Origin of the sequence: Marinobacter sp. HL-58, assembly GCF_001314605.1 — a bacterium.
In the GTDB taxonomy this organism is placed as follows: domain Bacteria; phylum Pseudomonadota; class Gammaproteobacteria; order Pseudomonadales; family Oleiphilaceae; genus Marinobacter.
This window is the reverse complement of the sequence record NZ_LIHP01000021.1, coordinates 1-115,343: the sequence shown is the minus strand read 5'-3', so window position 1 is coordinate 115,343 and position 115,343 is coordinate 1. Positions and strand designations below refer to the sequence as shown.

At 57.8% G+C, this 115,343-nt stretch carries 99 protein-coding genes, 1 tRNA gene and 2 riboswitches (1 of these 102 running past the window's edge); of the genes, 76 read left to right on the top strand and 24 right to left on the bottom strand.

What is annotated here, in order from left to right:
* The 6 genes from HLUCCO03_RS18335 to HLUCCO03_RS18310 all read right to left on the bottom strand — a co-directional run.
* Positions 1–306 carry the start of a MotA/TolQ/ExbB proton channel family protein gene (locus tag HLUCCO03_RS18335; RefSeq protein WP_027830289.1) on the bottom strand. The gene continues 468 nt to the left of window position 1, outside the view, so 306 of the gene's 774 nt are visible here — the first part of the coding sequence; it begins with the start codon at positions 304–306; its stop codon lies off the left edge, out of view.
* 73 nt (positions 307–379) lie between these two features.
* Positions 380–1,207: a shikimate dehydrogenase gene (aroE, locus tag HLUCCO03_RS18330; RefSeq protein ID WP_027830288.1), complete on the bottom strand. Its 828-nt coding sequence runs from the start codon at positions 1,205–1,207 to the stop codon at positions 380–382.
* Positions 1,200–2,126: an oxygen-dependent coproporphyrinogen oxidase gene (gene hemF / locus HLUCCO03_RS18325; RefSeq protein ID WP_027830287.1), complete on the bottom strand. Its 927-nt coding sequence runs from the start codon at positions 2,124–2,126 to the stop codon at positions 1,200–1,202. Before hemF ends, aroE begins: the two co-directional genes overlap by 8 nt.
* Before the next feature lie 8 nt (positions 2,127–2,134).
* Entirely contained in the window at positions 2,135–2,710 is a 576-nt protein-coding gene (locus tag HLUCCO03_RS18320; RefSeq protein ID WP_027830286.1) for an L-threonylcarbamoyladenylate synthase, read from the bottom strand.
* Positions 2,711–2,736: 26 nt separating this feature from the next.
* A complete protein-coding gene (dprA, locus tag HLUCCO03_RS18315; protein ID WP_197025627.1) occupies positions 2,737–3,906 on the bottom strand; it encodes a DNA-processing protein DprA in 1,170 nt (389 codons plus the stop codon).
* A gap of 130 nt (positions 3,907–4,036) precedes the next feature.
* The gene (locus tag HLUCCO03_RS18310; protein WP_027830284.1) at positions 4,037–5,053 is read right to left on the bottom strand and encodes a LysM peptidoglycan-binding domain-containing protein; all 1,017 of its coding nucleotides are present in this window, start codon (positions 5,051–5,053) and stop codon (positions 4,037–4,039) included.
* A gap of 374 nt (positions 5,054–5,427) precedes the next feature.
* Here HLUCCO03_RS18310 and def point away from each other — a divergent pair, with 374 nt between their 5' ends.
* From def to HLUCCO03_RS18255, 12 genes are all read left to right on the top strand, one after another.
* Positions 5,428–5,931, top strand: a complete 504-nt coding sequence (gene def / locus HLUCCO03_RS18305) for a peptide deformylase (RefSeq protein WP_027830283.1) — start codon at positions 5,428–5,430, stop codon at positions 5,929–5,931.
* Positions 5,932–6,036: 105 nt separating this feature from the next.
* The gene (gene fmt / locus HLUCCO03_RS18300; RefSeq protein WP_027830282.1) at positions 6,037–6,972 is read left to right on the top strand and encodes a methionyl-tRNA formyltransferase; all 936 of its coding nucleotides are present in this window, start codon (positions 6,037–6,039) and stop codon (positions 6,970–6,972) included.
* Complete coding sequence (gene rsmB, locus HLUCCO03_RS18295; protein WP_027830281.1) at positions 6,973–8,274, top strand: 16S rRNA (cytosine(967)-C(5))-methyltransferase RsmB; 1,302 nt, start codon at positions 6,973–6,975, stop codon at positions 8,272–8,274.
* Positions 8,271–9,674 (top strand): Trk system potassium transporter TrkA, encoded by a 1,404-nt coding sequence (gene trkA, locus HLUCCO03_RS18290; protein WP_027830280.1) that lies wholly within the window; start codon positions 8,271–8,273, stop codon positions 9,672–9,674. Before rsmB ends, trkA begins: the two co-directional genes overlap by 4 nt.
* A 126-nt stretch (positions 9,675–9,800) precedes the next feature.
* Positions 9,801–10,820 carry a glycine--tRNA ligase subunit alpha gene (glyQ, locus tag HLUCCO03_RS18285; protein WP_027830279.1) on the top strand — a complete coding sequence of 340 codons (1,020 nt, stop codon included), beginning with the start codon at positions 9,801–9,803 and terminating at the stop codon, positions 10,818–10,820.
* A 2-nt stretch (positions 10,821–10,822) separates the two neighbouring features.
* A complete protein-coding gene (gene glyS / locus HLUCCO03_RS18280; RefSeq protein ID WP_027830278.1) occupies positions 10,823–12,904 on the top strand; it encodes a glycine--tRNA ligase subunit beta in 2,082 nt (693 codons plus the stop codon).
* A gap of 140 nt (positions 12,905–13,044) precedes the next feature.
* Positions 13,045–13,121 (top strand) — tRNA-Pro (locus tag HLUCCO03_RS18275).
* Positions 13,122–13,239: 118 nt separating this feature from the next.
* Entirely contained in the window at positions 13,240–14,931 is a 1,692-nt protein-coding gene (locus HLUCCO03_RS19460; RefSeq protein WP_367142380.1) for a DEAD/DEAH box helicase family protein, read from the top strand.
* Positions 14,862–16,763, top strand: a complete 1,902-nt coding sequence (gene hsdR / locus HLUCCO03_RS19455) for a type I restriction-modification system endonuclease (RefSeq protein WP_367142379.1) — start codon at positions 14,862–14,864, stop codon at positions 16,761–16,763. Before HLUCCO03_RS19460 ends, hsdR begins: the two co-directional genes overlap by 70 nt.
* Positions 16,764–16,952: 189 nt before the next feature.
* Positions 16,953–18,521 carry an N-6 DNA methylase gene (locus HLUCCO03_RS18265; RefSeq protein ID WP_027830276.1) on the top strand — a complete coding sequence of 523 codons (1,569 nt, stop codon included), beginning with the start codon at positions 16,953–16,955 and terminating at the stop codon, positions 18,519–18,521.
* Complete coding sequence (locus HLUCCO03_RS18260; RefSeq protein ID WP_027830275.1) at positions 18,518–19,930, top strand: restriction endonuclease subunit S; 1,413 nt, start codon at positions 18,518–18,520, stop codon at positions 19,928–19,930. Before HLUCCO03_RS18265 ends, HLUCCO03_RS18260 begins: the two co-directional genes overlap by 4 nt.
* Positions 19,927–20,358 (top strand): hypothetical protein, encoded by a 432-nt coding sequence (locus HLUCCO03_RS18255; protein ID WP_027830274.1) that lies wholly within the window; start codon positions 19,927–19,929, stop codon positions 20,356–20,358. The genes HLUCCO03_RS18260 and HLUCCO03_RS18255 overlap by 4 nt, the downstream gene beginning before the upstream one ends.
* Positions 20,359–20,400: 42 nt before the next feature.
* Here the strand turns inward: HLUCCO03_RS18255 and HLUCCO03_RS19450 are convergent, their stop codons facing one another.
* Positions 20,401–20,607 (bottom strand): hypothetical protein, encoded by a 207-nt coding sequence (locus HLUCCO03_RS19450; protein WP_367142382.1) that lies wholly within the window; start codon positions 20,605–20,607, stop codon positions 20,401–20,403.
* 94 nt (positions 20,608–20,701) lie between these two features.
* Here HLUCCO03_RS19450 and HLUCCO03_RS18250 point away from each other — a divergent pair, with 94 nt between their 5' ends.
* Positions 20,702–21,061 carry a hypothetical protein gene (locus HLUCCO03_RS18250; protein ID WP_027830273.1) on the top strand — a complete coding sequence of 120 codons (360 nt, stop codon included), beginning with the start codon at positions 20,702–20,704 and terminating at the stop codon, positions 21,059–21,061.
* Between the two features lie 65 nt (positions 21,062–21,126).
* On the opposite strand, the gene HLUCCO03_RS18245 is transcribed toward HLUCCO03_RS18250, so the two are convergent.
* From HLUCCO03_RS18245 to HLUCCO03_RS18235, 3 genes are read right to left on the bottom strand one after another with little or no spacing between them, the layout of a single operon-like run.
* Positions 21,127–21,654 carry a PIN domain-containing protein gene (locus HLUCCO03_RS18245; RefSeq protein ID WP_036197121.1) on the bottom strand — a complete coding sequence of 176 codons (528 nt, stop codon included), beginning with the start codon at positions 21,652–21,654 and terminating at the stop codon, positions 21,127–21,129.
* A gap of 1 nt (position 21,655) precedes the next feature.
* Positions 21,656–22,369, bottom strand: a complete 714-nt coding sequence (locus HLUCCO03_RS18240) for a hypothetical protein (RefSeq protein ID WP_027830272.1) — start codon at positions 22,367–22,369, stop codon at positions 21,656–21,658.
* 33 nt (positions 22,370–22,402) lie between these two features.
* On the bottom strand, positions 22,403–23,992 hold the full coding sequence (locus HLUCCO03_RS18235; RefSeq protein ID WP_027830271.1) for an FAD-binding oxidoreductase: 1,590 nt from the start codon (positions 23,990–23,992) through the stop codon (positions 22,403–22,405).
* A 114-nt stretch (positions 23,993–24,106) separates the two neighbouring features.
* Between HLUCCO03_RS18235 and HLUCCO03_RS18230 the strand changes: the two genes are divergently transcribed.
* A complete protein-coding gene (locus tag HLUCCO03_RS18230; protein ID WP_036197118.1) occupies positions 24,107–26,479 on the top strand; it encodes a GGDEF and EAL domain-containing protein in 2,373 nt (790 codons plus the stop codon).
* A 7-nt stretch (positions 26,480–26,486) separates the two neighbouring features.
* Here the strand turns inward: HLUCCO03_RS18230 and HLUCCO03_RS18225 are convergent, their stop codons facing one another.
* Together HLUCCO03_RS18225 and HLUCCO03_RS18220 are read right to left on the bottom strand one after the other, a co-directional pair.
* Complete coding sequence (locus tag HLUCCO03_RS18225) at positions 26,487–26,927, bottom strand: DUF4864 domain-containing protein (RefSeq protein WP_027830270.1); 441 nt, start codon at positions 26,925–26,927, stop codon at positions 26,487–26,489.
* A gap of 86 nt (positions 26,928–27,013) precedes the next feature.
* Complete coding sequence (locus tag HLUCCO03_RS18220; protein ID WP_027830269.1) at positions 27,014–28,843, bottom strand: ABC transporter ATP-binding protein/permease; 1,830 nt, start codon at positions 28,841–28,843, stop codon at positions 27,014–27,016.
* Positions 28,844–29,139: 296 nt separating this feature from the next.
* Here HLUCCO03_RS18220 and HLUCCO03_RS18215 point away from each other — a divergent pair, with 296 nt between their 5' ends.
* Both HLUCCO03_RS18215 and gabT read left to right on the top strand, forming a co-directional pair.
* Positions 29,140–30,885, top strand: a complete 1,746-nt coding sequence (locus HLUCCO03_RS18215) for an ABC transporter transmembrane domain-containing protein (protein ID WP_027830268.1) — start codon at positions 29,140–29,142, stop codon at positions 30,883–30,885.
* Positions 30,886–30,966: 81 nt separating this feature from the next.
* Positions 30,967–32,241, top strand: coding sequence for a 4-aminobutyrate--2-oxoglutarate transaminase (gene gabT / locus HLUCCO03_RS18210; RefSeq protein ID WP_027830267.1), 1,275 nt, complete (start codon positions 30,967–30,969; stop codon positions 32,239–32,241).
* 109 nt (positions 32,242–32,350) lie between these two features.
* Here the strand turns inward: gabT and HLUCCO03_RS18205 are convergent, their stop codons facing one another.
* Positions 32,351–33,091 carry a ParA family protein gene (locus HLUCCO03_RS18205; protein ID WP_027830266.1) on the bottom strand — a complete coding sequence of 247 codons (741 nt, stop codon included), beginning with the start codon at positions 33,089–33,091 and terminating at the stop codon, positions 32,351–32,353.
* 229 nt (positions 33,092–33,320) lie between these two features.
* Here HLUCCO03_RS18205 and HLUCCO03_RS18200 point away from each other — a divergent pair, with 229 nt between their 5' ends.
* The 12 genes from HLUCCO03_RS18200 (at position 33,321) to HLUCCO03_RS18145 (ending at position 44,608) form a co-directional block, all read left to right on the top strand.
* Entirely contained in the window at positions 33,321–34,079 is a 759-nt protein-coding gene (locus tag HLUCCO03_RS18200; protein WP_027830265.1) for a VC0807 family protein, read from the top strand.
* Positions 34,080–34,191: 112 nt separating this feature from the next.
* The gene (locus HLUCCO03_RS18195) at positions 34,192–35,001 is read left to right on the top strand and encodes an SDR family NAD(P)-dependent oxidoreductase (protein ID WP_051603731.1); all 810 of its coding nucleotides are present in this window, start codon (positions 34,192–34,194) and stop codon (positions 34,999–35,001) included.
* A 10-nt stretch (positions 35,002–35,011) separates the two neighbouring features.
* A complete protein-coding gene (locus HLUCCO03_RS18190; protein ID WP_027830263.1) occupies positions 35,012–36,220 on the top strand; it encodes an acyl-CoA dehydrogenase family protein in 1,209 nt (402 codons plus the stop codon).
* A complete protein-coding gene (locus HLUCCO03_RS18185; RefSeq protein ID WP_027830262.1) occupies positions 36,217–37,245 on the top strand; it encodes a phosphotransferase family protein in 1,029 nt (342 codons plus the stop codon). The genes HLUCCO03_RS18190 and HLUCCO03_RS18185 overlap by 4 nt, the downstream gene beginning before the upstream one ends.
* Positions 37,242–37,592 (top strand): DUF6285 domain-containing protein, encoded by a 351-nt coding sequence (locus tag HLUCCO03_RS18180; protein WP_036197114.1) that lies wholly within the window; start codon positions 37,242–37,244, stop codon positions 37,590–37,592. Before HLUCCO03_RS18185 ends, HLUCCO03_RS18180 begins: the two co-directional genes overlap by 4 nt.
* Positions 37,589–39,226, top strand: coding sequence for an AMP-binding protein (locus HLUCCO03_RS18175; protein ID WP_027830260.1), 1,638 nt, complete (start codon positions 37,589–37,591; stop codon positions 39,224–39,226). Before HLUCCO03_RS18180 ends, HLUCCO03_RS18175 begins: the two co-directional genes overlap by 4 nt.
* Positions 39,223–40,446, top strand: coding sequence for an ABC transporter substrate-binding protein (locus HLUCCO03_RS18170; RefSeq protein ID WP_027830259.1), 1,224 nt, complete (start codon positions 39,223–39,225; stop codon positions 40,444–40,446). The genes HLUCCO03_RS18175 and HLUCCO03_RS18170 overlap by 4 nt, the downstream gene beginning before the upstream one ends.
* A gap of 82 nt (positions 40,447–40,528) precedes the next feature.
* Entirely contained in the window at positions 40,529–41,398 is an 870-nt protein-coding gene (locus tag HLUCCO03_RS18165; RefSeq protein ID WP_027830258.1) for a branched-chain amino acid ABC transporter permease, read from the top strand.
* Positions 41,395–42,342, top strand: a complete 948-nt coding sequence (locus HLUCCO03_RS18160; RefSeq protein ID WP_027830257.1) for a branched-chain amino acid ABC transporter permease — start codon at positions 41,395–41,397, stop codon at positions 42,340–42,342. The genes HLUCCO03_RS18165 and HLUCCO03_RS18160 overlap by 4 nt, the downstream gene beginning before the upstream one ends.
* Positions 42,339–43,115, top strand: a complete 777-nt coding sequence (locus tag HLUCCO03_RS18155; RefSeq protein WP_027830256.1) for an ABC transporter ATP-binding protein — start codon at positions 42,339–42,341, stop codon at positions 43,113–43,115. The genes HLUCCO03_RS18160 and HLUCCO03_RS18155 overlap by 4 nt, the downstream gene beginning before the upstream one ends.
* Entirely contained in the window at positions 43,112–43,816 is a 705-nt protein-coding gene (locus HLUCCO03_RS18150) for an ABC transporter ATP-binding protein (protein ID WP_027830255.1), read from the top strand. The genes HLUCCO03_RS18155 and HLUCCO03_RS18150 overlap by 4 nt, the downstream gene beginning before the upstream one ends.
* A gap of 99 nt (positions 43,817–43,915) precedes the next feature.
* Positions 43,916–44,608 carry a TetR/AcrR family transcriptional regulator gene (locus HLUCCO03_RS18145; protein WP_027830254.1) on the top strand — a complete coding sequence of 231 codons (693 nt, stop codon included), beginning with the start codon at positions 43,916–43,918 and terminating at the stop codon, positions 44,606–44,608.
* 55 nt (positions 44,609–44,663) lie between these two features.
* Here the strand turns inward: HLUCCO03_RS18145 and gyrB are convergent, their stop codons facing one another.
* From gyrB to dnaA, 5 genes are all read right to left on the bottom strand, one after another.
* On the bottom strand, positions 44,664–47,078 hold the full coding sequence (gene gyrB / locus HLUCCO03_RS18140) for a DNA topoisomerase (ATP-hydrolyzing) subunit B (RefSeq protein WP_027830253.1): 2,415 nt from the start codon (positions 47,076–47,078) through the stop codon (positions 44,664–44,666).
* 80 nt (positions 47,079–47,158) lie between these two features.
* Entirely contained in the window at positions 47,159–48,286 is a 1,128-nt protein-coding gene (recF, locus tag HLUCCO03_RS18135) for a DNA replication/repair protein RecF (RefSeq protein WP_027830252.1), read from the bottom strand.
* A gap of 100 nt (positions 48,287–48,386) precedes the next feature.
* Positions 48,387–49,658 carry an AarF/ABC1/UbiB kinase family protein gene (locus HLUCCO03_RS18130; RefSeq protein WP_027830251.1) on the bottom strand — a complete coding sequence of 424 codons (1,272 nt, stop codon included), beginning with the start codon at positions 49,656–49,658 and terminating at the stop codon, positions 48,387–48,389.
* 39 nt (positions 49,659–49,697) lie between these two features.
* The gene (gene dnaN / locus HLUCCO03_RS18125; RefSeq protein WP_027830250.1) at positions 49,698–50,801 is read right to left on the bottom strand and encodes a DNA polymerase III subunit beta; all 1,104 of its coding nucleotides are present in this window, start codon (positions 50,799–50,801) and stop codon (positions 49,698–49,700) included.
* A 58-nt stretch (positions 50,802–50,859) separates the two neighbouring features.
* Positions 50,860–52,308: a chromosomal replication initiator protein DnaA gene (gene dnaA, locus HLUCCO03_RS18120; protein WP_027830249.1), complete on the bottom strand. Its 1,449-nt coding sequence runs from the start codon at positions 52,306–52,308 to the stop codon at positions 50,860–50,862.
* 642 nt (positions 52,309–52,950) lie between these two features.
* On the opposite strand from dnaA, the gene rpmH reads away from it, so the two are divergent.
* The 8 genes from rpmH to HLUCCO03_RS18080 all read left to right on the top strand — a co-directional run bounded on the left by rpmH (position 52,951) and on the right by HLUCCO03_RS18080 (position 61,516).
* Positions 52,951–53,085, top strand: coding sequence for a 50S ribosomal protein L34 (rpmH, locus tag HLUCCO03_RS18115; protein WP_008172542.1), 135 nt, complete (start codon positions 52,951–52,953; stop codon positions 53,083–53,085).
* Positions 53,086–53,100: 15 nt separating this feature from the next.
* Positions 53,101–53,508 carry a ribonuclease P protein component gene (gene rnpA / locus HLUCCO03_RS18110; protein WP_081813471.1) on the top strand — a complete coding sequence of 136 codons (408 nt, stop codon included), beginning with the start codon at positions 53,101–53,103 and terminating at the stop codon, positions 53,506–53,508.
* Positions 53,508–53,801, top strand: coding sequence for a membrane protein insertion efficiency factor YidD (gene yidD / locus HLUCCO03_RS18105; RefSeq protein WP_027830247.1), 294 nt, complete (start codon positions 53,508–53,510; stop codon positions 53,799–53,801). Before rnpA ends, yidD begins: the two co-directional genes overlap by 1 nt.
* Before the next feature lie 4 nt (positions 53,802–53,805).
* Positions 53,806–55,518: a membrane protein insertase YidC gene (gene yidC / locus HLUCCO03_RS18100; RefSeq protein WP_027830246.1), complete on the top strand. Its 1,713-nt coding sequence runs from the start codon at positions 53,806–53,808 to the stop codon at positions 55,516–55,518.
* A 73-nt stretch (positions 55,519–55,591) separates the two neighbouring features.
* Entirely contained in the window at positions 55,592–56,962 is a 1,371-nt protein-coding gene (gene mnmE, locus HLUCCO03_RS18095) for a tRNA uridine-5-carboxymethylaminomethyl(34) synthesis GTPase MnmE (RefSeq protein ID WP_027830245.1), read from the top strand.
* 86 nt (positions 56,963–57,048) lie between these two features.
* Positions 57,049–57,912: a tetratricopeptide repeat protein gene (locus HLUCCO03_RS18090; RefSeq protein ID WP_051603730.1), complete on the top strand. Its 864-nt coding sequence runs from the start codon at positions 57,049–57,051 to the stop codon at positions 57,910–57,912.
* Between the two features lie 24 nt (positions 57,913–57,936).
* Entirely contained in the window at positions 57,937–60,309 is a 2,373-nt protein-coding gene (locus tag HLUCCO03_RS18085; RefSeq protein WP_292016765.1) for an EAL domain-containing protein, read from the top strand.
* A 166-nt stretch (positions 60,310–60,475) separates the two neighbouring features.
* Positions 60,476–61,516: a cytochrome-c peroxidase gene (locus HLUCCO03_RS18080; RefSeq protein WP_036197112.1), complete on the top strand. Its 1,041-nt coding sequence runs from the start codon at positions 60,476–60,478 to the stop codon at positions 61,514–61,516.
* 65 nt (positions 61,517–61,581) lie between these two features.
* On the opposite strand, the gene thpD is transcribed toward HLUCCO03_RS18080, so the two are convergent.
* Together thpD and HLUCCO03_RS18070 are read right to left on the bottom strand one after the other, a co-directional pair.
* Positions 61,582–62,517, bottom strand: a complete 936-nt coding sequence (gene thpD, locus HLUCCO03_RS18075; protein WP_027830242.1) for an ectoine hydroxylase — start codon at positions 62,515–62,517, stop codon at positions 61,582–61,584.
* Between the two features lie 191 nt (positions 62,518–62,708).
* Positions 62,709–64,529, bottom strand: coding sequence for an acyl-CoA dehydrogenase C-terminal domain-containing protein (locus HLUCCO03_RS18070; RefSeq protein ID WP_027830241.1), 1,821 nt, complete (start codon positions 64,527–64,529; stop codon positions 62,709–62,711).
* 244 nt (positions 64,530–64,773) lie between these two features.
* Between HLUCCO03_RS18070 and HLUCCO03_RS18065 the strand changes: the two genes are divergently transcribed.
* The 3 genes from HLUCCO03_RS18065 to HLUCCO03_RS18055 are packed head-to-tail and all read left to right on the top strand — an operon-like array spanning position 64,774 to position 69,635.
* Complete coding sequence (locus HLUCCO03_RS18065; RefSeq protein WP_027830240.1) at positions 64,774–65,334, top strand: DUF3833 domain-containing protein; 561 nt, start codon at positions 64,774–64,776, stop codon at positions 65,332–65,334.
* A gap of 53 nt (positions 65,335–65,387) precedes the next feature.
* Positions 65,388–66,482 (top strand): efflux RND transporter periplasmic adaptor subunit, encoded by a 1,095-nt coding sequence (locus HLUCCO03_RS18060; protein WP_027830239.1) that lies wholly within the window; start codon positions 65,388–65,390, stop codon positions 66,480–66,482.
* Positions 66,483–66,485: 3 nt separating this feature from the next.
* A complete protein-coding gene (locus tag HLUCCO03_RS18055; RefSeq protein WP_027830238.1) occupies positions 66,486–69,635 on the top strand; it encodes an efflux RND transporter permease subunit in 3,150 nt (1,049 codons plus the stop codon).
* Between the two features lie 9 nt (positions 69,636–69,644).
* On the opposite strand, the gene HLUCCO03_RS18050 is transcribed toward HLUCCO03_RS18055, so the two are convergent.
* On the bottom strand, positions 69,645–70,919 hold the full coding sequence (locus HLUCCO03_RS18050; protein ID WP_027830237.1) for an EAL domain-containing protein: 1,275 nt from the start codon (positions 70,917–70,919) through the stop codon (positions 69,645–69,647).
* A 637-nt stretch (positions 70,920–71,556) separates the two neighbouring features.
* Between HLUCCO03_RS18050 and mnmG the strand changes: the two genes are divergently transcribed.
* The 18 genes from mnmG (at position 71,557) to HLUCCO03_RS17960 (ending at position 90,873) form a co-directional block, all read left to right on the top strand.
* Positions 71,557–73,443, top strand: coding sequence for a tRNA uridine-5-carboxymethylaminomethyl(34) synthesis enzyme MnmG (gene mnmG, locus HLUCCO03_RS18045; RefSeq protein ID WP_027830236.1), 1,887 nt, complete (start codon positions 71,557–71,559; stop codon positions 73,441–73,443).
* Positions 73,444–73,451: 8 nt separating this feature from the next.
* Complete coding sequence (gene rsmG / locus HLUCCO03_RS18040; RefSeq protein WP_027830235.1) at positions 73,452–74,114, top strand: 16S rRNA (guanine(527)-N(7))-methyltransferase RsmG; 663 nt, start codon at positions 73,452–73,454, stop codon at positions 74,112–74,114.
* A 2-nt stretch (positions 74,115–74,116) separates the two neighbouring features.
* Positions 74,117–74,911: a ParA family protein gene (locus HLUCCO03_RS18035; protein WP_027830234.1), complete on the top strand. Its 795-nt coding sequence runs from the start codon at positions 74,117–74,119 to the stop codon at positions 74,909–74,911.
* Positions 74,912–74,963: 52 nt separating this feature from the next.
* A complete protein-coding gene (locus HLUCCO03_RS18030; RefSeq protein ID WP_027830233.1) occupies positions 74,964–75,836 on the top strand; it encodes a ParB/RepB/Spo0J family partition protein in 873 nt (290 codons plus the stop codon).
* Between the two features lie 263 nt (positions 75,837–76,099).
* Positions 76,100–76,492 (top strand): ATP synthase subunit I, encoded by a 393-nt coding sequence (locus HLUCCO03_RS18025; RefSeq protein WP_027830232.1) that lies wholly within the window; start codon positions 76,100–76,102, stop codon positions 76,490–76,492.
* Between the two features lie 15 nt (positions 76,493–76,507).
* A complete protein-coding gene (atpB, locus tag HLUCCO03_RS18020; protein WP_027830231.1) occupies positions 76,508–77,362 on the top strand; it encodes a F0F1 ATP synthase subunit A in 855 nt (284 codons plus the stop codon).
* Between the two features lie 48 nt (positions 77,363–77,410).
* Positions 77,411–77,638, top strand: a complete 228-nt coding sequence (gene atpE / locus HLUCCO03_RS18015; protein WP_027830230.1) for a F0F1 ATP synthase subunit C — start codon at positions 77,411–77,413, stop codon at positions 77,636–77,638.
* Positions 77,639–77,731: 93 nt separating this feature from the next.
* A complete protein-coding gene (locus tag HLUCCO03_RS18010; RefSeq protein ID WP_027830229.1) occupies positions 77,732–78,202 on the top strand; it encodes a F0F1 ATP synthase subunit B in 471 nt (156 codons plus the stop codon).
* Between the two features lie 12 nt (positions 78,203–78,214).
* A complete protein-coding gene (locus tag HLUCCO03_RS18005) occupies positions 78,215–78,751 on the top strand; it encodes a F0F1 ATP synthase subunit delta (protein WP_027830228.1) in 537 nt (178 codons plus the stop codon).
* Between the two features lie 28 nt (positions 78,752–78,779).
* Entirely contained in the window at positions 78,780–80,324 is a 1,545-nt protein-coding gene (gene atpA, locus HLUCCO03_RS18000; protein WP_027830227.1) for a F0F1 ATP synthase subunit alpha, read from the top strand.
* A 68-nt stretch (positions 80,325–80,392) separates the two neighbouring features.
* Positions 80,393–81,253 (top strand): F0F1 ATP synthase subunit gamma, encoded by an 861-nt coding sequence (gene atpG, locus HLUCCO03_RS17995; protein ID WP_027830226.1) that lies wholly within the window; start codon positions 80,393–80,395, stop codon positions 81,251–81,253.
* A gap of 53 nt (positions 81,254–81,306) precedes the next feature.
* Positions 81,307–82,704 (top strand): F0F1 ATP synthase subunit beta, encoded by a 1,398-nt coding sequence (atpD, locus tag HLUCCO03_RS17990; RefSeq protein WP_027830225.1) that lies wholly within the window; start codon positions 81,307–81,309, stop codon positions 82,702–82,704.
* Between the two features lie 36 nt (positions 82,705–82,740).
* Positions 82,741–83,163: a F0F1 ATP synthase subunit epsilon gene (locus HLUCCO03_RS17985; protein ID WP_027830224.1), complete on the top strand. Its 423-nt coding sequence runs from the start codon at positions 82,741–82,743 to the stop codon at positions 83,161–83,163.
* A gap of 167 nt (positions 83,164–83,330) precedes the next feature.
* Entirely contained in the window at positions 83,331–84,698 is a 1,368-nt protein-coding gene (glmU, locus tag HLUCCO03_RS17980; RefSeq protein ID WP_027830223.1) for a bifunctional UDP-N-acetylglucosamine diphosphorylase/glucosamine-1-phosphate N-acetyltransferase GlmU, read from the top strand.
* A gap of 49 nt (positions 84,699–84,747) precedes the next feature.
* Positions 84,748–86,580: a glutamine--fructose-6-phosphate transaminase (isomerizing) gene (glmS, locus tag HLUCCO03_RS17975; RefSeq protein WP_027830222.1), complete on the top strand. Its 1,833-nt coding sequence runs from the start codon at positions 84,748–84,750 to the stop codon at positions 86,578–86,580.
* A gap of 90 nt (positions 86,581–86,670) precedes the next feature.
* Positions 86,671–86,759: riboswitch (glycine riboswitch) on the top strand.
* A 163-nt stretch (positions 86,760–86,922) separates the two neighbouring features.
* Positions 86,923–88,167 (top strand): D-amino acid dehydrogenase, encoded by a 1,245-nt coding sequence (locus tag HLUCCO03_RS17970; protein ID WP_027830221.1) that lies wholly within the window; start codon positions 86,923–86,925, stop codon positions 88,165–88,167.
* 246 nt (positions 88,168–88,413) lie between these two features.
* Positions 88,414–89,919, top strand: coding sequence for a sodium/proton antiporter NhaB (gene nhaB / locus HLUCCO03_RS17965; protein ID WP_027830220.1), 1,506 nt, complete (start codon positions 88,414–88,416; stop codon positions 89,917–89,919).
* Positions 89,920–90,060: 141 nt separating this feature from the next.
* On the top strand, positions 90,061–90,873 hold the full coding sequence (locus tag HLUCCO03_RS17960) for an ABC transporter substrate-binding protein (RefSeq protein WP_051603946.1): 813 nt from the start codon (positions 90,061–90,063) through the stop codon (positions 90,871–90,873).
* Here HLUCCO03_RS17960 and HLUCCO03_RS17955 read toward each other — a convergent pair.
* Complete coding sequence (locus tag HLUCCO03_RS17955; RefSeq protein ID WP_027830219.1) at positions 90,870–91,601, bottom strand: DUF3047 domain-containing protein; 732 nt, start codon at positions 91,599–91,601, stop codon at positions 90,870–90,872. The two genes, HLUCCO03_RS17960 and HLUCCO03_RS17955, sit on opposite strands and share 4 nt — an antisense overlap.
* Before the next feature lie 128 nt (positions 91,602–91,729).
* A riboswitch (cobalamin riboswitch) is annotated at positions 91,730–91,913 on the top strand.
* A gap of 219 nt (positions 91,914–92,132) precedes the next feature.
* Between HLUCCO03_RS17955 and HLUCCO03_RS17950 the strand changes: the two genes are divergently transcribed.
* The 17 genes from HLUCCO03_RS17950 to HLUCCO03_RS17870 all read left to right on the top strand — a co-directional run bounded on the left by HLUCCO03_RS17950 (position 92,133) and on the right by HLUCCO03_RS17870 (position 111,837).
* Positions 92,133–94,910: a ribonucleoside-diphosphate reductase subunit alpha gene (locus tag HLUCCO03_RS17950; protein WP_027830218.1), complete on the top strand. Its 2,778-nt coding sequence runs from the start codon at positions 92,133–92,135 to the stop codon at positions 94,908–94,910.
* Between the two features lie 39 nt (positions 94,911–94,949).
* Positions 94,950–96,101 carry a ribonucleotide-diphosphate reductase subunit beta gene (locus HLUCCO03_RS17945; RefSeq protein ID WP_292016771.1) on the top strand — a complete coding sequence of 384 codons (1,152 nt, stop codon included), beginning with the start codon at positions 94,950–94,952 and terminating at the stop codon, positions 96,099–96,101.
* Positions 96,102–96,308: 207 nt separating this feature from the next.
* Positions 96,309–97,805: a CHASE2 domain-containing protein gene (locus tag HLUCCO03_RS17940; RefSeq protein ID WP_027830216.1), complete on the top strand. Its 1,497-nt coding sequence runs from the start codon at positions 96,309–96,311 to the stop codon at positions 97,803–97,805.
* Positions 97,729–98,085, top strand: coding sequence for a hypothetical protein (locus HLUCCO03_RS17935; protein WP_155939849.1), 357 nt, complete (start codon positions 97,729–97,731; stop codon positions 98,083–98,085). The genes HLUCCO03_RS17940 and HLUCCO03_RS17935 overlap by 77 nt, the downstream gene beginning before the upstream one ends.
* Positions 98,085–99,566, top strand: a complete 1,482-nt coding sequence (locus HLUCCO03_RS17930) for a M48 family metalloprotease (protein WP_027830214.1) — start codon at positions 98,085–98,087, stop codon at positions 99,564–99,566. The genes HLUCCO03_RS17935 and HLUCCO03_RS17930 overlap by 1 nt, the downstream gene beginning before the upstream one ends.
* A 352-nt stretch (positions 99,567–99,918) precedes the next feature.
* Complete coding sequence (locus HLUCCO03_RS17925) at positions 99,919–100,836, top strand: LysR family transcriptional regulator (protein WP_036197107.1); 918 nt, start codon at positions 99,919–99,921, stop codon at positions 100,834–100,836.
* A gap of 76 nt (positions 100,837–100,912) precedes the next feature.
* Positions 100,913–101,275, top strand: coding sequence for a hypothetical protein (locus HLUCCO03_RS17920; protein ID WP_051603729.1), 363 nt, complete (start codon positions 100,913–100,915; stop codon positions 101,273–101,275).
* 58 nt (positions 101,276–101,333) lie between these two features.
* On the top strand, positions 101,334–102,281 hold the full coding sequence (locus tag HLUCCO03_RS17915) for a sodium-dependent bicarbonate transport family permease (protein ID WP_027830212.1): 948 nt from the start codon (positions 101,334–101,336) through the stop codon (positions 102,279–102,281).
* 184 nt (positions 102,282–102,465) lie between these two features.
* Positions 102,466–103,029, top strand: coding sequence for an alkyl hydroperoxide reductase subunit C (gene ahpC / locus HLUCCO03_RS17910; RefSeq protein WP_081813467.1), 564 nt, complete (start codon positions 102,466–102,468; stop codon positions 103,027–103,029).
* A gap of 222 nt (positions 103,030–103,251) precedes the next feature.
* The gene (gene ahpF, locus HLUCCO03_RS17905; protein WP_027830210.1) at positions 103,252–104,838 is read left to right on the top strand and encodes an alkyl hydroperoxide reductase subunit F; all 1,587 of its coding nucleotides are present in this window, start codon (positions 103,252–103,254) and stop codon (positions 104,836–104,838) included.
* 285 nt (positions 104,839–105,123) lie between these two features.
* Complete coding sequence (locus HLUCCO03_RS17900; RefSeq protein WP_155939847.1) at positions 105,124–105,549, top strand: hypothetical protein; 426 nt, start codon at positions 105,124–105,126, stop codon at positions 105,547–105,549.
* 212 nt (positions 105,550–105,761) lie between these two features.
* Entirely contained in the window at positions 105,762–106,370 is a 609-nt protein-coding gene (gene betI, locus HLUCCO03_RS17895) for a transcriptional regulator BetI (protein ID WP_027830209.1), read from the top strand.
* Between the two features lie 5 nt (positions 106,371–106,375).
* Positions 106,376–107,842, top strand: coding sequence for a betaine-aldehyde dehydrogenase (gene betB / locus HLUCCO03_RS17890; RefSeq protein WP_027830208.1), 1,467 nt, complete (start codon positions 106,376–106,378; stop codon positions 107,840–107,842).
* A gap of 21 nt (positions 107,843–107,863) precedes the next feature.
* Entirely contained in the window at positions 107,864–109,549 is a 1,686-nt protein-coding gene (gene betA / locus HLUCCO03_RS17885) for a choline dehydrogenase (RefSeq protein ID WP_027830207.1), read from the top strand.
* Between the two features lie 225 nt (positions 109,550–109,774).
* On the top strand, positions 109,775–110,992 hold the full coding sequence (locus HLUCCO03_RS17880) for a choline transporter (RefSeq protein ID WP_027830206.1): 1,218 nt from the start codon (positions 109,775–109,777) through the stop codon (positions 110,990–110,992).
* A 35-nt stretch (positions 110,993–111,027) separates the two neighbouring features.
* Positions 111,028–111,237 carry a hypothetical protein gene (locus HLUCCO03_RS17875; protein ID WP_027830205.1) on the top strand — a complete coding sequence of 70 codons (210 nt, stop codon included), beginning with the start codon at positions 111,028–111,030 and terminating at the stop codon, positions 111,235–111,237.
* A gap of 45 nt (positions 111,238–111,282) precedes the next feature.
* Positions 111,283–111,837, top strand: coding sequence for a YgjV family protein (locus tag HLUCCO03_RS17870; protein WP_027830204.1), 555 nt, complete (start codon positions 111,283–111,285; stop codon positions 111,835–111,837).
* Here HLUCCO03_RS17870 and HLUCCO03_RS17865 read toward each other — a convergent pair.
* A complete protein-coding gene (locus HLUCCO03_RS17865) occupies positions 111,832–112,866 on the bottom strand; it encodes a histone deacetylase family protein (RefSeq protein WP_027830203.1) in 1,035 nt (344 codons plus the stop codon). The two genes, HLUCCO03_RS17870 and HLUCCO03_RS17865, sit on opposite strands and share 6 nt — an antisense overlap.
* A 103-nt stretch (positions 112,867–112,969) precedes the next feature.
* Between HLUCCO03_RS17865 and HLUCCO03_RS17860 the strand changes: the two genes are divergently transcribed.
* Entirely contained in the window at positions 112,970–113,530 is a 561-nt protein-coding gene (locus tag HLUCCO03_RS17860) for a TIGR00730 family Rossman fold protein (protein ID WP_027830202.1), read from the top strand.
* On the opposite strand, the gene HLUCCO03_RS17855 is transcribed toward HLUCCO03_RS17860, so the two are convergent.
* A complete protein-coding gene (locus HLUCCO03_RS17855) occupies positions 113,503–114,393 on the bottom strand; it encodes a carbohydrate kinase family protein (RefSeq protein WP_027830201.1) in 891 nt (296 codons plus the stop codon). The genes HLUCCO03_RS17860 and HLUCCO03_RS17855 overlap by 28 nt on opposite strands.
* A 396-nt stretch (positions 114,394–114,789) precedes the next feature.
* Here HLUCCO03_RS17855 and HLUCCO03_RS17850 point away from each other — a divergent pair, with 396 nt between their 5' ends.
* Positions 114,790–115,227, top strand: coding sequence for a hypothetical protein (locus HLUCCO03_RS17850; RefSeq protein ID WP_027830200.1), 438 nt, complete (start codon positions 114,790–114,792; stop codon positions 115,225–115,227).
* Positions 115,228–115,343: the final 116 nt, after the last annotated feature.

Sequence of the window (115,343 nt, the reverse complement as noted above, 5' to 3'; positions counted from 1 at the left end):
ACTGGTCTGGTGATTCTCCAGGCCCAGAATACCTTCCTTGCGCACCACCAGTGCCAACGCACCAACCTCCCGGATCAGCTCGGCAGGCCGTTCCACACGCTCGGTGAACGCGGTGGCAAAGGCCAGTCGGAACGCGCTCATGACGGAGGGGAGGCGAAACTTGATCAGGGTGACGGCAAAGGTGCCACCCAGCACAATGGCAAGGCCGGGAAGGTTGAAGAAGGTGAGAAGCGACGCATTGGCCAGCATGGCGAGCACAACAATGAGAATACCCGCCACCAGCCCCACAAGGGTAAGAATATCCATCAGCAACCTTTAATCAGAGACCTTTGGGAATCTTGTACACCTGCTGAGCATAGCCCATGGGCCCGGCTTGAGCTCAGTCATTTCTCAATTCATCGATGACCGGCTGTGTTTGCGGGCGAATTCCACGCCAAATCCGGAACGACTCTGCCGCCTGCTCCACCAGCATGCCCAGGCCATCAAATACCCGGGTGGCACCGTGGTTCGATGCCCACTGGTTGAACGTTGTGGTCTGCAGAGAATACATCATGTCGTAGACCACGGTGCCGGCACCGATCACATTTGCCGACACCGGTGGCAGATCACCCTGCAGGCTGGCGCTGGTACCATTGATAACGAGATCGAAGGGTTCCGCAGGCTGGCCGAAACCGCAGGCTTCGAGACCGGTCTTGCCCGCAACGGGCCGGAACAGTGCTACCAGGGCCTCGGCTTTGGCAACCGTACGATTGGCAATAACCACAGCTGCGGGGTGTTCCCCCAGCAGGGGCCCCAGCACCCCGCGAACCGCCCCGCCGGCACCCAGCACCAGAATGCGCTTGCCCTTCAGGCTGATACCATGATTTGCCGTGAGGTCCGTCACCAGGCCCTTGCCATCCGTGTTATCGGCGGTAAGTAAACCTTTACTGTCCTGATACAGAGTATTGGCTGCACCGGCCAGTTCCGCGCGCTCGGTGCGCCAGTCCGCCAGCCGCCATGCCAGTTCCTTGAAAGGCACGGTCACGTTCAGCCCCATGCCGCCACGCCGGAAAAAATCACGCACAGTACCCTCAAAATCGTCCAACGGTGCCTGAATGGCGGTGTATTCCAGCTGTTCGCCGGTCTGGCTGGCAAACAGGCTGTGGATACGGGGGGATTTGCTGTGGCTGATGGGATTGCCCACCACGGCGTACAGGTCATTATTCATCGGCAGTCTCCAGCCAGTCACGTCCGGTGAGAAAATGCTCGGTCAGCCGCGCCTCTTCCGAGCCAGGTTCCGGCGCATAGCTGTATTCCCAGCGCACCAGCGGGGGTAATGACATCAGGATGGACTCCGTGCGGCCACCGGACTGCAGGCCAAACAGGGTGCCACGGTCATAGACCAGGTTGAATTCCACATAGCGGCCCCGGCGATAGAGCTGGAAATCCCGCTCACGGGTACTCCAGGGCATGTCTTTGCGACGCTGCACAATCGGTTCATAGGCCTCGATAAAACTGTCACCCACCGATTGCATCAGCGCAAAATCCTGACCGAAATCCCCGGTATTGTGATCGTCAAAGAACAATCCGCCCACACCCCGCGGCTCGTCCCGGTGCCTGAGATAAAAATAGTCGTCACACCAGTGCTTGTACTTGCGGTACATCTGCTCGCCAAAGGGATCACAGGCAGCCTTCGCCACCCGGTGCCAGTGCACGCAGTCTTCGTCAAAACCGTAATAGGGGGTAAGGTCATAACCACCACCGAACCAGTATACCGGCTCGGCATTTTCCGGCGTTGCCACGAAGAACCGCACGTTGGCATGGGAGGTGGGTACGTAAGGGTTGTGGGGGTGCATGACCAGGGATACACCCATCGCCTGCCAGGGCGCACCGGCAAGATGGGGGCGATGGGCGGTGGCGGAAGCGGGCATGGTGTCACCCATCACGTGGGAAAAATTAACGCCCCCTTTCTCGAACACGGCGCCATCCGTGATCACCCGGCTGATGCCGCCTCCACCCTCGGGCCTGTCCCAGGCATCCGTTTCGAATTCACCCTTGCCATCCACCGTGGCCAGCCGTTGGCAGATCTGCTCCTGCAGTGCCAGCAGGTATTGTTTGACGGCATGGCTGTCCGGTTGCTGTGGCATGAACACTCCTAACGCAGTTGTTTTCCGCTGACAATATCGATTATACGGCTGGGCTGCCGGTTACCACCCAGTTGCCCCGGCACCAGCCAGTCCAGCTGCCCCTCGAAATACCGGCGTACCTGCCAGGAGGTGCGGGCCGGCTGTCGGCCGGCGGGATTGCATGACGTGGATACCAGAGGGAAGCCCGCCGTCTCGCAAAGGGCCCGCACAACCGGGTGATCACTGACACGCACCGCAATGGAACTGTGGCGGCCCCTGACCTGATCCGGAATCTGCTTCAGGATATCCGGTAACAGACAGGTTACCGGGCCGGGCCAGTAAGCCATGGCTTTTTGCTGCAGTTCCTTTGGCAAGGGATCCAGCAGGAACCGTATCTGATCGACAGAGGCCGCTACCAGTATCACCCCTTTTTCAACCGGGCGCTGCTTGAGCTCAAGAATCCGGTCAACGGCGTCCGGGTCCCAGGGATCGCACCCCAGGCCCCAGACCGCCTCGGTCGGATAGGCAATGACACCGCCACCAAGCAGGGTGCGGCGGGCACAATGAAGATGCCAGTCAGATAAAGGTTGCTGTGGTTTATTCATGGAAGCGTCGGGTCACTGAATAGCGTTCAGGCAATCCGCTGAAACCCTCCGGGCGCCGCATCCACCAGCCCCTGGAGCTCCAGAAGCAGCAGCGACTGCATCAGCTGGTCGGCGGGAAGGCCTGTCACTGAACATAAATCATCGGTTGATTGCGGATCATACCCTAAAGCCTCCAGAACCGCGATTTCCCGCGACTCCAATCCTGCCATTGCCGGATTGGACGGTTCCGGGGCAGCCGCTCCCTCCCGCCGGCCCTGATCGCTCCACCAGGCACCCAGCTCCTCACAGATGTCATCCACGGTTTCCACCAGCTTCGCGCCTTGTCGAATCAGATCATGACATCCCCGTGCCAGGGGGTTGTGCACGGAACCGGGGATGGCAAACACCTCCCGCCCCTGTTCGAGGGCAAGCCGGGCGGTGATCAGGGAACCGCTTTTCAGTCCCGCCTCAACCACCAGGATACCCCTGCTGAGTCCGCTGATGATCCGGTTGCGCCGGGGAAAGTGCCCCGCTTTCGCCGATGTGCCCGGCGGGTACTCCGATACGATCACGCCATCACCGACAATACGTTCACTCAGCGTCCGGTGGCGGTAGGGGTAGGGTTGGTCCACGCCGTTACCGATCACCGCCACAGTGGGAAAACCCGCATCCAGAGCGCCTGCGTGGGCAGCACCATCCACACCCAGTGCCAACCCGCTGGTCACCAGCAGCCCCCGCCTGCCAAGCGCTGCAGCAAAGGAGCGGGCATGTTCCAGCCCGGCCCGGGTGGCATTGCGGCTACCGACAATACCGATCTGTTCCCGCCCGAGACAGGCCCGGTTGCCACGCAGATACAGCACCAGTGGTGGATCCTGGATATGTTTCAGTGGTTCCGGATAGTCGGCGTCGGCCATGGTGAGGATGTCGGTGCCGGTTCTCAGGCAATCATCCAGGATAGTGGCGGTAACAGCGACAACCGGATGGGCAGCATCCTGGCGACGCCATGCTTCCAATGCCTCGACCGTTTCCGGCGCCAGCCCCAGTGCCTTCAGGGTCGCCGCATTGCTGGTCCATAAGCCTTGAAAGCCGGGGAAGTGTTCAAGAATGGCCTGCTGGCGGCGGGCGCCGAATTTCGGCAGGCAGGACAGAAACACCCGGAATCCGGTTTCCGATGAAAACAGGTCCGCGGTAGCTCTGGTAACAGTAACTGGGGGCATGGCTTCCTTCCATGGATCAGGTAATCAGTGGGCTGCCTCGCGTTCCTGGCGGGGCCGGTTGAATTATGCCACAAAAAAAGGAGCCGGCGAGACGGCTCCTTTTCTGTGGCTGATGACTGATTTCAGCCCATCACGGATTGGTCACCTTGTCACCAACCGCCAAGGAGCGTGTGGCTTGCAGAATCAGGCCATAGCTCATTTTCTCATAGGTCTGGAACACCATCATCAAACCGGCACGCTCGGACGGCAGCTCAATGGTTTCGTCGGTGACCGGGTCCCTGACCAGGTTACCGCTCTTCAGCACCGCCATGACGTTGCCCGGCTTCAGACCTTCACGCTCGCCGCGGTTGATGGCCACCACATCAAACTGGCCGATCTGGTTGACACCACCGTCAACCGAAATCATCTCGGCTTCAATGTCCTCGTCCGGAGCACTGGGTACGAAGCTGGTGGTAATCCGCCGCTCTTCACTTGCCAGCAGTCGATCGCCGATACGGACTTCCTCACTGGAGCTCTTGAGGGCAAGCGTCAGCACATCACCGTCCTCCGCGGTGACTTCACCCCGGGCGATACTGCGGGCTTCGAGGCCCAGGAACTCGCCGGTTTCCGGGTCCCGGAACTCCTTGCTGCGACGGAAAATACCCACATTGTCGGCGGGCTTTTCACCACGGGCGTAAACCCGGTCTCCGGCGCCGGTGATAATGCGGCCATCTTCGCCTTCCAGCACGTAGGGCGCACCGTTGATTTCGTCAACACTGACGATACGGGTATCCGAGAGGAAGCTGCTGATTGCGTCCAGGGGAATGGCGGGAATCGGTGTGTCGATGGCCTCGGAACGTACCTTGGGAGACAGTTTCTCGACCCGGTTGCTGGACACCTTGGTCACACGTGGCTCGCCATCAATATAAACCAGGGCCAGTTCGTCGCCCGGGTAGATAAGGTGAGGGTTCTGCACCTGCGGGTTCACATGCCAGATTTCCGGCCAGTACCAGGGGTTATCCAGAAAGCGGGCGGAAATATCCCACAGGGTGTCACCCTTCACGACGGTGTAACGCTCGGGATGATCGGACCTCAGCTCCGGGGCGGCCTGGGCCCAGGAAGTTAGCAGCAGCATGCTTGCCGCCAGAGCGTACAGCAGTTTCCTCATTGTTTAAGTCCTTGATCGCGTGCCTTGAATCGACAGATTCATTTCTTGGTATGCAGCCGGTACTCTGCCTTTTATACCACTACTATAGAAGATGTCTCGCAAATTGTGATGTTATCTTTTGTTCTTCCAGTAAATTCTACGTTACGGCCGAAAGCTTTTAACTATCGCCTGATCAGTTTGTACTCAATGAGCGAGTTGAGGGATAATAGCACTATAAACGGCACTAACCCGTTGAAACCGGCTCTTTCATCCCGATCATAATAGTCACGGGATGGAAAAATGCGCAGTACGCTGTCGCATTTCGGAGACAGTATTCACACCGTTACAAAAGATAACGGTGAAAGCCAGATACAGAGACGAAAAGTACGAGCGCCATGATACTAGATATTCTCGAATACCCGGATCCCCGCTTGCGCACGATTGCCAAGCCGGTAGATGAGGTAACAGACGAGACCCGCAAGCTGATCGACGACATGTTCGAGACCATGTACGATGCGCCCGGCATTGGCCTCGCGGCTACCCAGGTGAACGTGCACAAGCAGATCATCGTGATGGACCTGTCGGAAGACAAGAGTGAGCCGCGGGTATTCATAAACCCGGAAGTGGAAGTCTTGGATGGCGAGTTTGAAGACATGCAGGAAGGCTGCCTTTCTGTACCGGGATTCTATGAAGACGTTTCCCGGATCGAGCACTGCATGATCCGCGCCATCGACCGGGATGGCAAACCGTTCGAACTGGAAGCCCACGGCCTGCTGGCCGTATGCATCCAGCACGAAATGGATCATCTTAACGGCAAGCTGTTCGTGGACTATCTCAGCTCACTGAAACGCACCCGGATTCGCAAGAAGCTGGAAAAGCTCCACAAGAAAAGCGCCTGAAACAGCCCGGCATACAGCCGCTGACAGGCTGCCAGATACAGCGTGAACCAGGACCGGGTGTGAACCCGGTCTTTTCGTATTCAACGGACCAGAGAACGATACCCCGTGCGACTTGTTTTTGCCGGCACCCCCGATTTTGCAGCCACCGCCCTGAAAGCCCTGCTTTCAACCCGACACCAGGTGGTTGGTGTCTACTCCCAGCCCGACCGGCCCGCCGGCCGTGGCCGCAAGCTCACGCCCGGCCCGGTAAAACAGGTGGCCCTGGAAGCCGGTATCCCCGTGTTCCAGCCCCGGTCCCTGAAAACACCCGAAGCACAGGGCGAGCTCAGGGCCCTGGATGCCGACGTGATGGTTGTCGCCGCCTACGGGCTGATCCTGCCCCAGGCGGTACTGGATATCCCCCGCCATGGCTGCCTCAACATTCATGCCTCCCTGTTACCCCGCTGGCGCGGTGCAGCCCCGATTCAACGGGCCATTGCCGCCGGTGACCGGGAAACCGGGATTACCATCATGCAAATGGATGCCGGCCTGGACACCGGCGATATGCTGCTGAAAGCCATTACCCCCATCAGGGAAGACGATACCGGCGGCAGCCTCCATGACCGCCTGGCCGGGATGGGGGGTGAGGCCATCGTCAAGGCGCTGGAACATCTGGAAAGGGGCGAACTCCGGGGCGAAGCCCAGGATGAAAGCCGGGCCTGCTACGCCAGCAAGCTCAGCAAGGACGAAGGCCACATTGACTGGACCCTTGACGCACCTGCCATCAATCGGCTGATTCGCGCCTTCAATCCCTGGCCGGGCACCTACACGGATGTTGATGACCTGCGCATCCGCATCCATCGGGCGGAGGTTCTTGAAGACACCAGTGACAGGCACCCGGGCACCGTAATCCACCGCGGCAGAGACGGCATTGATGTGGCCTGTGGCCTGGAATCCCTGAGAATCACGCACCTGCAGCTGCCCGGTTCGCGCCCGCAGTCAGTCAATGATCTGATCAATGGCGGCAAGGAGATACTGATGCCCGGCCAGGAGCTGCACTGAATGACTGGCCGGGGCCAGCCAGTTCGGGCCGTGGCCGCCCGGGTGCTGCAGTCCGTTGAAAATGGCCAGTCGCTGTCACAATGCCTTCCCCCGGCCCTGGATGACGTTGCCGACAACGAACGCCCGCAACTCCAGGCGCTCTGCTATGGCAGCTGCCGCTGGTTCCACCGCCTCGATGCAGAGCTGCAGGGCCGCCTGAAAAAGCCATTGCGCAAACCGGACCGGATTGTCCACCACCTGATGCTGGTGGCGCTGTTCCAGCTTCGATTCAGCGAGCAGGCCACCTACGCCGTGCTCAATGAAACCGTGGAAGCGTGCCGCACACTCGACAAGCCTCACCTCACCGGACTGGTCAACGGCGTGCTGCGGGCGGCGGAACGGGAAGGAGAGCCCCCGTGCCCTGATGACAGCGTGCGCTTCAGTCATCCCCACTGGATGCTGGAAAAGCTGCGCCACAACTGGCCCCATGACTGGCAGGCCATCCTTGCCGCCAATAACGCCCAGGCGCCCATGACACTGCGGGTCAATGCCCGCCGTTTCACCCGTGACGATTACCTTCGGCAACTGGACGAAGCCGGCATCGAAGCAGCCGCCACCCTGTTTGCCCCCTTCGCGATCCAGCTCGCCTCGCCGGTCCCGGTGGACCGGCTGCCCTGGTTTGCCGACGGCGCCGTCAGCATCCAGGACGAAGCAGCCCAGCTCTGCACCACCCTGATGGATCTGGCCCCCGGCCAGCGCGTGCTGGATGCCTGTGCCGCACCCGGTGGCAAAACCTGCGCTATCCTTGAAAGTTGCAGCGGACTGGAGGAAGTGGTCGCCATTGATGAGTCCGCTGACCGGCTGCCCCGCGTGCAGGAAAACCTCGACCGGCTCGACCTGGTCGCCACCCTGAAGCAGGCGGATGCAGCCAACATTGACGAATGGTGGGATGGCAGGCCCTTTGACCGCATTCTTCTGGACGTTCCCTGCAGCGCCACCGGCGTTATTCGCCGGCACCCGGATATCAAACTGTTGCGCCGGGAATCGGACATTGTGCCGCTGGCGAACATTCAGCTGGGCCTGCTGACCGCCATGTGGCAGGTGCTCGCACCAGGGGGCCGTCTGGTGTATGCCACCTGCTCCGTGTTCCCGCAGGAGAATCACCGTATAATCCGTCGATTCCTGAAGCAGCAGAGTAACGCGGTACTGATCGAACCGGATGTGCTCTGGGGCCGTGATACAGAATACGGCCGCCAGCTGCTGCCTGCCGCCGAAAGCCACGATGGATTCTTTTACGCCGTGCTGGAGAAACCTGAATCATGAAAATCCTTATTCTCGGTGCCGGCCAGGTGGGTGGTACCCTGGCAGAAAACCTCGCCAACGAAGCCAATGACATCACCGTCATTGATGGTGACAGTGCCCGCCTGCGGGAGCTTCAGGATCGCCTGGATATCCGTACGGTACAGGGCAGCGCTTCTTTCCCGACCGTCCTGCGACAGGCCGGCGCGGAGGATGGCGACATGGTTATCGCCGTCACCAACAGCGACGAGACCAATATGGTGGCCTGCCAGGTGGCCAAACTGCTGTACAAGACACCAACCACGATTTGCCGGGTGCGCGCCAATGCCTATCTGGCAAAACCGGAACTGTTCTACCAGCGCGACCAGAAGAAGGACCTGGACAGCCTGCGGGGCTTTCCCATCGACGTTCTGATCAGCCCGGAACATCTGGTTACCAAGCACATCACCCGGCTGATCGAATACCCGGGCGCCCTGCAGGTGCTGGAATTCTCCAAGGGCCTGGTCCAGCTTGTAGCCATCCGTGCGACAGAAGGGGGGCCGCTGGTAGGCCACGAGTTGTCCTATCTGCGCAGCCACATGCCGAAAATCGAAACCCGTGTGGCCGCCATCTTCCGCAAAGGCCGGGCCATCATGCCCCAGGGTGACACAGTGATAGAGGACGGCGACGAGGTGTTCTTTATTGCTGCCTCCGACCACATCCGCTCGGTGATGAGCGAGCTCCAGCCGCTGGAAAAGCCCTACAAGCGCATCTTCATCTGTGGCGGTGGCAATATCGGCCAGCGCCTGGCCCACACCCTGGAGTCCCGCTATCAGGTGAAACTGCTGGAGCGCGGCCACGAACGTTGTGTGATGCTCTCCGAGAATCTGCGCAAGACCGTGGTGCTGGAAGGTAACGCGGCCAACAAGGACATACTGCTGGAAGAAAACATCGAGAATACCGATGTGTTCTGCGCCGTTACCAACGACGACGAGGCCAATATCATGGCCTCGTTGCTGGCCAAACGCCTGGGGGCACGCAAGGTACTGACCCTGATCAACAACCCGGATTACGTGGACCTGATCCAGGGCGGCGATATCGACGTGGCCATTTCGCCCCAGCAAACCACCATTGGCAGCCTGCTGACCCACGTGCGCCGCGGGGACGTCGTCAATGTTCACTCGCTGCGCAGGGGCGCTGCCGAAGCCATCGAGGCCATCGCCCATGGCGATCACCGCTCTTCCAAGGTGGTGGGCAAGCGGCTGGACGAGATCAATCTGCCGGAAGGGACAACCATCGGCGCCATCGTTCGCCACAACGAAGTGCTCATTGCCCACGACCACCTGCGGATTCAGCCCGATGACCATGTGATCCTGTTCCTGGTGGACAAATCCCGGATACGGGAAGTGGAGAAGCTGTTCCAGGTGGGGCTGACCTTCTTCTAGTGCAAAATCAGGCCTGTGAACCGGCCTTAGAAATACGCGATTTGCAGGCGTATAATGCCCCTTTTTTCAGAGTGCCCCGGCCAGGTGCCCGGGCGCCACACACAGACTGACCAGCAGGCAAACGTCGTGACAGACAAGGCAACTTCCGCAAACACCCCGGACATCAAAACCTTCCAGGGCCTGATTCTCGCCCTGCAGAATTTCTGGGCGCAGCACGGCTGCGTGGTACTCCAGCCTCTGGATATGGAAGTGGGGGCGGGCACTTTCCATCCTGCCACCTTCCTGCGCTCCATCGGCCCGGAAACCTGGAACGCCGCCTATGTCCAGCCCAGTCGCCGCCCCACCGACGGCCGCTACGGGGAAAACCCCAATCGCCTGCAACACTATTACCAGTTCCAGGTGGTGCTGAAGCCGTCTCCGGACAACATCCAGGAGCTGTACCTGGATTCCCTGAAGGCCCTGGGCCTGGACCCGCTGGTACACGATATCCGCTTCGTGGAAGACAACTGGGAATCACCCACCCTCGGCGCCTGGGGTCTGGGCTGGGAAATCTGGCTCAATGGCATGGAGGTGACCCAGTTCACCTATTTCCAGCAGGTCGGCGGCCTGGAGTGTTACCCGGTTACCGGTGAACTCACCTACGGGCTCGAGCGCATCGCCATGTACCTGCAGGGCGTGGACAGTGTTTACGACCTGGTCTGGACCGAAGGCCCGGACGGCGTGGTCACCTACGGGGACGTGTTCCACCAGCAGGAAGTGGAAATGTCCACCTACAACTTCGAGCATGCCGATACCGAATTTCTGTTCCACAGCTTCGACGTGCACGAGCGTGAGAGCGCCCGCCTGATCGAGGCCGGCCTGGCTTTGCCCGCCTACGAGCAGGTACTCAAGGCCTCCCATACTTTCAACCTGCTGGACGCCCGGCACGCCATCTCGGTGACCGAGCGTCAGCGTTTTATCCTGCGGGTTCGCACCCTTGCCCGTTCGGTTGCCCAGGCGTACTTCGACAGCCGCCGCAAGCTTGGCTTCCCGCTGGCGCCCGAGGCGTTGCGCAAGGAAGTACTGGCAGCCGCCGACGCCGCCGATGAAAAAGGCAAGAAGGGCAAGAAAGCGAAAAAAGCTCAGCAGGAACAGGGGAACGCATAATCATGTCAACACAGGATTTTCTGGTCGAACTGGGCACCGAAGAGCTGCCTCCCAAGGCGCTGAAGCCGCTTTCCGACGCTTTTACCCGTGGCATTGCCAGTGGCCTGGAAGAGGCCGGCCTGGGTTTCGGCAAGGTGGAAGCCTTTGCCGCGCCACGCCGACTGGCTGTGCGGGTTCGTGATCTGGAAGACGCCCAGCCGGACAAACCGGTGGAAAAACGCGGCCCGGCCGTAAAAGCCGCCTTTGACGATTCCGGCAACCCCACCCGGGCCCTGACCGGCTTCGCCACCTCCCTGGGCGTAACACCGGACCAGCTGGATACGCTGGAAACCGACAAAGGCGCCTGGGTGGTCTATCGCACCATCGAAAAAGGCCGCCCCACTGTTGAACTGATGCCGGAACTGGTGGACCGGTCGCTGGCGGCACTGCCCATCCCCAAGCGCATGCGCTGGGGTGCCCACCGTACCGAGTTCGTGCGTCCGGTACACTGGGCCATCATGCTGTTCGGCAACAAGGTCATCGAAACCCCGGTGATGGGGCTGACCCCGGGCAACAAGACCCGTGGCCACCGTTTCCACTGCCCCAGGTCACTGATTGTTCCAACCCCCGGTGACTACGAAGTGGTGCTGCGCCAGGAAGGCTATGTGATTGCCGACTTTGCCGAGCGCCGGGAGCAGATTCGCGACGGTGTCATGGCCATTGCAAAGAAAGAAGCCGGCGGACAGGCCGTGATTGATGAGGACCTGCTGGACGAAGTCACCGCCCTGAACGAATGGCCGGTGCCCCTGATGGGCCGCTTCGAGGAACGTTTCCTGGAAGTACCGGCCGAAGCGCTGATTTCCTCCATGAAGGAACACCAGAAGTATTTCCACGTGGTCTCTGCCGACGGCAAGATGCTCCCGCTGTTTATCACCGTCGCCAACCTGGAAAGCAAAGACCCGCAACAGGTGATCTCCGGTAACGAGAAGGTGATTCGCCCGCGCCTGTCCGACGCCGCCTTCTTCTACGACACCGACCGCAAGACAAAACTGGAAGACCGTATCGACCAGCTCAAGCCGATCGTGTTCCAGGAAAAACTGGGCAGCCTCTACGACAAGTCCATGCGCGTGGCCGCACTGGCGAAGAAGATCGCCGACGCCATTGGCAGTGATCCGGTGCTCGCCGAGCGCGCCGCCATGCTGGCCAAGACCGACCTGGTCACGGAAATGGTACTGGAATTCACCGACCTCCAGGGCATCATGGGCCAATACTACGCCGCCAACGACGGTGAGAACGAAGACGTGGCCAGTGCACTGAACGAGCAGTACATGCCGCGCTTCGCCGGCGATGACCTTCCGGCCACCCTGACCGGCTGTGCCGTGGCCATTGCCGACCGCATCGATTCCCTGGTGGGACTGTTCGGCATCAACCAGCCACCGTCCGGCACCCGCGATCCCTTCGGCCTGCGTCGCGCCTCCCTGGGTGTACTGCGCATCATCATTGAACGGGAGCTGCCGCTGGACCTGCAGGCCCTGTGTGAGTGGGCCGAGGAAGAGCACACAGCGATTACCGAGCCGAATGTCGCCGATACCGTGGTGGATTACATGCTGGAGCGCTTCCGCGCCCATTACGAAGAGCAGGGCATCAGCGCCGAGGTCTACCTGGCCGTACACGCCCGCCGTCCCACACGTCCGCTGGACTTTGACCGCCGGGTGAAAGCCGTGGAAGCCTTCCGCCAGCTGCCGGAAGCCCTGGCCCTGGCCGGCGCCAACAAGCGGGTGTCCAACATCCTGACCAAGCAGGGCGGTGACAGCATTGGTGAAACCATCGACACCGATCTGCTGCAGGACAGCGCCGAGAAAGCCCTGGCCGAGCAGATCCGCCAGCAGGCGGAGAAAGTGCTGCCACTGTTCGAGAAGGGCGATTACGCCACGGCGCTGAGTTCCCTGGCCAACCTGCGGGAACCGGTGGACAACTTCTTTGACGAAGTCATGGTCATGGCCGACGACGAAGCCGTGCGCGCCAACCGCCTGGCCATGCTCAACCTGCTGCGGAACCTGTTCCTGCGAGTGGCGGACATCTCAGTACTGCCAACCGCCGGATAACGCACACACGGAGGGCCGGGCTACTGAGCCGGCCCTCCGTCATCAGCCAGAGATGACAATACCGGTAACTCTACGGATGCCGTTTTATCCGCCGGGGGCTGGTAAATAACCACTTAATCCGTATAATACCGGCCGTTGATCGGCGTGTGGCGCAGCTTGGTAGCGCACTTCGTTCGGGACGAAGGGGTCGCAGGTTCGAATCCTGCCACGCCGACCATTTTCCCGTTTTCCTTGTTTTCTCCTCCTTTCGATACCTCGCCTATTCCGGCATCGCGTTTCTGTATCCTTGACAAGTCTGCTAATGTTCTGCGGTAAGACTGTCGCGGAGGGACACATTGAACCAGGCAACGGAATTCACGACCGGCAACTTTTCATTTCTGTCAGAACACGATTCACTCTTCGTGGAGCTGGCCGAATCCGCCGAACGCGCCTTCGCCAGTGACCCCAACACCACCCTGATCAAACTCCGCCAGCTTGGCGAAGCCCTGGCCCAGCACCTGGCCGCACTTTCCGGTATCGAACTTGACGAACAAACCAGCCAGTCCGAGCTTCTATACCGCCTGAACCGCGAATTGCGGCTGGAACCGCAGATCAAAGAGCTTTTCCACATCCTGCGCATCGAGGGCAACAAAGCGACCCACCAGTTCCGCACCCGGCACAAAGAGGCCATGGACGGCCTGAAAGTAGCGCGCGCCCTGGCTATCTGGTTTCATCGCTCCTTTGGTAAAGCCGGTGCCAGCTTCAAGCCCGGCCCTTTTGTACCGCCCTCCGACCCAAGCACCCAGTTACGCCAGCTCCAGAGCGACATCGAAAAGCTCCGCCACGATCTGCAACACGCCAACATGGAGCTGGACAGCAGCCAGCAGCTCAGCCAGCTGATCGAGAAAGAAAAAGCCGAATTCGAAGCCCTTGCCGTGGCCATGGACGAGGAATCCCGGGCCCTGGCCGAGCAGGCCCGCCAGCACGAACGGGCACTGACCCGGCAGCAACAGGCTTACGAGCAAAAGATCAAGGCCCTGCAACAAAAGCTCACGGAGCAGGGCGAACACACCGTGAACCAGCAGCGCCAGAAGGTGGCGAAACAGACCAGGGCCGCCACGGATACCCTGGTACTGAACGAAGAACTCACCCGCATTCTTATTGACCAGCAATTGCAGGAAGCAGGCTGGGAGGCAGACAGCCAGGACATCACCTTTCAGAAAGGTGCCCGCCCGGAGAAAGGCGCCTATCGCGCTATTGCCGAGTGGCCAACCAATCATAGTGGCGGCAAGGGCCGGGCCGATTACGTGCTGTTCGTGGGTTTAACCCCCATCGCCGTGGTGGAAGCCAAGAAAGAAAACACCAACGTGGCCGGCAAGATCCGCCAGGCCGAGCGCTACAGCAAGGGTTTCAAGGTGGAGGCTCCGTTAGTGGGCGCCTGGGAGCTGACCGGCCGCACCATTGCCTGGCCTGCCGATGAAAGCGGCCATTACCACGTGCCCTTCGTGTATTCCTGCAACGGTCGCCCCTTCGTACCTCAGTTGGCAGAGCAATCCGGCACCTGGTTCCGGGATGTGCGGGAAACCAGCAATCTGCGCCGGGCACTGCCCCGGTTCCACACACCCGGCGGCCTGCTGGATTTGCTGGAACGGGATAGAGAGAACGCCGAGAAACTGTTAAAGGAAGAGCCCTTCGGCTACCTGAAACTGCGGGACTATCAACAGAAGGCCATTGTCGCTACTGAACACGCCCTGGCTCGCGGTGTACGCACGGCACTGCTGGCCATGGCCACCGGCACCGGGAAAACCCGCACCATCATCGGGTTGATGTACCGGTTCCTGAAGGCCGAGCGCTTCCACCGCATTCTGTTTCTGGTGGACCGCACCGCACTGGGCCAGCAGGCCATCGATGCCTTCAACGACCGCTGGAGCAGAACCACACCCTCAGCAAGATCTACAACGTCGCCGAACTGGGCGACATGGCGGCGGAAGCCGAAACCCGCATCCAGGTGGCCACCGTGCAGGCGATGGTCAAACGCATATTTATGAGCGATGAGCCGCCGCCCATCGACCAGTTTGATTGCATCATCATTGATGAAGCCCACCGGGGCTACACCCTGGACCAGGAAATGACCGAAGGCGAACTCGCCCTGCGGGACACCAGCCAGTACCTCTCCAGCTACCGCCGCGTGCTGGATTACTTCGATGCGGTCAAGATCGGCCTCACCGCCACCCCGGCCAAGCACACCAGCGAAATCTTCGGCAAACCGGTGTACACCTACTCCTACCGGGAAGCCGTGGCGGATGACTGGCTGATCGACCACGAACCACCCATCCGCTATGAAACCCTGCTCACCCAGAATGGCATTACCTTTGAAAAGGGCAAACCTGTGGAGGTGATCAACACCCAGACCGGGGAAGTGGACACCACCGAACTGGAAGACGAACTCAACTTTGAAGTTGATGCCTTTAACCGCCGGGTGATCAACGAGAACTTCAACCGGGTAATCTGCGAACAACTGGTGCAGGAGCTGGACCCATTCGGCGACGAGAAAACCATGATCTTCTGCGCCACCGACCTGCACGCGGATATGGTGAAACGCCTGCTGGATGACGCCTTCAAGGATCTCTACAACGGCCAGTACAACGAAGCCGCAGTGGCCAAGATCACCGGCCAGAGCGACAAGGTGGACCAGCTCATCCGCCGCTACAAGAACGAGCGTTACCCCAACATCGCCATCACCGTGGACCTGCTGACCACCGGTATCGACGTGCCGCGCATCTGCAACCTGGTGTTCATGCGCCGGATACGCTCACGCATCCTGTACGAACAGATGATCGGCCGCGCCACCCGCCGTTGCGACGAGATCGGCAAGACCGTGTTCCGCATCTACGACCCGGTGGACATCTACGCTGCCCTGCAGGATGTGAACACCATGAAGCCCCTGGTGAAAGACCCCAATATCACCCTGGAGCAACTGGTGGACGAACTCACCGACGACGAGCAACTGGAAAAGGCCCTCAACAGCCCCGGCGAGTTACCGGACGAAAGCCAGGCTGACGTAGTGCTCAGCCAGCTCAGCCAGAAACTCATGCGGGTACTGCGCAAGGCCGACAACAAAGCGGAAAGCCGGCCGGAGCTGAAACAGAAACTGGACGAACTGCATCAAAGCTGGGGCGTGGAACCGAAATCCCTGCACACCCACCTGCACCAACTCGGCCCGCGGCAAGCCTCGGAGTTCATCAAACAGCACAGCGGCCTGCTGAACCAGCTGGCAGAAGTAAAATCCCTGGTGGGCAGCGAATACATGCCCCTGATCTCCGACCACGAAGACGAAATCCGCGACCGCACCCAGACTTATGGCGTGCACAGCAAACCCGAAGATTACCTGGACAGCTTCAACGAATTCATCAAACAGCAGCTCAACCAGTCCGCCGCCCTCGCCGTGGTGGTCAACAAACCCCGGGACCTCACCCGGGACCAGCTACGGGAAGTAAAACTGCTGCTGGACAACCACGGCTATTCCGAAGCCCGGCTGCAAAGCGCCGTGCGCAACCAGACCAACAAGGACATCGCCGCCAGCATCATCGGCTACATCCGCCGCGCCGCCCTGGGCGAACCGCTGATTCCCTTCGAACAGCGGGTGGCCGAAGCCATGGACCGCATTTACACCCAGCACAACTGGACCCCGAACCAGCGCAAATGGCTGGAACGCCTGGCCAGGCAACTGGTGCACGAAGTGATCATCGACCGGGAATTTGTGAACCACCGCTTTGCCGATGACGGTGGCGCCAGGCAGATGGACAAGGTGCTGGGGGCGCAGCTGGATACGGTGCTGGAGGAGTTGAATGAGGCGATGTGGCCGGAGCAGAGTGCCTGATTCGACCATGTTTACCGTATCGACATAGATTCAATCTATGTCGATTTTTTCACCTTTTTTCGACATAGCCCGAATGATATGCATAGAAAACCGGCTTTTCTTAACATGTCGCCCGCAACGTGCAAAGATTTCGGCATTTTTTATACATGAGGCGCTGAACAAGATGACGCGCCCATCAAAGGATCACCCATGACCAACAACGACATCGTCCAGAAACTCTGGAACCTCTGCGACGTTCTGCGGGACGACGGCATCAACTACTCGGACTACGTCACCGAACTGGTGCTGCTGCTGTTCATCAAGATGGTGCACGAGAACACCGAAGCCGGCACCCTTAAAAAGCACCCGCTGCCGGAAGGCTGCCGCTGGACCGACCTGAACGGCAAATCCGGCATCAACCTGCTGAACGATTACAAACGCATCCTGCTTAGCCTTTCCACCGGCAAGGACGGCGATGGTAACCTGGTGCACGACGACCCGCTGATCAGCGCCATCTACGCCGATGCCCAGACCCGCCTGCGCGAACCCCGCCACCTGGAGCAGATGATCAAGACCCTGGACCAGATCGACTGGTTCAGCGCCCGGAAAGACGGCCTGGGCGACCTTTACGAGGGCCTGCTAGAGAAGAACGCCAATGAAACCAAGTCCGGTGCCGGCCAGTACTTCACCCCCCGCGCCCTGATCAACACCATGGTGAACTGCCTGAAGCCGCAGCCGGGCGAGCGCATCCAGGACCCGGCCGCGGGCACGGCGGGCTTTCTGATTGCCGCCCACGAATACATCAAAAGCCAGACCGATGACCTGTACGAATTGAGCGACAAAGACAAAACCTTCCAGACCACCCAGGCTTACGTGGGCATCGAACTGGTGCCCGGCACCCGCCGCCTGGCCCTGATGAACTGCCTGCTGCACGGGATGGAAGGGGATGCCGAAGGCGTGGTGCACCTGGGCAATGCCCTGGGCCAGACCGGCGCAGGGCTGGAAAAGGCCGACGTGATCCTCGCCAACCCGCCCTTCGGAACCAGCAAGGGCGGCGACGCCAGCATCACCCGGGACGACCTGACCTACAAAACCAGCAACAAACAGCTCGCCTTCCTGCAGCACATCTACCGCAACCTCAAACCCGGTGGCCGCGCCGCCGTGGTACTGCCGGATAACGTACTGTTCGAAGCCGGCGTGGGCACCGACGTGCGCCGGGACCTGATGAACAAGTGCAACCTGCACACCATCCTGCGCCTGCCCACCGGCATCTTCTACGCCCAGGGCGTGAAAACCAACGTGCTGTTCTTTACCAAGGGCAGCGCGGTGGACAAGTACCAGGAAGAAAACTGCACCGAGAACGTCTGGGTCTACGACCTTCGCACCAACATGCCCAGCTTTGGCAAACGCACTCCGTTTGGCGACCAGCACCTAAAGCCCTTTGAGGGCGTGTATGGCGACAGCCCCAACGGCGACAGCGAACGGGAAGAGGGCGAATACAGCTTCCACTCCGACGCCATCGAACTGCCCGAACACAGCGACGAGAACGAAGGCGTGGACCCACGCCTGGCCCACAGCCGCTGGCGCCGCTTCAGCCGTCAATGGATTGCCGAGCACAAGGGCGACTCGCTGGATATTTCGTGGTTGAAGGACAGCGACAGTGTGGATGCGGCCAATTTGCCGGAGCCGAGTGTGCTGGCGGGTGAGGCGATGGGGGAGTTGAAAGCTGCATTAGGTGAACTGGAAGCATTGGTTACAGAGCTAGAGGATAAGTCGTGAAGGAAACAAATCACGCTCCAGGAAGTTGGGCTCGATGCTCGCTGGCAGATGTTGTCGTGCTCAACCCGAAGAATGACGCCAACGCTGAGCAAACGGCGGGCTTTGTTCCAATGGCACTAGCTCCTACTGATTATCACGGAGCGTTGCAGCACGAAGAAAAGCTGTGGGGAGAAATCAAAAAGTCCTATACCAACTTCGCTGATGGCGATGTCATATTCGCCAAGGTGACTCCCTGTTTCGAGAATGGCAAAGCGGCCATTGTGCGAGATATGCCCAGCGGAATTGGCGCTGGGAGTTCAGAATTCTACGTTCTGAGGCCGGCCAGTAAGGAAATTTCACCCAGCCTGCTCTTTGCAATCATCAAAACTCAGTCGTTCATGCAGCAAGGTGCAGAGAACATGACCGGTGCAGTTGGTCTGCGTCGGGTTCCAAGAACATTTGTAGAATCCTTCCCGATAGCGTTACCACCCCTCGCCGAACAGAAAGTCATCGCCGACAAACTCGACACCCTGCTGGCCCAGGTGGAAAACACCAAAGCCCGCCTCGAACGCATTCCGAAAATCCTCAAACGCTTCCGCCAGTCTGTTCTGGCTGCGGCGGTGAGTGGGCGGTTGACGGAGGAGTGGCGGGACCGAACTGGTTTGCCTGAATGGGGGGTAGCAGTCTTAGGTGACGTAATTGGAAACATTGATCAGGGGTGGAGCCCAAAATGCCACAATGAGCCCACTTCTGATGAATCCTGGGGGGTTATCAAAACATCATCAGTTCTTCCGATGGCATTTCTAGAAAATGAAAATAAAAAACTCCCGGATAGCCTCGATGTAAGGCCACAGCTACGTGTTTTAGCTAGCGACATACTCACGACAAGAGCAGGGCCTAGGTCGCGATGCGGTATCACTTGTTACGTCAGTAGCACATCAAAGAATCTGATGATTTGCGACAAGGTATATCGCTATAGAGTCATTGAGGGAAATGGGAGTAGCAAATTCCTAGCACTGCAGCTCAACAGCCCCAATGTGCTTGAGAAGATTGAAACTCTGAAAACGGGCATTTCCGAAAGTGGCATGAACCTGACTCAGAAAAAGTTTCGCCAATTAGAGCTCAACTGGCCCACGCCAGAGGAACAAACCGAAATCGTCCACCGAGTAGACCAACTCTTCGCCAACGCCGATCGCATCGAACAACAGGTCAACAACGCCCTGGCCCGCGTCAACAACCTCACCCAGTCCATCCTGGCCAAGGCCTTCCGGGGCGAACTCACCGAGCAATGGCGCCAGGACAATCCGGAGCTGATCAGCGGTGAGAACAGTGCAGAGGCGTTGCTGGAGCGGATCAAGGCGGAGCGGGCGGCTCAAAAACCTTCAGGACGCCGCAAAAAAATCAGGAAAACAGAACAGGCTGCTACATGACCGAGGAAATCGAAAACTCGACCGCCGTATCGGTGAATTGCCCTGCCTGTGCTGCCGTTAATGAATTGGATCAGCACCGCAAAATCGAGTGTAAAAAGTGCCAGAAGCCCATCACGGGCCATAAGTACGGTGCCCGAGGTGCTTTACCGGCGGTTTTAGCGTTCACTGTTGGCTTTACCGGGTACGGTCTGGTAGATCGCAATTTTCTGGACGCGAAGCGTTATCCCATGGAGCTGGAATACGCCATGGTTAATGCCTGCGCGAATGGGGATCAGAACGCCCTGTTACGTGAGGACTATGAGACCAAGCAGGAAGTCTGTTTATGTGCTGTGGGTAAAACGGTAGAAACGGTGCCCTACAGTGAGCTTGATGAAAGGAAGTCCGAACTAAGAGCGCTACTATTCAGCAAATTGCCTGAATGCCTGTGAAGCGGGGGCAGTTCTGATCTGCCCCCGCATGGAGTACGCTATTTATTTCGCTCGTGGCGGATTGTTTCCACGCCCTTTGCCAGATTTGCCACCCGTGGTGCTCGGACCATTAGGGGGCCGTTGACCACTGGAGGCCACATTCCTGGCAGCGGCCGATTGTGCTTTTGCTGCAAAAGAGCCTTTCGGGGTGTTTCCGCCATGTTGCTTTGCGGTCGCACTCTGAATACGTGCAGCAGCGGCCGGTGACATCGGTGTTTTTGCTTTGTTCATGGTATTTCTCCATCAATGTTTGGTTTGTGTCCCCGCTGGGACAGTTCAAAGATACACAGGGGGTCGGGGACAAATGGGGACGGAAAGAACACTAGAGCTTCAGAAAGCGATTGAGGCCTTAATCGCCAGGGTTGGATGGTCACGCAAGGCACTTGCCCGCCAACTTCACTGGGAGTTGTATGACACTGATGATGAGGAAGAGCTGAAACGTTTCGAAGAACGGCTCAAGAAGGAACTAACGCGGTCTACTACCAAACCTGAGCTACTGGAGCGTTATCTTGACGTTCTTCGTCAATTACCTGATGTAGAGAAGGCAGGACTTGTTGTACCGCAGTATGTCGCCACCAAACACCTGGACCCGGCTATTGAGTCTGTATTGATGGATCTCTCGAAAGATCTTTCACAATCGCTCAGGAATAAGAAACCAACATGAAGATCACGAATATGGCGACGTGGCCAACTCAACGGGCAGGAACGTAAAAAATACCACCTGCTATTTCAGGTGTCTTCGTCAGGTGGAAACATTTGCCCCTGAACCGCTGGCGGCTCGATATCAGCCAGCGATTTAACCGCTAAATCTCTCGAGCTTGCGATCTTTCGAAGCGAGTCATCGTGTGACCAGACTTCATCAGCCATGGTAGCCAGCGCGATACCGACAATCTGGCGGTCGTATTTTAGTTTGTTGGCAACCTGGCCGGGTGAGATCTGAGCAAGCTCTTTCCTGTCCGGAAGCTGGGCGCACTCAATGGCGGCCGCAGTGTCGAAATCCACAACTGCAAAGCAGGCACTTCCATTCAGAACATCCAGATACTCCTGATACTTGGATGTTTCCACACCAATCAGGAATTCCGACAAAACGGGGGTCGGTATAAGAATCAGAGCGTTCCTTCTCTCTGCTTCAGAGACAAATGCCTGTGCGCGCTCACCGACACGTTCCAGAACAGCATTCGTCTCGGGATGGGTAAGGCCCGTTTTATTCGGAGCAAGAATCTGGATCAGGATGTTGGTGTCGACTAATAATCTCAAATCAGCCTCTCAGATCCCTGGCCACTGCATGCGGATCGTCCATATCCGCCCATTTCAAACCACCAATAGACTTTAACTGGCCGACTACATCACCAACCTTGGCCGTATCCAGCTCCTGGTATGATTCTATTTTGAGCTTTTTGAGCCTCCAGCTACCTTCCGGCGATCGCTCCCAGGTACCATGCCCACTAACCCGAACCTGTTTGAACAGCAGGGAAGACAGCTCTCGGGCAATATCGATGGAGGCTTCGCAACGCAGCGTTTCCCCCTTAGCGCCTTCCAGGCTAACCGGGATGGTGTCATCCTTACCGCCAACGCGGTACAACCGACCCTGAACAGAACCGAGTTTGTTTACCACCAAGGGCTTCTCGTCATCTGGTCGTTTCCGGAATGACAGGATTCGAGTGTCAGTGTCGTTCAAAATCACACCTCCTGTGCCATCCTCATCCATGAGTTGCTGCAAACTTCGATACGCCGATAGCTGTTTCTTCGCGCCCATCCCGTTTGGCACTTCCCGCACATGGGTAAGAACCTTCTGATAGTGCAGGTCTTCAATATCCACATTAAGCATGGCGCTGCCCTTGCTGACCGAATCAAAATGCACATGCTCCACTTCTCCGAGCATGTCGGAGAGGTGGGTAATGTACTGCCCGAGGCGCTTCATTGAGAGCGTTTCGGGAGTGCGGTCATTTAACTTCAGGGTCAGTTTTTTCATAAAAATGATTATAGAAGGACAGTGGTCCACTTGCTACCGGGCGTTTGACACCAACACCCCCGGATTCAACATCCCCCTGGGATCCAGCGTTTTCTTTGTCGCCCTCAACACCTCCGCAAACAACTCCGGCCTTTGGCGGTCATAACCCGGGCGATGGTCGCGGCCCACGGCGTGGTGATGGGTGATGGTGCCGCCCAGGTCGATCAGGGTCTCCATAACCGCCAGCTTGATGTCATCCCACTGTTTTACCTGGTCGCCACGCCGGCCCGGGGCAATCACGGTGTAGTAGGGTGCCGGGCCGTCGGGGTAGACATGGGTGAAGCGGCAGGTGACGAAGGCCTTGCCGCAGATCTCCCGGGTGACCCTGTTCACGGTGTCCATGACACCCCGGTGGAAATCCTCGAACCTGTCCCAGGTAATGGCGGTTTCAAACGTCTCGGCCACCAGCCCCAGGCGGATCAGGGCATCCCGCATGTAGGGGGCGCGGATAAACTGCTGGCGCCAGTCGCCCGCCTGGCCCTGATCCGGTTTCTGCTCTTTGGCGGCCTGAACCGATCCGCCAGCGTCAGCGACGATCTCCAGTGCCCGTTCCATCCACGCATCTACCGGATGGTCCGCGGATTCAAATCCAACTATAAGTAAGTGCTTACTGCCGCCACCAATGCCGTTGATCATGGCTTCACGGGCATCGATCAGGCGGCAGTTGGTGGGGTAGAGACCGGACTGGGACAATCTGCGGACGCCTTCGGCTCCCTCCAGGAAATCGTTGAAATGCACCGTTCGGGTGGCCCGGAACTCCGGGCCGGATTGGAGGCGCATCCAGGCCGATGTGACGAAACCGAGTATGCCCTCGGAACCCAGGAACAAGCGGTCCGGTGAAGGGCCTGCCCCCGAGCCCGGTAACCTCCGGGTTTCCAGGGAGCCGGCGGGGGTTACCACACGGGTGGATTCCACCAGGTCATCAATGTGGGTATAGAGGGTTGCGAAATGACCACCGGAGCGGGTGGCAATCCAGCCGCCCAGGGTCGAGAACTCGAATGACTGGGGAAAATGCCTCAGGGTGTAGCCATGGGGCCTCAGCCCGTCTTCAAGGGCCGGACCGTAGATGCCGCCCTCGATATGGGCGGCGCGGGACTGGTGGTCCACTTCAATGATACGGTTAAAGCGCTCCATATCGACGGTAATGGTACCGGACCAGTCACCCTCGTAGCGGGGTTCCGTGCCTCCCACCACACTGGAACCACCACCGTAGGGGATCACCGCCGCGCCACAGCCGCTGGCATAGTCCAGTACATCGAGCAGCTCCTGCTCGTTGCCGGGGCGGGCAATCAGGTCCGGGGCGCAACGGTAATCACCGTCCAGCCCCCGCACGATGTCCCGGAAGGATTTACCATAGGTATGGCTGGCCCGGTCCCGGCGCTCTGTGGATATGATTGAGGCCAGCGACTCCGGAGGCTGGAGGCGGGGCGCGGGCATTGCCAGGTCCGCCAGCGCCGGCGGTGCCTGGCAGGTCAGCTCGGCATTTCCGAACTGCATACCCACCAGCTGGCGCAGCTGGCCCGTCTGGCGGTCGTCAAATGCACCTTCTTCATTACCCCAACCCCAGAAACTGCGTGTTGTCATGGACGTTCTCCATTTATTGTTTTGCATTCAGTCTAGTTCAGGGCAATAGTGAGTGATATCTGCCAACCCACCGAACGTTATGCCAAGCGGGAGTACCCTTGTGGAGACTGGTTGATGGCCACCCCGAACAGCGAAAAACGCAGGCTTGCTGCACTTGATCGCCTGGGTATTCTGGATACACCGCCGGAGGAACGCTTTGAGCGCCTGACAAGAATTGCGCGGCAGTACTATAAGGTGAAGGTTGCGCTTTTCACGGTGGTTGACAGTGAACGCCAGTGGTTCAAATCCAGGCAGGGTCTGGATGTATCAGAAACCCCGCGATCGGTGGCCTTCTGCGACTACGCCATCCGGCAGGACAAGGTCTTTCTGGTGGCCGATGCGGCGACAGATCCCCGCTTCAGTAAAAACCCCCTGGTGACCGGCAACCCCTTCATTCGCTTCTACGCCGGTATGCCGGTGCGGGAGCCCAGCGGTTTCAAGATTGGTACCCTGTGCATCATTGATGACAAGCCCCGGCAGTTCAACGAGGTTGACCTGGACGTGCTCCGAAGCCTGGCCAGTATTATCGAGGATGAGCTGGAACGCTCCTGCCTGGCGGCAACCGACCATGATTATGTCCAGGTGTCGCACCTCAGCCGGGCGATTCACCGGGCGCAGAATGTTTTTCTGACCAGTGACAACGAGCGGGCGGCATTCGAGCAGATGCTCAGCGATCTGCTGGCACTGACGGGCAGCCAGTTCGGCTTTATCGGCGAAGTTCTCCGCCATGCGGATGAAACGCCTTACCTGAAAATCGGCGCCATCACCAACATTGCCTGGAGCCCGGAAACCCAGGCGCTGTACCAGGAGGTGGAACGACGGGGGCTGGTCTTCGAGCGCCTGGACAACATCCTGGGGCGGCCCATGGTGACCGGTGATGTCATCGTGTCCAACGACCTGGAAACCGACCCTCGCCGAGGAGGCCTGCCCGAAGGCCACCCACCCATCGCGGCCTATATCGGCATTCCGGTGTTTTCCGGAGACAAACAGATCGGACTGGTCGGCCTTGCCAACCGGCTGGATGGCTATACAACGAGACTTGCCGAAGAGCTGGAACCGCTGCTGCAAACCGTGGGCAACCTGATCGAGCGCAAACGCCTCTATCAGGAGAAACGGGAACACCAGAAGAGCCTTGAGCAGGCCGCGAATTTCGACTCACTGACCGGATTACCAAACCGACGCAAACTGACTATGCTGTTCGAACAGGAGCTGTTTGAGGCCAACCAGCGCAAGGGACTGGTGTCCGTCTGCTTTATCGATCTCGACGGGTTCAAGGCAATCAACGACAAACACGGCCATTCCGTGGGCGACGCGGTGCTGAAATCCGTTGCCCAGAGCCTGAAATCCTGTGTGCGCAGCCATGATATTGTCGCCCGGCTTGGCGGCGACGAGTTTGTGGCCATACTGCGGGACGTGGAAGATGCGCGAGTGTATGCCCGCCTGCTGGAAGCCATTCGCCGACCTATCAGCTATAAACATTATATTCTGAACCTGTCGGGCAGTATGGGGGTAACCATCTACCCGGATGACGATTCAGATGTCGACCTGCTGATCCGTCATGCGGACCAGGCCATGTACGCGGCCAAGGAAGCGGGCAAGAATACCTACACCATTTTTGACCTGGATTCACATTTCTCCCGCAAGGCACGGGTAAAGGTCATCGAGGAGATCGGCGATGCCATCAGTCTGGGCCAGCTTGAGCTTTATTACCAGCCCAAGGTCAATTTTGCCAGGCAAAGCCTTGAAGGTTTCGAGGCCCTGATTCGCTGGAACCATCCCGGGAAAGGCCTGCTGAGCCCCGGCTATTTCCTCGAACACATCGAGTATACGGATTACGCCCGCACCGTCGGCAATTACGTGATCCGCGAGGCGGTGCTGCGATTGCAGGAGTTTGCACAACGCCAGCTCCCCTACACCCTCAGTGTTAACCTGAGCCCCTCCCATTTCCTGGCCCCTGATTTTCGTGATGACCTTGCCAGTGCTCTCGGCAATTGCCCCCGGGATATCCGTTCCCACCTGATACTCGAAATTCTCGAAACCACGGCACTGGATGACACCGAAAGGGTGCTGGAAAACCTTCAGGCATGCCGCGATCTGGGGGTGGATATTTCCCTCGACGATTTCGGAACGGGTTATTCGTCACTGGATCTTTTTCGTCGTCTCCCGGCCCGGGAAATCAAGATCGACCAGTCCTTCGTCATGGACATGCTGGATAATGCCGACAACCACATGATTGTCTGCGCGATTATCAGCCTGTCCCACAGTTTCGGGCGCCGCCTGGTCGCCGAGGGGATTGAATCCGGCGCCGTCGAGGCAAGGCTGATGGAACTGGGCTGTGAGCTGGGGCAGGGTTTCTTCTACAGCAAGCCCATGCCGTTGGCGCTGGCACTGGCATGGGCAGACAACTTTACCTGGGACAACCGGTCACCGGAACGAGCAGGCCCGTAGTCCCGGACTAGATACCCATGTCAGCCTCTTGCAGCCGGACACCGGCAATTTTCCAGGCGCCCTCTACCTGAACCATGCGGTAGTAGGCATCCCACCGTTTGCCTTCGGGGCCCTGCAGTTTCACAACCTGGATTTCAAAGTCCCTGTGCGGAACACGCCTGTCGAATTCGATCGCAGTGGCGCTGTGAACGGCAGGATAGGCCTGCCGGACCATATCGATAAACACCTGTGAGGAGCCGAAACGGCGCTTGATGCCGTCGGAGGCGTGTGCCCATGCCTCTTCCTGGTCGTCGTTGGCAAACGCTTCAATCTGGCGAAGTATCGTGTCCCGGATTTCCGCGTCTTTGTCAGCGGCCAGGGGCTGCGTTGTCCAGAGCGCGACCAGAGCCAGACAGGCAACCAGGATTACGATGTTTCGCCTGCTGATGCCGATGTATTTGTGACCCATGACAGCGCTCCTTCTGAGCAGCTCACTTTTTAATCAATACGGACACCGTCGTGCCATGGATCCTTTTCCCGATCTCGGGCCGACGCTCATTCAATAACCGGGGGAGTTCCTGCTTCACTGTCTCTGTCGTCGCCGCTTCGGTGCTGTTGCGCCCAAAGATGCGCATAGTGGCCACCCCGTGCCAGCAAATCATTGTGATGGCCGCTTTCGACAATACGGCCGTCATCCATTACCAGGATGGTATCCGCATCCCTGATGGTGGACAGCCTGTGGGCGATGACCAGTGTGGTGCGCTGGCGGCTGACTTCCTTCAAGGCACCCAGAATGGCCTGCTCGGAAAGCGAATCCAGGGAAGAGGTAGCCTCATCCAGAATCAACAGCGGCGGGTTCTTGAGGATGACCCGGGCAATGGCCACCCGCTGTTTCTCGCCGCCGGAGAGTTTCAGCCCGCGCTCGCCCACCTGGGTTTCATAACCATCGGGCAGACTCTGGATAAAGCTGTCCAGGTGAGCCATGCGGGCGGCCAGGTAGACCTCCTCCTCGCTGGCGTCAGGCCGGCCGTAGGCAAGGTTGCGATAGAGCGTGTCGTTGAACAGTACCGTGTCCTGGGGCACCACGCCGATAGTGGACCGCAGGCTGTCCTGGGTAACGGTGCGAATGTCCTGGCCGTCGATAGTAATGCGGCCCTGATCCACGTCGTAGAACCGGAACAGCAGGCGGGCGAGGGTGGACTTGCCGGCGCCACTGGCACCGACCACCGCCACGGTATGCCCGGCGGGGATGACGAAATCGATATCGCGAAGGATCTGGCGGTCCTGGCGGTAGGCAAAATGCACGTGATCAAACCGCACCTCGCCCTTGCTGACCACAAGAGCCCTGGCATCCGGGGCGTCCTCGATACCGGGCCTGTCACCCAGCAGCCCGAACAGGCGCTCCACATTCACCAGCGCCTGGCGGATCTCCCGGTACACGAAGCCGAGGGCATTCAGCGGGATGAACAGTTGCAGCAGGTAGGCGTTGATCATGGTGAAATCCCCCAGGGTGATCTCGCCACTGGCCACCTCCCGCACCGCCATGGTCATGATGGCAATCATCGCCAGGCCAATGATCAATGCCTGCCCGGAATTCAGTGCCGCCAGGGACAGCCGGTTTTTCAAGCGGGCTTTTTCCCAGTCGTCCAGGTCCTCGTCATACAGGTCGGCTTCAAACTTTTCGTTATTGAAGTACTTTACCGTCTCGTAATTCAGCAGGCTGTCCACGGCCCGGGAGTTGGACTGGTTGTCCCGGGCATTGGCCTCCCGCACGAATTTGGTCCGCCATTCGGTGACCTTGATGGAGAACACAATGTAGACCACCACTGCCACCAGAATCGCCAGCACATAGCCAACGTTAAACACCACGAACAGGATGGCGGCCACCAGCAGGATCTCCAGCAGCGTGGGTACGATGTTGAACAGGGTAAAGCGCAGCAGGAAGCTGATGCCGTTGGTGCCCCGCTCAATATCCCGGGCCAGGCCGCCGGTCTTGCGGTCCAGGTGGAACGCCAGCTCCCGGTTATGCAGGTGTTCGAATACCCGCAGCGACACCCGCCGCATGGCCCGCTCAGCGACCCGTGCGAATACCGCATCCCTCAACTCGCTGAACAGGGTGCTGCCAAAACGGAGCAGGCCGTAGGCGACGACCAGCAGTACCGGGATCCACAACAGAATCTCGCCGCCCCGGTTCTCGTCCAGATAGTCGACGATGTACTTCAGGGCCACCGGCGTGGCCACCGTCGCCAGCTTGGAAATCACCAGAAACGCCAATGCCAGGACAACACGACCGCGGAATTCCGCCAGGTAGGGCCAGAGGCCGGAAATGACTTTCCAGTCCGGTTTGTGGTCGGCGGGGTAATCGTTGTCGGCGTAGGCGCGCACGTTTATATCCTTTGGTCGGTTTGTCGGATTACGCTGCGCTAATCCGACCTACGGTCTCCGAGGTTGGGGAGCGCGCGGGGGTGGCAGGGTCTTCCGGGACCGTCAAAAGCCAGGGATGGCTTTTGTCGAGCGTACAGGGACGTATTTACAGCGTGTCCCGGAAGACCCTGCCACCCCCGCGCGCTCTGTCCCCCATGTATGATAGGTCTTGTTACTGGCAAAAATCGTAAGCTGACCAGAGTTTACCGTACCCCGCATCCAGGAGGCACATCATTAACATCCGTCATCGCAAGGCCCTGAAGCTGGCCGCCGATTTCATAAGCCCCTATAAAAGGGCTGTCGCCGGCGCTCTCATAGCCCTGGTATTTACGGCTGGCATCACCCTCGGACTTGGCCAGGGGCTGCGGATTCTTGTGGACCAGGGACTGGCGACCCAGTCGCCTGCAATGTTATCGAAAGCCGTTGGGCTGTTTTTTGTGTTGGTAATCGGGCTCGCTATCGGCTCCTTCGCACGGTTTTACCTGGTGTCCTGGATTGGCGAGCGGGTGGTGGCGGACATTCGCAAGCAGGTGTTCAATCATCTGATTGATCTTCATCCGGGATTTTTCGAGCAGAACCGGGCTCTGGAGATTCAGTCGCGGTTTACCGCCGATACCACCGTGCTGCAGTCGGTGATCGGCTCGACCGTTTCCATCGCCTTGCGCAACTCCCTGATGCTGGTGGGCGGGCTGATCCTGTTGTTTGTAACCAATGCCAAGCTCGCCGGCATTATTATCCTCGGCTTTCCGCTGGTGATTGTTCCCATTCTGGTTTACGGGCGCCGGGTTCGGGCGCTGTCCCGCCAGAGCCAGGACCGGGTGGCGGAAGTGGGCAGTTACGTGGGGGAAAACCTTACCCAGATCAAGACGGTGCAAGCGTTCAACCATCAACCCCATGACCGGCGCTTCTTCGCCCGGGTGGCGGAAAATGCCTTCGACATTGCCCGGGTGCGAATCCGTCAGCGGGCCTGGCTGACCACCATCGCCATATCCCTGGTGATGGGCGCCATTGGTGTGGTGATCTGGATTGGCGGGCTGGATGTAATTTCCGGGCGCACCAGCCCGGGTGAGCTGGCAGCGTTTGTTTTCTACAGCCTGCTGGTGGGCCTGGCAGCCGGGGCGATCAGCGAGGTGATAGGTGAACTGCAACGGGCTGCCGGGGCGGCTGCGCGGATTTTCGAGCTGCTGCAGACGCCCACGGAAATCCGTGTGGAAGCGGCCGCAAGCCAGAAGTTGCCGGCGCAGATTCGGGGCAATATCGAGATCCGCCATCTGACCTTCAGCTATCCGTCCCGGCCCGATACCCGGGTTCTGAAGGACCTTTCCCTGAACATTCGCGCCGGCGAAACCGTGGCTCTGGTCGGCCCTTCCGGGGCCGGCAAGTCCACTCTGTTCGACCTGTTGCTGCGATTCTACGATCCGGGCCAGGGCCGGATCCTGATCGATGATATCGACAGCCGTCAGATACCCCTCGAGTACCTGCGCCGGTGTTTTGCCCTGGTGCCCCAGAACCCCGCGCTGTTTCACGGCACCATCGCCGATAACATCCGTTATGCCCGTCCGGATGCCAGTGACGAAGCCATGGTGGAGGCGGCCCGTATCGCCCACGCCGATGAGTTTATCCGTGACCTGCCAAAGGGTTATGAAACATCCCTGGGTGACACCGGGCTGGGGCTTTCCGGGGGCCAGAAGCAACGTCTGGCAATTGCCAGGGCATTGCTGGCGGATGCACCTATACTGTTACTGGATGAGGCAACCAGCGCCCTGGATGCGGAAAGTGAGCACCTGATCCAGCAGGCCATGCCCGGGCTGATGTCCAACCGCACAACGCTGGTGATTGCACACCGGCTCGCCACCGTCAGGCACGCCGATCGTATTATTGTTCTGGAGGCCGGGATTATTCAGGATATCGGTAAACATGACGAACTTGTCGAGCGCAATGCGTTGTACCGACGGCTATCGGAACTCCAGTTCCGGGAGGACAATCCGGCGTGGAATACGTAGAAACATCAGGGCCGGATTTTCAAACCCCATGGCCATTTCGTGTATGCTGACAGGACCAAACCGAATTCGAGGAGAGGCAAAGTGACGAACAAAGAATTGCAGGCACTCAAAGAACGTTATGTTGCAGCCGGCGCTGCCAGCCCCAATGAGCAGTTCGCCGATCACGCGACCAATGCCGAACTCTGGGATGCGGATGGCAAGCGGATGATCGACTTCGCCGGCGGCATCGGTGTACTGAATATCGGCCATCGTCACCCCAAGGTGGTTGAGGCAGTAAAGGCACAGCTGGACAAGCTGATGCACACCTGCCAGACCGTTATGCCCTACGAGGGCTATGTGAAGCTGGCGCAGAAGCTCAGCGAAGTGGTTCCCGTCAAGGGCCACGCCAAGGTCATGCTGGCCAACTCCGGCGCGGAAGCACTTGAAAACGCCATGAAGATCGCCCGGGCCGCGACCGGCAAGACCAACGTCATCTGCTTTGATGGCGGTTACCACGGCCGCACCTTCTACACCATGGCCATGAATGGCAAGGCTGCGCCTTACCAGACGGATTTCGGGCCCATGCCGGGTACTGTCTTCCGCGCGCCTTACCCCGTCCCTTATCACGGTGTCAGCGAAGACGAGGCACTTCGTGGCCTGAAGATGGCCATGAAGGCGGACTCACCAGCCAAGGACACCGCGGCCATTGTGATCGAGCCAGTACTGGGCGAGGGCGGTTTTTACGCCGCACCGGCCAGCTTCCTGAAAGAGATCCGCAAGATCTGCGATGACAACGGCATCCTGATGATTGCCGATGAAGTCCAGAGCGGCTTTGGCCGCACCGGCAAGATGTTCGCCATCGAGCACAGCGGTGTCGAGCCGGACATCATGACCATGGCCAAGAGCATGGCCGATGGCATGCCCATTTCCGCCATCGTGGGCACCGACAAGGTCATGGACTCTTCCGGCCCCAACTCACTGGGTGGCACCTACACCGGCAGCCCCACCGCCTGTGCTGCGGCCCTGGCGGTATTCGATGTGTTCAAGGAAGAGGACATCCTGGGCAAGAGCCAGCGCCTGGGCAACAAGCTGCGCAAGCGCTTCGACCAGTGGCAGGAGCAGTTCCCCCATGTGGACAACGTGCGCAACCTGGGCCCCATGGCGGCTATCGAGCTGGTTACTGACAAGACCAGCAAGGAGCCGAGGGCTGACTTTGCGGCCGCAGTCACCAAGAAGGCCAAGGAAAACGGGCTTATCCTGCTGAGCTGCGGCATGTATGGCAACACGATTCGTTTCCTGATGCCGGTCACCATCGAGGACAACGTCCTTGAAGAAGGCCTTGGTATCGTGGAGCAGGCCCTGAAAGAAGTGGGCTGACCGTCTGCCAGGCAGGTGCTCGTCAGTCCTGCCGCTGCCTGACAAACAAAACGCTGGTCAGTTTCTGCTGACCAGCGTTTTTTTATGCCGGTGTATCGAGAGTGTTGCACTACAGCAGTTTGTGAATTTCCTTCCAGAGCCGCCGGTAAGCGTCGGCAGCCGGTGAAGACCGGTCCATCAATTCGACCGGCTGGCCGCTGTCGCCCATTCTTTCCACCACACTGGCGTTCGGAATCAAGGCATTCAGCCCGCCCTCAAGGTGTTTTTTCCGATTGATCACCATTTCCCGATGCAGATTCTTGCGCCGGTCCACCATCGAAAAGAAGGGGTGCAGGCGGCCGGGCTTGAGTTTCTTGTCCCTGGCGAAGTCCTGCAACTGATGCCAGCTGTTCAGCGCCAGCCAGGTAGGCACAACAGGCACAAACACGCCATCGGCGGTTTTCAACACCTGCTCGGACAACCGGGACATGGATGGCGGGCAGTCCAGGACCACCAGGCTGGTTTCCTCCGAGAGGGGGGCAAGCCAGTTCTTGAGGGTGTTGTTGCTCTCGTCCTTGTCCAGCCGGACATCAAGATTGCGGAAGCTGTTGTGGGCGGGGATAAAGTCCAGGTTGGGGTAGGCACTGGCGCGGATGAATTTGCCAATCGGGGTTTTGCCATCCATCAGTGCGGCCAGTTTCCGCCCCTTGATTTCCTCGGTTCCAGCCAGATACCAGCTGGCAGCCCCCTGCGGATCCAGGTCCCACAGGAGTGTCGGGATGCCGGCCTGGCTTGCCAGGTAGGCAATATTCACAGCTGCTGCGGTTTTCCCTACGCCGCCTTTGAGGCTGTAGAACGCTATGATTTTCATGCTCCCTCCAGAAGCCCTGTCGGATGACGGCTGCCAGCTTAACCGATCCCACCTGTGGTTGTGTTGCAGTTATATGACAGCGGGCAGCAAAAGTCAGTAACGCTGAATATACTCGGGGACCGTCGGACATGCCTTCGGTTATTAACCGTTTAATCGTATACTGCCCGAAGCGTTTTTAGGTATGCTGAGCCCATACCAGCATTACTTACCCGACCCATCAGGCTGATTTATGACCTCCCCGGAAACCCAGTCAAGACCGACACACAAACCCAGGCCGTGGATAGACCTGCTCGTCAGCATTATTATTCCCTCGGTCATCCTTATGAAGCTGAGTGGGGACGAGTACCTGGGCAGTGTCATGGCTCTGGTTATTGGCCTTGCCTTCCCCCTGAGCTGGGGGCTGTTCGAGCTGGTGCGATACCGCAAGTACAACTTCATCGCGGTGCTGGGTGTGATCAGCGTTGGACTGACCGGCGGCATCGGCCTGATGGAGCTGGATGCCGGCTGGCTTGCCATCAAGGAAGCGGCGGTTCCCGCGGTGATTGGTATTGCGGTGCTCCTCTCCACCCGCACCAAGTATCCGCTGGTGCGGACACTGCTCTACAACCCGACGGTACTGAACGTGGACAAGATCCAGGCGGTGCTGAAGGAGAGGGGCAGTGAGCAGGAATTTGAAGAGCGCCTGCTCAAGGCCAGCTACTTCTTCAGCCTGACCTTCCTGTTTTCATCGATCATGAATTTCGTGCTGGCCAAGTGGATTGTCACCAGTCCCTCCGGCACCCAGGCCTTCAACGAAGAGCTGGGGCGAATGACCCTGGTCAGTTACCCCATGATCGCCATTCCCTCCATGATCATGATGATCGCCATTTTCTATTACCTCTGGCGCTCCATTCGCAGGCTCACCGGTTATACCCTGGAAGAAGTCATGGCACCGCATCTGGCGGCCCAGCATGAGAGCAAGTCTTCCGATTCCACCACCGGCAAGTAACTTTCCCCGGCTCTGAACTGCACCGACATTACCGGGCACGGATGATGTTGTTACAAACTCTTTCTTGAATATTTCGAGCGCTCGTTCTATTTTTATAGAAGGAGGGCAGGAAATGACAAAAACAGATACAACAACAAGCCCGAGCCATCAGAATGATCAACCGTACCTGCGGGTCGATGGCAAGATTGCATTGATCACCGGTGCTGCCGGTGGCCTTGGCAGCGCCTTTGCGGAAGCACTCCTCCGGGCCGGTGCAAGCGTGATTCTGAGCGGTCGCCGACGCGCCCCCCTGGAGTCTCTCCAGGACAGCCTCGGTGCCATCAGCAGCCAGGTCCACGTGGTCACCATGGATGTTACCGATGAAACCAGCGTGTCAGAGGCCTTCGATACCATCGCCGAGGATGTCGGCATTGCCGATATCGTGGTCTCCAACGCCGGTGTCGCCACCAGCCGGAAATCCCTTGATCTGACCGGACAGGATTGGGACCGTGTCCTTGATACCAACCTGAAAGGCTGCTGGCTGGTCTGTAACGAGGCCGCCCGACGCCTCTCAAATGTATCCCGGGGCGGCAGCCTCATCATGATTTCCTCGATACTGGGCCACCGGGTTGCCGGTAATGTCGCCCCTTATGCCGCAGCCAAGGCGGGCGTAGAACAACTCACCCGGGCGCTGGCACTGGAATGGGCCCGATACGGTATCCGCGTTAACGCCCTTGCTCCCGGCTATATCGAAACCGACCTTAACCGGGATTTTTTTGCTTCCGAGCCCGGCCAGAAAATGATTCGCCGGATTCCCCAGCGCCGGCTTGGCCAACCCGATGACCTGATTGCACCTCTTCTCCTGCTTGCCTCCGGCAGTTCCGGTTACATGACCGGCAGCACACTGGTGGTAGATGGCGGCCATCTTCAATCTTCCCTGTAAGGAGCCCATTGTGGACTTTAACCTGGATCCGAAAAACGACGCTTTCCGGAAGAAAATCCGCGACTTTGTGGAGCAGGAACTGATTCCCCTGGAACAGGATCCTTCGGCCTACGACGAACACGAGAACATCGATAGCGGTCACCTGGAAAGAATGCGAGGCAAGGCTCGCAGCCAGGGCCTCTGGTGTTTGCAGATACCGGAAGCGCTTGGGGGACAGGGGCTGGACATCTCCGGTATGGCCGCCTGTTATGAGGAGATGAATCGCTCCATTTTCGGGCCGGTGGTGTTCAATTCAGCCGCTCCGGACGACGGCAATATGATCGTTCTTGCCAAGGTGGGTACCGAGGCCCAGAAAGAACGCTGGCTGAAACCCATCGTGGACGGGCGGGTCAGCTCCTCGTTCGTGATGACAGAACCACCCCCCGGTTGCGGCTCGGATCCCGGCATGATGCAGACTACCGCCACCCGCAAGGGTGACAGATGGGTCATTCACGGCCACAAGCATTACATCACCGGTGCGGCCGCTGCCGACCACTTTATCCTTATTGCCCGCACCTCCGATGACACCCGCAAGGGCCTGACCGCTTTCCTGTTTCACAAGGACGATCCGGGCTGGGAGATTGTCCGCCGGATCCCGATCATGGGCCCGGAAGAACACGGTGGCCACTGCGAGCTGATCTTCAACGGCCTGGAAATTCCCGATGAAAACCGGCTCATGGAAGTCGGGGACGGCCTCAAGGTTACCCAGATTCGCCTGGGTACCGCACGGCTGACCCATTGCATGCGCTGGCTGGGCCTCGCCCGCCGGTCATTGGAAATCGCCACTGACTACGTGGACAACCGGGAGTCGTTCGGCCAGACCCTGGCCCAGCGAGAAGGCGTGCAATGGTTGCTGGGCCAGGCTGCCATGGATATCCAGGTGGGACGACTGCTGACCATGCACGCCGCCTGGATGCTGGATCAGGGTGATTTTGCCCGCAAGCAGGTCTCCATGGCCAAGGTGGCGGTAGCCGATACCCTCCACAAGGCGGTCGATACCGCCATTCAGCTCTGCGGCGCCCGGGGCTATTCCAAGGATACCCCGCTGGAGTGGATCTACCGCTATGCCCGCCAGGCCCGCCTGGTGGACGGCGCATCGGAGGTGCACAAGATGGTGTTCTCCAAGAACCTGCTGGCAGAACGCACGGATTTCTGGCACTGGGGGGTCCGGGCATCATGAGTTCCCGGCTCGCTGACATCTTCGCGGACTTCATCGCGAACCGGACCGGTGCCAGTGACGCCGAGGTCGTGGCGTTCAGCAAGCTGTCCGGCGGTGCCATTCAGGATAACTTTGGCCTGACGCTCACACTGACCGGCGGCACTCACCCCGGCCAGCATGAACTGGTGGTCCGCCAGGATGCGCCTTCCGGTGTACCCGAGAGCCTCAGCCGGCCACAGGAATTTGCCGTACTCAAGGCCGCCTTCGAGGCCGGCGTCACCGCGCCGGAGCCCCTGTGGCTGTGCGAGGATCCATCGGTCAGCGGCAATATTTTCTATGTCATGAAGCGGGCCCGGGGCACGGCGTCACCCAGGAAACTGGTGAAAGCGGAACACAGCCCGGAAGCACGCAGCAGGCTCACCCGACGCTTCGGCGAGGAACTGGCCCATCTGCACAGCATCCGGCCACCCAGGGAAGACCTCGGCTTTCTGCCGCTGCCCCGGCCGCACCACCCGGCACTCAGCCGTGTGCTTCGTTATCGCCGCTACCTGGAACAGATAGGCGAGCCCCATCCGGTCCTGGAGTGGGCCCTCAACTGGCTGGAGGACAATGCGCCCGAGCCGGGGCCCACCGTGCTCTGCCACTGCGATTTCCGCACCGGCAATTACATGATGGACGGCGACGAACTGACCGCCGTCCTGGACTGGGAATTTGCCACCTGGAGTGACCCCTGCGAAGACCTGGGCTGGTTGTGTTCACGCAGCTGGCGCTTCGGCCAGGAGCAACGGGAAGTCGGGGGCATGGGCGATAAATCGGATCTGCTTGCCGGTTACCGGGATATCAGCGGAACCGAGATCAACCCAGACCATGTCAGCTACTGGGAGGTCATGGCATTGGTGCGCTGGGCGATGATCGCCCTGCAGCAGGCCCGGCGCCACATCTCCGGGGAACAGCGCTCGCTGGAACTGGCCCTGACCGGACGAATGGTACCGCAGATGGAACTGGACCTTTTGCAGCAGATTCGTGAACTGGAGGCATCACAATGATCAACCAGCCTGACGCTACCGATCTTCTTCAGCAGGCCCGGGCAGTGCTGCTCGATTCCATTGTCCCCGGCCTGGAAGGGGAGCAGCGTTACCAGGCTCTGATGATCGCCAATGCCATGGGCATTGCCGGTCGTGAGGCCAGCGAGCTGCGCGACCAGATAACCCGCTGCAACAAAGCCCTGCGGCACTACGGTAATTACGATTCCGAAGAGGAACTGGCCAAAGCCATTGCACAGCGGAAGCTGGATGTAACGGATGAAGATCTGCAGGAACTGTTGCTGACCCTGACCCGGGCCAAGCTGGGCATCAACAACCCGGGCTATCTGCAACAAAGGGAGGGATCATGAACAAATACAAAAGCCTCGAGCAGACCTCCGCCAATCATTCCGCCCTGACACCGTTGACCCTGTTACAGCGGGCCGCCGGTATTTACCCCGACAAGGCGGCGGTGATTGATGGCGACATCACCCGCAGTTACCGGGAATTTTACCAGCGCTGCCGGCAAATGGCGGATGCATTGCGACAGCGGGGTATCGGCCAGGGCGATACCGTGGCCATTCTGTGCCCCAATACCGGCGAAATGCTGGAGTCACACTATTCCGTGGCCATGGCCGGTGCGGTTCTCAACGCCATCAATATCCGGCTTGATGCGGCCTCCATCCGGTTTATTCTCGACCACGGGGAAGCAAGGGTCCTGTTCTACGATACCCGTTTCGAAAACGTGGTCCGTGCCGCGGTGTCGGACCATGACAACCCGCCCACGCTCATCAGTATCGAGCGCGACGAAGGCCCGTCAGCCGGGCTGGCAGAGGGCAATTATGAGCAGTTGCTGGCAGAGGGCGATGCCTCTGCGGACTGGCAGCGCCCCGATGACGAGTGGGACGCCATCAGCCTGAACTACACCTCCGGAACCACCGGCAACCCGAAGGGGGTGGTGTATCACCACCGCGGAGCATTTCTGTCGGCCATGAGCAATGCCATGGTGTTCGATATGAATGCAGAGACGGTCTACCTCTGGACGCTGCCGATGTTTCATTGCAACGGCTGGTGTTACACCTGGTCCATCACCGCGGTAGGCGGTACCCACGTGTGCCTGCCGGACATAGACCCACAACAGATCTACCGGCTTATCGAACGCCACGGGGTAACCCACATGTGCGGTGCCCCCATTGTCATGAATCTGCTGTTACAGGACCTGGGGCGGAACGGCCAGAAGCTGTCACGGCCAGCCCAGTTCGCCCTCGGCGGAGCTGCACCTCCCAGCAGCGTGATTCGCAAGGCCGAGGACATTGGCTTTCGCATAACCCACCTCTACGGCCTGACCGAGTCCTACGGCCCGGCCACACTCTGTGTGCCGCAACCGGAATGGCAAAGCCTGCCCGCGGAAGAACGCGCAACCAGGATGGCGCGGCAAGGAGTGGTCACTTACTCACTGGATGAAGTCGAAGTCAGGGATGTCGCTACCGGTAAGCCGGTGGCGGCTGATGGCAAGGCCATGGGGGAAATCTGCCTGCGTGGTAACGGCATCATGAAAGGTTACCTGAAGAATCCGGAAGCCACCCAAAAAGCCTTTGCCGGCGGCTGGTTCAACACCGGCGACCTGGCGGTGATGCACCCGGACCACTATGTGGAAATCAAGGACCGGGCCAAGGATGTGATCATCTCCGGGGGCGAGAATATTTCCAGCCTGGAAGTCGAGGAGGTGCTCTACCGGCACCCCGGTATTTCCGAAGCCGCGGTCGTGGCCATGGCCGACGAAAAATGGGGGGAGGTGCCCTGTGCCTTTGTTAATCCGGTGGAGGAGGACGGCCTCCTTGACGAGAACACTGTTATTGATTTCTGCCGCCAGCATATGGCCCGTTTCAAGGTTCCAAAGAAGGTGGTGATTGGCGAACTGCCAAAAACCGCCACAGGAAAAATCCGCAAGAATGTCTTGCGGGATTCGCTCAACAAAGACAATAAACCAGGAGCAACATCATGAAACAGCCAAACCTCAGAAAACTGATGGTTTCCATGGTGACCGCCGCCACACTGACGGCCGGCACCAGCGCCTATGCCGAAGATCCGATCCGGATCGGGGGCATCTACATCCTTTCCGGCAGTGCGTCCACCTACGGGGAATTCGCACAGAAAGGTATCGATCTTGCGGTCAGTGAGATCAATGAGTCCGGCGGTATCCTCGGCCGCGACATAGAAATGATCTACGAGGACAGTCAAGGCAAGGCCTCAGTGGCCATCCAGGCCGCTCGCAAGCTGGTGCACTCCGAGGATGTCGACGCACTGGTCGGGTTGGACAGCTCCGGGGTAGCCCAGGGCATGGTGCCCACCATGCCGGAACTGCAGAAACCGCTGATCATAACGCACGCCGCCACACCGGATGTCACCGGGGAACTGTGTAATCCGTTCACCTACCGCATCAGTGTGAACGTTGCCCAGAACATGAAGGCAGCCGCCAAGATTGCCTCGGAAACCGACGCCAAGAACTGGACCACTATCGGCCCGGACTATTCCTTTGGCCACCAGTCATGGGAGTATTTCGGAGACTACCTTAAAGAGATCAATCCTGATGTAAACTTGATGTCCGACACCAATTTTCCGCGGTTTGGCGCTGAAGATTTCACGCCGTTCATTGACCGGGTGATGGATTCGGATGCAGATGGTGTTCTGATCTCGGTTTGGGGCGGCGATCTGGTCAACTTTGTTCGCCAGGCATCCAATCGTGGTTTCTTCGAGAAAGATCTGGAGCTGATGTTCACCGTCGGTGCCGCCACCGAAGTACTCACTGCCCTTGGGGACCGCATGCCTGAAGGGGTTCACCTGTCGACCCGCTACTGGTACGACGCCTACGACAACGACATCAACAAGCGCTTTGTGAAAGCCTACATCGAGGAGTATGGCAACCCGCCGAGCTATAACGCTGAAGGTGCCTATGCTGCCATCTACGCCTACAAGCAGGCCATGGAAGCTGCCGGTACCACCGATGGACCCGCGGTTGCCAAGGCATTACGTGGCATGACCATGGAAGCACCCAACGGAACCGTTACCTTCCGCGAGGGTGATAACCAGGCGATGGTCAGCCCCAACTGGGGTATCTCTGGCCCGATGCATCCTGAACATGGCATCCGGACCCTGACCGACCTGCAGATCTTCGATGGCGAGGAAGTCGCACGGTCCGTCGAAGAAACCGGTTGCAAGCTCTGATCCGGCCATCCCGTCCCAAAGCTTGCGGGGTCTGCGCTGAAGCAGACCCCGTAACCGGTTCAACAATGTTATGAGGTAACCCATGTCTGGCATCGGATCGGCGTTGCTTAACAGTCTTGATATAGGGCTACTGCTATTCATTATTGCGGTAGGTCTGAACATCGTATTTGGTGTGCTGAACATCATCAATTTCGCCCACGGCGCTCTCTATATGCTGGGGGCCTATCTCGCCTTCACTCTCATCAACCTGGCAGGTATGCCATTCTGGGCCGCACTGGTGCTGGCGCCCATTGGCGTTGCAATACTGGCCGTCATCATTGACCGGCTGTTACTGCGCTATATCTACGACAGGGATATTGCTGACAGCCTACTGCTGACCTTTTCAGTACTGCTGATTATCAACGAAAGTGTTCGCCTTATCTGGGGTAGTGGCATCCAGGTGGTTGAACCACCCTCGTTACTTGCGGGGTCCATCAATATTCTCGGTGGCTCCGTAGCGGCCTACAGTGTGTTCGTTATCGTGATCGGTCTGGTGATACTCGCCGGGCTCTGGTACCTGTTCAATCGCACCCGCATCGGCCGCATCATGCGTGCCGCCTCCCTGGACCGGGACATGGCGGAAGCTCTGTGTATCAATACCCGCCTGGTGGTTACCGGTGTCTTTGCCTTTGGCGCCTGGCTGGCAGCACTCGGTGGAGTCATAGCCGCTCCCATGCGGGCAGTGGACCCGGGTATGGGTGACAAGATCATTATCGAGTCCTTTATTGTTGTCGTCATAGGTGGTCTCGGCAGTTTCCCCGGTGCGCTGATTGGCGCCCTGGTACTGGGCCTGATCCATGGCTTTGGTGGACGCTACCTCCCCGACGTCAACCTGCTATTGCCGTTTGTCGGTATGGCGCTGGTTCTGTTGTTCAAACCCAACGGCATTATGGGTAGGAGTACTAGCTTATGAAAGCCAAGGTGGTTCTGGCGTGTTTACTGCTGGTCATTGCAGCGCTGGTTGCGGTGCCCTGGATAGCATCCTATTTCTACGTCTTTATCTTTACTGAAATACTGATCATGGGGCTGTTCGCTGTCAGCTTTAACCTGATTTTCGGTTATACCGGCATGCTGAGTTTCGGTCATGCCGCGTTCTTCGGGGTAGGTTCCTACGCCACCGCGCTGGTACTGATCCATCTGCAGTGGCCTTTCCTGGCCTGTCTTCTGGTATCCATGGGTGTATCAGCGGTACTTGCCCTGGTGATCGGCTACCTTAGCGTCCGGCTGAACGAAGTCTACTTCGCCATGCTGACCCTGGCTTTCGGGATGATGATCTTTGCCATTGCTTACCAGTGGCGTTCGATCACCGGCGGCAGTGACGGGCTGGCAGGCTTTACCCTCGGATCATTCGGCCTCGGCATCGACCTGACGCTGAGTAACCCGGCGGTCTACTACCATGTGGTCCTTGCCATTGTCGGTATTGCTTCATTAGTGCTTTACGTGATCTGCCGTAGCTCTTTCGGCCTTGTCCTGAAAGCGATCCGCCAGAATCCGGAGCGGGTTGCTTTCGCTGGTCTGAACGTTCGCACCTATAGGCTGGTTGCTTTCATCATCGCCGGCACCTTTGCTGGCCTTGCAGGGGGACTGATAGCTCCCTTCCTCCGGGTTGCCAGTCCGGAACTGATCCATTGGTCCACCTCCGCAGAACCCGTACTGATGTCTATCCTTGGGGGCACGGGCTACTTCCTGGGTCCATTCATTGGCTCCGCCGTTTTCGTCCTGCTGGAAACCTGGATCACCAGTTTCACCGGGTCCTGGATGCTGGTGCTGGGGATCATTCTGGCACTGATGGTGGTGTTCTTTCGTAAGGGTCTGCTGGGCACCTTCCTCGACTGGTGGATGGAGGTGAAAAAATGACGAGTCCCATACTGACTATCTCCAATCTGACCAAACGCTTTGGTGGCAATACGGCTGTCTCTGCCATCAATCTTGAGGTCATGCCCAGGGAAACCATTGCCATCATCGGCCCCAACGGTGCCGGCAAGACCACCTTCTACAACATGGTCTCCGGGCGAATGCTGCCAACCGAAGGCAGTATCATTCTGGACAACCAGGATATAACCGGGTTGCCTCCCCACAAGATCAGCCGTCTTGGGGTCTCCCGCTCATTCCAGATCAACAACATTTTTCCCGAGATGACCGTGCAGGAGAACGTGGAAGTGGTGCTGTCCGCCTATCATGGTCACAGCCGCAAGCTGTTCAATATTGCCTCGCGCAATACTGCGGTGCAGGAAGAAGCAAAAGAGCTTCTGACCCGGCTTTCTATCAACGGTCTGGCGGACCGGAGGGCAGAGGTCATCAGCTATGGCGACAAGCGTTTGCTGGAAATCGCCATGGTACTGGCGACACGCCCGAAGCTGGTTCTGCTGGACGAACCCACGGCCGGCATGACCCCTGATGAGACCCGACGCACCACGGCGCTGATCCGGAAACTGGCCAGCGGCGGGGAGTACACCTTCCTGATCACGGAACATGACATGGAGGTGGTATTCAATCTCGCAGACCGGATTCTGGTCATGCACCGGGGAGAAAAACTGTTTGCGGGTACGCCGGAGGAGGTCAAGAACCATCCTGAGGTCCGTACCGCCTACCTGGGCGAAGAAGACGAGGAACAGGAGACCGAAACATGATTCTCGACGTACAGAACATCCAAACCTTCTACGGCGAGAGCCAGGCGTTGCAGGGCGTAACGCTTTCCCTGGAAGAGGGGGAAACGGTCTGCATACTGGGTCGCAACGGTGCGGGCAAGAGCACCACCCTGAAAAGCATCATGGGCCTGACCCCACCACGCAGTGGCCGCATCCTGTTCGACGGACAGACCGTCAGCGGCTGGCCAGCCCACCGTATTGCCAGGGCCGGTATTGGCTATGTGCCCGAGGACCGGCGCATATTCCCGGGCCTCAGCGTCCGGGATAATCTTGATGTTGCCCGTTATCAACGCCAGGGACAGAGCAATCCCTGGACCGTGGATGGCATTCTCAACAAGTATCCCATGCTGGGGGAGCTGGCAGACCAGGACGGGGCAACGCTTTCCGGTGGGCAGCAACAGATGCTGGCCGTGGCCCGCTCGCTGATGATTCAGCCAAAACTGCTGTTGCTGGATGAGCCCAACGAGGGGCTGGCGCCGGTGATTGTCCAGCAGATTGGTGAGCTGATCGACGACCTCAGTGCAACCACTACCATCCTGTTTACTGACCAGAGCGTACGCTTTGCCCTCAAGCATGCGAAACGCGCCTACATACTGGAAAAAGGGCAGGTGGTTCATGAAGCCACCAGCAAGGAACTCAAGCACGACCAGGAGACCCAGGACCGGTTCCTGTCCGTAGCGTGACGGTCGGGATGCCCGGTGCAAGAAGCCACCGGGCTGCTTTTAACGTATTTTGTAGTTCACGTATACTCTGCGCCCAACAAAGGACTTTGGCATTTGCGTATGATTACCAACTATGAGGTTTTCCGGTCCGAACTCACCATGTCGAAAGAGGATGTGATTCGGGAACTGTACAGGGAAAACACCGACCGTATCAGCATCAAGAAGGAGGCAACGGCGGTCAAGAATCTCACCCGGATCATCGATTCCACCCTGCGCTTGGCCAACTCCAAGGGTTTCCACGCCATGACCCTGCGGGATCTGTGCGCCGACTCCGGCATGAGCATGGGGGGGCTGTACGCCTATATCCGTAACAAGGACGATCTGATACACCTGATCCAGAGCCATGGATTTATCATCACCCGCCGCACGTTACAGCACTACACCGCTGACCTGGACGACCCACGAGAGCGACTCTACGCGGCCATCAAGGCCCATCTCTATCTCAGCGAACTCATGCGTGCCTGGTTCTACTTCTCGTATATGGAAGCCAAGAGTCTTCCGGAACCGGAGAAACGAGATGCCATCGCCATAGAACTGGAAATCGAATCGATCTTCCAGACGGTGATCGAGGATGGGATCCGGGAGAAGGTGTTCGCCGATAAAAATGCCCGGCTGGTGGCGTCGCTGATCAAAGCCATGTTGCAGGACTGGTACCTGAAACGCCGGAAGTATCGTGATCAGGAAGTTTCGGTGGACCAATACGCCCTGGTATTAAGGGATGTGGTAGAAAGCTATATATCTGTAAGCATCTGATATTAAAATAAAAAGGCGACCATTAGCGGTCGCCTTTTCAGATCAGGGATCTGGATCAGATGTCCAGGTTTGTCACTTCCAGAGCATTATTCTGAATGAACAACCGGCGCGGCTCCACATCATCTCCCATCAGGGTGGTGAAAATCTGGTCCGCCGCAATGGCATCCTCGATCGTCACTTTCATCATGCGGCGGGTTTCCGGGTCCATGGTGGTTTCCCACAGCTGCTCCGGGTTCATCTCACCCAGTCCCTTGTAGCGCTGGATGTTCAGGCCACGCTGGGCCTCCTTCATCAGCCAGTCCAGGGCCCCGGCGAAGGTCAGCACGGTCTGCTTGCGCTCGCCCCGCTGGATGTAGGCGCCCTCTTCAATCAATCCGTCCAGAGTCTCACCCATCCGGGCGATCGCTGCGTAGGAGGAAGACTCGAAGAACTCGTGGCTGAAAACGTGATTGTGGGGAATCCCGTGTACGTAAATCACCACCTTCGGCAGATAGAGATTCCGTTCCGTATCCTTTTCCACCGAGAAGGTGTACTTGGTACCGGTGCGGGTATCCAGTTGCAGGCCGTCACCCAGGCGGGCAACCCAGCGGGCAACCGCTTCTTCGCTCTTCAGGTCTTCCGGCTTCAGGGTCACGTTGTCCAGCATCTGCTGGAGTACCTTGGCCGGGTATGCCCGGGACAGACGATCAATCATTGCCATGACCGCCTGGTAGTCCTTGACCATGGTTTCCAGTGCGGAATCCTTGATGGCCGGTGCTTCCGGATTTACATAAAGCTGGGCACCTTCCAGAGCTGTCTGGGTCAGGTAGGCTTCCTTGGCTTTCTCATCCTTCAGGTATTGCTCCTGCTTGCCACGCTTGACCTTGTAAAGCGGAGGCATGGCAATGAATACATGGCCACGCTCGATGATTTCCCGCATCTGGCGGAACAGGAAGGTGAGCAGCAGGGTACGGATGTGCGAACCATCCACGTCCGCATCGGTCATGATGATCAGCGAATGATACCGGAGCTTCTCCGGATTGAATTCTTCCCGGCCAATACCACAACCCAGGGCGGTAATAAGGGTGCCGACTTCCGCGGAGGACAACATCTTGTCGAAGCGGGCTTTCTCGACGTTCAGGATCTTACCCTTCAGAGGCAGGATAGCCTGGGTTTTACGGTCACGACCCTGCTTGGCGCTGCCGCCGGCAGAGTCACCCTCCACAATGAACAGTTCGGAAAGTGCGGGGTCCTTTTCCTGGCAGTCGGCCAGCTTGCCGGGCAGGCCAGCGATGTCCAGGGCGCCCTTGCGCCGGGTCATGTCTCTTGCCTTGCGAGCTGCCTCACGGGCGCGGGCCGCTTCAATCATCTTGTTGACGATCAGCTTGGCCTCGTTTGGCTGCTCCTGCAGGAAATCAGCGAACGACTGGTAAAGTTCCTGCTCGACTGCTGTCTTCACTTCGGAAGAGACCAGTTTGTCCTTGGTCTGGGAAGAGAACTTGGGGTCAGGAACCTTCACGCTGATGATCGCAGTCAGCCCTTCGCGGGCATCATCACCGGAAGTACTTACCTTCGCTTTCTTGCCCAGGCCTTCGTGCTCGATGTAGTTATTGAGAGAGCGGGTCAGGGCAGCGCGGAAACCGGCCAAGTGGGTACCGCCGTCGCGCTGGGGGATGTTGTTGGTGAACGTGTAGATATTTTCCTGGAACGCATCGTTCCACTGCATCGCCACTTCAACTGAAATACCGTCTTCACGGTCCTTGATGAAGTGGAACACACGGTTAATCGGAGTTTTGTTGGCGTTCAGGTGCTCAACGAAAGCCCGCAGGCCGCCCTCATACTCGAACACCTCCTCCTTGCCGGAACGCTCATCCTGCAGGCGAATACGCACGCCACTGTTCAGAAATGCCAGTTCCCGCAGCCGCTTGGCCAGAATATCCCAGTGGAATTCGATGCTGGTAAAGGTATCGGGAGACGGAATGAAATGAACCTTGGTACCACTGGCGTCCGTGTCACCTACAACCCCCAGTGGCGCCTTGGGCACACCATTGTTGTAAACCTGCTCGTACACCTTGCCATCACGGCGGATGGTCAGCGTAAGCGAGGAGGACAGGGCATTTACAACCGAAACCCCGACGCCGTGCAGGCCGCCGGAGACTTTATAGCTGTTGTCATCGAACTTACCACCGGCGTGAAGCACGGTCATTATGACTTCCGCAGCAGAGACACCTTCTTCCTCATGGAGGTCGACGGGAATACCACGGCCGTTGTCCTTTACCGTGACTGATTCGTCCGGATGAATGATCACCCCGATCTCAGAGCAGTGCCCGGCCAGTGCTTCGTCGATAGAGTTATCTACCAGTTCAAAAACCATGTGGTGCAGACCGGTGCCGTCATCGGTATCGCCGATGTACATACCCGGCCGTTTTCGCACCGCATCCAGCCCTTTCAAGACCTTGATACTGGAGGAATTGTAGTTCGATTCACTCATTAGGGTACTCCTGAGGGGTAATTTCCCGGCCTGAAGCCACGGCCCTTGCTGCAAAGGGATAGCGTCGGTTCATCCGGGTTTTATTCTTCCGTCAATTTTCCATGTTCCACGTGGAACAATCTGTATTCCGGCATGGTGTCTCGCCAGAGTTCTTCAGGTCGAGGCGGCTCTATCGATGTCAGAAACACCTGGCATCGTAATTCGTAGAGCTTTTGGGCCAACATCGCCCTGTGGCCCACATCCAGTTCTGCATTGATATCATCCAGCAGAAAGGTGACCTGCTTACCCAGATCGCTCAGTACCATGCCCTGAGCGATCTTCATTAATATAACCAGGGTTTTCTGTTGTCCCCGGGAAAAGGTTTCCGACACCGGGCGACCCTGAAATCGCAGCCGTATATCGGCGCGATTCGGACCATACAGTGTATGGCCCATTTTCTGTTCCTGCTCACGATGGTCCTGTAACACGTCAACCAGAGACCGGGACGAGTCCCAGCCTGAATAGAATTCCAGCCTGAGCCCATCTACCCAGGGTGCGTCAATCTCGCCGAGCAGGCTATCAAAGGCTTTTGTGAACAGCCGAAAGGTTTCCTTTCGGGCTTTTGTCAGGCGCTCTGCCAACTCCGTGTACTGGGAGTCCCAGACCTTCATCAGAGCATTGTCTATTCTACCAGTTCTGAGGATCTGATTCCGCTGTGATGTGACTCTTTGGCATTGTTGCCACACGGAAGCAAACGAAGGTTCCACGTGGAACACTGCCCAGTCCAGAAACTGCCTTCGTTTTCCCGGACCACCCGCCACAATATCGAATACACCCGGGTCGATAACCGAAACCGGAAGATGCAGGGCCAGGGATGACAAATTACGAACCGGCTCACCATCCACCCGAAGTGTGGTTTCTTTCGCCACAACATCTCGGGCTATCCCGACCCTGTGACTCAGATCTCCGGAGGCCATCCCGTGACTTTCCCGTGCCATTCCCTTATCCAGACCGCCAAACACCGTCAGCTTGTGCTCCCCATGACTGACCACCGCCTGATGTCGGCTGACACGGAAAGAGCGGCCCAAGCCAAGATACCCGATAGCCTCCAGAACACTGGTTTTGCCACTGCCATTTTCACCAAACAGTAGATTGATTGAAGGGGAAAAACTGACCGGCGCAGGGGAGAGGTTACGGAAGTGTTCCGTTTGCAATTTAACGAGCGCCATAAGTCACGATCATTTACCAGTCTGAGGAGACGGAACAAAAAAGGCAGCGTGCCCTTCGGCGACGCTGCCCCAGTGTACAAAACCTTGCGGATGAACGCGATTAATGAAGCATGGTCAACCGCTCGTCCATAAACACATCCATCTCCGGCGCCAGTATGTGAACGTAACGGTCGAAGTACAGGAACTGTTTCAGTAACAGGGCAAACTCCCGTGGGAAATGCAGGCCATGGCCCTCGCCAATTTTCACCATATCCATCAGGATATTATTCACGTCGTCCTCAGCCTGATCCGGCTGATACGGCGCCTCATCCGGCACCATCTTGTCCATCTGCTGGTAAAGACGACGCAGGTCGTTCGCCAGTTCACTGGCCTGAACCTTCTGATGGGTAATGCCGATGCGGATCATCGCATCCGCCATACCATCGAAGTTGCCCACCATCACCGAGGATATAAAATCACTGACGGCCTGCCACGTGTCCGGTTTGATACGGCCCACAATCCCGAAATCGATAAATCCGACCCGACCGTCTTTCAGAACCATAAGGTTCCCGGCGTGCACATCGGCGTGGAAAAACTCGCACTGGGTCAGGCTGGAAAACCAGGTGTTCATCGCCGTAATCAGCGTACGCTCAGGGTCCCGGGCGTAACCGCGAATACTTTCCAGATCCGTCAGGGGAACGCCATGGAAACGTTCCATGGTGAGAATCCGGCGGGTGGAACAGCTTTCATACACCACCGGCACGGTGGCGTCTTCGTTATGGGTATTCAGCAGAAACTCCCGGAACACCTTGAGATTATTGGCTTCCTTGATGAAATCGCATTCCTCCATCATGGTGCGCTGGATCTCTTCAACGATACCCGACAACGATGTCCAGGACAGTTTTGGTGCCAGGGTCTCGAGAATCCGCGCGGAGAGGTACAGAAAGTTCAGATCGGTCAGCAGTATATTCTCCACGCCGGGCTTCTGTACCTTGATGACCACATCTTCACCGGTCACCAGTTTTGCCGCATGAACCTGCGCAATCGACGCTGACGCCAGGGCCACCGGGTCTATGTCGGAATACACTTCGTCAATGGGACGCCCGAGCTCTTCCTGGATGATTTTCCGGATGACACCAAAAGGAAGGTTGGGTGTCCGGTCCAGGCAGTACTGAAACTCCTCCACGTATTCCTTTGGAAAGAACGTGGGGGAACTGGCAATAAACTGACCCAGTTTTATATAGGTGGCTCCCAGAGACTCGAACGTCTGCCGGAGCAGACGCGGAGCCGGCGGGCGGTCACCACGAACCCAGTTCGCGCCGGCGCGACCCAGTACGGACAAAGTCTGTCCGATTCGAAAAGCACCCTTGAGGCCGTTCGTCACCGTTCCCATCATTCCTGTCCATCCTTTTCCTGAAAACATTGCCTGCCGTCAGAGCCGCATCGGCATCACAACGTAAAGGCAACGGTTATCGTTCTGGGCTTCGATCAACGCACTGCTGTTGGGGTTGGCCAGGGTAATCTTCACCTGATCCTCTTCCAGCGCGTTCATTACATCCACCAGGTAGCCTACATTGAATCCGATCTGAAGTGATTCGCCCTGGTACTCCACGGGCAATGCGTCTTCGGCCTGTTCCTGGTCCGGATTGTTGGCAAACACCTGCAATTCATTGGGTGCCAGATTCAGCCTTACGCCACGGATATTCTCGTGGGAGAGAATGCCCGCTCGCTGCAGGGTATTCTTGAGCGTTGCCCTGTCTGCCAGGACAATCTTGTCGCCACCCCGGGGAATAACCCGGTTGTAATCGGGAAACTTGCCCTCGATCAGCTTGGAGGTAAAGGTGTACGCGCCTACCGTAGCCCGCAGGTGGTTATCCCCGATTACCAGGGTGACCGGCGTCTCCACATCATCCAGCAGACGGGACAACTCCAGAACACCCTTGCGGGGCACAATCACCTGGCGCGGTTCAGGGCATCCAGTGGGAAGATCAAAGTGCGCCATGGCGAGGCGGTGCCCGTCGGTCGCGACGGTGCGGACATGATCCTTGTCCACTTCCAGCAACAGTCCGTTGAGGTAATAACGGACATCCTGCTGCGCCATCGCAAATGCCGTGGCGTCGAACATGCGGCTGAGTTCCTTCTGGGGCAGCTCAAGCCGGAAGCTTTCCGCTTCGTCCTCAACGTTCGGAAAATGTTCCGCAGGCAGAGTCGACAGGGTGAAATGACTGGCACCACATCGCAGATGCAGGCGGTCACCTTCCAGGGCCAGCTCAATAGGGGCTTCATCGCCCAGTGCGCGGCAGATGTCGGACAGTTTCCGCGCGGGAACCGTAATTCGACCCGGCTGGTCCACATGAACCGGCGACACCCGGCCCACCAGTTCCACCTCCATATTGGTCCCGGTGAGGGTCAGGGTATTATCTTCCGCCACCAGCAACACATTGGACAGTACCGGCATTGTCTGTTTTCGCTCTACCACACCGGCGATGGACTGCAGTGGGGTAAGCAGGGATTCTCGGCTGATCGTCAGTTTCATGGCACTCAGCATTCTTTTATTGGAAGGTGAATGTTTGTTGGTTGTTCACAGAACCCGGTCAGGTTGTAAGCAACCGCATAAAGTTCTGATAATCCTCGCGGATACCCGGATCGGTTTCCTGGAGTTCCACAATCTTCTTGCAGGCGTGCAGAACCGTGGTGTGATCACGGCCACCAAACGCATCCCCGATTTCCGGCAGGCTGTGATTGGTCAGCTCCTTGGCGAGCGACATGGCAACCTGCCTTGGCCGGGTTACGGTGCGGGTCCGTCTCTTGGACAACAGATCGGACACCTTGATCTTGTAATACTCCGCCACCGTGCGCTGGATGTTATCAATGCTGACCTGCTTTTCGTGCAATGCCAGCAGGTCCTTGAGGCTTTCACGGATAAACGGCGGGGTGATTTCAGAACCGGTGAAGTGAGCATTCGCTATCACCAGACGCAGCGCCCCTTCCAGCTCCCGAACATTCGAACGAATCTTCTGGGCGATGAAAAAGGCGGCCTCGCTGCTGAGCTTCACGTTTACCTGCTCCGCCTTCTTCATCAGGATAGCCACCCGGGTTTCCAGCTCCGGTGGCTCGACCATTACCGTCAGCCCCCAGCCGAACCGGGACTTGAGCCGCTCTTCCATATCGACAATTTCCTTCGGGAACCGGTCACAGGTCACGATCACCTGCTGGCCACCTTCCAGCAGCGCGTTGAAGGTATGGAAGAACTCCTCCTGGGAACGCTCCTTGCGGGCAAAGAACTGGATATCATCGATCAACAGGGCATCCACAGAACGATAGTAACGTTTGAACTCGTTAATCGCATTCAACTGCAGTGCCTTGACCATATCCGCAACAAAACGCTCGGAGCGCAGGTACGCCACCTTGGCCCTTGGATTACGACGCACGATATCGTTACCAATGGCGTGCATCAGGTGGGTCTTGCCAAGACCCACGCCACCATATAGAAACAGCGGGTTATAGGCCCCACCCGGATTTTCCGCAACCTGCATCGAGGCAGCCCTGGCAAGCTGGTTGGATTTGCCCTCGACAAAGGTATCGAACGTGAAACCCTCATTCAGAAAACTCTGGTGCTTGATATCACCTTCAACCTGTACCGGCCGGCGGCTGTCACCGGACTTCGGCCTGGCTGACCGGGGGCTGACCGTCGCAGCTATACCCTTTTCCTCTTCCGTCACCGTGCTGGCAGCCTCCTGTTCAGACGCCGCCCCGTTAACCGCGGTTTCAGAGCGAACCACCAGTTCCGACATTTTCGGCGCCGAACCGACCTTCATGTTCACCAGCGGAGCCTGTCCGCCATGCAGATCCTTGAGTACCTCTTCAATCCGTCTGAGGTATTTCTCGTTAACCCAGTCCATCACGAAGCGGTTTGGCGCAAACAGCATCAACTGTCCCTCGCGGTGGTCAGACTGCAAGGGCCTTAGCCAGGTGTTGAATTGCTGGGCGGGAAACTCGTCCCGGAGTACTTCCAGACACTGATGCCAGATATTGTTCGGCACGACAGCCATGCCTCCGATGCCTCAGAAATTACTCGTTACGGATCTCCATGACCCGACGAAAGAGATGACCAAGGATTCTAACCTGAGCACCCCTCGAGTGAAAGGGTCAAAAGCATTTAATAAACAGCCTGTGGAAATTTAAATTCTTTAATTTCAAATTTTTACAGACTTACCTACAGGCTTGTGTACAGAAAATAATAGTGAATGCAGTTACCCACAGCCCCCTGTTCGCAACCGCCCCCCAACCCTGTGCACAAACCCGAAATCTTCAGTGGATAACTCGCATCAAAGATGCCTGCCCGGGTTACCCACATTCCCTGCCCGAGTTGTGCACAGCCCTCACCGGCACTTGTCAACTGCCTTTTGGAAATGCCAACTCGTTGGAACTAAGTTAATTTTTCCGGTTATCCACAGAAAACGCCTTGCCTAATAACAGTAATAATAATCCTTAAAGAGAATAAAAAAGACCTACTGAATCTATTACGGGGCAACCCTGTTGCAGCTCGATCCCGATAAGCGTAAGCCACCATCGAAACCCATTGAATTCCTTTGCCACATTGCATAGAATGCCGCTCCTGTTTTGGCTGTTCAATTTCCAGCCAACCATTGAATTTCCAATACCCGTAATGTGAGATCGACATCATGAAAAGAACGTTTCAACCAAGCGTACTGAAGCGTAAGCGCGTTCACGGTTTTCGTGCCCGCATGGCTACTGCCAACGGCCGCAAGGTTATTTCCCGCCGTCGTGCCAAGGGCCGTGCCCGTCTGTCTGCGTAAGACACTGACCGCCAGATGAAGGCTTTGAGCTTTCCAAAGTCATCGCGGTTACTCAAACCAGGTGATTACGGCAAAGTCTTCGATGACGTTCAAATCAGGGTTCCGCACCGGAATTTTCTGATCCTGGCGACACCCAACAATCTGGGTCATGCCAGGATCGGTCTGGTGTTCTCCAAAAAAAATCTCAAACTCGCCGTACAACGCAATCGCGTGAAACGCCGGGTTCGGGAAACGTTCAGGCACCAGACAGACTTACCTGCCCTGGATATTGTGGTATTGGGACGAAGGGGCCTGAGAGAGCTTGATAATCCAACGCTCAATGCTACCCTGACGGAGCTCTGGTCGCGTCTCAGAAAGAAAAATTGCCAGCTCCAGAAACCCTCAACATCGGAACTATCCGGTACCGGCAAAGGAACGGGTTAATGCGCAAACTGTTGCTCCTACCCATCCGTGTCTACCAGTATGCCATCAGCCCGATGATGGCCAGCCATTGCCGCCACTACCCTACCTGTTCCCAGTACGCTGTCGAAGCCATTACGACCCACGGCGCTGTCAAAGGTCTTTTTCTTTCCATGAAACGACTTCTGAGGTGTCATCCGTGGGCAAAAGGCGGGTATGATCCCGTTCCGGGCACTGAAGTCTGCAGCAGGGTAACACCTGACACCTGCTGCGGGCCGGCCAGCCAAACCCATAACACTAACCAGACCAAACAGTAAGTTTATGGATATTCAACGCATTGTATTATTTGCCGGCCTGGCCATTGTCAGTTACATGATGGTGCTAGCCTGGAACGAAGACTATAACCAGCCCCAGACAGAACAGGTTGCTGAGCAGAGCAGTTCCAGTGCGTCGTCGGGTGACAGCGATAACATGACTCTGCCTGAGGAATCCGACAGCGGGACCGAGTCCTCCGATGAAGAGTTCACCACACCGGAAGGCGAAAGCCAGGCCGTTGGCAGTACCGAAAATGGCTCAGTGGATGTCAGTGACCAGCTGATCACCGTCCGTACCGATGTCTACGAACTCAAAATCGATCGGGTTGGCGGCAACCTTATCGAGAGTTCCCTGCTCCAGTACGACCGCTCGCTGGACAGCAGGGAATCGCTGAAAATCCTGACCAATACCAACAAGCGCACCTACATCATGGAGAGTGGTCTCATAGGCCGCGATGGAATCGACAGCAAGCGCAACGGCAGCGCCCCGGTATACGATGTCTCGGCAACGGAATACGAGCTCAAGGAGGGTGAGGACTCACTCACCGTAGATCTCACGTACACCACGGACAACGATGTAGAAGTCACCAAGCAATACCGTTTCGCCCGTGACAGCTATGAAATCGATGTACGCTACCTGATCAATAACCAGTCAGATGATGTCTGGCAAGCCAATATGACCGGCAAGATCGTCCGGGACCAGGCTCCCGACCCAACGGCACAGAACAGCCTGGGTATCAAGGCGTTTCTCGGTATGGTTGTCAGCACCCCGGAAGACCCCTACGAAAAATACGACTTCGACGATATTTCTGAAAATCCCATCAACCAGTCCGTCACCAATGGCTGGCTGGCGTTCCTTCAGCACTACTTCCTCGCGGCATGGGTTCCTGAACGGGATCAGCCTGCACAGTTCCAATCCACACAACGTGGGCCGCTTCATGTAATGGGATTCGTCTATCCCGCTACCCAGGTCCAGCCGGGAGAAAGCGCTGAAGTTTCAGCCCGGGCCTATGTTGGTCCCAAGATCATCGAGCGTCTGGAAAACGTGGCTCCGAACCTGGACCGGACAGTCGATTTCGGCTTCCTGTTCTTCATCGCCCTGCCGCTGTTCCTCATACTGGACTGGTTCCATAGTCTGGTGGGCAACTGGGGTGTCGCCATTATTCTGTTGACGGTTCTGGTCAAGGCCGTGTTCTTTAAACTGTCCGCCACCAGCTATCGCTCCATGGCCAGAATGCGTGCTGTCGCTCCCCAGCTGACTCGCCTGAAAGAGCTCTATGGTGACGATCGCCAGCGAATGTCCCAGGAAATGATGGCGTTGTACAAACGGGAAAAGATAAACCCCCTCGGTGGCTGCCTGCCGATACTGGTACAGATGCCGGTATTCATTTCCCTGTACTGGGTTCTGTTCGAAAGCGTGCAGTTGCGCCATGCCCCCTTCATGCTGTGGATTCATGACCTGTCGGTGATGGACCCATACTTCATCCTGCCAATCCTGATGGGTGCCAGCATGATGTTGCAGATGAGCCTGAACCCGACACCACCGGACCCCATGCAGGCCAAGATCATGAAGATGATGCCGCTGGTGTTCACGGTATTCTTCCTCTGGTTCCCGGCCGGGCTGGTACTGTACTGGCTGGTTAACAATATCCTGTCCATCAGCCAGCAGTGGTACATTACCCGCAAGATTGAAGCGGAAACCGCTGCCAGGAAAAGCTGACCGGACACACTGGCCGGATACAGCAATCACAGAGGCTCCTTCCGGGAGCCTCTGGTGTTTCAGGGGAAAGCGAATGTTTAATGCCACCGATACCATTGCCGCCATTGCCACAGCGCCGGGCCAGTCCGGTGTGGGTATTGTGCGTGTATCCGGTCCTGGAGCAGCGGTCATTGCCCGCCAGATGCTGGGTTTTGATCCGAAGCCACGTTACGCCCACTACGGTCCGTTCGTTGATAAAAACGGCGAGTTGATCGACGAGGGTATCGGCCTTTACTTCCCCAATCCCCATTCGTTCACCGGGGAGGATGTATTCGAGCTGCAGGGGCATGGCGGTACCGTGATTCTCGACATGCTGTTGAGAACCGTGTGCGACCTGGGTGCCCGTCTTGCCCGGCCAGGAGAGTTTTCCGAGCGGGCATTTCTCAATGACAAGCTCGACCTGGCCCAGGCAGAGGCCATTGCCGACCTGATCGAAAGCAGTTCCGAACAGGCAGCCCGCTGTGCCGTGCGATCATTACAGGGGGTGTTTTCCCGCAGGATCGACGCCCTTGTCGAGGACGTAACCCACCTGCGCATTTACGTTGAAGCCGCCATCGATTTTCCCGAAGAGGAGATCGATTTCCTGGCCGATGGCAAGGTTGGCAATGACCTTCAGGCAATCATCCGGGACCTGGATATAATTCTCGCCGAAGCCCAGCAAGGCACGATTCTCAGGGATGGCATGAAGGTGGTGATTGCCGGCCGTCCCAATGCCGGCAAGTCCAGCCTGCTCAATGCCCTGGCCGGGCGCGAAGCGGCTATCGTGACGGCTGTTGAAGGCACCACCCGCGATGTCCTTCGGGAACATATCCACATCGATGGAATGCCACTGCACATTATCGACACCGCCGGCCTGCGGGACAGCCCCGACGAGGTGGAACAGATTGGTATCGCCCGGGCCTGGGAAGAGATCCGACAGGCTGACCGTATCCTGCTGATGGTGGATGCCACCACCACACCGGAAACCGAGCCACATCGCATATGGCCAGACTTTATTGACCAGCTTCCAGCGGGAGCGCCCCTCACCGTTATCCGCAACAAGGTGGACCTGACCGGTGAACCGGTGGGATTCGCGCAACCGGATCCCGGGCTGGCACCGGTCATTCGTATTGCCGCCCGATCGGCTGACGGGCTTGAGGTATTGCGGGATCACCTGAAACAGTGCATGGGTTTTGCCAGTACCACCGAAGGAGGCTTTATTGCCCGGCGCCGCCATCTGGATGCCCTCGAGCGGGCCCGGGATTTCCTGCGGCAGGGTGAGGAACAGTTGCAGGGCTTTGGAGCCGGCGAGTTACTGGCAGAGGACCTGCGGGCAGCCCAGGATGCATTGGGTGAAATTACCGGTGCCATGACGCCCGACGAATTGCTGGGAAAGATTTTCAGCAGTTTCTGCATCGGCAAATAAGCCATAAGCATAAAGAACTGTTTGAGCCAGCAGCCTTCCGTGTAAAACTTGTGCTCCTGTCGGCTGGAAACGGTGAATGTATCCTGATGTATCGTCCGTGGTTCTGCGTTTTTTTGATTGCCCTGTTTACCGGATGCGCGGGTATCGATACCGGGCGCCTGGTGGATTCGTCCGCGGATAGGCCTGATCGCAGAACCAGTGAGACCAGTGAGACCAGAGAAACCACAGAAAAGAGTGATGACAGTCCCGAACCCCGTTCTTTTGAAAAAGAGCGGCAGGCTCTTTTCGATCAGCCCTATATTGATCCGCTTACCGACTATCTGGAAGAACACGGGGATGATTCAGAACGGGCCTCTGTAGTCCGACAGGTCAGAGACGAACGGGCGCGTCGCTGCGAAACCATTGCCCGGGAATATGCCGGCGAACCTGCAACAGAGACAGCCCTTGAACGTTATCGTGCCGGTTATGCCTATTCCTGCCCGGAGCAGGTTTCAGCCTTTGCGGAACGGTTAAGCCGGGATGCCCCGGAGAATGATACATCCGGAACCGAAATTGAAGACTCCGGCACAAAAGAGGAGTCCTCACCGGATGACCAGCAGGCGCTTGGTGATTGTTACCTGTTAACCAGTATTCGCAACTACAGCGCCGCCAGGGAAGCATGCATTGAACCGGCTCAGGCAGGCGATACCCGTTCCCAGGCCAACATGGCACTGATTGCCCATGCCTTCGAGGATTACTCCACAGCCCTGGAGTGGGCCGAAAAGGCAGCACCCGCGTCCAGCGAAGCATCCTATCTGATGGGCCGAATGTTCGCGTCTGGCCGCGGTGTCGAGCAGAATATGAAGCAGGCGATATACTGGTACAATAAGGCTGCAAGCCAGGGACACAGGGAAGCGAAGGCAGCACTTGATCGTCACCGTAAACAGGAAAGGCCGGTAAACGATACCTGATTCACTGTCCCAGGATACCCATTCATGTCGGGGATATTTACCAGCCGCTCCGGTTCTACGAAAACCCCGTCATCCCGCCAGTCCATCATGTGGCTGCTAGTGCTTCTGCTGCTGGTTTTCACCGCAGGCATGTTGCTGCTGTCCAGCCTTAACCTGAACTACTCCCGGGAAGCCCTTTCCGACCTCCGTCGTCAACAACTGAATGACGTTGTAGGCTCAGGGCTACAGAGAATCAATGCCCGGCAGGCGGCTCTGGCCAATTACACCATCACGCTGGCCAACGTGGGCGAAAGTTTCCACGAGATGGTGCAAACGGGGTTTCCGGATGCTGATCGCGAGGTGCTTCGGGAGCGTCTGGAAAATTCCCTCCGGGCTCACCTGCAGGACTTTGAAGGAGCGGCGGGAGCCGGTCTGTGGTTTGAACCCGGTGTGTTGTCGGAATCGGACACCAGTTACATGCCTTATTTCACACTGGGAACTGACAACCAGGAACTGACCCGGTCAGATAGTGAAGCCCGGTTTGGACATTATCGCAGCGCACCCTGGTTCAGCCGTACCCTGGGTGAGGACTGGACAGCAGATACCGATGCAGCCGGTACGGTTTACTGGTCGCCGGTTTATTACGATCTCGGTATCGAAAGGGCCGTACTCACACTGGCCACACCGATGTTCGACCGGCAGGGAAACCTCCTTGGTCTGGCAACAACGGCCTGGGGAGCGGATCAGATTATTGATGTGGTCAGCCGGATCACTGTCACCGAAAACAGCTTCACCTTCCTCAATGACCGTAATAATCGTAACCTCTCCAGTCTCAGCAAGGGAGAGGATACCCGGGAAGAGCAGGCCCTGATTGATGCCATTCTGGCCCTTGAGCTGGTCGGTGAGGCCAGCAGGGAGAATAACGGCAGTACTGATGCCACAGTCCTGACCGACACCCTGACAACCCGGCAGCTTACGGTTGGCGATGAACACTACGAACTGTATTTTGCCGCCACCGCCGGAGGCATGGTTTACGGTGCCGGGGTTCCGTTTGATGAGATCAACGCGGTGCTGCGCCCGATGGAGCAGACCAATCAGCGGATTCTTATAGGCACTGTGTCGGTCATGTTGCTGCTCAGCCTGTATCTGCTGTACCGGATTATCCAGTTGATTCGTGAATTACAGGCATCCTACACCGATGAGCTTACCGGTTTGCCCAATCGCATCCGATTGCTGCGGGACCTGCAGAGCAGGGACAATGCCTCGCTTTTGATTATCAACCTCGACCGGTTTAATGAAGTCAACAGTCTGTTTGGCAATGTCTGTGGTGATCACGTGCTGCTGGCGATTGCCACGCGGTTGACATCCTTTACCCGTGACCATGAGCTGGAGGTGTCACGGGTATACCGGCTGCCCGGTGACGAGTTCGCCATTCTTACCCCTTTGCTGGAGCCCATGGCCATCCAGGAAGTTGCGCGCGAGATTCGCGACCTGGTAACGGGTGACCGCATCTACTGGCAACACCAACCCCTGACCATTGATGTCAGTATCGGTATGGCAACCCGCAGGGACCGTAAGCCGGAAGATTCGGCTGATCAACTGGTGAGCCAGGCCAAGGCGGCGGTGTTACAGGCGCGGCAGCAGAACCGTCATCACGTGCTGTACGATCCCTCCGTGGGAATCGAGGAAAACTATGAGAACAACCTGTACTGGGCAAACCGTCTGAAAGAGGCCATCGACAACGACCGCCTGGTGCCCTGGTTTCAGCCCATACACGATAACCATTCAGGGCGTATCACCAAGTACGAATGTGTGGTGCGGATGGTGGAACCCGATGGCAGTGTGATCAGCGCCGGTCATTTTGTGGATATTGCCGACCGCTTGCGTCTTAACCGCAGGATCACCGTGCTGATGATCGAGAAGTGCTTTGCCTGTTTCAGCGAACGGGATGAAACCTTCTCCATTAATCTTTCATACGGGGACATTACCGATCCGGAAACGGTAGAGCCGATTATCCAGACGCTGGAGCAATCCGGTATTGGCAGCCAGGTGATTTTCGAGATACTCGAGTCTGACGGTATAACCAATTACAAGGACATAGGCGCCTTTATTGAACGGGTCAGACCTTTTGGCTGCGGTATCGCCATTGATGATTTCGGCACCGGTTACTCAAATTTCGCCCATCTGCTGAGCCTGAACGTGGATTTCATCAAGATTGACGGCAGCCTCATTCGTAACCTTCACGAAGACCATACAGCCTTCCTCGTGACCAGCGGCATTGTCCAGTTCGCCCGCAGCCTGAATATCCGCACCATTGCCGAGTTTGTCCACAACGAGGCTGTCCAGGACCGGGTTTGTGAGCTGGGGATCGACTTTTCACAGGGTGAATACTTCGGAATGCCCCTCTCCCGGCTCTGATTTTTGTTTCTCCTGAAGTCAGAATTGACCGACATCAATTGTGCGTCCGCCTTCCTACGCTTGTGCTTTCTTCCCCGTTCAGCTCTGTTACTTTCATGTAATGAAGTTTCAGACAGTTTGGTTTGATTCGGGGAGAAATAAGATGGGAAAGGTAATAACAGGGTTAATGCTGGTCACCGGCCTCGGACTCGGACTCGGGGCCGGTATCGCAGTGGCGGACGACCTGAGGGAGCGTGCACTGGAGAACTTTGAGGCGGTGCCGCAGTATCCGCCGGTGATCGACGGCAATGAAATGACGGAATCGAAGATCGAACTCGGAAAGATGCTGTTCTTTGAGCCGCGTCTGTCATCGAGCCATCTGATCAGCTGCAACACCTGCCACAATGTGGGAATGGGTGGCCATGATTACCTGCCCACCTCTATCGGTCACGGCTGGCAGAAAGGGCCCCGTAATTCACCAACGGTCTTTAACGCCATTTTTAACGCAGCCCAGTTCTGGGATGGCCGTGCGGCTGATCTGGCCGAGCAGGCCAAAGGCCCGGTGCAGGCCGGCGTGGAAATGAGCAGTACGCCGGAGCGGGTGGTCGATACGCTCAACAGCATGCCGGAATACGTTGACGCATTTGAAAACGCCTTTCCGGGTGAGGACGATCCGGTCAGTTTCGATAACATGGCAACCGCCATTGAAGCGTTCGAGGCAACGTTGATCACTCCCCACGCGCCTTTTGATACGTTCCTTCGCGGTAATGATAATGCCCTGAATGAAGAGGAAAAAGAGGGCCTTGCACTGTTTATGGACAAGGGTTGTGCAAGCTGTCACGGCGGTGTGAACTTCGGTGGTGAAGACTATTATCCGTTCGGCCTGGTATCCAGTCCGGGGGGAGAAATTCTGCCTACCGGCGATAAAGGGCGCTTTGCCATAACCAATACGGCATCGGACGAATATGTATTCCGTGCCGCGCCCCTCAGAAACATTGAACTGACCGCACCTTACTTCCATTCTGGCGCCGTCTGGAGCCTGGAAGAGGCTGTTGCTGTCATGGGTACTTCACAATTGGGCGCTGAACTCGATGAGGAGGAGGTCCAGTCCATTGTTGCCTTCCTGAAGACTCTGACCGGTCAGGTTCCGGAGATCCGTTATCCGGAGCTGCCACCAAGCACCGATACCACACCCAAGCCGGACCCTATGACCGCAATCAACAAATAAGCGACTGGATCCGACAAAAAAGGGGAGCCGAACCGGCTCCCCTTTGTGTTTGTCTGGGCAGAGTATCAGCCCGTCCTGCGATAGTCCCTGGTTGCTGTTGCCTGCAGCGCCTCCGTTCGGGTGCGGTTGCCGAGGAATTCCGGCCTCGGTTTATTGCCACAGAACGGCTCCACCAGCTGGTTTTCGACGCTGTTATAGACGAAAAACAGATTGCTGCGTGGCCAGGGTGACATGTTGGCGTTGGACGCATGCAGGGTATTGCACTCGAAAATAATCAGCGAGCCGGCAGGCCCAGTGGGTGCCTGGATACCATGCTTGTCAATCATCCGGTTGAGGTCCTGATCCGCCGGTACCCCCAGCTCCTGTTTCTTCAGGGATGACTGATAGTTGTCTTCCGGCGTGCGGCCGACACAGGGAATAAAGGTCTTGTGGGAGCCCGGTACCAGCATCAAGGGCCCGTTAAAGGGGGTGTTATCGGTCAGGGCGATGGAGAAGCTGACAGACCGCATGCGCGGCATGCCATCCTCCGCATGCCAGGTTTCGAAATCCGAGTGCCAGTCAAAGCCCTTGCCGTGGAAACCGGGTTTGAAGTTGATGCGGGACTGGTGGATGTAGGCATCACTTCCCAGCAGTTGATGCACCATGCCCAGGATATGAGGATCACGGGTCAGCCGGTCAAACCGGTCAGACAGTTCGTGAATGCCGAAGACCGAGCGTATCTCCTGTTTGCCCGGTTCGGTGATGGTGCCTTCGGACTGGAGTATCGAATCGTCGTTTTCATAGGCCCGCAGGTCTTCCCGGAACCGCCTTACGGTTGTGGCATCAAGGAAATTGTTGAATACCAGAAACCCGTCGCGCTCATAACGGGCCAGTTCGGTCTCGCTGAGGGGACCATCGGCGCGCGCTTTGCCGGTGCTGTGCACAACCGGATCCAGGCGCTCGAAGCTGGCCGAGGGGCGTTCGAGTCGTGTGGGGTACAGATCGTCAGTACGAGTCTCCATGGCAAACCTCCCTATCTTTCTATCGCACAGGGGAACCCGGTACTGGGCTCCCAGAAGCAAAAAAATAACAAGTTGATTTGGTATGGAATTCCGCCGGGCTGGCGGCGGTATGTAATCTGTGGACGATCGCCAAAATTTCAACCTCCGGGACTGATTGCCGTCTTCCCTGACGGTCAGCCCCGGTGGCCGGCTCAGCCGGCGCTGCTCATGTGCTCCGCATCCAGCTGCATCAGGTTGCTGGAGGGGCTGAGCATGCTGGTGGCATGGGCCTGGGCTCTCGGTAACAGCCGTTCATAGTAGAACTCCGCGATCGCCAGTTTGGCGCGGTAGAACTCCTCCGAGTCGGCGCCACCCTTGTCGAGTCTGTCGGAAGCAACGGCGGCCATTCGCGCCCACATATAGGCCATGGTGACGTAACCGCTGTACATCAGGAAGTCGTTGGCCGCCGAGCTGACCATGTCGCGGTCCTTGCGGGCGGCGAGCATCAGCCGAACCGTCAGCAGATTCCATTGCGCCGTAAGCTTGAGCAACTCCACCGCGAACGGCCGCACCTTCTTGTCGGCCAGTTGTTTGCGGGCAAAGTTGGCAATCCGCAGGGTAAATTCGCGCACCGCCCCGCCCTGGGTCATCAGCAAGACCTTGCGCCCCAGCAGATCCAGTGCCTGGATGCCGGTGGTTCCTTCGTAAAGGGTCGCGATGCGGGTGTCCCGGACAATCTGCTCCATGCCGTGTTCGCGGATATAACCGTGGCCGCCGAACACCTGCACGCCAAGATTGGCTGCTTCGTTGCCCAGCTCGGTCAGGAATCCCTTGAGGATAGGGGTCAGGAAACCCAGTTTGTCATCGTAGGCGTCGGCCTTCTTTTCGTCACCTGCGGTGTGTCCCTCCACCATATGGTCGGCCAGCCGGGCGGCATAATACAGCATGGCGCGGCCCCCCTCGGCAATGGCCTTCTGGGTGAGCAGCATGCGGCGCACATCGGCGTGGTGGATCAGCGCGTCTGCCACCTGGTCCGGTTCCTTCCTGCCTGACAGGGCACGCATGGAGCGGCGTTCCTTTGCATAGTCCAGGGCCCACTGGTAGGACAGTTCCGCCGGCCCCACACCCTGGATGGCGGTGCCGATACGGGCGGTGTTCATGAAGGTGAACATGCAGTTGAGCCCTTCGTTCTCCGGGCCGATCAGAAATCCGGTGGCATCATCAAAGTTCAGCACACAGGTTGCCGAAGCCTTGATGCCCATTTTCTTTTCCAGGCTGCCACAGGTGACGCCATTACGCTCACCGATGCCGCCGTTATCATCCGGCAGGAACTTGGGCACGATGAACAGGCTGATACCCCGCGTACCCTTCGGCGCATCCGGCAGGCGGGCCAGTACGATATGAACAATATTCTCGGTGAGGTCATGGTCACCGGACGAGATAAAGATCTTGGTGCCGGACAGCCTGTAGCTGCCGTCCGCCTGTGGGGTCGCTCTGGTCTTGACCTGCCCGAGATCAGTGCCGCACTGGGGCTCGGTCAGGCACATGGTGCCGCCCCAGCGGCCTTCGGTCAGTGGCACCAGATAGGTCTGCTTCTGGTCTTCACTGCCGTGCAGGAAGATGGTATTCATTGCCCCCAGGGACAGGCCCGGGTACATGGAAAAAGGCCAGTTGGCGGTACCCATCATTTCCTGTTTCAGCAGGCCCATGGAAGCGGGCAGGCCCTGACCTCCGTATTCCTCTGGCGCAGACAGGCCCTGCCATCCGCCCATGGCGTATTGCCGGTAGGCATCGCGATAACCCGTGGGGGTTGTCACCTCGCCGTTGTCCAGCCTGCAGCCTTCCTCGTCGCCACTCTGGTAAAGCGGGCTCAGCACCTCTTCGCAGAAGCGGCCGCATTCGCTCAGTATGGCGTCGACAATATCGGGGGTGGCATTTTCACCGCTCTTTAGCCGGGTGTAGTGCCCGGGGTAGTCGAAAACCTCATTAAGCAGAAACTTCATGTCGCGCAGGGGCGCCCTGTAAACCGGCATGGCAATACCTCGGTGATTCTGATTCCAGTGTTGGCGAAGGCCGGCAGCCTTCCGTTGCCTGATGTTTTACGGCATTGCCGGCGGTCTGCCATTGACGGAAATCGCCAGGGCCCTTGTCAGATTGGACAATTGGCTGAAATGACGAAACCTTTCCGAGTCGGGCCCGGCACTGATCGGTAAAGGCGCTTCTGGCGTATCTGAATAGCCCTGCTTCGATTCCACCCGTCCCGAGAGTGTAAAAGTCATGCAAAGTTCAGCCGGATCAAAGGTCATCACTGGTTTGCCCCGCTATCTGTGGTTATTGTTATCCACAGCCCTGCTTGCCGGCTGCGCCGGACCAGCGCTGGAAGACTACAAGGACCGTGAACCGGTACTGACGCCCCAGGAGTTCTTCACCGGCGAACTTTCCGCGCGGGGTGTGGTCAAGGATTTCTCCGGCGAGGTAATCCGTACATTTGATGCGGATATTTCTGCCAGCTGGGACAGCGACGGAGTTGGTACACTGGATGAAGTGTTCCGGTTTGACGATGGCGAAGTGCAAACCCGGGTCTGGACACTGACCCCCGATAACGGCGCCCTCCATGCCGATGCCGGTGATGTGGTAGAGCCCGGCACCATGCGCTGGCAGGGTAATGCCATCAACATGAATTATGTCCTTAGGGTGTCATATGGTGATGACACCATTGATGTCCGCATGGACGACTGGATGTATCTGATCACGCCCGACACGCTGATCAACCAGACCACCATGAGCAAGTGGGGGATCGATGTGGGCGAGATTGTGCTGGTGATCAGCAGAAAGTAGATCCACGCTGCCATAACGGCGGGAATCACAATAACAGACTGATTGGGAAGATTATGGTTAAGCAATGGCTGATCGCGCTGGTACTTGTCGCTCTGGCAGCCGGCGGGGCTTTCTCCTGGCAGTATCTTGCCCAGGATGATACCGAGGATGCCCAGACGGAGCGCCCGGCAAGTAAGGTGAACGCCATCAGCCCGGCCATGGAGGTGATAAGGGACTCGGTCAATGCGGTTGGTAATCTGCGAGCCCTCGATCAGGTGGAACTGACCACCGAAGTCAGTGGCCGTGTCGTGGAAATCAACCTGAACAGTGGTGAGCGGGTGAGTCGGGGCCAGTTATTGTTGCGCCTGGATGATCGCCAGGCCAGGGCTGACCTGCAGGTTGCCGAAGCTACCCTGGCGGATGCCCGCCGCCAGTATGAACGGGCGCAGCGCCTGCGAACCAACAACAGTATTTCCCAGTCCCAGGTGGATGAACTTCGCACTGCCCTGGAAGTGGCCGAGGCCCAGCGCGAATCGGCCCGGACCCGCCTCGACAATCATCGCATCGAAGCGCCTTTCGAGGGCGTGATCGGCCTCAGTGACATCAGTGTCGGAACCTATCTCGGTTCAGGAACCTCGGTAACCACGCTGGATTCAACCGATCGCATGGAACTGGGTTTTTCGATTCCTGAACGATTCCTGGGTCAGATCCAACTGGGCCAGCTGGTTCGCGGCGCCTCGCCGGCCTATCCCGACGAAGGATTCCAGGGTGAACTGGTGGAGCTTGGTACACGGATCAACGAACTGAGCCGTACATTGCCGGTACGCGCTGTCATCGACAATCCCGAGGGTAAGTTACGGCCGGGGCAGTTCATGTCGGCCAACCTGACACTTCGAGAGCGCGAAGCACTGGTGATTCCCGAGCAGGCTGTCATGATCCGGGGTGACGACAAATACGTCTTTATCGCCGAGGACGGTGTTGCCCGGCGCGTGTCTGTGACCCTGGGCTCCCGGTCACCCGGAATCGTGGAGGTGTCGGATGGGCTGTCGCAGGACGACCGGGTGATCATTACCGGTCAGGACCGGCTCAGCAGTGGAGACCGTATTGACGTTGTGGATGACGACAAGGCCATTCCGGATAACCGCTTTGCCAGCTCCCGGGAGTCCTGATCCATGATCCTCTCGGACATTTCCATAAAGCGGCCGGTTTTCGCCACTGTCATCAGCCTGCTGATCCTGGTGTTTGGTCTCGCGGCCCTGCGGGGTCTGCCGGTGCGCGAATACCCGGACATCGACCCTCCGGTAGTGTCCATTTCCACGGATTACACCGGTGCGGCAGCGGAAGTGGTGGATACCCAGATTACCCAGGTGGTTGAGGGCGCCATCAGCGGCATAGAGGGTATTCGCTCGATCGAATCAAGCACGGAACAGGGCGAGTCCCGAACCTCCATTGAATTCAATACTTCCCGCAACGTGGACATCGCCGCCAACGATGTCAGGGACGCAGTAGCCCGGGTGTCCAATGATCTGCCTGAGGAAGCAGATCCTCCGGTTGTTCGCAAGGCGGACTCCGATGCCCGTCCGATGATGTGGATCACGCTGCGCAGCGATGTCTGGGACAGTGCCGAACTCAGTGATTTTGCCGACCGGGTGCTGGCTGACCGGCTGTCTGTGCTCGATGGCGTGGCTGATGTGCGCATCGGCGGCGAGCGCCGATACGCGATCCGGGTCTGGCTTGACCGGGAGCGGCTGGCGGCGCGGGACATAACCGTTGCTGAAGTGGAGCAGGCGCTGCGATCCAATAACGTGGAGTTGCCGGCAGGTTCGGTGGAGTCATCCACCCGGGATTTCACCGTGCGGGCCAAGGGACGTTTGTCCGAGGTGGAGGAGTTCCGCAATCTGGTGGTTCGTCGTGACGGCAACGACCTGTTGCGCCTGGGTGAGGTCGCCAATGTACAGATGGGCGTGGAATCCGATACCAGCCGCCTGAGGGCAAACGGCCAGACGGCCATCGGCATGGGCATCATTCGCCAGTCCAAGTCCAATACGGTGGCCGTGTCCGATCTGGTGCGGGAGGAACTGGACAGGATTCGCGATTCCCTCCCTCCGGAAGTCACTATTGCCGAAAGCTACGACGAGTCCATCTTTATCCGTGCCTCGATCAAGGAAGTGATCTTCACTCTGGCCATTGCGGTATCACTGGTCATTCTCGTCATCTTCATGTTCCTGCGCTCCTGGCGCGCCACCCTGATTCCGGCGGTGACCATACCCGTGGCCGTAATCGGTGCATTCATCGGCCTGGGCGCTCTGGGCTTTTCCATTAACGTACTCACCCTGCTGGCGGTCATTCTCGCCATTGGCCTGGTGGTGGACGATGCCATTGTCATGCTGGAGAACATCCAGCGCAGGATCGACAATGGTGAACCCCCTTTGCTGGCGTCCTACCGGGGCGCACGACAGGTGGCATTCGCGGTTATCGCCACCACCCTGACCCTGATTGCGGTTTTCGTGCCGATTTCCTTCATGGGAGGCAACGTTGGCCGGCTTTTCGCGGAGTTCGGTTTTACCCTGGCTGCCGCCGTCGTGGTGTCCAGCCTGGTGGCGTTAACCCTGGCGCCCATGTTGTGCTCGAAGTGGTTGCGGCACAGCCCGGAAACGGAAGAAGGCCATCGCCTGTGGGCCGCCAGTGAACGCGTTCTTAACGGGCTTACCAACGGCTATGCCCGCATGTTGCGGTTTTCACTCCGTCAACCCGGTTTGTTGCTGGGCCTTGGTGTCGTGGGGCTGATCATGGCGGTAGTGGTATTCCCGCAATTGCCCCAGGAACTGGCGCCCACCGAAGACCGGGGAGTGATCATCATGCCCACCAGTGCGCCTCGCGGTTCAACCGTGGAATACACCGACCATCATGTCCGCAAGGCCGAGGAACAGTTGCTGCCCTATCTGGAAGATGGCAATGCCACCCGGCTGCTCTCCATCGTCGGGTTCCGCAACGAGGCGGACAGTGCCTTCATGATTATGGGCCTGGCACCCTGGGATGAGCGCGATATCAAGCAGCAGGAAATTACCAGCGAGCTGCGTGGCAAACTGGCTGGCATACCCGGGGTGCGGGCCGTAGCGGTCAACCCTCCGGGCCTGGGCCAGCGTGGCTTCAATCAGCCGGTGGAGTTTGTTATCGGTGGCCCGGACTATGAATCAGTCCAGGCCTGGAGCGAGGAAATTGTCGAGCGGGCCAAGGAAAACCCCAACCTCCTGAGTCTGGAAACCGACTTCGAGCTGACCCGGCCTGAGCTGAACGTCACCATCGACCGGGAACGCGCCGCGGATCTCGACGTGACCGTGGAAGACGTGGGGCTGACCCTGCAAACCATGCTGGCGTCCAGGCAGGTGACAACCTATCTCGACCGGGGCCGTGAGTATGATGTCATCGTACAGGCGTCGGATATCGACCGGGCCACCCCCGACGACCTGGGGCGCGTGTTCCTGCGGCCACGGGAGGGAGGCGACCTGATTCCCCTGGAAGCGCTGGTGGATATAGAGGAAGTAGGAGCCAATCCGGACCTGCGGCGGATTGACCGTTTACCGGCGGTTGTCATCAGTGGCTCCCTGGCGGACGGCTATGACCTGGGTTCGGCACTGAACTACCTGAACAGTCTGGCGGTGGATAATCTGCCTCCCGAGGCCAGGGTGAGTTACAAGGGTCTGAGCCGTGAGTTCCAGGACTCGTCCGCGGCTATCTACGTGACCTTCGGCCTGGCATTCGTGATTGTCTTCCTGGTGCTGGCGGCGCAGTTTGAAAGCTGGATCCATCCCATGATCATCATGCTGTCGGTGCCACTTGCGGTGACCGGTGCGCTTTATGCCCTGTACTTCTCCGGCATTACCCTGAACATCTACAGCCAGATCGGCATCATCATGCTGTTGGGGCTGATGGCCAAGAACGGGATACTGATTGTTGAGTTTGCCAATCAGTTGCGGGACAAGGGCTATGAAGTGCGGGAAGCCATTCTCGAAGGCGCCATCCTGCGCTTCCGGCCGGTTCTGATGACGACTATCTCCACGGTGTTCGGAGCGGTGCCGTTGGTACTGGCAACCGGGGCGGGCGCTGAAAGCCGGGCGTCCATCGGTATTGTCATACTTGGCGGGCTGGTGTTCGCTACGACGCTGACGCTGTTCATTATTCCGGTGCTTTATAACCTGATGGCGAAGTTTGCCAGATCCACCAACTCGGTTGCCCTGGAACTGGAAAAACAGGCGGGCCAGTCTGCGGGTGGCCGCGGCATGGCCGCGGCCCCGCAATCAAAAGAGATGGATCGGTTCTGACAACGGTGTTCAGAGTGTGTGCGGGAAACAGAGCTGGCCGTCGAAGATTTCATCGGGGTGCAGGTCCACGCAGAACACCTGGCGGTTGTCGACGCTGGTCAGTGACGTTGACAAAGTCACCGTGCGAACGGCATCCGGCAATGCTACATAGGGCCGCGAGGCATTGATATGTTGCGGCCGGGATAATGCATTACGGAAGTACTCCCGGTGGGCCCAGCAGGCACCGGCGGATTGATAGAGCGGGTTGAAGTTATGGGGTGCGGTGTCGTGTGTGGCGAGCACCAGGTTTCCCTGCTGCACGCCATCCCGGTTGAGGAGGAAGCAGCGCTTGACGCCTTCGATACGGAGAGTGGTTTCACAGGCGGCGGTGAAGGATTCTCCCCTGGCCAACCGGTGGCACGCCTCCAGGATTTCAAACCTCAACAGACGCAAGAACTTCTCGTGTTCCGAACTTTCCTTCAGGGAGGACTGCCTGGACTGATTCATCACAGATTTCAGGGCGGCTTCGCCCTGCGTCACCGTGGCCTGATTGACGGCGTCCGGCATACCCAACAGAAATCCCTGCAGCAAATCTGCCTCGGTTGCCAATGCAATCCCGGCCTGGGCCTGGTTTTCGATGCCTTCCAGCAGCACCAGGCTGCCACTTTCACGAATCATCCGCACCAGGCTCTCCAGTAACTGGCGGGCACGATGATGCTGTTCGGCATTGACCAGCAGACTGCGATCGAGCTTCACAATCATCGGGTCCATGCGCCACAGGCGTTCGAAATTCGAATCGCCGGTACCGAAGTCATCAATCGCGATCTGGAAACCCCGGGCTTTGGCGATATCGATAAATTTCAGAAGGGCGCCAGGGTTTTCACTGGCCGTTTCGACCAGCTCCAGCACTACCCTGTCCGGGGAAACACCGCAGGCCTGGCAGTGTTCAATCAGCCGATCCAGAGAAGAGGCGGGATGGGTGCAGGTCTCCGGATTGATGTTCAGGAACAGCCATGCCGGTATCGGATGTGCTGCAAACCTTTCCAGGTGTCGGTGGAGCAGATAGCTGTCCAGCTCGACGGTCTGGTTGCTGTGGTGAGCGCTTTTGAACAGTTCCACCGGCGAGACGATCTGGTGATCCCGGGCGACACGCACCAGTGCTTCAAGTCCTACCAGTTTCTGGTGGGTAGGGCTGAAAATTGGCTGATACACCGAGTTGAATCTGAATTCGTTAAAGACGTCCTTTTTCCGAGAAGGACGGGCCTGGAAGGTCCGGTGCCTGGAAAAGGAAAGTACGCTGGTCATGGTCTGGGTTCCTCAACAACGACGCCGTCCTTGCCGCTGGCTGAAATTCAATTGGAAGTGGTGGAGTCTCGCGAATTTCATGCCAGGTTGTCATAAAACAGGCGGATCCTCCCGCTATAAGCCGTCAATAAATGATCATGGGCCTGGCGGGTCAAGGAAGCTGCACCGTTAACGGGCAGAATCCAATTGATTGCCCAGAAACAGAACAGGTATGGCAGTTGTACAGGCCGAGGGATAGCCGGCACCTGAAAAACTGTGGATAAATAATTGGATAACCTTCGGATAAGCTTTGAGTAAAAATGTATGAAATGTTTTAAAACAATACGTTAAGTCTTTTTCAGGTGTCCGAAACAGCGGTCTGCCTATGTGGATAACTTTCTTGAAAACTTTTGTGAGAAGATAACGACAAGCCGCTGAAATCTGTCGAATTTCGGTTATCCCCTATCTGTAAAACCTGCCGTGGAACACGTGAACGAATCTGAGTATCGGGTCGGGGGTTCATGTAGGCCTCGCGTCTGGTTAAAATTTGCACATTCTGACTGCATTTTGCCGGGTGAGGCGTTATACTCCCCGCCCTGATTTTCAGGCTGCTTTTTTCGCCCAGAATTTTTAATACCCCGTTTGCCGAGGTGATGTTGTGGATTATCCGACCCGTTTCGATGTGATTGTCATTGGTGGTGGCCATGCTGGCACTGAAGCCGCGCTGGCGGCCGCGCGCATGGGCTCACAAACCTTGCTGCTGACCCACAACATCGAGACCCTGGGCCAGATGTCCTGTAACCCGGCCATTGGCGGGATTGGCAAGAGCCACCTGGTGAAGGAAATCGATGCCCTGGGCGGCGCCATGGCGATGGCCACCGACAAGGCCGGTATCCAGTTCCGTGTGCTCAACTCCCGCAAGGGTCCGGCGGTGCGAGCTACCCGTGCCCAGGCGGACCGGGTTCTGTACAAGGCGGCAATCCGGGAAATCCTCGAGAATCAGCCCAACCTGACCCTGTTCCAGCAGGCAGCCGACGACCTGATTGTCGAAGGTGAACGCATTACCGGTGTGGTGACCCAGTCCGGCATCCGTTTCCGGGCACCCACGGTGGTGCTCACCACCGGTACTTTCCTGGGTGGCGTTATCCACATTGGCATGCAGCAGCACTCCGGTGGCCGCGCCGGTGACGCCCCTGCCAACGCGCTGGCCCAGCGTCTTCGTGAGCTGCCATTCAATGTCGGGCGCCTGAAAACCGGTACCCCGCCCCGTATCGATGCCCGCAGCGTGGATTTTTCCGTGATGCAGGAACAGTGGGGCGATGACCCGGCACCGGTGATGTCGTTCCTGGGCTCTCGGGAGCAGCATCCGGAGCAGGTATGCTGCTACGTGACCCGCACCACCGAACAGACCCACGACATCATCCGCAGCGGCTTTGACCGCTCGCCCATGTTTGCCGGCAATATCGAAGGCATCGGGCCGCGCTATTGCCCATCCATCGAGGACAAGGTCAACCGCTTCGCGGACAAGGACTCGCACCAGATTTTCGTGGAGCCGGAAGGGCTGACCACCAATGAGCTGTATCCCAACGGCATCTCCACCAGCCTGCCGTTCGATATCCAGCTGGCAGCCGTGCGCACCATTCCCGGGTTCGAGAATGCTCATATCACCCGGCCCGGTTACGCCATCGAGTACGATTTCCTGAATCCCCAGGACCTTCGTCACACCCTGGAAACCAAGTTTATCCAGGGCCTGTACTTTGCCGGCCAGATCAACGGTACCACCGGATATGAGGAAGCTGGCGCCCAGGGGCTGCTGGCGGGCATCAATGCCGCGCTGCGGGCCCAGGAGAAAGACGAATGGTATCCCCGCCGGGATGAGGCTTACCTGGGCGTGCTGGTGGATGACCTGATTACCATGGGCACCTCCGAGCCCTACCGCATGTTCACCAGCCGCGCCGAGTATCGCCTGATTCTGCGGGAAGACAACGCCGACCTGCGGCTGACTGAAACCGGCCGCAAACTGGGGGCTGTGGATGAGTATCGCTGGCAGGCCTTCAATACCAAGCGTGAGGCCATCGCCGCGGAGCGCAATCGCCTTGAAACCACCCGTATTCATCCCGGTACCCCCGGTGGCGAGGCGGCCAACAGCTTCCTGCGCCAACCCATGAACCGGGACCAGACCCTGGCAGAACTGCTGCGACGCCCGGAGATCAACTACAGCCATATCGCGCAAATGGCCGATGGTGTGGCGGATGATCCCGTTGTCGCCGACCAGGTGGAAATCGAGATCAAGTACGAGGGTTACATCTCCCGCCAGACCGATGAAATCGAACGCCTGCGCCGGAACGAGAATACCCGGCTGCCGGACGATATCGATTTCGATGCCATCGGCGGGCTGTCCAACGAGATCCGGCAGAAACTGAAAGAAGTCCGGCCGGAAACCGTAGCCCAGGCCTCGCGGATCCAGGGCGTGACCCCGGCAGCCATTTCCCAGGTGCTGGTGCATCTCAAGAAGCGCGACCTGCTGCGCAAGCAATCCGCCTGAGCGCGCCCATGAGCGATGCACTCTGGCAACGCCAGCTTACTCAGGGCCTGGCTGAACTGAACCTGGAACTGGATAACGCCAGCCAGCAGCAGCTGCTGGCGTTTCTGGCGCTACTGAACAAGTGGAACCGGGCCTACAATCTGACGGCTGTGCGGGAACCCGGGCAGATGGTATCGCGCCAGTTACTGGACAGTCTGAGCATACTGCCGTTCGTGACTGCGGATCATTTGCTGGATGTGGGTGCTGGTGGGGGCTTGCCGGGCATTCCCCTGGCTATCGCCCTGCCCGGCAAGCGCTTTACCCTGCTGGACAGCAACAGCAAGAAGACCCGTTTTCTGACCCAGTGCGTGCTGGAGCTGGGACTGAGAAACGTGGAAGTGATTCACGGCCGTGCGGAAACCTGTAATCCTGCCGTCCGGTACCAGCAGATCAGCAGCCGGGCGTTCACCGCGCTGGAGAACCTGGTGGCCTGGTGCGGGCATCTGCTCGCGGATGAGGGCGAGTTCCTTGCCATGAAAGGTCAGTTTCCGGATGATGAGGTGGCTGCCCTGCCAGCGGGGTGGCAGATAACGTCCCGGCACTCGTTATCGGTGCCCGGCTCGGACGGGGAACGGCATCTGCTGGTGATCGGGCGGGATTCCGGCCCTCAGAAATTCAGGACAGGAGGCTAGTCATGGCGCGTGTGATTGCAGTGACCAATCAGAAAGGCGGTGTGGGTAAAACCACCACCTGCGTGAACCTGGCTGCTTCCCTGGCTGCAACCAAACGCCGGGTATTGCTGGTGGATATGGACCCCCAGGGCAATGCCACCATGGGCAGCGGTGTGGACAAGAATGACCTCAAGCGCTCCGGTTATGACATGCTCACCAAGCGGGCAACCGCCGCCGAGGTGATCTTCCGGGCCGAAGCCTCCGGTTTCGACATCCTGCCCGCCAATGGCGATCTGACCGCTGCCGAAGTTGAGCTGATGAATGAGATCGGCCGCGAACACCGCCTGCGCCTGGCGCTGAACAAGGTGCGGGAAAACTACGACTACATCCTTATCGACTGCCCGCCGTCCCTGAGCCTGCTGACGGTCAATGCCCTGTCTGCGGCGGACACCGTGCTCATCCCCATGCAGTGCGAATATTACGCACTGGAGGGTCTGGCGGCGCTGATGAACACCGTTGAACAGATCCAGGAAACGGTGAATCCGGACCTGCAGGTGGAAGGCATCCTGCGTACCATGTATGACCCCCGCAACAGCCTGACCCTGGATGTCTCCGGCCAGCTCACCGAGTTTTTCGGCGACAAGGTCTACAAGGCGGTGATTCCACGGAATGTACGGCTGGCAGAAGCGCCCAGCTACGGCATGCCCGCGCTCAAATACGATCGGGCCTCCAAAGGCGCCATTGCCTACCTGGCCCTGGCCGGAGAAATGGTCCGCCGTCACGGTTCGCAAAAGACATCCGCGGCCGTTGCCGTGTAAACTACCCCCTCCTTTGCACTCAGAATTTTCATCGGGAAGAATGACAAACACCATGGCGGCGAAGAAACGAGGACTGGGTGAGCGCGGACTGGGCGCTCTGTTGCAGGGCTCCAGGGTCAATCTGGACCAGGAACTGAAGGATCACGATGGTGAGCTCCGGGAAGTTCCGATCGATCTGATCCAGCGTGGCCGGTTCCAGCCCCGCCGGGATATGGATCCGGCGGCCCTCCAGGAGCTGGCGGATTCCATCCGTCAGCAGGGTGTGATGCAGCCGGTGGTTGTTCGACCCATCGCAGAGGGCCGCTTCGAGCTGATCGCCGGTGAGCGCCGCTGGCGTGCCACCCAGATGGCCGAGCTGGACCGGATTCCTGCCATCATCCGTGATGTTCCGGATGATGCCGCCATTGCCATGGCGCTGATCGAGAATATCCAGCGCGAAAACCTCAACCCGATCGAAGAAGCGTTCGCGCTGCAACGGCTGCAGGATGAATTCGGCCTCACCCAGGCCCAGGTTGCAGAAGCCGTGGGCAAGAGCCGGACCACCATCACCAACCTGCTGCGGCTGATCAGCCTGTCTGAAGACGTGCGGGTAATGCTTGAGCATGGTGATCTGGAAATGGGCCACGGCCGCGCCATGCTGACTCTGCAGCCGGAGCAGCAGATGCAGGTGGCAAAACAGGTGGTGGCCAAATCCCTGTCTGTTCGCCAGACCGAAGCCCTGGTCAGGCGCGTACAGCAGGAGACTCCGGGCCGCAAGAAAGCCAGAGGTGAACTGGACCCCAATATCCGTGCCCTGCAGGATGACCTGGCAGAGCGGCTCGGTGCCCGGGTATCGATCGACCATGGCCAGCGTGGAAAAGGAAAGCTGGTGATAGAATACACCTCACTGGACGAGTTGGATGGTATCCTGGGCCACATCAAGTAGAGTCATTGGTCGATAGTGCGAAAGTACTGCTCCGGCCCGAAAACACCATATGTCGTGATGTAAAATGTTGAAAAGCACAACTTGTGTGATATTGATGGCATCTGCCGTGAAAACTGGTTATTTTTCCATCAAATTTTCCCGTCGGTTCTGTTGAACACCCATCGGTTAACACATATAATTTCGCGCGCTTGCATAAACTCCGGACAGGGTGGCTGACAGGAAGCAGGTTTCACGTACGCAGGTACTTTTTTCAGGCTGGTTCCATGTCCCCGACCAGAAAGCGTATAAACCGGTTGCCATTCCTGCAGTGGCTGGCAATCGAAACCGGGCTCATCGTTGTTCTGAGCCTTGTCTGGTTTACAGAAAGTCGTTTGGCCGGTTATTCCGCTTTTGTCGGCGGTCTTATTTTTGTCATACCAAACGCATACTTTGCTCACCGGATGTACCGGTTTGAGGGCGCACAGCACGCGCACCTTGTGGTGGGCAACATGTTCAGGGCCGAAACCATCAAGCTGGCCCTGACTGCCGTCTTTTTTGCGGCCGTTTTCATCTTAATGGAGCCTGTACATGTGCCGGCTCTGTTATTCACTTTTGCTGTGATGGTTGCGTTGGGCCCGCTTCTGCGTTGGTTCATCCGGCCAAAACCACAGCGATGACTGGACGAGAGCAGTATGGCAGCTGATACCCCAGTAGAGTATATAAAGCACCACCTTACCAACCTGACCTATGGCAAGTTGCCGGAAGGTTATGAGCGCGCCGATGGCACCGTCGTGCAGGAAGCAACCTGGACCATGGCCCGCACCGGCCAGGAAGCCGCGGATATGGGCTTCATGGCAATCCACGTTGACACCATGGGCTGGTCCATCGCCATGGGCGTGCTTTTCCTCGGCCTGTTCCGGATGGTGGCAAAGAAGGCCACGACGGATACGCCCAGCGGTCTGCAGAACTTCGTCGAAATGACGGTCGAGTTCATACAGAATATCGTGCGGGATGTCTTCCACGGCAAGAATCCGATCATTGCTCCCCTTGCCCTGACCATGTTCGTCTGGATCTTCCTGATGAACAGCCTGAAGCTGATCCCGGTGGACTACATACCGTCCGTCGCCCACGCAATGGGGCTGGAATACTTCAAGATCGTGCCCACAACCGATCCCAACGGTACCTTCGGCATCGCAATCGGCGTGTTCCTGCTGATTCTTTTCTACAGCTTCAAGGTCAAAGGCCCGGGCGGTTTTGCCAAGGAGCTGTCCTTCACACCGTTCAATCACTGGTCACTGGTGCCGTTCAACCTGGTGCTCGAGCTGCTGGCGCTGATTATCAAGCCGGTCAGTCTGGCACTGCGTCTGTTCGGTAATATGTATGCCGGTGAGGTCGTATTCATCCTGATTGCACTGTTACCATTGTGGATTCAATGGACGCTGAACGTGCCCTGGGCCATCTTCCACATTCTGGTAGTAACCCTGCAGGCCTTTATCTTTACAACGCTGGCTGTGGTTTACCTCAGCGCCGCGCACGAAGATCACTGATACCCGAAAATAAACCCTTAACTATCTGAGAAAACTGAGGAGTCTTCAATGGAAATGGTATTTATTGCAGCAGCACTGATCATCGGACTGGGCGCCCTGGGCGCTGGTATTGGTTTCGGTCTGCTCGGCGGCAAGCTGCTTGAGTCCACTGCCCGTCAGCCAGAGCTTGGCAACCAGCTGCAAACCAAGGCCTTCATCATGGCAGGTCTTCTGGACGCCGTTCCCATGATTGGCGTTGGTATCGCGATGTACCTGATCTTCGTTGTAGCTGGTTAATCAGCCGAAAGAGCCAGGGGCCGCTCTCGTCATTGAGGCCGGTCCCCGCTCTACGGACACCGGGACGCAACGAATAGCAAGAGGTACACTGCCGTGAATATAAACCTTACGTTAATAGGGCAAACGATTGCCTTCGCTATTTTCGTCTGGTTCTGCGTCAAATATGTATGGCCACCGATTACCGAGGCCATGAGTGCGCGCCAGAAGAAAATTGCCGACGGCCTCTCTGCCGCAGATCGGGCTTCCCTCGATCTGGAACTTGCGCAGGAAAAAGCCTCCAAGGAACTGCAGAAAGCGAAAGAAGAATCTGCAGCCCTGATCGACCAGGCTAACAAGCGTGCCGCCCAGATCGTTGAGGCCTCCAAGGATGATGCTCGCAAAGAAGGCGAGAAAATCATTGAACAGGCCCGGGCGGAAATTCAACAGGAGCGTGTTCAGGCTCGTGATGCACTGAGGGCAGAAGTGGCAGCCATTGCCATTGCCGGTGCCGAGAAGATCCTGGAAAGCTCTGTCGACGCCAAAGCTCACAGCGAGATGCTGGACAAGCTGGCCGCAGAACTCTAAGCGAGGGTCATCATGGCAGAACTGACTACGTTAGCCCGACCCTACGCGAAAGCCGTTTTTGATGCTGCGCAGGACCAGAACGCCATTGATCTGTGGGATCAGGCTCTGGCTTTCGCCGCTCAGGTTGCGGCCAACGAACAGGTGAAGGTCATCCTGGCCAAACCGGGCCTGGCTGAACAACGCAAGGCGGAGCTTCTCGCTGACTGTTTTGAAGAGCAGCTTCCCGAGGCGCTCAGCAACTTCCTGTCAATTCTTGCTGAAAACAATCGTCTTGCCCTGCTGCCAGCCATATCTCAGCTGTTCAGCCTCTACCGAGCTGATCTTGAGCGCACGGTGAAGATGCAGGTGAGCACAGCGTTCGAAATGACAGCTGAGCAGCAGCAGAAATTGATCGACGCCCTGTCCAGGAAACTGGAGCGCAAGGTCGAACTTGAATCCTCGGTTGATCAGTCGCTGATCGGCGGGGTGGTTATACGCACGGGCGACCTGGTTATTGACGCTTCGGTTCGTGGCAAGTTGGCAAAAATGGCCAACGCCGTGGGCTCCTGATTTCAGCACAAGGTTTGAGGACAAAGGCATGCAGCAACTGAATCCATCCGAGATCAGTGACATCATCAAGAAGAGAATCGAAAAGCTCGATATCTCTTCAGAAGCAAAAAACGAAGGTACCATCCTCTCCGTTTCCGACGGTATCGTGCGGATTCATGGTCTGGCCGACGTTATGTACGGCGAGATGATTGAATTCACCAACGGCATTTACGGTATGGCACTGAACCTGGAGCGTGACTCCGTTGGTGCAGTGGTACTGGGTGACTACGAAGATCTGGCCGAAGGTCAGAAAGTTCGTTGCACCGGCCGTATCCTGGAAGTCCCGGTTGGTCCGGAACTGCTGGGCCGCGTTGTTGACGGTCTGGGTAACCCGATCGACGGCAAGGGTGAGCTGGGCAATACACTGACCGCACCGGTCGAGAAAGTCGCTCCAGGTGTAATCGCCCGTCAATCCGTTGATGAGCCGGTTCAGACTGGTCTTAAAGCGATTGACACCATGGTGCCGATCGGCCGTGGCCAGCGTGAGCTGATCATCGGTGACCGCCAGATTGGTAAGACCGCCGTTGCGATTGACGCGATCATCAATCAGAAGAACACTGGTATCAAGTGTATCTACGTGGCCGTTGGCCAGAAGCAGTCTTCCATTGCAGGCGTGGTCCGCAAGCTGGAAGAGCATGGCGCCATGGACCACACCATTGTGGTTGCTGCCGGCGCTGCCGATCCTGCAGCGATGCAGTTCCTGGCTCCGTATTCAGGCACGTCCATGGGTGAGTACTTCCGTGACCGTGGTGAAGACGCGCTGATCATCTATGATGATTTGTCCAAGCAGGCTGTGGCCTACCGCCAGATTTCCCTGCTGCTTCGCCGTCCGCCGGGCCGTGAAGCCTATCCGGGCGACGTATTCTACCTGCACTCCCGCCTGCTGGAGCGCGCTTCCCGCGTCAACGCAGACTACGTGGAAGAGTTCACCAACGGTGAAGTGAAAGGCAAGACCGGTTCCCTGACGGCGCTGCCGATCATCGAGACACAGGCCGGTGACGTATCTGCATTCGTACCGACCAACGTGATTTCCATCACCGATGGTCAGATCTTCCTGGAAACCAACCTGTTCAACTCCGGTATCCGTCCGGCGATGAACGCCGGTATCTCCGTATCCCGGGTTGGTGGTTCCGCCCAGACCAAGATCATGAAGAAGCTCGGCGGTAATATCCGTCTGGCCCTCGCCCAGTACCGTGAATTGGCGGCATTCGCCCAGTTCGCATCGGACCTGGACGAAGCCACCCGGAACCAGCTCGAGCATGGTCAGCGCGTAACCGAGCTGATGAAGCAGAACCAGTACAGCCCCATGACCGTTGCGGAAATGGGTACCGTGCTGTTCGCAGCTAACGAAGGCTTCCTGGATGATGTCGAAGTCAACAACGTCGTTAAATTCGAGGCGCAACTGCTTGACTGGATGCGTGCCGAACAGAAAGACGTGCTCGACAAGATCGGTGAAGAAGGCAAGTACGATGATGACGTTGCCGCGAGCCTGAAAGCTGCTCTGGAGAAATTCAAGACCACTCAAAGCTGGTAAACCCGGGGGGTCCGCTACGGCGGGCCCGTTGGTCCACATGAGTGTCTAACTTGAAAAGGCAGTGACTTATGGCCGTCGGAAAAGAAATACGTAATCAGATCGGTAGCATCAAGAGCACGCAGAAGATCACCAGCGCCATGGAAATGGTGGCTGCGAGTAAAATGCGTAAGGCTCAGGAGCGCATGAAGGCCACACGGCCCTATGCGGAAAAGATGCGCCAGGCAATCGGACATATTGCCAAATCCAACAAGGATTACGTGCATCCCTTCATGAAGGAGCGTGACGTCAAGCGTGTCGGTTACATCGTGGTGTCCTCTGACCGGGGCCTCTGTGGTGGTCTGAATACCAATGCGTTCAAGCTGCTCGTTCGTGAAATGCGTGCATGGAAAGAAAAAGGTGTAGAGACCGATATCTGCGCCATTGGGCAGAAAGGCGCCTCGTTCTTCCGCAGTTATGGTGGAAACGTGGTTGCAGCGCTGACTCACATCGGTGATGCCCCGAGTGCAGAGAAGCTGATTGGTAACGTCAAGGTCATGCTCGACTCGTTTGAAGAAGGCAGGATTGATCGCCTTTATGTCATCTACAACGAGTTCGTGAACACCATGACCCAGACGCCTCTGGCAGAGCAGCTTCTGCCCCTGCCGGAAGGCGACGATGAGGAAATCGGTCACCAGTGGGATTACATCTACGAGCCTGATTCCCGCCCCATCCTCGATGGGTTGCTACCACGTTATATCGAATCCCAGGTGTATCAGGGAGTGGTAGAGAATCTGGCCTGCGAACAGGCTGCGCGGATGATTGCCATGAAGAGCGCGACAGATAACGCTGGCGAAATCATCAACGAACTGCAGCTGGCGTACAACAAGGCCCGTCAGGCAGCCATTACGCAAGAAATTTCGGAGATTGTGAGCGGCGCGGCTTCGGTCTGATCCGGCACAATCCTACTGGTTTTATTGACTATCAAGATAACGAGGAACCGAGCATGAGTAGCGGACATATCGTTCAGATCATAGGCGCGGTTATCGACGTGGAATTTCCACGTGACTCCGTTCCGGGCGTTTACGACGCACTGCTGCTTGAAGGTGGTGAGACAACTCTGGAAGTCCAGCAGCAGCTGGGCGACGGCATTGTACGTACCATCGCCATGGGCAGCACCGAAGGCCTCAAGCGTGGCCTGAAAGCAGACAATACCGGCAAGCCGATTTCAGTACCCGTGGGTACCCAGACTCTGGGTCGTATCATGGACGTACTGGGCCGTCCCATCGACGAACAGGGCGATATCGGCGAGGAAGAGCGCTGGGCGATTCACCGTAAGGCCCCCAGCTACGCGGATCAGGCAGCATCTGCCGACCTGCTGGAAACAGGCATCAAGGTTATCGACCTGATCTGCCCGTTCGCCAAGGGTGGTAAGGTTGGCCTGTTCGGCGGCGCCGGTGTTGGCAAGACCGTTAACATGATGGAACTGATCAACAACATCGCCAAAGAGCACTCCGGTCTGTCCGTATTCGCCGGTGTAGGTGAGCGTACCCGTGAGGGTAACGACTTCTACTATGAAATGAAGGAGTCAAACGTTCTGGACAAGGTTGCGATGGTATACGGGCAGATGAACGAGCCTCCCGGAAACCGTCTGCGTGTTGCCCTGACCGGCCTGACCATGGCCGAGAAGTTCCGGGACGAAGGCCGTGACGTACTGTTGTTCGTTGACAACATCTACCGTTACACCCTGGCCGGTACCGAGGTATCTGCACTGCTGGGCCGTATGCCATCCGCGGTAGGTTACCAGCCCACACTGGCCCAGGAAATGGGTGAGCTGCAGGAGCGTATCACCTCCACCAAGACCGGTTCCATCACGTCCATCCAGGCGGTCTACGTACCGGCGGACGACCTGACTGACCCGTCTCCGGCGACCACCTTCTCGCACCTGGACGCCACCGTTGTACTGAGCCGTGATATCGCTTCCAAGGGTATTTATCCTGCGATCGATCCCCTCGACTCCACTTCCCGCCAGCTGGACCCGCTGGTGATTGGTGAGCAGCACTATAACGTGGCCCGTGGTGTACAGAACGTTCTTCAGCGTTACAAGGAACTGAAAGACATCATCGCCATCCTGGGTATGGACGAGCTGTCGGAAGAAGACAAGCTGACCGTATCCCGTGCCCGTAAGATCGAGCGTTTCCTGTCCCAGCCGTTCCACGTTGCCGAGGTATTTACCGGTTCTCCGGGTAAGTATGTGTCTCTGAAAGAGACCATCGCCAGCTTTGAAGGTATCCTGAACGGTGATTACGACGATATGCCTGAGCAGGCTTTCTACATGTGCGGTGGCATTGAGGAAGTGATTGAGAAGGCGAAGGCAATGAAAGAGAAGGAAGCCAAGAAGTAATACTTCCTTCGCTTTCAGACCCAAGAGGCATCAGAAATGGCTATGACAGTACATTGTGACGTCGTAAGTGCCGAGGAAAAGATCTACTCCGGGCTGGTAGAGATGCTTATCGCTACCGGTACCGAGGGTGAAATGGGTATCCAGTACGGCCATGCTCCGTTACTGACCGAGCTCAAGCCCGGGTCGGTAAGGATCATCAAGCAGGACGGGAAAGAGGAAATTCTGTACGTTTCAGGTGGCTACCTGGAAGTGCAGCCCAACCTCGTGACCCTGATGGCTGACACGGCTATCCGCGCCAAGGATGTGGACGAAGCCGCGGCGCTGGAAGCCCAGAAAGAAGCTGAAAAGGCACTGGCAAACAAGACAGGCGAGTTTGAATACTCCCGTGCCGCAGCCGAGCTGGCAGAAGCTGCCGCCCAGCTGCGCACTATTCAGAAACTGCGCAAGAACGTTCGCTAGCCTCCGGTTACTCCCGGGCCTGCGATCAGTCAGTTGTTCGCCTGACAAGAGCCGCATCCTGAAACGGATGACCCGCCGGAATCTTTCCGGAGTGTCATTTGCCAGGGACGCGGCTTTTTTTGTTCAATACATCGAAACTCGCCACCAGTCCGGAGCGTGGTACACCTATGACATCCCTGCACGTTGTAATTCTGGCCGCCGGCCAGGGCTCCCGCATGAAATCCGCCCTGCCCAAAGTGCTGCACCGCATTGCCGGCAAACCCATGCTTCACCATGTGATGGATACCGCCCGTAAGCTCGGGGCGGCCGGTATTCACGGTGTGATCGGGCATGGTGCCGATGACGTCAAAGCGGTTACACCGGCCACGGATGTGCAATGGGCGATACAGGAACAGCAGCTGGGTACCGGTCATGCCGTGGCACAGGCCCTGCCAGCTTTGCCAGACGATGCCCGGGTTCTGATTCTTTACGGCGATGTACCTTTGACCCGCCCGGAAACCCTGGAAGCACTCGTCGCCCAGGTAAGTGAGGACTCACTGGGGCTTTTGACGGTGACCCTGGATAATCCGGATGGTTATGGCCGTATTCTCCGCGATGAGTCCGGCAAGGTCACGGCGATCGTGGAGCAGAAAGATGCCAGCGATGAGCAGAAAGCCGTCAAAGAGGTGAATACCGGCATTCTTGCGGTTTCGGCCCTTCATCTTAAGGACTGGCTGCCCCGGTTATCCAACAGCAATGCCCAGGGTGAATATTACCTTACCGATATCATTGCCATGGCAGCGGCCAACGGTGTGGCCATTTCCGTGGCCCAGCCGGCCAACGAATACGAGGTCCAGGGAGTCAATAACCGCCTGCAGCTGGCAGAGCTGGAGCGGTGGTACCAGCGCCAGGAAGCCAATCGCCTGATGACCGAGGGTGCCACGCTGGCAGATCCGTCCAGGGTCGATGTGCGGGGCAACCTGTCCGTGGGCCAGGACGTACTGATCGACGTCAATGTGGTCTTTGAAGGCGAGGTTTCCCTGGCCAGCAATGTCAGCATTGGTCCCAACTGCGTGATCCGCGATGCCACCATTGGACCGGGAACCCGCGTCGAAGCGAACTCTGTGATTGACGGAGCCCTGATCGGCAGCGGCGCGCAAATCGGTCCGTTCGCGCGCCTGCGGCCCGGCACCAGGCTGGCTGACCGCACCAAGGTGGGTAACTTTGTGGAAACCAAGAAGGCCGAGGTGGGCGAGGGTAGCAAGATCAATCACCTCAGTTATGTGGGCGATGCCCTGCTGGGGCGTAACGTGAATGTGGGTGCAGGAACCATTACGTGCAATTATGATGGGGTGAACAAGCATAAAACGGTATTGGGCGACGGCGTTTTTGTGGGCTCCAATACCTCACTGGTGGCGCCGGTATCGCTGGCAGACAATGTCACCGTTGGTGCAGGCTCCACCATCACCCGTAATGTGGAAGCGGGCGAGCTGGCTGTGGCCCGCGGCCGCCAGCGTAATATCAACAACTGGGAACGCCCGGTTAAGAAAGACTGACTCGGAAGCTCCAAAGGGCTTTGGTACATTCAGAACAGGTGACAGGTTTATGTGTGGAATTGTAGGTGCAGTATCGGAAAGGGACGTTCAGGGCATTTTGCTGGAAGGACTGCGCCGCCTGGAGTACCGGGGCTATGATTCCGCCGGTATGGCTGTGATCGACAGCAACCATTGCATTAACCGGGCACGGGAAGTAGGCAAGGTTGCGGCACTGGCCGATGTCATCAGTGGCGAAGGCCTGACCGGAACTTCCGGTATTGCCCATACCCGCTGGGCTACGCACGGTGAACCCTCTCAGGTTAATGCCCACCCCCACATGTCCGGCGACCGCCTGGCCATCGTTCACAATGGCATCATCGAGAATTACCAGGAACTGCGGGACGAGCTGAAAGCCGAGGGTTTTGAATTCACCTCCCAGACCGATACCGAAGTGGTCGCTCACCTGATCGAAAAACAGTATCGCCTCAACAACAAACTCTACCAGGCCGTCAGTTCCGCGATCGAACACCTGCGTGGCGCCTTTGCCCTGGCGGTGATCCATGCCGACGAACCGGACCACATGGTGGTGTGCCGGGAGGGAAGCCCGCTGGTGGTGGGTGTGGGTATTGGCGAGAACTTTATCGCCTCCGACCAGCTGGCGTTGCTCCCTGTCACTGATCGGTTCATGTTCCTGGAAGAGGGCGACATTGCCGATATCCGCCGTGACCGCATCGAGATACATGACCGGGACAAGCAACCGGTGGAACGTGAGATCACCCGCTTCGAGCACGCCTCGGATGCGGCCGAAAAAGGCGAATATCGCCACTTCATGCTCAAGGAAATCCATGAGCAGCCACGTGTGATCCAGGCCACCACCGAAGGCCGGATTACTACCACCCGGGTTCTGGAGCAGGCCCTGGGTACCCAGGCCGGCAACCTGCTGGAGAACGTGCGCCATGTGCAGATCATCGCCTGCGGCACCAGTTACCATGCCGGCATGGTGGCGCGTTACTGGATCGAAGACCTGGCAGGCGTGCCCTGCTCCGTGGAAGTAGCCTCCGAGTTCCGCTACCGCAAACACGTTATTCAGCCGGACACCCTGTTCCTGTGCATCTCCCAGTCAGGGGAAACCGCCGATACCCTGGCGGCTCTGCGCCAGGCCAAGAAAGCCGGCTTCCGGGCCGCCATGGCCATTTGCAATGTGCCTGGCAGTTCCCTGGTGCGGGAATCCGATCTGGTCATCATGACCCAGGCCGGCCCCGAAATAGGCGTTGCCTCCACCAAGGCGTTCACCACCCAACTGACCGCGCTGCTGATCTTCACCCTGGCACTGGCCCGGCATAATGGTCTTGAAGAGGCCCGGGAAACCGAGATCGTTGAAGCCATCCGCCTTATTCCCGGGCAGGTGGATCAGGTGCTGGCACTGGACGGTGAAATTGCCGAACTGTCGAAATCGTTCATGGATAAATTCCACAGCCTTTTCCTGGGCCGTGGTGCCATGTTCCCGGTGGCGCTTGAAGGTGCGCTGAAGCTCAAGGAGATCTCCTATATCCACGCCGAAGCCTATCCCGCCGGGGAACTCAAGCACGGCCCGCTGGCTCTGGTGGACGGAGACATGCCAGTGGTCACGGTAGCACCCAATAACGATCTGCTGGAGAAACTGAAATCCAACCTGGAGGAAGTGCGTGCCCGTGGTGGCGAGTTGTTCGTATTTGCCGACAAGGCAGCGAACGTGAAGCCACAGGAGGGTATACACGTCATGCAGCTGCCGTCGGTACACCCGATTACCTCGCCCATTGTCTACACCGTGCCACTTCAGCTGTTGTCGTACCATGTGGCGGTGCTGAAGGGTACCGATGTGGACCAGCCCCGCAACCTGGCAAAAAGTGTGACGGTGGAGTAGCGAAGATTAAGGCCAAGGGACTGGATCAGTCCTGGCCTAACAGTTGCCATTTACTGTTCTGCAAAGCAAACTGACACTATTAGTAGACTCAACGTTCAAGCGGGAGAGACCGAGACGCACTCGGCGCCGAAGGAGCAACTGCCCCGGAAACTCTCAGGCAAAAGGACCGCTGGCGTGAATACTTTCCGAAGAGTTGTCGACGACTGCGTCGGTCGGCACACCGAAGGAGCAAGCGGCCGCTTTCTGTTAAGCGGTGCGTGAATCTCTCAGGTCCAGTGACGGAAGGGGTGCTTCCTGCCAGCGTGCGCAGGGAGGAAACCCTTGACGCCCCTGGAGATTACTATGAAGCGTATTGCAGTTATTGGCGGTGGTATTACCGGTATTACCACGGCGTATTCACTGGCCAAGCGTGGTCTGGATGTCACCGTCTATGAGAAGCACCGTTACGCGGCGATGGAAACTTCCTTCGCCAACGGTGGCCAGCTGTCGGCCTCCAATGCCGAGGTCTGGAACAACTGGCAGACGGTGATCAAGGGCATGAAGTGGATGTTCCGCAGCGATGCGCCGCTGCTGGTCAATCCCAGGCCCTCCTGGCACAAGCTGAGCTGGTTCGCCGAGTTCATTGCCGCCATTCCCCAGTACGAGACGAACACCACGGAGACGGCCCGGCTGGCCATTGCGGCCCGTGACTTCCTGTTTGCATGGGCGAAGGAAGAAGGGATCGACTTTGACCTCAAGAAGCAGGGCATCCTCCATATCTATCGCGACAAGGCCGGATTCGACCACGCTGCCAGGGTATCGAAACTGCTGGCCGCCGGCGGCCTTGACCGGCGCCCGGTCACACCCGCAGAAATGCGGGACATCGAACCCACCCTGGCGGGCACCTATTACGGTGGCTTTTTTACCGACAGTGATTCCACTGGTGATATCCACAAGTTCACCAACGGCCTGGCGGATGCCATCGAGCGTCTTGGGGTCAAAACCTGCTACGGGCATTCGGTGACCGAACTGAGTGCGGATCAGTCCCATGCCTGGGTAACCTCCGAGGAAGACGGAGAGCAAACCCGTGACACCTTTGATGGCGTGGTGATCTGTGCCGGCGTTGGCAGCCGTGAACTGGCAGCCAAACTCGGTGACCGGGTCAACATCTATCCGGTCAAAGGCTATTCCATTACCGTCCAGCTGGATGACCAGGCCTCCCGGGAATCCGCGCCCACCGTCAGCCTGCTGGACGATGCCACCAAGATTGTCACCAGCCGCCTGGGCGACGACCGTTTCCGGGTGGCGGGCACCGCCGAATTCAGCGGCTTTAACCGGGATATCCGGGATGACCGGATCAAGCCTCTCACCCGCTGGGTGGAACAGTGCTTCCCGGGGGTATGTACCCGCCGCGTGGTGCCCTGGGCAGGCTTGCGCCCGATGCTGCCGAATATGATGCCCCGCGTTGGCCCCGGTCGCCTGCCGACGGTGTTCTACAATACCGGCCACGGCCACCTGGGTTGGACCCTGTCGGCGATCACGGCGGAGATGTTGTCCGATGCGGTTGAGGCATCGTCGTCGGGCGTCACGGTGAGCGTTGGTCGCTAGTTCTCCCGAGAATGCTGTTTTCTTGTCGTGGCGCAAGAAAATAGAGTCGCTGCGGGCTCTGTTTTTTTGTAATATTACGAAACTTTTTTGGGGGTGATCGTCCGATCACTCTTCCTTGTCGCGCGTAAGACCAAATAGTCAACTACCCGGTACCTTCGATGGATTATCGGGTACGCAAATATCAAGGAAGATATGGGCCGATTGCCACATCATGTCATTCGCCCGTTTACTCAGAAGAATCCTGCAATGCCTACGACTGTTCTCTCCGGCTTTACCCACAATTTTCTGGGTAACGCACCTGCCTGGTACAAACAGGTCATCATTCTTTTCCTGATTGCCAACCCGCTGATTGTGTGGACCCTGGGCCCGGCTGTGGCCGGGTGGGTTCTGGTGGGTGAATTCATCTTTACCCTGGCCATGGCGCTGAAGTGCTATCCCCTGCTGCCCGGTGGCTTGCTGGCCATCGAGGCCCTGCTGGTGGGTATGACCACGGCAGATGCGGTTTACCACGAAGTGCTGGTGAACTTCCCGGTCATTCTGCTGCTGATGTTCATGGTGGCCGGCATCTACTTCATGAAGGAGTTGTTGCTGGTGACGTTCACCCAGATACTGGTAGGGGTGCGTTCCAAATCGGCGCTGTCGCTGCTGTTCTGCGCCGCAGCAGCATTGTTGTCGGCTTTCCTGGACGCGCTGACGGTTACCGCAGTGATCATCAGTGTTGCCGTGGGTTTTTATTCGGTGTACCACAAGGTGGCGTCCGGCAAGGGTTATCACCACAAGGATCACAACGCCAACAGCGACGAACACGTCATCGAATTACACCGGGAAGATCTGGACAAGTTTCGCGCGTTTCTGCGCAGCCTGCTGATGCACGGCGCTATCGGCACCGCCCTGGGTGGGGTTGCCACCATGGTGGGGGAGCCCCAGAACCTGCTGATTGCGAAGGTGGTGGGCTGGGATTTTGCCGAGTTCTTCCTGAGGATGGCTCCGGTGAGCCTGCCGGTGCTGGCCGCCGGCCTGACCACCTGCTGGCTTCTGGAGAAGCTGCGCTGGTTCGGTTATGGTGCCCGCCTGCCGAAACCGGTTCGCCAGGTACTGGAAGAGTTTGCGGACAACGAGCGCACCAAACGCACCAAGGCCGACCAGGCTGCGTTGTGGGTACAGGCATTCGCGGCGCTGGTGCTGGTCGTCGGCCTGGCCTTCCACCTTGCAGAAGTCGGGCTGATCGGCCTGTTGGTGATCATCCTGATCACGTCGTTTACCGGAGTGACCGACGAGCACCAGATCGGCAAGGCGTTCCAGGAGTCCCTGCCTTTCACGTCTTTGCTGGTGGTATTCTTCGCCATCGTGGCGGTAATCCACGAACAGCACCTGTTCAAACCCATCATTGATTTTGTTCTCAGCCTGCCGCAGGACCAGCAACCGGGCATGTTCTTTATTGCCAACGGCTTGCTGTCGATGATCAGTGACAACGTGTTCGTGGCAACAATCTATATCAGCGAGATCAAACAGGCCCTGGATGCGGGCAGTATCGACTCCGAGCATTTCCAGGAGCTGGCTGTCGCCATCAATACCGGCACCAACCTGCCCAGCGTTGCTACCCCCAATGGCCAGGCCGCGTTCCTGTTCCTGCTGACGTCCGCCATCGCGCCGCTGGTGCGTCTGTCCTACGGGCGGATGGTGGTCATGGCATTTCCCTATACCATCGTGATGGGCGCTGTGGGCCTGTTCAGCGTTATCAACCTGGTGTAGAACCGGTAGCCGTTCTCGCTGCCGGAAACTGCCGACAGCCAGGCAGTGCATTCCTGTGCAGGTCTGTTACTCTTTTAAGGAATTCTTTAAAAGTATCGGCCACCGGCAGCGATGATAATAAAAGCCAGCGCTCTGAACAGGTTGTACAGTTTAGTTCGGCATTGCGGGCAGTCAGGGTCTGCCCGCTCCCTGGCTCTTTTCCTGATTCTATTCCTGTCTCTTGCCGGCCCCTCGCAGGCCCAGCCAATCCGTGACACCCTCAAGGTAGGTTATGTGGATGTGCCTCCGCTGGCATACCAGGCTGAAAATGGTCGTGCGGAAGGCGTTTTTATTGATCTGACCCGTCGCGTAGCGGAGGAAGCCGGCTACGATCTGGATTTCCGTTTTCTGCCGGTAAGCCGCGCCTATTTTTACCTGCGTACAGGCGGAATCGATATCTGGCCCGGTGTTACCGATGTGCCGGCCCTTGAAGATGAAGTGCTGGAGAGCTATGTCAGCCCGCTGCCCTTCCAGCTCAGCGCCTGGGGCATGAAAGACGCGCCGCCGGTTCAGCACTTCAATGACCTCAAGAACAAAACCCTGATACTGATTGCCGGGTACACCTATGGCGGGTTGGCTGAACGCCTGGAGCGTACCCCGGGCATCAGGGTGACCGAAGCGCCCAATCACCAGGCTGCGGTGGCAATGCTGAACCGGGGGCGGGGGGACTATCTGCTGGATTATCAGGATCCGGTAAAGGCCGTCCTGGAGGAGTTTCCGGTCCAGGGTATACGTGAGTACCCGGTGCGCACCCGGAATGCGGCCTGGATATTCTCACTGGCTAATCCCCGAAGCAGCGATCTGCGTGAGGAATTTGATGATGCCTATCTCCGGCTTGCGGAACGGGGCGAGGTTCCCCGGCCCAGGACCTTGAGCAAGGGATTCCTGCTTCCCGGCCTGGCGGATCTTCCCTAGGGCCTGATCAACTCGATATCGCCATACCAGGCCCTGGCAGACTCCCCGGTGTTATCGGAATCCGACATGATGGCAACACCGGCCAGCCGGGGTGGGTTGCGGCCGAAGGCTTCCCGGTAATCGGCAACAATGTCCCGCTCCACAGTGACCCACTCCCCGGCGCTGTCTGCGCCTGAATTCACCGCTATCATCATCGTGTTGTCAGTAAACGGATTGGCCACGATCTCATCAACGGGCAACCGGTTGGCCCAGATATAGTTCAGGGCGTTGCCCGGCAGTTCTTCCCCGAAAACCACGGCCACGGTCTTGCGTTTGGCCCGCTCGAAGAAACCGGCCTGTTCAGGCTCGAATTCGAAGGCGACATAGATCCGGGCAGGGTAGTCATCACCTTCTTTTTTTCGGGCATTGCCCTGGTCATATACATTGGACACCTTCCAGCGCCAGCGCAGGATCAGCGAGTCCCCGGGTTCCACGGATACCCGCGCAATAAGCCCGGAGGCACTGTTTTCCGTGGTTGCCTCCACCACCTGCTCGCCATTGTCATCCACCAGCTGATACCGGCTGTGACGGTCGATCTTGGGGAATTCCAGCGGCTCCCAGCCATCGTCCAGGGACGCCATGCTGGAAAACGGCCTGATCAGCGAGCGGTCGGTGCCGTTGTCCTGCGCCTGTGCTGCCGCAATGAACAATGCGAGTGCGGCCGCCAGGTAAATCCGTGAGTAGTTCATGGTTGCCTCCGGTGGTTCCGGTTACTGACCGGTAACCAGGGAATTAGTGCCTTGTTGTTGTGGATTCAACTGTATATAGTGTTTATATCCTTGGTTAAGTACCAGATATAGTGATCATAGGTTAATCAATCATTAACCGCCGTCACGGTGGTACCGGGAATCCGGTGAGAATCCGGAACTGACGCGCAGCGGTATTGGGGAACAAGCGTGGCACAAAGACACTGGTCAACGCCGGGAAGTCGCCACGCAAGGCCGAACTGAAAAAGTTCACGCCCCTGAGTCCGAAGACCTGCCAGGGATACAACTGCACCTTCGCGTATAAGGTGAGCAGAGTTGCAGAACCGTAGATCGACCCTGTAGGTCGGATTAGCGAAGCGTAATCCGACACCGGAATCCGATCATGGCCGTGTCTGTCGGATTACGCTTCGCTAATCCGACCTACGTGTGCCGATGCGGACCTGCGGTCTTGCCCGCCGATTCTCTCTGCCTGCGCGAAGGACATGGAAACCACGCGTATTCAGGAGAACCGACATGTCCACCGCTACCCTGGCCGAACCTCGGGCCCCACACCGGGATACCGAGCCAACCGATACCGCCTCCCTTCAGGTTATTAAACGCAATGGAACCCTGGTTGGATTCGATCCCGCCAAAATCAGTGTGGCCGTTACCAAGGCCTTTCTTGCTGTGGAAGGTAATGAAGCCGCCGGCTCTGCCCGCATTCATGATTCCGTGGAACGGGTTACCCACCAGGTGATTCAGGCCATCAGCCGCCGCCTGAAGGCTGGCGGTAAAGTGCACATCGAAGACATCCAGGACCAGGTGGAGCTGGCCCTGATGCGGGCGGAGGAGCAGAAAGTGGCCCGGGCCTATGTGCTGTACCGGGAAGATCATGCCCGCCAGCGTGCCATTGACGAGCCGATGGAAGCCCATCCGCACCTGACGGTGAAGAAGGCGGATGGCAGCATTGCTCCCCTGGACCTGGGCCTGATGAAGCAACAGGTGGAGCAGGCTGCCACCGGGCTCGACGGTATTGATGGTGAATCCCTGGTGGAAGGAGCCCTGCGGAACCTCTACGACGGTATTGCCGAGGAAGAAGTGCTGTCCGCTCTGATCATGACGGCCCGTGGCCGCATCGAGCAGGAGCCGGATTACAGTGCCGTGACGGCGCGGCTGCTGCTGGAACAGCTGCGGCTGGAAACCGCCACGGCCCTGGAACTGCCCCTGGGTCTTTCACTGGCGGAGGTTTATCCACAGGCCCTGAGTGCGTTCATTCACCAGGGAATTCGCCATGATCTGCTGGATGAGGCCATGGCAGCCTATGATCTGGCGCGCCTGGGTGAAGCCCTGCGGCCGGAGCGCGACTTTCAGTTCGGCTTCCTGGGCCTGCAGACCCTCTACGACCGTTACTTCGTGAACTGGAACGGTGACCGCCTGGAACTGCCCCAGGTCTTTTTCATGCGCGTGGCCATGGGCCTGGCCCTGCAGGAGGATGACCCCAACGCCCGGGCCATCGAGTTCTATGATCTGTTGTCGTCGTTCGACTACATGGCATCCACACCCACGTTGTTCAACAGCGGCACACAACATTCCCAGCTTTCATCCTGTTACCTGACAACGGTGCAGGACGACCTGGAAGGGATCTACGGTGCCATCCGCGACAATGCCATGCTATCAAAGTGGGCCGGCGGCCTGGGCAACGACTGGACACCGGTGCGGGCACTGGGTTCCCACATCAAGGGCACCAACGGCAGCAGCCAGGGTGTGGTGCCGTTCCTGAAAGTGGTCAACGACACCGCGGTGGCCGTCAACCAGGGGGGCAAGCGCAAGGGCGCGGTGTGCGCCTACCTGGAGAGCTGGCACCTGGATATCGAGGAATTCCTGGAGCTGCGCAAGAACACCGGTGATGAACGCCGCCGCACCCACGATATGAATACCGCCAACTGGGTGCCGGACCTGCTGATCGAGCGTATGCGCGAGGATAAAGACTGGACGCTGTTCTCCCCCAGCGACGTACCGGACCTCCACGATCTCTACGGCAACGCGTTCCGTGAGCGTTACGAGCATTACGAGGCCCTCGCCGGTCAAGGCAGGATTAAACTGTTCAAAACCATTCCGGCAAAACAGCTCTGGCGCAAGATGCTCACGGTGCTGTTCGAGACCGGGCATCCGTGGATTACTTTCAAGGACCCCTGCAACCTGCGCTCACCCCAGCAGCACCGGGGCGTGGTGCACAGCTCCAACCTGTGTACCGAGATCACCCTGAACACCAGCGCTGACGAAATTGCCGTGTGTAACCTGGGCTCCATCAACCTGGCGGCCCACATCCGCGACGGCGAGCTGGATGTGAAGCATCTGGAGCGCACGGTCAGTACGGCGGTACGCATGCTCGATAACGTTGTGGACATCAACTACTACGCCGTACCCCAGGCCAGAAACTCCAACTTCAAGCACCGTCCGGTGGGCCTGGGCCTGATGGGATTCCAGGATGCGCTGTACCAGCTCAACCTGCCCTATACCAGCCCGGAGGCGGTGGAGTTTGCCGACCTGGCCATGGAACAGATCAGCTACTTTGCCATCCGTGCATCGGCCACCCTGGCGGGCGAGCGCGGTGCCTATGAGACCTATGAAGGTTCACTCTGGCACCAGAGCATCCTGCCTATCGATTCCATCAAGCTGCTGAAGGAAAACCGGCGGGAAGGAGGCCTTAACCTCAACACCAACAGCCGCCTTGACTGGACCCCGGTACGCGAGTTGATTGCAACGAATGGCATGCGCAACAGCAACGTCATGGCCATTGCACCGACGGCAACCATCTCCAACATCGTGGGGGTATCACAGTCCATCGAGCCGGCGTACCAGAACCTGTTCGTGAAATCGAACCTGTCCGGCGAGTTCACCGTGGTGAACCCCTCCCTGGTCCGTGACCTCAAGGCCGAGGGCCTGTGGGATAACGTGATGGTCAATGACCTGAAGTACTTTGATGGCAGCGTGCAACAGATCGACCGCATTCCGAATGAGCTGAAAGCCCGATACGCCACGGCGTTTGAAATCGACCCCCGCTGGCTGGTGGAAGCGGCCGCAAGACGCCAGAAGTGGCTGGATCAGGCCCAGAGCCTGAACCTCTACATGGCCGAACCCAGTGGCAAAAAACTGGATGCCCTGTACCAGCTGGCCTGGGAGCGCGGCCTGAAAACCACCTATTACCTGCGCTCCCTGGGCGCCACCGGCGCCGAGAAAACCGCCCCGGTGGCGGCGCCACAGCCGCAGGTGTGCAGCATCGACGAGCCGGACTGTGAGGCTTGCCAATAACCTGCAGGCCACACCCGTAGGTCGGATTAGCGAAGCGTAATCCGACAGCGGAGGCAGCGGACATCAGCAAATGTCGGATTACGCGTCGCTAATCCGACCTACAAAGCCCATACATCAAAACGAGACAATGCCATGCTCAACTGGGACGACGAACCAACCACCCAAACCAGCCCCGCCAACTCAGAAGGCCCGGCCCCCGTCAACGTCGACGACAAGCGCGTCATCAACGGCGAAACCGACATCAACCAGCTGGCGCCGTTCAAGTACCCCTGGGCCTGGGAGTACTTCATGAACGCCAACAAGAACCACTGGACGCCGCTGGACGTGAACATGGCCCAGGACGTTCACGACTACCACCACCGCCTGTCGGCGCCGGAAAAGCACGTGTATGAGAACGTGCTGGCCTATCTCACCACCTCCGACATCCTGGCCATGCGCAACATCGGCCTGGCAGTGATGGAGAAAATGAGCGCGCCGGAACTGCAGATCTACCAGGCCCGCCAGGTGTACGAGGAAGCCATGCACACCTGGGCCTATCAGCACTGCATCGAAACCCTGAACCTGGACCAGAGTGAAATCTATAACCGCTACCGGGTAGTGCCTGCCATCAACGGCAAGATCCAGATGGCCAACCGCCGGCTCGATGCGGCCATGCGCTCGGACCTGAACCTGCGCAACCGGGATGACCTGCAGGAATTCATCATGTCCTACCTGTTCTTTGCGGCGGTGTTCGAGGGTGCCTGGTTCTACAATGGTTTCAGCCCCATCTTTGCCCTGCAGCGCCGTGGCCTGATGCGGGGTACCGGCGAACAGCTGCAATACATCCTGCGGGACGAGGCCATGCATTTCTCCTTCGGCCTGAAAGTGGTCAACCAGATCCTGGAAGAAGAGAACATCACCCTTGATCCCAAAGCCGTACGGGATATGTGGGACGAGTCCGAAGCCGCCGAAACCGCCTACGCCAACTACATCCTTCGCGATCCGATCCTCGGCTACTCCGCCGACTACCACAGCGAGCAATTCCGCTTCGTAGCCAACCGCAGGGCCAGAACCGTCGGCCTCGAAGAGCCGTTCCCGGGGGCGAAGAACGTGTCGCCCTGGCTGGACGAGCAGGCCACCATGCGCAAGGAGAAGAACTTCTTCGAAACCCGGGTGATCGAATACCAGACCGGTGCCCAGCTGGAATGGTAGCTTTCTCGGCTCGGCGATGTTCGGACTTTGGAAAACGTCAATATACTTTACATCTTCTTGAGGTCGGATTGGATGCCCATTCTCTAACCACTCGTCATTAGATCAAAAATTAACCAAGGGCTCGAAACTTGCCTGACTAAGCACTCTTGAATAGCTCGCTTCCGCAGTGCGGGCTGCCCGGGATCCTGTCCCGATGCGGAGGCCAGCGTGTTTGTCATCAATAAGCTGCTGTCAGCACTGAAAGCACTTCGGCGCCACTGGGTGGTGCTGATGGTGGGGTATGTACTGGTAATAGTGGATCCTTTCGGTGTAGGCACCACCACCAGTAAGGCGGTTACCAACGCTTTCGACCGAATGGTCTCGCCTTTCTACACTCGTGATCTGGAAGAGAGTTCGGCCGATCTCGTCGATGTGATTCTTATTGATGATGCGTCTATCCGAGCACTTTCCGCGGAAGATGTCGGCTACCTGAGGGCGAACGACTGGCCGTTAGCCTACAGCGATCACCTCGTGCTGATTGATGCCCTGCGCAGACGAGGCTACGGGACTGTTCTCCTTGATATCACTTTCTACCGTGTCCGCAATCTTGATGACACCTTCGACGCTCTGGTTGATCGCCTGACCTATTTCCGAGAACAGGTTGGGATGAACGTGATTCTCAGTGCTGGATCAGATCCTGACGACATTGAGGAGTCGATGCTGCCACTGGTGCAGTCGGCTTCCGGGCAGGGCCTGACCGGTTGGGCCAGTCATGGCGATGTTTACCCTCTGAGCCATGAATTTCCGAACGGCAGCCGCATGTCGACCCTGGCATTCGAAGGCTACCAGGCATATTGCCGGCAAACGCAGTGGTCAGGGTGTGATCATGATCTGTCCGGGCCTGAAAACGCTGAGTTCTTGCCAACACTTCCTGGTATGCACCTGAACTGGGGAATGCCCGCTGATCGCATGTCAGGGTCACTGGGTTGTCAGTCGCCTGACCGGAGTTCGGCCTGGCGTGAATCTTTAGCCGTCTTTGGTCGGAACCTGATTGGAAACGAAACGCTTGATGATAATGCCCGAGCCACATGTCCGCCGATTCCTACGGCCACTCTAGGAGATGTTTTGTGTACCGCACCGGACTGTGACTCGTTTTTTAATGACATTGAGCCTGGAAGGCAGAGAATTGCAGTGGTGGGCGTCTCGCTGCCCTCGGCGAGAGACCTGTTCGACCCGCCTATACCCGGCCGTTTGTCCGGTGTTTACCTCCATGCGGAGGCACTGCGCAATTTGCTGCATTACGGTTCGGATTATTTCAGGCCCTTCGGCTTAGAGCTCAACCTTGGGTTTGTCGGGAAACCCCAAGAAACCTTACCCGTCGATGTACTGATGGCCTGGCCTGCACTGCTGATGGTTATGGTGTTTCTGACAAGGCGTGTCCGGAGATGGCGCTGGCAGGTAGAGCGTCCCCTCGAGATTCCTGAGTTGGTGCTGGAAATAGGAGAAATTCTGCTCGCTCTGGTTCTGCTGTCCACGATGTATGCGCTGGCAATCCAGTTCCACCGGACTCCCGGGCCATTGGCGGATCTGATCGGCTTGATACCACTTTTGATCATTGTCGTTCGTAAGGAGCGAAAGGAGATGGAGCATGAAAAAATACTTGCCCGTGCTGAGCCTGTTGTTTGTGTGGAGCAGTCCTATAACAGCCGACTCCCCGCGAATTGAAAAATTCCATGATGAGGAACATGCCCTTGTTACGGCTCCTGATGGTTCGCTGGTGCCGTTAAGCAAGCTTGGCAGCAAGCCCCCATTCGATATTACTGGCATGGAAGGAGGCCAGTACCTCTTTATGGGCCCGAACGAAGAGGAGTACAGGGTTTACGTGCCGGAGGTGGTAACTAACCAAAGCAAGAAACGCGTCATCGTCTGCGATCAGTCGCAGGCTGTCTTCGCAGATGACTATCGCATAGCCAGCGCACGGGGCGTAGATGAGGAGTGTGAGTGATGGCACGTTATCTGTTTCCGGGGCTGATTCTGTTGACTGGCCTGGTGTTGGCCGGCTGCAGCAGTTCCCCCTACGAATCCGAGCAATGGTCCGAAGATACTGAATTGCGTCAAAAGCATCTGGAAGAACTGGTTTCACGGTCGGAAGAGCACTCGGCCACCGGCCGTGATCCGGCAGCCGATGTCATCGCGTTACGAAGCGACAGTGTCGCACCCTTGGTGGCGGCCCCGATTACGGCGGAACTCCAGGCCATTGCCGAAGAACTCTCGCAAACCTGGAGAGGCGAGCCCTGCCAGTGTCAGGTGCGCCTCGGCCCCAGTTTCAGTTTTGGCGGCTTTACCTATCCACATGGCACCATCGTGATCCAGACAGGCACTCTCGAATATCTGGATTCCCGGGATGAACTGGCGGCACTCATCGCCCACGAACTTTCCCACCTTTGGCTGGATCATCACGAAAAAAACAGAATGCAGTCTGCCACAAAAGGCCTGACAGACCTGGCCCAAGCTATTTCCATATTCAGTGATGACGAGGATGCCAAAAAAACGACCATGCGCATGGGCGGGTCAACGGACGCCTTGGTGGCTGCGGCAGGCTTTACCCAGTGGAATCGCAGACAGGAAACGGAAGCCGATTTACTGGCGGCGAAAATACTGGAGAAATCCCGCTATAGCCCAATGGCAATGATTGCCATGCTGACCAAGCTCAAAAAGGGGAGCGATGAGGTACCGGTAGCCGGCAGTGCCTATGAAGAGATGGGGGCCGTAGCCGCCAGAAAAATTAAAAAAGAAGAAATCGAGATCAGTGACAATCAGGTACAGAACTGGCTGAAGTCGGTGTCCAACGACATGGGCGGCCGGGAATACCTTTCCTCGGAAGACCGCCGTCAGATTGTGCGGTCTGTTATCTATGGCCTTGAGGGCGCTACCCTGGCACGGTCTTTCACATCACTCGGGCTTGACCTCAACGTACTGAAGCCGGTGACTTCGTTGAGGGCCCTGAATGAGCTGGAGCCCGCAAGCCCTGCATACGCTGCGCTGGTTGATCGTGCACTGGCACAGGAGCCGGAGAATCTCCACTTGCAACTGATTAAGTTTCGCGGGCTGGTCAGTCGAGGCGACCAGAAAGAAGCCGGACAAATGGCCGTAGCCTTCATTGAGAGCCCAAACCCCACCTTCAGTGTGTTAAGTGAAGCCACGCGATTTCTGGATCAGTACGCGGCAGTCAACGATCAGACACGAAAATCTCTGATGCACAAGGCCGTCACCAGACTGGTTGAACTGGACCTGCCGGATGCTTATGTAGCGGATAAATATTACCTCTCCAGGCGTTACGAGGTGCCCCTGCACGACAAACTGAATGAAAAATTGTGCGTCGCCGGCACCGGAAAAGTAACCGTTCGTGAGAGGTGTGAGTTGGCAAAGCAGGCACTGCAGCGCAACCGCAGTTTTTACCAGATATTGGCAACGTCTGAGCAGTAAAGGTGAGTATCGTTGAGTAAGGCGGAGGATCGACGCTGCGGCTACATTGTGACGAGATGTTGATAAGTGTGGCGCAGTGTTTACCGGTTACGAAACCTCCTTTGGGAAGGAAGTAACGTCCGGACATATGCGCAGCAGTCTGGAAAATTGAACACATGGCGGAATAAATACTTTGCCCAACCGTCCTCCTGATGAAAGCCACCCGAAAAGGGTAAAAACAGGAGGACGTAACCATGAAAAAGCACCTACTGACACTCGCAATCTGTTCCATTCTTACTATAGGGCCCAGTGCGGAGCGGGCTTTGCTTCAGTATGATTGGGGCCGCCGGTCAAACAGTGAGTAACGTCAGCCATGGATAATCTGAACCTTCGCCACCTCTATTACTTCTGGGTGATTGCCCGTGACGGCTCCATTGTGAAGGCAGCAGAAAGCCTGGACCTGACACCACAGACCCTCAGTGGCCAGCTTGCGACCTTTGAATCCGCCCTGGGCAATGCCCTTTTCCGGCGCGCCAACCGGGCGCTGCAACTGACGGACTTTGGCCAGACGGTGTTCAGCTACGCCGACGACATGTTCCAGACCGCCCAGGCGCTGACGGACGTGCTCCGGCAACCACCGGAAAACAGACCCCTGAGCCTGTCTGTCGGCATTGCTGCCTCGATCCACAAACTGATTGCGTATCATCTGACGGCGCCTGCGCTGTCTCTCTCCCGTGAGGTGCGACTGAGCTGCCGCTCCGGCGATACCACCGAACTGCTGAAACGCCTTGGCCAGCGTGAACTCGATATCGTACTGACTGACCGGCAACCTTCATCAGGTGAGGCCGGCCATTTTCGCAGCCATCGGCTGGCGAGCTCTTCCATGTCGCTGTTCGCGGCGCCGGCACTGGCGGCGACCTTGTCAGCGGATTTTCCCGCCAGTCTTGACCGGCAACCCTTTCTGGCAACCTCTCTTGATGCCCCGTATATCAGCGCCCTGATGAACTGGTTCTCCAGCCAGAACATCCGGGTGAAAGTGGTGGCGGAAGTGGACGACAGTGCCCTGATCAAGGTATTCGGGCGGGAAGGGCTGGGATACTTCGCCGCACCCACGGCAATCCGTGATGAGGTGTGCCGCCAGTACCAGGTGGTGCATGTGGCCAGTATCCACGAGGTCAGGGACACCCTGTACGGGGTGACCCGTGCCAGGGGCAGCCATAATGCCGCGGTGACCGAGTTATTGCGGGAACGTCCTGAACTGGATGATAAGATCGAAAAAAACGAACTATAAACCAGAAAAAACGACATTCCTTCCGAATGATTGTTTGTGGATGATGGCAGGGAGTCCTTCAGAAGGAGAACCGGCCATGAAAACGATCCACAAATTCCGCCTTGAATGCGGCAAAGAAGCCAATACGCTGAAGCTACGGGAAGGATACCGCGTGGTTCGCTGCGAATACGTCGTGCCCCAGAAGGGTGTCTTCCTGTGGGTGGAACAGCCACTGAACGTCACCATTCCGGTGGTAGAGCGTCAATTTGTCGTGGTGTACTCGGGCGACCCGGTACCTGTCAGCTACCAGTATCTGGATACCGCACTCGACCCGTTCGGCCCTGAGGCTTACCATGTCTTTGAGGTGGCTGAAGTACCAGCGGGCGAAGTGGTTGCGCCGAACCGGCAGACCAACGGGATTCTGTTTCATTCAGCCAGACAGCAGGTGGGGACTGCCTGACAGGCACCAGCTTTTCGGGGGCCCTGCGGGGCCCCTTTTTTATTGGAGTTTCGGATTCATGCCAGACATCATCGTGATGTTCTTCCTGCTTGGCGTCATAGCGGGAACCCTGCGCTCGGACCTGACTATCCCCAAAGCCGCTTACGATATTCTCAGCCTCCTGCTGATGCTGACCATCGGCCTCAAGGGCGGCATGGCCCTGCACGGCAATCTGCACTGGGGGCTGGTGGCCGAAGTGCTGGCGATCATGGCGCTGGGCTTTGCCATTCCCCTGATACTGTTTCCGATGCTCCGGCATCTGGTTCGCCTGAACGTGGCGGATGCCGCCAGTTTCTGCGCCCATTATGGCTCCGTCAGCGCCGGTACCTTCGCCGTGGCACTGGCCTGGGTGGAATCCCGGGGTTTGGACACTGGCGGGCAGGTAACCCTTTACCTGGTACTGCTGGAATTACCGGCGATTCTGACCGGGCTCTGGCTGTATCGGCGATACACTCAGGGAACGGCCCAGACAAGCAGTACCGGCACACCCCTGTGGCAGGAAACCCTGACCAACCGCAGTGTGGTGTTGCTGGTCGGGGGCGTGGTTATCGGCATTCTCTACGGGCCCGACCAGGGTGATGGGGTTACGGCGCCGCTGACGGGTGCGTTTTCACTGGTACTCTCCCTGTTCCTGCTGGAAATGGGGCTGGTTGCCGCAGAAACCCTGCGCAAGATCCAGCTCCGCCATTGGCGGCTGATTGCATTTGCCCTCTGCATGCCGCCGATCCTTTCCCTGCCGGGGCTGGCCACAGGCCTGTGGTTGGGGCTGGAGCCGGGTACCATAGTCATCCTCGGCGCTCTCACCGCCAGCGCTTCCTATATTGCAGCGCCGGTCGCCGTGAGGCATGCTATCCCCGAGGCAGACATCGGGCTGGCCATGCTGGCGTCTCTGGGCGTAACCTTCCCCTTCAACGTATTGATTGGTATCGGGTTATACAGTTATTTCCTGGAGCTTCTGACGGCCTGATCCGCAGCCTCGGGAGCGAACCCTCCGGACGCCTGTTTGCGCAGTGCGTCCAGGCCCCGAAAATAAAATAGCAGTTTCCTATCGAATAATTAAAAACAATCAATTTGAATGTTTCTGGTCGCACCAGTAGTTTGTGCGGCCCAAGTTAGCCATTGCCAACATTAACCAACTGGAGAATTCTCGTATGGGTATGATTAACAGCGAAATTAAGCCGTTCAACGCAACCGCCTTCAAGCAGGGCGAGTTTGTTGAAATTTCCGAAGCCGATGTAAAAGGTAAGTGGGCAGTATTTTTCTTTTACCCGGCTGATTTCACCTTTGTGTGCCCGACCGAGCTGGGCGACGTGGCAGACAAGTACGAAGAGCTCCAGAAGCTGGGTGTGGAAGTATTCTCTGTGTCCACCGACACACACTTCACCCACAAGGCATGGCACGACAGCTCCGAGACCATCGGCAAGATCAACTATTTCATGGTTGGCGACCAGACCGGCACCATCACCAACAACTTCGGTGTAATGCGTGAAGGCCAGGGCCTGGCAGACCGTGCTACTTTCCTGATCGATCCGGATGGCGTTATCCAGGCGATGGAAATCACCGCCGAAGGTATCGGCCGCGACGCGGACGACCTGATGCGTAAGGTAAAAGCCGCACAGTATGTTCGTAACCATCCCGGCGAAGTATGCCCGGCCAAGTGGAAAGAAGGCGAAGAGACTCTGGCTCCGTCACTGGACTTGGTCGGCAAGATCTAAGGTTTCGGCACCAGTGAAACCTGTAAGAGGGCCCGCTTTGCGGGCCTTCTTCGTGTCTATGTGATTGATTTGGCGCATAGAATAGCAATGGCCTATCAAATACTTTGGATCAATTAATTTGAGCTCTGCCTGGCCGGGCCGTATCGTTCCCACCTATTCGATTTATGACTCAGACTTAGTCTGCACATTCAGTTTCACAATATTCAGAGGGGAAGAAAACGCATGTTGGATGCCAGTATCAAGGAGCAATTGAAAGCCTACATGGAAAAGCTGCAGCAACCGATCGAGCTGGTTGCGGCCTATGACGACAGCAAAAAGTCCCAAGAGCTGAAGCAGCTGCTGGACGAGCTGGAGCCCATGTCAGAGAAAATCAGCCTGCGCACGGAAGAAGATCCCGACGTCCGCCGCCCGTCTTTTGCTATCAACCGTGTGGGCACAGACATTGGCGTGCGGTTTGCCGGCATTCCCATGGGCCACGAGTTCACGTCACTGGTGCTGGCGCTGTTGCAGGTGGGTGGCCACCCCTCGAAGGCGAGCCAGGAAGTGATCGAGCAGGTTCAGTCCCTGGACGGCGAATTTGAATTCGAGACCTATTTCTCCCTGTCGTGCCAGAACTGCCCGGACGTGGTGCAGGCCCTGAACCTGATGAGCGTGCTCAACCCGAAGATCAGGCACACGTCTATTGATGGCGCCCTGTTCCAGGACGAAGTCGAAAAGCGCGAAGTGATGGCCGTGCCCAGCGTTTACCTCAACGGCGAGAACTTTGGCCAGGGTCGAATGACGCTGGAAGAGATCGTCGCCAAACTGGACACCAACTCCGATGCCCGCGAAGCAGAAAAGCTCAGGCACAAGGATCCGTTCGAGGTGCTCGTCATTGGTGGTGGCCCCGCCGGTTCCTCGGCAGCCATCTATGCTGCCCGTAAGGGTATCTCCACCGGTATTGCTGCCGAGCGCTTCGGTGGCCAGGTGGCGGACACCATGGGCATCGAGAACCTGATTTCCGTGCCCTACACAGAAGGCCCGAAACTGGTCTCGGCCATGGAGCAGCACGTAAAAGAGTACGACGTGGACATCATGAACCTGCAGCGTGCGGAAAAGCTGATTCCGGCGGCCCGCAGGGGTGGCCTGCACGAGGTTCGCCTGGCCAATGGCGCGTCTCTGAAAGCCCGCACAGTGGTTCTTTCCACCGGTGCCCGCTGGCGCCAGATGGGCGTGCCCGGCGAAGAGGAATACCGCAACAAGGGCGTGGCCTATTGCCCCCACTGTGACGGCCCATTGTTCAAGGGCAAGCGGGTGGCGGTGATCGGTGGCGGCAACTCCGGTGTGGAAGCGGCCATCGACCTGGCCGGTATTGTCGGCCACGTGACACTGATCGAGTTCGGCGCACAAATGCGTGCCGATGAGGTGCTGCAGAAGAAACTGCGCAGCCTGAACAACGTGGAAATCATTACCTCCGGGCAGACCACCGAAATCACCGGTGAGAATGGCAAGGTCAACGGCCTGCAGTATACTGACCGTAACACCGGTGAGAGCCATCACGTGTCGCTGGAAGGTGTGTTTGTCCAGATTGGCCTGGTGCCGAACACCGAGTGGCTGAAGGGTGATATCGAGCTGAGTCAGCATGGCGAGATCATCGTCAACGACCGTAACGAAACGTCCATTCCCGGCGTTTTTGCGGCGGGCGATGCCACCACTGTGCCCTACAAGCAGATCGTGATTTCCATGGGTGAAGGCTCCAAGGCTGCACTGAGTGCGTTCGACTTCCTGATCCGCAACTCGGCCGAAGATGAGGACGATCAGGCCGCCTGACCCCCTTAACCCCGGAAACCGTGATTGGAGAGGATACGGATATGACACTGCAATCACTTCTCGGGATCGACCTGCCCATCATCCAGGCGCCGATGGCAGGGGTACAGGGAGGCCCCTGCCGTGAGGCGTTGTAACCGGGTTATTCTTCAGGCATCCGGCTACGGTTTGTGTCCAGGTTATATGCATTTAACCCTTTGTAATTAAACGCTAATTGTATGGCAATGACGAGTGGTTTTTCTGTCTGTCATGGTGCGCGCGCATTCATGACAAACGAGGAAGGAAACCATGTCACTAAAACGCGTTGCACTGTTGAGTTCTGCATTTCTTTTTGCGACTTCACTGGCCCATGCCAACCCTGACGACGAGTCTGCTCAGCCCTCTACCTCAGGCTCTACCCAATCGGAACAAACTACCCAGCCTGGTACTTCACAGTCCGGTACCTCCCAGCCCGGTAATTCGGAACAGGGGACATCACAGCAGGGTACGTCTCAGCAAGGCACCTCCCAGCCAGGCAATTCTCAACCAGGCAACTCTCAATCAGGTTCATCCGAGCAAGGCGGAAGCCAGCCTGGCACCAACCAACAGGGTGGCACGACAGGACAGGGCCAGTCCGGCACGATGGGCGGCGAGCAGTCTGGCGATACCCAGGCCGGTGGTCAGCCCGGTTATGAGGAAGAAACCGAGGAGAATGATGAGGAAGAAAGCTGGTAAGACTGCGTTGACGTAAGGGGCTCCATGCCCCTTGGTGTTGTATTCATGTTGCTTGGGCGGCCCTGTTCGGGCCGCTTTTTTGATTAGATCTCGGATTCCCCTGCCCACCAGGTAAGCCAGCGAGTACACCCTCACAAGTTGATCCGGCCGATTACTTTCTGTACACTTTATTTTAATTGAACGTTCAATTAACAAAGATGGACAGAAGCGCGATGCCGATTGTTGGCGTAAAAGACACCCGAAAGCAGCAATTGATTGATGCCACCATGGCGTCCATTGCCGAGCTGGGCCTGCAGAACACCACCATCATCTCCATCAGCCGCCGCGCGGGGATGTCATCAGGCATTATCAGCCACTATTTTGGCGGCAAGCAGCAGTTGATCGAGGCCGCGCTGCGCTACCTGCTGGACCAGCTGGGCAAGGAGCTGCGGGAGCGTATGGCCCGCACCGACGGTTCACCCGAGCAGCGTCTGGAATGCATCGTGGAAGCCAACTTTTCCGAGTTCCAGCGCTCTGACCTGGCAGCAAAAACCTGGCTCAGCTTCTGGGCCCGCTCCATGCACGAGCCAGGACTGCAACGCCTGCAGCAAATCAACAACGCCAGGTTGTACAGCAACCTGAGGTACTCCTTTGCCCAGCGTTTGCCGAAACAGGCTGCCACTGAAGCTGCCCGCCAGATGGCAGCAATGATCGATGGCTTCTGGCTGCGCAGTGCATTGAGTAGCGACCCCCAGGAAGGCTTCGCCGCAGCGGAAACACTGTGTAAGCGATTTGCATTGAACACCCTCAACACGTCCGTGAATTCACCAGCCCAGGCTTGAACACCATGACAGCATTGCCCCGTTATCAGAACTTCATCAATGGCCAGCCCCTGGCCAATGAATCCGGCGAAACCTTCCCGGTGGTCAATCCGGCCACGGGCAAGGTGATCTATGAAATGGAAATTGCCGATGACAGCATCCGCAAGGCGGCCATCGACAGTGCCCGGGCGGGCTTCAGGGTCTGGTCTGCCATGACCGGCGCCCAGCGTGGCCGGATCCTGCAACGGGCCGTGGCACTGTTGCGGGAGCGCAACGATGAGCTGGCGGCGCTGGAAGTGAAAGACACCGGCAAGCCGTGGCAGGAAGCACAGGTAGTGGATGTGGTCACCGGTGCCGATACCCTGGAATATTTTGCCGGCCTGGCAGCGTCGGTTGAGGGTAACCAGCAGGACCTTGGGGACGACTTCTACTACACCCGCCGGGAACCTCTGGGCGTTTGTGCCGGTATCGGCGCCTGGAACTACCCGCTGCAGATTGCCTGCTGGAAGTCTGCTCCGGCTCTGGCCACGGGTAACAGCATGATTTTCAAACCGTCCGAGGAGACCCCCATGGGGGCTCTCAAGCTGGCAGAAATCTTTATCGAAGCCGGTGTGCCGGCTGGCGTGTTCAATGTGGTTCAGGGTGCTGGCGATGTCGGTGCCTGGCTGACCCATCACCCGGACATTGCCAAGGTGTCGTTCACCGGGGAAGTGGGCACCGGCAAGAAGGTGATGACGGCAGCGGCCTCCACCCTGAAAGATGTCACCATGGAACTCGGTGGTAAATCACCGCTGATCATCTTTGACGATGCCGATGTCGAAAACGCCGTGTCGGCTGCCATGCTGGGCAACTTCTACACCCAGGGTGAAGTCTGCACCAACGGCACCCGGGTATTCGTGCACGAGGCCATCTATTCCGAATTCATGGACCGGTTGCTGGAGCGCACGCTGAACAACATCCGCATGGGTGACCCCACCGATCCGGAAACCAATTTCGGCGCACTCATCTCGCAGAAACACCAGCAACTGGTGCTGGACTACATCGAGAAGGGCATCGCCGAAGGCGCCACCCTCAGCCATGGTGGCAAGGCCGCAAAGCCGGCCTCTGCCCCTGGTGGCTACTTCGTGGAGCCCACCATTTTCACCGACTGTACCGACGACATGACCATCTGCCGCGAGGAAATCTTCGGGCCAGTCATGTCGGTACTGACCTTCTCCGATGAAGAGGAAGTGGTGGACCGGGCCAACGACACCGACACCGGCCTGGCCGCCGGGGTGTTCACCAACGACATCCGCCGCGCCCACCGGGTGATCCACCGCATTGAGGCGGGCATTTGCTGGATCAACAGTTACGGTGCTTCGCCGGCGGAAATGCCGGTGGGTGGTTACAAACTCTCCGGCATTGGCCGCGAAAACGGCCGTGCGACACTCGACCACTATACCCAGCTCAAAGCGGTGTATGTGGGCATGGAGGATATAGACAGCCCTTTTTAACCGGGCTGGCGGGAGCTGCGTATGAAAGAAGCAATCTACGATTACATCATTGTCGGGGCCGGGTCTGCCGGTTGTGTGCTGGCCAACCGGCTTACCGAGGATGGCCGCCACCGGGTGCTGCTGCTGGAAACCGGCGGCAGCGACAAGAGCATCTTTATCCAGATGCCCACGGCCCTGTCCATTCCCATGAACACCAGGAAATACGCCTGGCAGTTCGAAACCGAGCCGGAGCCCTACCTGGATAATCGCCGCATGCATTGCCCCCGGGGCAAGGTGCTGGGCGGTTCCTCTTCCATCAACGGCATGGTTTACGTGCGCGGCCATGCCCGTGACTTTGATGAATGGCAGCAACAGGGGGCCGATGGCTGGGATTATCGCCACTGCCTGCCCTATTTCAAGAAGGCGGAAACCTGGGCCTTCGGTGGCGACACCTACCGCGGTGATCAGGGCCCCCTCGGTGTGAACAACGGCAACAACATGCAGAACCCGCTCTACCAGGCCTTTGTGGATGCGGGCGTGGATGCCGGTTATTTCGCCACCGACGATTACAACGGCGCCCGCCAGGAAGGGTTTGGTGCCATGCACATGACCGTCAGGAATGGCCGCCGCTGGTCCACTGCCAATGCCTACCTGCGCCCCGCCATGGAGCGGGATAACCTGACGGTTGTTACCCATGCGCTGGTTCACAAGGTATTGCTGGAAGGCAAGCAGGCCACCGGTGTGCGTTATGAGAAAGCAGGCAAACTGGTAGATGTGAAGGCTGCCAAGGAAGTGATTCTCTGTGCCGGCTCCATAGGCTCGCCCCACCTGCTGCAGCTCTCCGGTATCGGGAACCGGGAGGTACTGGAGCAGGCGGATATTCCGGTGAATCACGAGCTGCCCGGCGTGGGTGGCAACCTGCAGGATCACCTGGAGTTCTACTTCCAGTTCCGCTGTAAACAGCCGGTGTCCCTCAACGGCAAGCTCGACTGGTGGAACAAGCTCAAGATCGGTGTTCGCTGGCTGTTGAGGAAGGATGGCCTGGGTGCCACCAACCATTTCGAGTCCTGCGGTTTTATCCGTTCCAGGGCGGGTGTGGAGTGGCCGGACCTCCAGTATCACTTTCTGCCCGCGGCCATGCGCTACGACGGCAAGGAAGCCTTCAACGGAGACGGCTTCCAGCTGCACATCGGCCACAACAAGCCCAAGAGCCGTGGTTCGGTTTACGTGCAGTCAGACGATCCGCGCCAGCCGCCGCGCATCCTGTTCAACTATCTGCAGCATGAAGACGATCGTGAAGGCTTCCGTGATTGTGTACGGCTGACCCGGGAAATCATCAACCAGCCGGCCATGGACGCCTACCGGGGCCCGGAAATTCAGCCAGGAGTGGATGTACAGAGCGACGAGGAAATAGACGCCTTTGTGCGCCAGGCGGTAGAGAGCGCCTATCACCCATCCTGTACCTGCAAGATGGGCGTGGATGAGCAGGCGGTTGTAGGCCCGGATACCCGGGTTCATGGCCTGACCGGACTGCGGGTAGTGGACTCGTCCATCTTCCCGATCATACCCAACGGCAACCTCAATGCCCCCACCATCATGGTGGCGGAGCGTGCCGCTGACCTTATTCGTGGCATAGAGCCACTGAAACCGTCCGACGCCCCCGTGGCAATGGACGAACAATGGCGGGATCGTCAGCGCCCAGGAGAGGCCAGACGCAAGATCGCCTGACCATACCCCGGCGGTGCAACGGCCGCCGGTAATATGCAAACCATCAGGATTTACCTATCGTCGCTGCGGCCAGCAAAACCGTGCCGTCACGAGCGCGCGATAGTTAAGTGTTGACCCGTCAACGCGGGGGTTTGTGTCCGATTCGAATGAACACGTGCTTCAAAGTAGAGGAGGAACACCCATGTTGTCCGATATAATAACGAGTCCTTGCCGCCGGAGGTGTGTATGACACTCTGGTTATCCACAGGCCTGATTTTTACATTCGCGGCTATCGCGCTGATCCTGTTCAAGTGGTGGGATCTGAAAGTCATCGGTGTAACGCCGGTGCGCACCTTCACGTTTATTGCCATCCTGTTTACGTCTGGCCTGGATGTGGGCCTGATCATGTTCCCGCTGACCGAATTCGGCGGCTATGGTGATCTGGCGGAGAGCCCGGAATACGGCTTTGCCAACCCGCTGGCCATCGAGTTCGGCTTCTGGGCCTTCCTGATCTGGGGATTTTACTTCCTCACCTGTTTCTATTTCTGTGTGATCGAACCGCGGGTGAAGTTCTTCGATATTCCACTGGTTAAAGTGGTCAACAATGTGGTGATTATCGGAACCTGCGCCTTTACCGCCTTCCTGCTGCTGGTCAATCTGCCCTGGTACCTGCCGGAGATCGGTGACGGTGAAACGGTGGTGCCCACCTTCTACCTGATCGTCTTTGCAGCGATTGCGGTAGCGGTGTATTCCAGCAGTAAACTCAAATACGTTCGCATACTCAGCCTGGGCTCCAGCTGGCTGTTCATTGCCCTGATCGGCTTGATGTGGGGCCGCGCCTTCCTGACCGGCAACGGCAGTGTGGGGGACTTCTTCGGCACCGCGGGCCTGATTGGTGAGTATTTCACCAACCTCCACCACTTCATGTTGCCGCTGAACGACTACCACGAGTTCTACCTGTTCTGGTGGTTCTCCTGGAGTATCATGATCGGCCAGTTCACTGCCCGCTTTGTCAGCGGCCTGCGCACCTGGCAGCTGATGATCGCCATGCTGGTATTTCCGTCCATTGCCATCGGAACCTGGTTCTCGGTGCTGTACCACTATCACGCCGAGGGCCTGAGCATTGCCGCGTTTATCAACGTTGCGATGATCTCGGTGGGTATCCTGATGGTGATCAACTCGCTGGATTCGCTCATCCGGCTGTATACCGATAACCTGAACCTCACTGCCAGGCGGCTGGGCCAGGGCAGGTATTATCTCGGTAACCTGATCGCCATGTCCGGCCTGACCCTGCTGTTCCAGCTGGATTTCCTGCGTATCCAGTGGGTCGGTGCACTGGTTATTGCGATGTACTTCTCCTGTTTCGTCTACATTGTCATGAAACGCCGTGCAGAGGTCATGGGGATTGAAGCCTCACCCAAAGAGAATACACTCGACTTCAGGAAGATAGAGTTAGCGAGCTAGTTCCATACACCATCAGGGGAATCCGGGAGGGATTTATGTTTCTCGCCGAAAAAGCGACCGGTCATATGATCGAAGTGCTGGACACCAGGGCGCTGTTTGATCCCAACGAATCGACAGTGCAGGGTAGCCTGCACTTCGGTGAAGAAGCCCAGGACCCGGAGTTGTTCGAGAAGGCCGGCCTGAACTTCCCCTCCGGGGAATCCCTGCCGCTGTGCTGGACGGACCCGGATTATCGCACAAGGTGATCCGGCCCTCCTGTAAGCCATCACTCTCATCCGGCTCTATTCGTCATGCTTGAGGGGATGAGTTATACCGACATGGCGGGGCAGGTTGTCAGCCTGATTGCGCTGGGTTTCTGCATCGTGGGCTTTGCCAGCAAGCGGGATGACCGCCTGATGGTACTGCTGATATCCGCCAATGTGGCCTTTGCAGCGCAGTTTGCGCTGTTTGGCAGCTGGACAGCGGCCATTCTGAGCCTGCTGGTGATTGGCCGCATCATGCTGGCCCGTCGTTACCTTGGCAGTTGGAAGGTGATGCTGGCAGTGCTGGTGGTGAACCTGGTGGCAGCAGCACTGACCTGGCGCAGCCCGGTGGATTTCTTCGCCATCGCCGCCGCCATCTTCGGGACTGTGGGCATGTTCATGCTGCGGGACATTCCCATGCGGCTGATGCTGATGGCTGCTGCCATTGCCTGGATGCTGAACAACATCGTCATCGGCTCGGTGGGCGGTACCCTGGCGGAGGGCATGGTGGTGGTCACCAATTTCATCACCATTGTCCGGCTTACCCGGATGAAGCGGCGTTACCCGGAAGCCTTTGAAAAACTGAAGGAACCCGGTTTATAGCCGGGCGCCTTCAAAGCCTTTCAGCACATTCACCACGTTCACACCAATGGCATCCACGTCATAACCGCCTTCCATGGTAAACAGGGTGGGCAGGTTCAGTTTGCCCAGCCGGTTGCCCATCAGCAGGTAGTCTGCCGACGTCAGTTTGAAGAAGGAAATCGGGTCGTCCTCGAAGGTGTCCACGCCCAGGGCAACGACCAGGGCATCTGGTTGAAAATCTTCTATTTTGCGACAGGCGGTTTCCAGGCCTTCGCGCCAGACGGAAAAAGGCGTGCCGGGCGGATAGACAATGTTCAGGTTGAAGCCCTCGCCGTTGCCTTCCCCGGTCTCGTCTTCAAACCCCAGGAAATGGGGAAACACCAGATCCGGGTCGCCGTGAAGGCTGATGGTCATCACGTCGTTTCGCTGGTAGAAAATGCTCTGGGTGCCATTGCCGTGGTGAAAATCCACATCCAGCACCGCCACCCGCGTGGCGCCCTGATCCCGGAACGCCTGGGCGGACAGGGCAGCGTTATTGAAAAAGCAGTAGCCACCGAACAGATCGGCGTGGGCATGATGGCCGGGCGGGCGGCACAGGGCGAAAGCGGCGGATTCACCATTGGCCACCAGCGCCTGGGCGGTCAGCGCGACATTGGCAGAGGCACAGGCGGCATCCCAGGTGCCCTCGGTAATGGAGGTTTCCGCGGCAAAACTGTAGTAACCCAGGCGGCCATCAATGTCTTTCGGTACCCGGTGCCGCATGCCGCGGCCAGGCCACACGGCGGGAATGGCTTCACCGGGCTTGCCCTCGGCCGTCCAGTCTGCCCAGCTTGTCCTGAGGAAGTCCACGTAATCCCGGGTATGTACCCGGAGCACCGGCCCCAGGCCAAACTCTTGCGGTGGTAACACCTCTCCCAACGGTTCCTTTTTTACCCGGCTGAGTATGGTCTCGGCGCGTGACGGCTTCTCATGGGGCGCGATCAGGATGCCGCCATCCAGCTCGGTTGTGGCCGTGCGGCGGTTGTGCAACGGTGAAAAAACGGTTTTCATGGGAAGGTAGCCCGTGTTGATGTCGGTGAACCAGGTATTCTGAGGCTGCTGACAGTATATTGCCCAACACACCAAACAACGAATCCAGTTGCAGGAAACCGTCATGAAAATCGCTGTCTTTTGTGGCTCCAGCCGGGGCAATGACCAACGTTTTGCCGAAGCCGCCGAAGAGTTTGGCAACTACATGGCCAGCCAGGGCATGGACCTGGTGTTCGGTGGCGGTAAGGTGGGGCTGATGGGCGTGGTTGCCGATGCGGTGCTGGCCGGTGGCCGGGAGGTGTACGGCGTTATCCCCGAATCCCTGCGTGACCGGGAACTGGCCCACCAGGGCCTCACCAGGCTGGACGTGGTGGCCTCCATGCACGAGCGCAAGGCCCTGATGGCGGACATGGCCGATGCTTTCGTGGCCCTGCCCGGCGGCCCCGGCACCATGGATGAGATTTTTGAAGCCTGGACCTGGGGCCAGCTCGGCTATCACAACAAGCCCTGCGCGTTCTATAACGTCGACGGCTACTACGACGAGCTGCTGGCCTTCATCCGCAAGATGTCCGGTGCTGGCTTCCTCAAGCCAGAATACGCGGCCATGGTGATTGTGGAACAACAACCGGAAGCGCTGATATCCGCTCTGGAAAACTATCAGCCACCAGCGCGTAAATGGTCGTAAAGGCTCTGGAGACTCAGGTTTTCCGTTGCCAGAGAGCGTGACGTAACGCAGAGTGCTCCGCAGGCGGCACCGAGTTGAAGGCAGGTTTGACGGTTGTGGCCCTTCAGGTAGCCAACCAGAAAACCACTGAAAAAGGCATCGCCGGCGCCATTGGTGTCCCGCACCTCATTGACCGGAAACGCAGGCTGCTCCAGCCAGTCACCGTTCCGGTCGAGGAGGGTGGCGCCATCAGCACCATGGGTACACACCACCAGCTCCTTGCCCTCATTGATCATCTTTTCCATGAACCCGCGATAGTCCACCAGGTTGTCGCTGGACAGGAAAATTACGTTGGCGGCATCGATAAACGGTTGATGATGGGGATTGCGGCCATCGTAATCATGCAGGTCCGTCCACACCGGTTTGGCCGCTTTTCTTGCCAGGGCCAGCGCCGGTTTTGCGTAGCCGAGAATGTTAACCACCGCCAGCTCACAGTCCCGCATGGCAGCCTCCACCGGAACCCAGTCAACCGTTGCCGGTTCCGCAGGCGGCTGGATGAACAGGGAAATCCGCCCTCCGCGAGGGTCCATCAGGTTCACATGCTGTTCAGTTGGCGTATCGGTTGTTTCAATTAATAAATGGATTCCCGGGAGGCCCAGCGCACGGCTGGCAAAGCCTCCCTCCTGATCTCGCCCCAGGAGGGAGTGCAGTATAACGGGGCGCCCCAAAGCCGACAGGTTCAGTGCCTTGCCTGCGCCGGTACTGCCCAGGGTTCTATAACTTTCGTTGGGCCAGATTGTCTGCGGCACAGGTTGCGGCAGTGCATCAAGCTGGATCACGGTGTCTACGGAGACACCACCGATAATCAGTATGGGTTTGGTCATGGAGCGGGCACCTTGACTGAAAGATCGTGTAATCCTACCCATTATTCAACGAGCCCGGCTCCTCCCCGCGGCTACGCCCCGGAACGGTCTTATCCCTGGAGTTATACGAACGCGTTCGCAAAACTCCAGGGAAAAGGCGGGAAACCTTTGTAAGTCTCTGATAGTGTTGAAGCTGAGTGAGAGTGTCGTGGAGTTATACGCCTTCCCAAAGGAATGAAAAATTTACTGAGGAGGACTTATAACTCCGGTGGTGGCCGTGTTAGTTTCTGGCTAACGGTTGTTTTTTAGGAAATTTTCCGGAACCAGAAGGGCGGCTGAAAGCGGAGTTATACGAACGGGTGATATGCGAATGCGTTCGTATAATACGCTGTTAACAATAGGGAAGGTGTTCAGATCATGGAAGGTTTGATTCTTGTTTTTCATGGATTGGTTGTCGGTAGTGCCCTCTATCTTGGTTTTTACTTTTTTTTCTTCATGCTTGGGGTGCTTATAGACGATAGATCCGGGACTGTGGGGAGTTCCCTCATGGATAAATGTATGGACAAAATGCCGTTTTTTCTATTTGTCATTGCAATGTTCATATTCCCACTCATTATTTTTATCTTGTCATTCACTCCGACAATGTTGGCTCTTGCGTTTGGGCCAGCTTATGTTTTTGAAGTGAGTTCGGTTTTCAAATGTAATGGGATTGTTTTAGGTTCAAGAACGGGAGTCACTGAAATCAATGCGTGTACAAAGGGACCTGTTTGGATTGGCGTGATTTTAGGCTTCTGCCTTTTAGCATACTTCCGAATTTTCAGGCACTCTAGCAGTGACGAAGAGTCACAAGGGTGAACCTATCTTTTATCTTGTTAACAAGTGACTGTGGTGTCAATTCGATAAATTAAGCCATTTCACCTCGCCATGATTCCTGGTTTTTGATCATGGTATTGAGCACCACAATCATCTTT

Coding starts and splice junctions, on each gene's coding strand:
- HLUCCO03_RS18130 (WP_027830251.1), bottom strand. CDS start 49,658: ATGGGAACGGTGACGAACGGCCTCAAGGGTGCTTTTCGAATCGGACAG.
- ahpF (WP_027830210.1), top strand. CDS start 103,252: ATGTTGGATGCCAGTATCAAGGAGCAATTGAAAGCCTACATGGAAAAG.
- HLUCCO03_RS18250 (WP_027830273.1), top strand. CDS start 20,702: ATGGGGACGGAAAGAACACTAGAGCTTCAGAAAGCGATTGAGGCCTTA.
- HLUCCO03_RS18240 (WP_027830272.1), bottom strand. CDS start 22,369: ATGAAAAAACTGACCCTGAAGTTAAATGACCGCACTCCCGAAACGCTC.
- HLUCCO03_RS18030 (WP_027830233.1), top strand. CDS start 74,964: ATGGCGGCGAAGAAACGAGGACTGGGTGAGCGCGGACTGGGCGCTCTG.
- ahpC (WP_081813467.1), top strand. CDS start 102,466: ATGGGTATGATTAACAGCGAAATTAAGCCGTTCAACGCAACCGCCTTC.
- HLUCCO03_RS17850 (WP_027830200.1), top strand. CDS start 114,790: ATGGAAGGTTTGATTCTTGTTTTTCATGGATTGGTTGTCGGTAGTGCC.
- HLUCCO03_RS17920 (WP_051603729.1), top strand. CDS start 100,913: ATGAAAACGATCCACAAATTCCGCCTTGAATGCGGCAAAGAAGCCAAT.
- HLUCCO03_RS17865 (WP_027830203.1), bottom strand. CDS start 112,866: ATGAAAACCGTTTTTTCACCGTTGCACAACCGCCGCACGGCCACAACC.
- HLUCCO03_RS18145 (WP_027830254.1), top strand. CDS start 43,916: ATGATTACCAACTATGAGGTTTTCCGGTCCGAACTCACCATGTCGAAA.
- rsmG (WP_027830235.1), top strand. CDS start 73,452: ATGAGCGATGCACTCTGGCAACGCCAGCTTACTCAGGGCCTGGCTGAA.
- HLUCCO03_RS17855 (WP_027830201.1), bottom strand. CDS start 114,393: ATGACCAAACCCATACTGATTATCGGTGGTGTCTCCGTAGACACCGTG.
- aroE (WP_027830288.1), bottom strand. CDS start 1,207: ATGAATAATGACCTGTACGCCGTGGTGGGCAATCCCATCAGCCACAGC.
- yidD (WP_027830247.1), top strand. CDS start 53,508: ATGCGCAAACTGTTGCTCCTACCCATCCGTGTCTACCAGTATGCCATC.
- HLUCCO03_RS18255 (WP_027830274.1), top strand. CDS start 19,927: ATGACCGAGGAAATCGAAAACTCGACCGCCGTATCGGTGAATTGCCCT.
- betA (WP_027830207.1), top strand. CDS start 107,864: ATGAAAGAAGCAATCTACGATTACATCATTGTCGGGGCCGGGTCTGCC.
- HLUCCO03_RS18185 (WP_027830262.1), top strand. CDS start 36,217: ATGAGTTCCCGGCTCGCTGACATCTTCGCGGACTTCATCGCGAACCGG.
- HLUCCO03_RS19450 (WP_367142382.1), bottom strand. CDS start 20,607: ATGTCACCGGCCGCTGCTGCACGTATTCAGAGTGCGACCGCAAAGCAA.
- HLUCCO03_RS18320 (WP_027830286.1), bottom strand. CDS start 2,710: ATGAATAAACCACAGCAACCTTTATCTGACTGGCATCTTCATTGTGCC.
- HLUCCO03_RS17955 (WP_027830219.1), bottom strand. CDS start 91,601: ATGAACTACTCACGGATTTACCTGGCGGCCGCACTCGCATTGTTCATT.
- HLUCCO03_RS18230 (WP_036197118.1), top strand. CDS start 24,107: ATGGCCACCCCGAACAGCGAAAAACGCAGGCTTGCTGCACTTGATCGC.
- HLUCCO03_RS18175 (WP_027830260.1), top strand. CDS start 37,589: ATGAACAAATACAAAAGCCTCGAGCAGACCTCCGCCAATCATTCCGCC.
- HLUCCO03_RS18005 (WP_027830228.1), top strand. CDS start 78,215: ATGGCAGAACTGACTACGTTAGCCCGACCCTACGCGAAAGCCGTTTTT.
- def (WP_027830283.1), top strand. CDS start 5,428: ATGATACTAGATATTCTCGAATACCCGGATCCCCGCTTGCGCACGATT.
- HLUCCO03_RS17875 (WP_027830205.1), top strand. CDS start 111,028: ATGTTTCTCGCCGAAAAAGCGACCGGTCATATGATCGAAGTGCTGGAC.
- HLUCCO03_RS17900 (WP_155939847.1), top strand. CDS start 105,124: ATGTCACTAAAACGCGTTGCACTGTTGAGTTCTGCATTTCTTTTTGCG.
- dprA (WP_197025627.1), bottom strand. CDS start 3,906: ATGCCCCCAGTTACTGTTACCAGAGCTACCGCGGACCTGTTTTCATCG.
- betI (WP_027830209.1), top strand. CDS start 105,762: ATGCCGATTGTTGGCGTAAAAGACACCCGAAAGCAGCAATTGATTGAT.
- HLUCCO03_RS18225 (WP_027830270.1), bottom strand. CDS start 26,927: ATGGGTCACAAATACATCGGCATCAGCAGGCGAAACATCGTAATCCTG.
- HLUCCO03_RS17970 (WP_027830221.1), top strand. CDS start 86,923: ATGAAGCGTATTGCAGTTATTGGCGGTGGTATTACCGGTATTACCACG.
- HLUCCO03_RS18025 (WP_027830232.1), top strand. CDS start 76,100: ATGTCCCCGACCAGAAAGCGTATAAACCGGTTGCCATTCCTGCAGTGG.
- HLUCCO03_RS17915 (WP_027830212.1), top strand. CDS start 101,334: ATGCCAGACATCATCGTGATGTTCTTCCTGCTTGGCGTCATAGCGGGA.
- trkA (WP_027830280.1), top strand. CDS start 8,271: ATGAAAATCCTTATTCTCGGTGCCGGCCAGGTGGGTGGTACCCTGGCA.
- HLUCCO03_RS17870 (WP_027830204.1), top strand. CDS start 111,283: ATGCTTGAGGGGATGAGTTATACCGACATGGCGGGGCAGGTTGTCAGC.
- HLUCCO03_RS18195 (WP_051603731.1), top strand. CDS start 34,192: ATGACAAAAACAGATACAACAACAAGCCCGAGCCATCAGAATGATCAA.
- hemF (WP_027830287.1), bottom strand. CDS start 2,126: ATGCCACAGCAACCGGACAGCCATGCCGTCAAACAATACCTGCTGGCA.
- mnmE (WP_027830245.1), top strand. CDS start 55,592: ATGTTTAATGCCACCGATACCATTGCCGCCATTGCCACAGCGCCGGGC.
- thpD (WP_027830242.1), bottom strand. CDS start 62,517: ATGGAGACTCGTACTGACGATCTGTACCCCACACGACTCGAACGCCCC.
- gyrB (WP_027830253.1), bottom strand. CDS start 47,078: ATGAGTGAATCGAACTACAATTCCTCCAGTATCAAGGTCTTGAAAGGG.
- glmS (WP_027830222.1), top strand. CDS start 84,748: ATGTGTGGAATTGTAGGTGCAGTATCGGAAAGGGACGTTCAGGGCATT.
- HLUCCO03_RS18080 (WP_036197112.1), top strand. CDS start 60,476: ATGCTGGTCACCGGCCTCGGACTCGGACTCGGGGCCGGTATCGCAGTG.
- yidC (WP_027830246.1), top strand. CDS start 53,806: ATGGATATTCAACGCATTGTATTATTTGCCGGCCTGGCCATTGTCAGT.
- HLUCCO03_RS18150 (WP_027830255.1), top strand. CDS start 43,112: ATGATTCTCGACGTACAGAACATCCAAACCTTCTACGGCGAGAGCCAG.
- betB (WP_027830208.1), top strand. CDS start 106,376: ATGACAGCATTGCCCCGTTATCAGAACTTCATCAATGGCCAGCCCCTG.
- atpE (WP_027830230.1), top strand. CDS start 77,411: ATGGAAATGGTATTTATTGCAGCAGCACTGATCATCGGACTGGGCGCC.
- HLUCCO03_RS17985 (WP_027830224.1), top strand. CDS start 82,741: ATGGCTATGACAGTACATTGTGACGTCGTAAGTGCCGAGGAAAAGATC.
- HLUCCO03_RS18090 (WP_051603730.1), top strand. CDS start 57,049: ATGTATCGTCCGTGGTTCTGCGTTTTTTTGATTGCCCTGTTTACCGGA.
- HLUCCO03_RS18165 (WP_027830258.1), top strand. CDS start 40,529: ATGTCTGGCATCGGATCGGCGTTGCTTAACAGTCTTGATATAGGGCTA.
- HLUCCO03_RS18205 (WP_027830266.1), bottom strand. CDS start 33,091: ATGAAAATCATAGCGTTCTACAGCCTCAAAGGCGGCGTAGGGAAAACC.
- dnaN (WP_027830250.1), bottom strand. CDS start 50,801: ATGAAACTGACGATCAGCCGAGAATCCCTGCTTACCCCACTGCAGTCC.
- atpB (WP_027830231.1), top strand. CDS start 76,508: ATGGCAGCTGATACCCCAGTAGAGTATATAAAGCACCACCTTACCAAC.
- HLUCCO03_RS17880 (WP_027830206.1), top strand. CDS start 109,775: ATGACACTCTGGTTATCCACAGGCCTGATTTTTACATTCGCGGCTATC.
- HLUCCO03_RS18050 (WP_027830237.1), bottom strand. CDS start 70,919: ATGACCAGCGTACTTTCCTTTTCCAGGCACCGGACCTTCCAGGCCCGT.
- rnpA (WP_081813471.1), top strand. CDS start 53,101: ATGAAGGCTTTGAGCTTTCCAAAGTCATCGCGGTTACTCAAACCAGGT.
- HLUCCO03_RS17925 (WP_036197107.1), top strand. CDS start 99,919: ATGGATAATCTGAACCTTCGCCACCTCTATTACTTCTGGGTGATTGCC.
- HLUCCO03_RS18310 (WP_027830284.1), bottom strand. CDS start 5,053: ATGAGGAAACTGCTGTACGCTCTGGCGGCAAGCATGCTGCTGCTAACT.
- recF (WP_027830252.1), bottom strand. CDS start 48,286: ATGGCGCTCGTTAAATTGCAAACGGAACACTTCCGTAACCTCTCCCCT.
- glmU (WP_027830223.1), top strand. CDS start 83,331: ATGACATCCCTGCACGTTGTAATTCTGGCCGCCGGCCAGGGCTCCCGC.
- HLUCCO03_RS18235 (WP_027830271.1), bottom strand. CDS start 23,992: ATGACAACACGCAGTTTCTGGGGTTGGGGTAATGAAGAAGGTGCATTT.
- HLUCCO03_RS17930 (WP_027830214.1), top strand. CDS start 98,085: ATGGCACGTTATCTGTTTCCGGGGCTGATTCTGTTGACTGGCCTGGTG.
- HLUCCO03_RS18265 (WP_027830276.1), top strand. CDS start 16,953: ATGACCAACAACGACATCGTCCAGAAACTCTGGAACCTCTGCGACGTT.
- HLUCCO03_RS18085 (WP_292016765.1), top strand. CDS start 57,937: ATGTCGGGGATATTTACCAGCCGCTCCGGTTCTACGAAAACCCCGTCA.
- HLUCCO03_RS18055 (WP_027830238.1), top strand. CDS start 66,486: ATGATCCTCTCGGACATTTCCATAAAGCGGCCGGTTTTCGCCACTGTC.
- rpmH (WP_008172542.1), top strand. CDS start 52,951: ATGAAAAGAACGTTTCAACCAAGCGTACTGAAGCGTAAGCGCGTTCAC.
- atpG (WP_027830226.1), top strand. CDS start 80,393: ATGGCCGTCGGAAAAGAAATACGTAATCAGATCGGTAGCATCAAGAGC.
- HLUCCO03_RS18065 (WP_027830240.1), top strand. CDS start 64,774: ATGCAAAGTTCAGCCGGATCAAAGGTCATCACTGGTTTGCCCCGCTAT.
- atpD (WP_027830225.1), top strand. CDS start 81,307: ATGAGTAGCGGACATATCGTTCAGATCATAGGCGCGGTTATCGACGTG.
- HLUCCO03_RS18170 (WP_027830259.1), top strand. CDS start 39,223: ATGAAACAGCCAAACCTCAGAAAACTGATGGTTTCCATGGTGACCGCC.
- HLUCCO03_RS18155 (WP_027830256.1), top strand. CDS start 42,339: ATGACGAGTCCCATACTGACTATCTCCAATCTGACCAAACGCTTTGGT.
- hsdR (WP_367142379.1), top strand. CDS start 14,862: ATGGCGGCGGAAGCCGAAACCCGCATCCAGGTGGCCACCGTGCAGGCG.
- HLUCCO03_RS17860 (WP_027830202.1), top strand. CDS start 112,970: ATGAAAATCGCTGTCTTTTGTGGCTCCAGCCGGGGCAATGACCAACGT.
- HLUCCO03_RS18070 (WP_027830241.1), bottom strand. CDS start 64,529: ATGCCGGTTTACAGGGCGCCCCTGCGCGACATGAAGTTTCTGCTTAAT.
- nhaB (WP_027830220.1), top strand. CDS start 88,414: ATGCCTACGACTGTTCTCTCCGGCTTTACCCACAATTTTCTGGGTAAC.
- HLUCCO03_RS18035 (WP_027830234.1), top strand. CDS start 74,117: ATGGCGCGTGTGATTGCAGTGACCAATCAGAAAGGCGGTGTGGGTAAA.
- HLUCCO03_RS18180 (WP_036197114.1), top strand. CDS start 37,242: ATGATCAACCAGCCTGACGCTACCGATCTTCTTCAGCAGGCCCGGGCA.
- HLUCCO03_RS18060 (WP_027830239.1), top strand. CDS start 65,388: ATGGTTAAGCAATGGCTGATCGCGCTGGTACTTGTCGCTCTGGCAGCC.
- HLUCCO03_RS17935 (WP_155939849.1), top strand. CDS start 97,729: ATGAAAAAATACTTGCCCGTGCTGAGCCTGTTGTTTGTGTGGAGCAGT.
- HLUCCO03_RS18160 (WP_027830257.1), top strand. CDS start 41,395: ATGAAAGCCAAGGTGGTTCTGGCGTGTTTACTGCTGGTCATTGCAGCG.
- glyS (WP_027830278.1), top strand. CDS start 10,823: ATGTCAACACAGGATTTTCTGGTCGAACTGGGCACCGAAGAGCTGCCT.
- HLUCCO03_RS18200 (WP_027830265.1), top strand. CDS start 33,321: ATGACCTCCCCGGAAACCCAGTCAAGACCGACACACAAACCCAGGCCG.
- rsmB (WP_027830281.1), top strand. CDS start 6,973: ATGACTGGCCGGGGCCAGCCAGTTCGGGCCGTGGCCGCCCGGGTGCTG.
- HLUCCO03_RS17950 (WP_027830218.1), top strand. CDS start 92,133: ATGTCCACCGCTACCCTGGCCGAACCTCGGGCCCCACACCGGGATACC.
- atpA (WP_027830227.1), top strand. CDS start 78,780: ATGCAGCAACTGAATCCATCCGAGATCAGTGACATCATCAAGAAGAGA.